Source organism: Pseudomonas sp. LRF_L74 (genome assembly GCF_965644255.1).
In the GTDB taxonomy this organism is placed as follows: Bacteria; Pseudomonadota; Gammaproteobacteria; order Pseudomonadales; family Pseudomonadaceae; genus Aquipseudomonas.
This window is the reverse complement of sequence record NZ_CBFFRH010000005.1, coordinates 1-115,343: the sequence shown is the minus strand read 5'-3', so window position 1 is coordinate 115,343 and position 115,343 is coordinate 1. Positions and strand designations below refer to the sequence as shown.

Sequence of the window (115,343 nt, the reverse complement as noted above, 5' to 3'; positions counted from 1 at the left end):
GGCCCTGTTGACCAGTTGCAGCAGCAAGAAGTCAGCGATTTCCGAAGCGCCGCCGGCACCGGACGCGACCACGCGCCCCGCCAGGGCCTCGCCACGCTGGTGCAACAGGCCCAGCAATTCGCTGCGGAACGCCGACAGCGGCCGCGATACCGATACATCGAACAACGGTGGAATGTAGCTTTCGTCCACCACCAGGGCGCGATCCTCGCGTTTCTCCTGGACCCGCACCACGCCAACCGCCGCATACTCGTCGAGCCCGTCGCGTTCGGTCACCAAGCGTAGCGCCAGTGAGGCGATGGCGACCGGTGCACGGCTTTCCAGCAACGCATTGTCATCGCGCACGTCGCTGACCTGACTCTTGTAACGGGCGGCGCCCAGCGCCTCACCTTCGTCGACCGTGTCGCGAATGCCTGGGCGACTCAGCGGCAGTGCCAGGTAGATGATGCCGTCGCGTAGCGTTTCCTCGACATTGAGAGGTGCTGGAGCGGGGTCATCGGCTGGAATGTTGAAGGGGGTGCCATCAGGCAGCACGCCTCTGGCGGCGACGATGGCCACCTTGCCCTGGCTCAGCAATGCGCTATCGACCTGCAACTCGGAAAAGCCCCAGTCCCCCGCCTGCGTGGCATGGCTGCGCCCCTCGACCAGGGTTTCGATGTAACGCCCCTGCTGCTGGAAATGCTGAGGTCGCAGGAACATGCCTTCCGACCAGACGACACGGTTATTCCAAGACATTCAATCTCTCCAGGGCGTTAAGGCGTGGTGACCGGCCGCACGCTTACCGCGTAAGGCGCCAGTTTCAGGTTCCATGAGGTGGCCTGGTGGGCAGGAATCTCGATCAGTTGCCGCCAGGCAGAACGGTCCAGAGAGCGATACGCGACCACCACGCCGATGTAGCGCACGCCATCGGCTGGCTCCAGTACGCGGACCAGGCGCTCACCGGGCTTGACCACGAACTGATCGTGATCGACCAGATCGGCGGCCAGCGTTGCCTGGCCCTTTTCGACCAAGGAAAAGAAGTCCGCGCGGGAAAATCCGGCGCTGCCTCGCAATTGGTAGACATGAACCCAGGCGGGAGCCCCGCTGCCATCAGGCGCCGGATTGAGCCCGGGCTCCGCCTCGATACTCAGGGTCGCCTGCGTCGGTGGTGGCGCCTTGGGCCCGTCGGAGGCGCAGGCGGCGAGCAGTGACAGGGCGATCAACAGCATGATCCTTGGCATAACAGTACTTCCTCGAATTCCAAACGATGCCTGCGATGAAACGCCTTCAGCGCCCACGCAATCGTGCGATGTGTTCCTCATAGGCTCGACCGAACTCACGCCCGAACAGATCCTGGAAATCGTCCTCCGCCTCCCGCGAAATAGTCGCGAACAGTTCAGTGAACAGCTCCCAATACTGGGCCTGGCGAGCACTCGGCAACAGTGCCGCCAAGCCTGACGGTTTGCTAAGACGCGCCTCCAGCACAGAAGGTTCGAAGCGCCTGAGCAAATGCTTGATCGCACCTTGTACGCCCGCCATGACCGCCAGTTGGTGGGCACGCAAGTCATCGAAGCCTTCCGCCACGGCCTGGTCCGGCGCCATGAAGGCGCGGTTGTCATGGCGCAACAGCAGCAGCAGTGCCTCATCGACGTTCGGTGCGAACTTCAGCGGGTTGTTCTCGACTGGCTGGATGGTGGTCTGTGCCATGCGGAACTCGCCCTTCAGGCTGGCCCTGGCACGCAGTACATCGATCAGCCCCTCGACCATCAGTCGGTAGCTTCGCCCCACGGTTTCCATCTGGGCGACGACGGCCTCGCGATCCAGACGCAGATGCGCGAGACCGGCGCCACGCAGGAAGGCTTCGAGCAACTCGCCCTCCGCGCCGGTACCCGTTGCCGCTGCTGGTCGCGCGACCTGAGGTGGTGCAACGGCTGGCACGGCCTCAGGAGCGGGGAACGTCGCCACGATTTCGACTTGCTCGATATCGAAGTCCAGCGAGTCGGCCACGCCAAGGTCGAACGACGGCAGCGACTCAGCCGGTGGTACGGGAGCCGCCGGGGGGACTGGCACGGCGACGGGCTGCACAGGTGCTGCAAGATCAGCGAAGGGGTCCCAGTCGTCTGGGATCGCATTGGCCGGCTGCGAGCTCTGCGGCACAGCCTCCTGAACGGGGTTCGCCCGAGGCGTCAGTGGCTGCGGCGGACGGAAGTCGTGCCGCTCTGCGGGGAGATGATCAGGAATGGCTGCCGGAGTGGAGGCCGGCGCGGCAAGAAAGTCGAACAGGTCGGGCTTGGTATCGAAAGGCGAGCCGGACTGGAAATGTGCCGCGCTTGGAATCGAGGCAATGGCTGCCCCCGGGTTTGCCTGCCGGGCCATCAGCGCATCGAAATCGCTGAACGGATCAGGCGTGCCGCTGGGCACGCCCATCGGTACGCCTGCGCTGACGGTGATCTGCACGAGGATGTCGTACTCGCCGAGCTTGAGCACCTCGCCATCGCTGAGGGGTTCGCTGTTGCCACGTCGCAAGCGCAAGCCGGAGCGTTCCATGATGATGCCGTTGGTGCTGGTGTCCGTGACGTAATAAGTCCCGTCGCGAAACTGCACGATGCAATGCTGGCTGGACACCAGTCGCCCCGGATCGGGAAGCACCCAATCGTTGTCCGGCCCACGCCCGATGCTCAATTCCCCACGATCAAGCTCGATCTCCGGGCGCTGCCCGGGAGTGAGCTTATGGTAGGTGGTGATGACGAGACGCAGCGGCATGGGTCATGTCTTCCTTGTTCGAGGCCTGTGAGGTAAATCCTTGTCACAGTAAGGATTTCTTAGCTCCAGAGCAAAACGCACTATCCTTTCTCGTCTGTCGCCGCCATTCAATATGTGTACGCGATTATTTTGAACGATCTCAAAATCCTTACAAAAGATACGCGACAGAATGTTCCTTGCGACGCATTATCGCCACCCATGTGCCGTATTGACAATTTTTGGACGCAGCTCCAAGAATGTCGCGGTTGTGTACTCCGAGCCGTCAGAAATGTGACACACGAAACGTAACCCTGGATGCGTCCATGGGCGGATGTACGTTTCCGGCCTCTCACGCACACAGTTATCTCATCAGGCCCTACAGGGAGAGTGCCAAGCGTGCTTGACGTGTCCATTCTGCTCAACGCTGTATCCGACGATGCCCCTTGTGGCGAAGATCTCGAATACGACGCGGACTACCTTGAGCTTGAACGATTGGCTCAAGGCCAGCCAGAACGCCAGATGGGCGACTCCGTGCTGCCTGCCGAGGCGCCGGACTGGCGTGATGTGCGCCAGCGCGCAATCGATCTTTTCAGCCGCAGCAAGGACCTGCGCCTGGCCAATCTTTTCTTGCAAAGTCATGCCGCGCTGGAAGGTTTTTTCGGCCTGGCCAGCGCACTGGAACTGGTCCGTGATCTGCTCGCGCAATATTGGGACGGCCTTTATCCGTTGCTCGATGCCGACGACGATAACGACCCGACTTTCCGTATCAATGCCCTGAGCGGCCTCGGTGCCGAAACAGTCATTCTTCCTCTGCGCGATGCCTGCCTGGTGCGTTCGCGTGCGTTTGGCCCGATCAGCCTCAAGGCCGCACTCAATGCCACTGATTTGCAGCGCTTCCCCAGCGAGAGCCTGTCCTTGGAGCAACTGCGCGGTGCCTTCCTCGACGCCGACAAGGAGTCGCTGGAACAGAGCCGCCAAGCCCTGCAGCAGGCCAGAAGCCATATAGCCGAGATCGAGGACATCCTCTCCAGCCAAGTCGGCTCTGCGCGCAGCGTCGATCTGGAAGCGCTCAAGCAACTGCTGCGTCACGCCGTGAACATCTTTTCCGAACATGCTCCCGGCGCTGGCGATAGCCAAGACCATGAACTGCACGACGTTCAAGACGATGCTTCGACCGATGCCGGCGGGAACATTGATACGCGCAAGAGCGTCCAAGCGCCCAGCGGCAAGATCGCCAGTCGCGAAGACGTAACGCGAAATCTCGACAAGTTGCTTGAATACTATGCGCAGTTCGAACCTTCCAGCCCGGTGCCGGTCCTTCTCACCCGAGCCAAGAAGCTGGTCAACGCCGACTTCGCCGAGATAGTGCGCAACTTGATCCCCGACGGCACCTCGCAGTACGAGAACCTGCGTGGCCCCGATTACGATTGAAAGCGCCGCCAGCGATGCTGGCCGTTTAAGGAAATGAGCGGCACCTGCAGCCGCACAGGAGGAGCGACATGAGCAACACCAGCAGCCAGAAATTCATCGCACGCAATCGAGCGCCGCGCGTACAGATCGAGTACGACGTAGAGCTTTACGGCGCCGAGAAGAAGGTGCAGTTGCCCTTCGTCATGGGCGTCATGGCCGACCTCGCGGGCAAACCGGCAGAGCCGTTGGCAGCAGTCGCCGATCGCAAGTTCCTGGAAATCGACGTCGATAACTTCGACTCGCGCCTCAAGGCCATGAAACCGCGTGTCGCCTTCAACGTGCCCAACGCCCTGACCGGCGAAGGCAACCTGAGCCTGGACATCACCTTCGAGAGCATGGATGACTTCAGCCCCGCGGCCATCGCCCGCAAGGTCGACTCCCTCAATCAGTTGCTCGAGGCACGCACCCAGCTCGCCAACCTGCTGACCTACATGGACGGCAAGACCGGTGCGGAGGAACTGATCATCAAGGCGATCAAGGACCCTGCCCTGCTCCAGGCACTGGCCAGCGCGCCAAAACCGACCGACAACGAGCCGCAGGCCTGAGGACGCATAGATGAGTGAATTGATCAAGGCGTCCGCCGCGGCGGGCACCACCGAACAGACCAGCGAATTCGCCTCGTTGCTGCTGCAGGAGTTCAAGCCCAAGACCGATCGCGCCCGCGAGGCGGTGGAAACGGCGGTACGCACGCTGGCCGAGCAAGCACTGGCCAAGACCGACCTGATCTCCGACGACGCGATCAAGTCCATCGAGTCGATCATCGCCGCCATCGACAGCAAGCTGACCGCGCAGATCAACCTGATCATGCACCACGCGGACTTCCAGCAACTGGAAAGCGCGTGGCGCGGCCTGCACTACCTCGTCAACAACACCGAGACCGACGAGCAACTGAAGATTCGCGTGCTGAACATCTCCAAGGGCGAGTTGCACAAGACCCTGAAGAAGTTCAAAGGCACCTCCTGGGACCAGAGCCCGGTGTTCAAGAAACTGTACGAGGAAGAATACGGCCAGTTCGGCGGCGAGCCCTATGGCTGCCTGGTGGGCGACTACTACTTCGACCAGTCGCCGCCAGACGTCGAGCTGTTGGGCGAGATCGCCAAGGTTTCCGCGGCCATGCACGCACCGTTCATTTCCGCGGCGTCGCCGACGGTCATGGGCATGGGTTCCTGGCAGGAATTGTCCAACCCGCGCGATCTGACCAAGATCTTCACCACCCCCGAGTACGCTGGCTGGCGTTCGCTGCGTGATTCCGAAGACTCGCGTTATATCGGCCTGACCATGCCGCGCTTCCTGGCTCGCCAACCTTACGGGGCGAAGACCGATCCGGTAGAAGAGTTCGCCTTCGAAGAAGAGACCACCGGCGCCGACAGCAGTAAGTACACCTGGGCCAACTCGGCCTACGCCATGGCCGTCAACATCAACCGTTCGTTCAAGCTCTATGGCTGGTGCTCGCGCATCCGTGGTGTCGAGTCTGGCGGCGAGGTGCCGAATCTTCCGGCCCACACCTTCCCCACCGACGACGGTGGCGTGGACATGAAGTGCCCGACCGAGATCGCGATTTCCGATCGCCGCGAGGCCGAGCTGGCGAAGAACGGCTTCATGCCGCTGCTGCACAAGAAGAACACCGACCTGGCTGCCTTCATCGGCGCCCAGTCGCTGCACAAACCGGCCGAATACGACGACCCGGACGCTACCGCCAATGCCAACCTGGCGGCGCGCTTGCCGTACCTGTTCGCCACTTGCCGCTTCGCGCACTACCTCAAGTGCATCGTTCGCGACAAGATCGGCTCCTTCAAGGAGCGCGATGAAATGCAGCGCTGGCTGCAAGACTGGATTCTCAACTACGTGGACGGTGATCCCGCGCACTCCACTGAAACCACCAAGGCCCAGCACCCGCTGGCCGCTGCCGAAGTCGTGGTCGAGGAAATCGAGGGCAACCCGGGCTACTACAGCTCGAAGTTCTACCTGCGCCCGCACTACCAGCTCGAAGGGCTGACCGTTTCCCTGCGTCTGGTTTCCAAACTGCCGTCAGCCAAGAGTGCTTGAGCCGGCGCAAGGCAAACGCAGTAGCACGTTATGACAAACACCCCACCCTCGATAGAGGGTGGGCATGGATATAAGTCAGTGGCAAAAGCCACGAAAGGAGGAATCATGGCTGTTGATATGTTCATCAAGATCGGCGACGTCAAGGGCGAGTCCAAGGACAAGACCCACGCGGATGAAATCGACGTTCTGGCGTGGAGCTGGGGCATGAGCCAGTCTGGCTCCATGCACGTCGGCGGCGGCGGCGGTGCGGGCAAAGTCAATATTCAAGACCTGTCGCTCACCAAGTACGTGGACAAATCATCTCCGAACCTGATGATGGCCTGCTCCAGCGGCAAGCACTTCCCGGAAGCCAAGCTGACCATCCGCAAGGCAGGCGGCGACTCTCAGGTGGAATACCTGATCATCACCCTCAAGGAAGTACTGGTGTCCTCGCTCAGTACCGGCGGTAGCGGTGGCGAAGATCGCCTGACCGAAAACGTCACCCTGAACTTCGCCCAGGTACTGGTCGACTACCAGCCGCAGAAAGCCGATGGCGCCAAAGATGGCGGCCCGGTCAAGTACGGCTGGAACATCCGCCAGAACGTCAAGGTGTAATACCCCGCCACGGGCCTGCTTCATGCGGGCCCGTCGCTTTGTCTCGTTACCGCTCACACAGGTTTTCACGAACAGGAACCGCTATTCGCGGTACCCGTTGGGCACGCAATCACTGGCGTGCCATACCGGCCAATCGCATGCCTCATGCATGGACCGAGCACGGCAGCTTTTCGCGACTGGAAACCCTATTGCCCAAAGGGATGACACATGACTGCCGAGGAACTGCTACATGAAGGCCGCCTGGACGATGCTCTCAAGGCATTGCAGGACCAGGTCCGCAAGCAACCCTCCAACGCCGACCTGCGCGTTTTCCTTTTTCAGCTACTGGCCGTGATGGGCCAGTGGAGCCGCGCCCAGAACCAGCTCAAGGTGGCTGGCGAACTGAGCCCCGCCTGCCTGCCCATGGTGCAGACCTACGACACCGCGCTGAACTGCGAAGCGCTGCGCGAAGGGGTTTTCGCGGGCAAGATCACGCCAGTGGTCCTGGGCGAGCCGGCCGACTGGGTCGCCCCGTTGATCCTCGCCCTCGAACAGGATGCCCAAGGCAACGCCGAGGCCGCGCAAACGCTGCGTGACCAGGCCTTGGCGGCAGCGCCCGCCAGACCGGGCACGCTCAACGGCGAGGCGTTCGCCTGGCTGGGCGATGCCGATCCACGCCTGGGTCCGATTCTCGAACTGATCGTCAACGGCCGCTATGTCTGGCTGCCGCTGCACAACGTCGAGCGAATCGCCATCGAGGCGCCAAGCGACCTGCGCGACCTGATCTGGCTACCAGTGGAAATCACCCTGGCCAATGGCGGCGCCACCGTCGGCCTGATACCCAGCCGTTATCCCGGCACGCACCTGCTCGCCGACGACGCGGCACGGCTGGCCCGCAAGACCGACTGGAACGAAAATGGTCTGCCATTCGGACAACGCCTGTTCGCTCACGACCAGGGTGACGCGGCGCTGTTCGATGTACGCGAACTGGTCTTCGATGCTGGAGCCGAATGACGGTGGCCGACCTCAAGCTTCAGGAGCGCCTGCAACCATCGCTGCTCGACCGCCTGACCGACGACGATCCGACCAACCCTGCCGAAGGGGCGGACAAGCGCGTCCTTTCCCTGCCGCAGTTGCGCAAGTCAGTGCTGCGTGACATGGCCTGGCTGTTCAACACCATCGCCCCATTGGATACGGATGATGCCGCCTACGAAGCGGCAGGCAGCTCGGTGGTCAACTTCGGCCTGCCGCCATTGGCAGGGCACAGTGCGTCCAGTATCGATGTGCCTGCCGTCGAGCAACTGCTGGCCAAGGCCATTGCCGACTTCGAGCCGCGCATCATTCGCTCGTCGTTGCGCGTGCGCGCACTGCTCGACGGCGACGAGATGAGCCACAACTCCCTCAGCTTCGATATCGAGGGCGATCTCTGGGCCCAGCCTCTGCCGCTGCGCCTGTTACTGACCACCGAGCTCGACCTGGAAACCGGCCACGTCCAGGTACTTCCCGCCGAGCAGGCCAGGAGGCGACGTTGAATCCACGGCTGCTCGGCTACTACAACCAGGAACTGCAACACATCCGCGAGAGCGCGGAGGAATTCGCTCGCGAGTTTCCCAAGATCGCCAGCCGCCTGACCCTGTCTGGCATCGACTGTGCCGATCCCTACGTGGAGCGGCTGCTCGAGGGCTTTGCCTACCTCACCGCCCGGGTTCAACTGAAGCTCGATGCCGAATACCCGACCTTCACCCAGAATCTTCTGGAAATCGCTTACCCGCATTACCTCGCGCCTACCCCATCGATGACCGTGGTCCAGCTCTGCCCCGACCCGAACGAAGGCTCACTGGCCAATGGCTTCACCCTTGCCCGGGGCGCTGCGTTACGTGGCCAGCTCGGCACGGAAGCGCAAACGGCCTGCGAATATCGCACCTCGCAGGAAGTGACTCTGTGGCCCCTGGAGGTCACCAAGGCTGACTACTTCGGCAACCCTGCGGCAGTGCTGGGCCGCCTGGCCAGCTCCGAGCCAAGTGCCAAGGCTGGCCTGACCCTGCGCCTCAGAACCGGAGCCGGCCTGCCTCTCAACAGCCTGCAACTCGACAGCCTGCCATTCTTCCTCCACGGACCGGACGAGCAGCCGTTCAAGCTATACGAGCAGTTGATGGCAAACGTCTCTGCGGTGTTCGCCCGCGCGCCCGATGGCAGTTGGGTCGAGCGACTGCCGCCGGACGCCTTGCGGCCTCGTGGTTTCGACGACAACGATGCCGTACTGCCCGTGGTGCCTCGTGCCTTCCAGGGATATCGCCTGCTGCAGGAATATTTCGCCCTGCCCAACCGCTTCCTGTTCGTCGAGCTGAGCGGCCTGCGCAGCGCAGTGCAACGCAGCAGCGGCCAGGAAATCGAGATCGTGGTGCTGTTCAAACGCCTGGAAAACACCCTGGAACGCAGCATCGGCAGCGAGCAGTTCAAATTGTTCTGCACCCCGGCGATCAACCTGTTTCCAAGGCGTACCGACCGCATTCACCTGAGCGACCGGGTGCATGAGCACCATGTGATCGCCGACCGCACCCGTCCACAGGACTTCGAAATTCATTCGCTGACCGAAATGACCGGCCATGGCAGTGGTCCCGAGCAGTCTTTCCAGCCGTTCTATGCGGTTCGCGATCCATCGCGTTACGGGCATGAGCGGGCCTGGTACACCGTGCGTCGCGAACCGCGCGTGTTGTCCAGCAATCAGCGACGCAACGGGCCACGCTCCACCTATATCGGCAGCGAAACCTTCGTCTCACTGGTGGACGCCAACCAGGCACCTTATCGCCATGACCTGCGCCAGTTGGGCGTCGCCGCGCTGTGCACCAATCGCGACCTGCCCCTGTTCATGCCGGTCGGCAGCGGACGCAGCGACTTCACCCTGGAAGACAGTGCGCCGATCCAGGCGGTGCGCTGCCTGGCTGGCCCGAGCCGCCCCCGGGCCAGCCGAGCCCATGACGCCAGTGCCTGGAGGCTGATCAGCCAACTGTCGCTGAACTACCTGTCGCTCACCGACCAGGGCCAGGGGGCCGCCGCGCTACGTGAACTGATGCGGCTTTATGGCGATGCCACCGACTCGGGCCTGCAGATGCAGATCGACGGCCTGCGCCAGGTAACCAGCAAACCCTGTACGCGTCGCCTGCCGATGCCAGGGCCTATCGTGTTCGGTCGCGGGCTGGAAATCGGTATCGAGTTCGATGAAAACGCCTTCCGTGGTACCGGGGTATTCGTGCTCGGAGCGGTACTCGAACGCTTCCTGACCCGCTACGTATCGATCAACAGTTTCACCGAAACCACGTTACGCACCACCGAACGTGGCGAGGTCATGCGCTGGAGGGCCAAGCCGGGATGTCGTCCGACACTCTGAATGCCATGACCAGCGCGCCCTGGGAGTACGACTTCTTCCAGGCCTTGCGCCGTATCGAGTCCGAATCGCCCGAATACCCTCGGCTGGGCCACTCTCTGCGCCTGGTGGATGACCCGTTGCGCCTGGGCCAGCAGCCTGACTGCGGTTTCGCGCCTTCGACCCTGGCCAGCGTGGTGCACGCTGCCAGCGTGCCGCGTGTCGAGCAGTTTTTCTTCGGCCTTACCGGTCCCAATGGCCCGCTGCCGCTGCACCTGACCGAATATGCGCGTGAGCGCCAGCGCAACCATGGCGACGCGACCTTCAAACGCTTTCTCGATATATTCAATCATCGCCTGCTGACGCTGTTCTATCGTGCCTGGGCCGAAGCACGCCCGACCGTCAGCCAGGATCGACCGGACGACGACTTCTGGTCGCACCGCCTGGGCGCCCTCTCCGGCCGTGGCATGCAAAGCCTGATGGGACAAGGGCCGATTGATAACGGGGCACGCTATCACTTCACCGGCCACCTTTCCGCGCCGACCCGTTATCCGGACGGACTGTGCGCAATCCTGGGCGATTATTTCGGTGTCCCCGTCCAACTGGAGGAATATGTCGGCCAGTGGTTGCAGTTGCCGGAATGCAGCCGCCTTGGCATTACAGCGACCACCCTGGGCAGCGATCTATGCCTGGGTACTCACGTGTGGGACCGCCAGCACAAGTTCCGCCTACGTATCGGCCCATTGAGCCTTGACCAGTACCGGCGCTTCCTGCCAGGCGGCAAACTGTTTCTTGAGTTGCAGGCTTGGGTCAGGGAATACCTGGGAGATGAACTGGACTGGGATGCGAACCTGGTCCTGAAACAACCTGAAGTGCCCACGGCCTCGCTCACCGGCGAATGCCGCCTCGGCTTCGACATGTGGCTCGACCCGCCCAGGGAAGACGCCGCCGACCTGCTACTCGCACCAGCCAGTGCAAGCGCACAGCAGGCCGCCAATCAATCACACGGCAGTAATTTCGATATCAATGGAGAGCGACATGAGTGAAATCAGCCGCGCGGCGCTGTTCGGCAAACTGAACAGCCTCGCCTACAAGGCCATCGAAGCGGCCACCGTATTCTGCAAGCTGCGTGGCAATCCTTATGTCGAACTGACCCATTGGCTGCACCAGATCCTGCAATTGCAGGACTCGGACCTGCATCAGATCATCCGCCAGTTCAACATCGAGCCGGCGCGTCTGGCCAAGGACATTACCGAAGCCCTGGATCGCCTGCCTCGTGGCTCTACCTCGATCACCGACCTGTCTTCCCACGTCGAAGAAGCCGTCGAGCGCGCCTGGGTCTACGGCAGCCTGATGTTCGGCGAAAACCAGGTACGTACTGGCTACCTGGTCGTCGGTATCCTCAAGACCCCGGGCCTGCGCAACTCGCTGCTGGCGATCTCCCGCGAGTTCGACAAGATCAAGGTCGAGACCTTGACCGAGCGCTTCGACGAGATCGTCGGCAACTCGCCGGAAAACGCCCTGGCGCCAACCGACGGTTTCAATGCGGGCGCTGCCCCCGGCGAAGCCAGCGGTGCCATGGCACCTAGCGCGATGGGCAAACAGGAAGCCCTCAAGCGTTTCACCGTCGACCTCACCGAACAGGCCCGCAGCGGCAAGCTGGACCCTATCGTTGGCCGTGACGACGAGATTCGCCAGTTGGTCGATATCCTCATGCGCCGCCGGCAGAACAACCCGATCCTTACCGGCGAAGCCGGCGTTGGCAAGACCGCGGTGGTCGAAGGGTTCGCCCTGCGTATCGTCGCCGGCGACGTACCGCCGAGCTTGCGTGACGTCGAGTTGCGCGCCCTGGATGTCGGCCTGTTGCAGGCCGGTGCCAGCATGAAAGGCGAATTCGAGCAGCGCCTGCGCCAGGTCATCGAGGACGTACAAAGCTCGGCCAAGCCGATCATCCTGTTCATCGACGAAGCCCACACCCTGGTCGGCGCGGGGGGCGCAGCCGGCACCGGCGACGCGGCCAACCTGCTCAAACCCGCCCTCGCCCGTGGCAGCCTGCGTACGGTCGCGGCCACCACCTGGGCCGAGTACAAGAAGCACATCGAAAAAGACCCCGCCCTGACCCGGCGTTTCCAGGTCGTACAGGTCGACGAACCGTCGGAGCATCGCGCGATCCTGATGATGCGCGGTGTTGCCTCGACCATGGAAAAGCACCACCAGGTGCAGATCCTCGACGAGGCGCTGGAAGCTTCGGTCAAGCTCTCGCATCGTTACATCCCTGCCCGCCAGTTGCCCGACAAATCCGTGAGCCTGCTGGACACCGCCTGCGCCCGCGTCGCCATCAGCCTGCATGCTGTGCCGGCCGAGGTCGACGACAGTCGCCGGCGTATCGAGGCACTGGAAACCGAGCTGGCGATCATCGGCCGTGAAGAAGCCATCGGCGTAGTCATCGGCAATCGCCGCGACGATACCCAGGCGGCGCTCGTAGAAGAACGTGCTCGCCTGACCGAGCTAGAGACTCGCTGGAGCGAAGAAAAGTCGCTGGTCGATGAATTGCTCACTACCCGTGCCAGCCTGCGCGCGGCGGCCGAGCCTGTCGATGAAACCAGCGACGAAGCTGGCGCGGCCCGCCTGAGCGAAGAGGAGCACGCCGCCCTGCGCGGCAAACTCGCCGACCTGCAACAGCGCCTGAATACCCTGCAAGGCGAGAATCCATTGATCCTGCCCACGGTCGACTACCAGGCGGTCGCCTCGGTGGTCGCCGACTGGACAGGCATTCCGGTCGGACGCATGGCCCGCAACGAAATCGAGACCGTGCTCAAGCTGGACCAACACCTGAAAAAACGCATCATCGGCCAGGATCATGCCCTGGAGATGATCGCCAAGCGCATCCAGACTTCACGTGCCGGCCTCGACAACCCGAGCAAGCCTATCGGCGTATTCATGCTCGCCGGCACCTCTGGCGTGGGCAAGACCGAAACCGCCCTGGCGCTGGCTGAAGCCATGTACGGCGGCGAGCAGAACGTCATCACCATCAACATGAGCGAGTTCCAGGAAGCGCACACCGTCTCCACCCTCAAAGGCGCCCCGCCCGGCTACATCGGCTACGGCGAAGGCGGTGTCCTGACCGAAGCAGTGCGTCGTAAACCCTACAGCGTGGTACTGCTCGACGAGGTGGAAAAAGCCCACCCGGACGTCCACGAAGTGTTCTTCCAGGTCTTCGACAAGGGCGTGATGGAAGACGGCGAAGGCCGGGTCATCGACTTCAAGAACACCCTGATCCTGCTCACCACCAACGCCGGCACCGATCTCATCGCCGGTCTGTGCAGCGACCCCGACCTGATGCCGGAGCCTGAAGGCATCGCCAAGGCGCTGCGTGACCCGCTGCTGAAGATCTTCCCTCCGGCACTGCTGGGACGCCTGGTAACCATCCCCTATTACCCGCTCTCGGATGACATGCTCAAGAGCATCACCGTCTTGCAGTTGGAGCGCATCAAGAAGCGCGTGGAAAGCACCCGCAAGGTGCCATTCAACTACAACCAGGCGGTGGTCGACCTGGTAGTGTCTCGCTGCACCGAGACCGAAAGCGGCGGTCGCCAGATCGATGCGATCCTGACCAACGGTATGCTGCCTGACCTCAGTCGTGAATTCCTCGGGCGCATGCTCGAAGGCCGCGAGATCAAGCAGGTCACCGTAAGCGTGGATAACGGCGAATTCGCCTACAGCTTCGACTGAAGCCTCAAGGATGTCTGGCGACTGGCCGCCACCAGTCGCTGGTCATATTCAAAGCCCTGTAGGTACATGATCTACAGGGCTTTTTGTTTACTGGATCGCTTGCAGCGAAAAGCCTTGCTGTATATAGTCCAGCCCTCGTCAAGCCCTTGCGATGGGGCGAGCGAGTCGCTACCGGAGAAAGGGAAGCCTGGACACGGAAGTAGTCAGCGTTCTGAACCGCGCAGGTTCGGTCACGCATGGCCTGGGTGGTGAAATTGGTATACACAGCGGACTTAAACTCCGCCGCCGCTAAAACGGCTTACGGGTTCGAGTCCCGTCCCAGGCACCATTTAGCTGTTTTAAGTAGTCTTAGATAGCCTACCAAGCCCGGTAAAATCAGGGATTTCAGCTAGAAAGCAGTCTTAATCAGTCTCTACTTGTCTCTACTCATATACTCCAAGTAGGTATACGTTTGGGTATACGCCGGTTCGGTGGGAGAGGCATATACCAATGGCACGTACAGTCACGCCGTTGTCCGACACAAAATGCGAAGCAGCCAAGCCGAAGGATAAGGACTACAGCCTGTTCGACGGCCAAGGGCTGTTTCTGCTTGTAAAGCGGACAGGGACCAAGGTCTGGCGCTTCAAATACAGAAGGCCTGACGGCCGTCCAGCACTCGCTACTTTCGGCAACTACCCAGCTCTAGGGCTTAAAGCTGCGCGCGGTCGTCGAGCTGCTGCTTTAGAAATTCTGGCCTCGGGAATTGATCCTGCTGCGCATGAGCAACAGCAGCGCGAACACGCTCAACTGGCAGCAGGTAATACCTTCAAGAGCATTGCCCTGGAATGGCATGCAGCTTGTGCCCGCAAATGGACCGATGATCATGCCGCCAAGGTACTGCGCCGAATGGAACTGTACCTATTCCCTCCGCTTGGTACTCGGCCAGTAGACAGTTTGAAGATCCGGGATCTGATGGCTCCCCTCAAAGCGACCGAGCAACTAGACACGCTAGAGTTGGCTAGCCGGTTGCGGCAATACACAACTGGGGTGATGCGCTATGCCGTTCAGCATGGGTATATCGAAACCAATCCTGCCTCTGACCTTCTAGGGGCTGTTGCGACCCGAAAGGCTCAGCATCGCCCCGCCCTGCCGTTTGAGAAGTTGCCAGATCTGCTTCAACGAATAGACGCATACAAAGGCCGGGCCTTAACGCGCATGGCAGTATCGCTGGCACTGCTTGTTTTCATTCGCTCAAGTGAGCTGCGGTTTGCTCGCTGGGCTGAGGTGGATCTGCCGCGTAGTCTCTGGACCATTCCAGGTGAACGAGAGGCTATTGAAGGCGTAAGGTTCTCCGAGCGAGGCGCCAAGATGCGCACACCTCACCTGGTACCACTGAGCCGACAATCGTCAAACCTGCTTGCCCAGGTACAGATACTGTCTGGTCGCTTCGATCTTGTTTTCCCTGGTGATCATTATCATCACAAACCCATGAGTGAAAATACTGTGAACGCCGCGCTCAGGCGAATGGGCTATGACACCAAGAGTGAAATCTGCGGGCACGGCTTCCGAACAATGGCCTGCTCCGCATTGATTGAGTCGGGACTATGGAGTCGTGATGCAGTAGAGAGGCAGATGAGCCATCAGGAGCGTAACGGAGTGCGGGCCGCCTACATCCACAAAGCCGAGCATCTGGAGGAACGACGGTTAATGATCCAGTGGTGGGCAGACTATCTCGACGCGAACCGAGAGACTCATATCACGCCATATGACTTTGCTCGACGGGGCTCTGACTCAAGCAATGTGGTGACGATGAAACGCACTCAAACAGGGATGGATAGAAATGGATGAGGGGCTAGCGCACACGCTTGCAGCTACAAGACAGCTTGAGCTTCAGGAATGGCTGAATATTACTGATGTTGGCCCAGGAGCACATAATGCGTATCTGATCACAACAGACGGTGTGTTCTTTCATCCAAACGAAAACGCTGAAAAGCACGGCTGGAGTGAGGAGCAAATCCAAGAAGCCTCTTCTGAGTATGCACTCGGTCACAAGAGCAGAACTTTTTCCAAGTCGACATCCAGGGCGCAAGTGGCTTCACGGATGCTCATCGAAAGCCAGCACCAGCTTTTATTTCCCTGCACGCCAAAGGCCTTGATCGACTTTATTGATGGCGATGTTACGGGTGATTTGTTCGGATGCCTTCCCGATACGTTCAGGAAGGCAGTGGATGAGCTACCCGATGAGGAGCCGCCAGATATAGATTCAGATGCTGCTTTAGGGGCCAGTCGTCGTCTGCAGGTAAAGGAGTTTTCTGCGCGCCCGCGGGAGTCGAGTGACGTAAGTAAAGAGAAGTGGGAGCGCTGGAAAAAATGCGCCAATGAAATACAAAGCGAAAATCCTAATCGGATAATCTCAAAACGAAGCCTGGCACCGCTCGTAAAAAAAAGGCTCAACCTTAATGATAGCGAAGAGACCATCCGGAGAAGGATTTAACAGACTGGGTAAGTAAATTTTGGGTTGGGTACCTCGGCCTTACCCATTCAGACCGAGCACATTGTCTCCCGTCGTCTACTGATATACGGGTGAATACAGTGCTTAACGCTACAGCCTTTCCCATTGCCTCAAACCTGCCAATTAGCAGCCTAGATCCTACGACCACAATCATACGCATGCCGGTGGTGCTGGCGATGACCGGGTACAGCAGGCCCGCAATTTATAAGCTGCTGAAGAGCGACGCGAGCTTTCCTCGACCCGTTCCCTTGAGCAATGGGAAGTCGCGCAACTCACCAGTTGGCTTTGTTCTCAGTGAAGTTCAGCAGTGGGTTAAGTCGCGGATCGCCATGCGTGAGGTGGCTGCATGAGCCACGTCAACGACGGCATCACCACCTGCCAATTCGGCAACCACGTCCTGGCTTTCGATGACTCCGGCATGATCAACGCCAGCCTGCTGGTAAAGCCGCTTCGCGTGGCGCAGGTCAAAGAGTTTTTCCGCGCCACTGGCGTTATTGATGAGGTGGCCGATCTGGTCAAGAGCTCGGGCCGTATGCTGCCACCGCAATGGCTCGATCCTCATTACGCGAGAGCTAACCGCAAGGATCTCATTCTTTATCTAGGCAAGATCAAGATCCTTCGAGAGGAACCGGGCTCGGTAGGCGGCCATGTCCCGGCAGCACCTGGCGTACCTGGCTCGGGCGTGATCAACCTTCGCGCCGGATTGTGGGTGCGGCATGAGCTGGCTGTCAGGCTGGTCCGTTGGGCTGAGTCGAGGCAAGACGACTCGCGCGAAAGCCCCCTAGCTGATTTCGTAAAGCAGGCGCTGAGCAAACCCAGGGCGAAAGCCCGCAATGTGCGTGACGCCATGGATGGTTATGAGGTGGCTGACGAGTTTACCTATCAGGTGAGCGCCGAAACGCTGGAGCACCTTCGCGCGATTGATCGGCAACTGATCAACAGCGGCATTGACGCTGAGCTGCGTCGCGTCGCCCTGAAAGCGCGTGTCGACCGGCTGCCTAAGACGAGGGGGCTGAGCCCGGAGGACCGCCTTAAAGCTCTACAGGCCCGCATCGACCTGCTGACTTCGACAGAGGCCTGACCCATGAAAAAGAAAAAGGCCGACCCGAAGGCCAGCCCTAAAAATACGCAGCCCAATAATAGCAGTGCCGAGGCGCAACGCGCTCGTCTTCTTGAGCGCCTGCAGCAAGGTCCGGTGAGCACGATCGAGGCACGCCGTGACCTGAACATTCTGATGCCGGCCGCTCGCGTGAAAGAGCTACGCACTGCCGGTCATGTGCCACCACAGCCGATGACAGGAATCTTCACCGCTTGGGCGCACTGGTACGTCATGCGCAGCAGGATCGGCTTGATCGCCGGGCCGGTGATCCCGCCCATCACGTTGGCGACCTTGGGCAGGAAGGTTTCCACATCGATGGCCATGGCCAGCAGCGCATTGGACACCACCACGGCATCAGCACCGGCCTCTTCGGCTGCGAGGGCGATTTCGGCGATGTTGGCGGCGTTGGGGGTCATCTTCGGCCAGATGGGAACGTCGGTCGCGGCCTTCATCGCGCGGACCACCTGGTAAGTCGCATCGGCATCCATACCGAAAGCCAGGCCGTTCTTCTTCAGGTTCGGGCAGGAGATGTTCGCCTCGATGGCCCTCACCCCCGGAACGCTGATCTTGGCCGCCAGCTCACCAAACTGTTCGATGGAATCCGCCGAGATACTGGCCACCAGCGGCGGGCTGTAGGAACGGTAGAACGGCACGGTCTCGTTGATGTAGTAGTCGCCCCCCTTGCTTGGAGTGCCAATCGAAAACAGCGTCGAGTTCTTGAACTCGGCGATTCGCGGGGTGGGATTGCCTTCGCGCAGGTCATCGGTGATGGTTTTGGTGACGATCGCGCCCAGGCGATTCAGATCGAAGATCTGCGCCATTCCCTCGGCGAAGGTGCCAGAGGCTGGCATCACCGGATTCGCCAGTTGGAGGCTGCCGACATTGACGTTGAGGTTCACCATGTCAGGGCCTCCTCCAACGCGAAGACCGGACCATCCCAGCACACCCGTCGATAACTCAGTTCACCGCTACCCCCTGGTTTGCGGAATGGCCGCACGCAGGCATAGCACATGCCGACGGCGCAGCCCATGTGCTGCTCCATCGCGATCTGACCAGGCACGTCGAGTTCGACGGACAAGTGCTGCAGCAGTTTGAGCAAGCGATTGGAACCGCAGGTCGTCATGAAGTCGAATGGCTGCTGGCCATGCAACTGGCGAATCATCGAATCCAGACGCGGTACCGAGCTGCTGCCCGCCTCGTCAGTGACTGTGATGACCTGCGCTCCCGCTGCGGTCAGCTCGGCTTCGGACATGATCAACGCCGGGCTGCGCGCACTGAGAATCGCAGTGACCTTCGCCCCCTGGGCAATGGCCGCATCAGCCAGTGGCGTGAGTGTGGCCAGGCCGACACCACGCGCCACAAGAAGCACATGCCGGGTACGCGCTGGCAGCTCGAAGCCACGCCCCAACGGGCCCAGCATATCCAGGTACTGGCCGGGAACGAGGGTCGACAGCCCCCGGGTACCAGCGCCTTGAACCTTGTAGAGAAACTTCACCTGCCCCGCGTGGGGATCGACGCCATACAGGCTCATCGGACGGCGCAGGAAGGGTTGATCCTGTTCCGTCGCCGGGCACATCAGGTGAAAGAACTGGCCGGGCTGGGCTTTCAGCGCAGCCGGGTTGCCTTTGACTATCAGGTGTTTGTACTCGGCATTCACCGATCCCAACTGGACCCTTACACCTCTGCAGATCGGAGAGCTCAGCAGCGCGGCGTTGCTAGGTACGCTGTTCGGCGCTTACCTGATCGGCGTAATCAGCGACATGATCGGTCGAAAACCCTTGATCATCCTCTGCGTCTTCCTGTTCTCGGTCTCCATGATTGGGGCGGCCCTGGCGCCCAGCCTCGGTTGGTTCATTGCAGCACGTTTCATTGGCGGACTGGGGCTTGGCGGGGTTATATCCGTAGCGGCCGCACTCACCATCGAGTATTCACCGGTGGACAAGCGCAACAGAAACTTCGCGCTGATGTATTCCGGTTACCCATTGGGTGTGCTGCTTGCTTCACTGACTTCCATGGCCTGGCTTGAACGCTATGGCTGGGAGTTGATCGTGGCCCTCGGCGCCATGCCGCTGGTCCTGCTGCCGATCATGGCCAAGCTGCTACCGGAGTCCATTGAGTTCCTCCTGCATCAGGGACGTCTTGATCGAGCGAAGAGCCTTGCCAAGCGCCTCGGTGTATCTCTGTCCGACAGTCCAGAGGTCACAACAGCCGGCAATGCAGAACAGCCCAGCACAAGCTTCAAGGCCGTGTTAACCGAGGTGTTTGTTCGTAATGGCTACGGAACACTGTGCTTGTGGATCACCCAGTTCATGGCCGTCATGGTCATGTACGGCCTGGGCACCTGGCTTCCGCAGATCATGCGCAAGAGTGGCTACGACCTGGGGTCGAGCCTGTCATTCCTGGCGGTCTACAGCCTTGCCGCTGCCATAGGCGGTATCTTCATCGGCCGCGTTGCAGACCGATTCGGAGAACGGACCACCATCTCCTTCTTCTTCCTGCTGGGTGCTGCCGGTGTCGCAGCCCTTTCGCTCAAGACGTCCATCGTACTGAGCTACGTATTTGTCTCCTTCGCCGGTGTTGGCAGTGTTGGGGTCGCCTTGGTTCTGCTCGGCTACATCTCCAACTACTACGCCCCCCACGCTCGTGGTAGCGCCACGGGATGGGCGGTTGGCGTCGGTCGTTTCGGCGCGATGACCGGCCCGATACTGGGGGGGGTACATCGCCCACGCGGGTCTCCCTTTGTTCTGGAGCTTCATCATTTTTGCAGGCGCAGCCGTCCTGGCAGCCCTGGCGGTGATCTGCTCCCCGCTGCCCCACTGGCGTCGAGCATCCTCCTCTGAATCATCCGCCATGACTGGAGCTGAGCATCTACACAGCCGCTAACCGGCATCACGTGCATATTAATGCGAGGTGTTCCTTATCGCGTTAATCAACGTACGCAATGCTGAGCGTTGACAAGCTGCCTCCAGCTTCACGGAGGCAGTCTTATTTCCTTGCCAGCCAGATAAGTCATCTACCCCCCCCCGTAGGCTCATGCAATCAACGATATTGAACATCGAATCACGCTGACTTCGAGGTAACCTCTTCGCACAGCGCCTCAAGCCATAAGCCTGAGCGGACATCAGTAACACTGCATGGAGCCCCTGCCATGGCGTGGATCATCATCAAATACCTCCTGACGGCCGGCATCGTTGTGCTGGTGTCGGAACTGGCCAAGCGCAGTGACAAGCTCGGCGGTCTGGTCGCTGCGCTTCCCCTGGTGACGGTGCTCACGCTGATCTGGCTGTATCTGGAACATCAGAGCACGGAGAAAATCTCCAACCATGCCTGGTACACCTTCTGGTACGTCGTGCCGACGCTGCCGATGTTCCTGGCTTTTCCTCTCCTACTGCCACGCTTCGGTTTCTGGCCGACGCTAATCTGTAGCTGCATTGTCACGATGATCAGCTTCGGGCTCTTCGCGCTTTGCATGCGCCGCTTTGGAATCGAGCTGCTCTGACCAAGCAGAACCTCGATGTTTTCGACCTTATCGATATAACGGCAGAAAGTATCATTGCTACTGATATGTATCTTCGGATCATTCGATTCGTCGATGCGAGGGATCGACAGCAGACTCCGCCCACTCATAACTCAGACTGGCGGAGCCTTTCATGGAACAGTCAACCAAACTCGCCTTGCGCTTTCCCCTGGCCCTGGCAGCCTTACTGGTCCTCAGCGCTTGCGGCAAGAACGAGCAAGCCAGCCAGCCCCAGCAAGCCGCGGCCAAGGTCAGCGTCGCAGAAGTCATTCAGCAGCCCGTCAACGAATGGGATGAACTGACCGGTCGCCTCGAAGCGCCGGAGTCGGTGGAGGTCCGGCCAAGGGTTTCCGGCTACATCGACAAGGTCGCCTTCCGCGAAGGCAGCCTGGTGAAGAAAGGCGATCTGCTGTTCCAGATCGACCCTCGCCCGTTCGAAGCCGAGGTCAAGCGCCTGCAAGCCCAGTTGCAACAGGCCAAGGCCGCATCCCTGCGCGCCGATAACGAAGCCCGTCGAGGCGAACGCCTGCGCCAGAGCAACGCGATTTCCGCCGAGCTGGCCGATGCACGGGTCAGCGGCGCCGAGGAGTCCAAGGCGGCAGCGGCGGCAATCCAGGCCGAGCTGGATAACGCCCGCCTCAACCTCAGTTTCACCCGCATTACCTCGCCGATCGATGGTCGCGTCAGCCGTGCCGAAATCACCGAAGGCAACCTGGTGAATGCCGGAGAATCACTGCTGACTTCGCTGGTCTCCACTGACAAGGTGTATGCCTATTTCGATGCCGATGAGCGCGTCTTTCTCAAGTACATCGACCTCGCCCGCCAACGCGGCGCCGACGCCCGCGACCAGAGCCCGGTGTACCTCGGCCTGTCCAGTGAGGACGGCAATCCGCACCTCGGCCAACTGGACTTCCTCGACAACCAGGTCAACCCGCGCACCGGCACCATCCGTGGCCGCGCCGTGTTCGACAATCGCGCTGGCGCTTTCACGCCTGGTCTGTATGCACGCCTGAAGCTGGTCGGCAGCAGCACCTACGACGCGACCCTGATCAAGGACATCGCGGTCGGCACCGACCTCGGCAAGAAGTTCGTGCTGGTCATCGACCAGAACAACACCGCCCAGTATCGCAACGTCGAACTCGGCCCCAAGCTCGAAGGCCTGCGCATCGTTCGCAGCGGCCTGAGCAAGGGTGATCGCATCGTGGTCAACGGCCTGCAACGCACCATGCCGGGCGCCCCGGTCGATCCGCAGAACGTGGCGATGGCCGACGCCGACACCCTTGCCGCGCTGGATCGCATGCGCAAGGAAGTCGAAGGCCGCTCGGCGCCCAAGGTCGCCGCGCAGAACGCCCAGCCCAAGCCCGCGCCACGCGGCTGACAGGTAGACGCCATGAATTTCTCGCAATTCTTCATCAAGCGGCCGATCTTCGCCGCCGTGCTGTCGCTGATCATCCTGATCGGCGGCGCCATCTCGCTGTTCCAACTACCGATCAGCGAATACCCGGAAGTGGTGCCGCCGACCGTGGTGGTGCGCGCCAACTTCCCCGGAGCCAACCCCAAGGTCATCGGCGAAACCGTCGCCGCGCCGCTGGAGCAAGCCATCACCGGCGTCGAAGGCATGCTCTACATGTCGTCCCAGGCGACCTCCGACGGCAAGATGACCCTGACCATCACCTTCGCCCTCGGCACCGACCTGGACAACGCCCAGGTCCAGGTGCAGAACCGCGTGACCCGCACCGAGCCCAAGCTCCCGGAGGAAGTCACCCGCATCGGCATCACGGTGGACAAGGCCTCGCCCGACCTGACCATGGTCGTGCACCTGACCTCGCCGGATAAGCGTTACGACATGCTCTACCTGTCGAACTACGCGCTGATCAACGTCAAGGACGAACTGGCACGCCTCGGCGGCGTCGGCGACGTGCAACTGTTCGGCATGGGCGATTACTCGCTGCGCGTCTGGCTCGACCCGAACAAGACCGCCCAGCGCAACCTGACCGCCACCGACGTGGTCAACGCTATCCGCGAACAGAACCGCCAGGTCGCCGCCGGCCAACTGGGCGCACCGCCCTCGCCCAGCGCCACCAGCTTCCAGTTGTCGATCAACACCCAGGGCCGTCTGGTCACTGAGGAAGAGTTCGAAAACGTCATTATCCGCGCCGGCGACGGCGGCGAAATCACGCGCCTGCGCGATATCGCCCGGGTCGAGCTGGGCTCCAGCCAGTACGCCCTACGTTCGCAACTGAACAACCAGCCGGCGGTGGCGATCCCGATCTTCCAGCGCCCTGGCTCCAACGCCATCCAACTGTCCAATGACGTGCGCGCGCGCATGGCCGAACTGAAGAAGTCTTTCCCGCAAGGCATGGACTACGACATCGTCTATGACCCGACCATCTTCGTCCGTGGCTCCATCGAAGCGGTGGTGCACACCCTGCTCGAAGCCCTGGTGCTGGTGGTGCTGGTGGTGGTGCTGTTCCTGCAGACCTGGCGCGCCTCGATCATTCCGCTGGCCGCCGTGCCGGTGTCGCTGATCGGTACCTTCGCGGTGATGCACGCTTTCGGCTTCTCGCTCAACGCCCTGTCGCTGTTCGGCCTGGTGCTGGCCATCGGTATCGTGGTGGACGACGCCATCGTGGTAGTGGAGAACGTCGAGCGCAACATCGAACTCGGCCTCAAACCGCTGGAGGCGACGCGCAAGGCCATGACCGAGGTGACCGGCCCGATCATCGCCACCGCCCTGGTGCTGTGCGCCGTGTTCATCCCGACCGCGTTCATTTCCGGCCTCACCGGCCAGTTCTATCGACAGTTCGCCCTGACCATCGCCATCTCCACGGTGATCTCCGCGTTCAACTCGCTGACCCTGTCGCCAGCACTGGCCGCCGTGCTGCTCAAAGGGCACCACGAACCCAAGGACGGCTTCTCGCGCTTCCTCGACAAGCTGTTCGGCGCCTGGTTGTTCCGCCCGTTCAACCGCTTCTTCGAACGTGCCAGCCACGGCTACGTCGGCACCGTGCGCCGCGTGTTGCGCGGCAGCTCCATCGCCCTGCTGGTGTATGGCGGCCTGATGGTGCTGACCTGGTTCGGCTTCTCCAGCACCCCGACCGGCTTCGTGCCGCAGCAGGACAAGCAATACCTGGTGGCTTTCGCCCAGTTGCCCGATGCGGCCAGCCTGGACCGCAGCGAATCGGTGATCACCCGCATGTCGGAGATCGCCAGCAAGAACCCTGGCATCGCCAACAGCGTCGCGTTTCCCGGCCTGTCGATCAACGGTTTCACCAACAGCCCGAACAGCGGCATCGTGTTCTTCCCACTCAAGCCATTCGACGAGCGCACCGATCCATCGTTGTCGGCAGGTGCCATCGCGGCTGACCTGAACGGCAAGTTCGCCGAGATCCAGGACGCCTACATCGCCATCTTCCCGCCACCTCCGGTGATGGGCCTGGGCACCATCGGCGGTTTCCGCCTGCAAGTGGAGGACCGTGGCAACCAGGGTTACGACGAGCTGTACAAGCAGACGCAGAACATCCTCAACAAGGCCCGTCAGGCACCCGAGCTGGCGCCGATGTCGCTGTTCTCCAGCTACCAGGTGAACGTGCCGCAGGTGGACGCCAATATCGACCGCGACAAGGCCAAGACCCATGGCGTGGCGATCAGCGACATCTTCGACACCCTGCAGGTCTACCTCGGTTCGTTGTACGCCAATGACTTCAACCGCTTCGGCCGGACCTTCCAGGTCAATGTGCAGGCTGACCAGCAGTTCCGCCTGGAAGCCGACCAGATCGGCCAGTTGAAGGTGCGCAACAACCGTGGCGAGATGATTCCGCTGTCGACCTTCGTCAAGGTGCAGGATGGCTCCGGCCCGGATCGGGTGATGCACTACAACGGCTTCATCACCGCCGAGATCAACGGCGCCCCTGCGCCCGGCTACAGCTCCGGCCAGGCCGAAGCCGCCATCGAGCGCATCCTCAAGGAAGAACTGCCCAACGGCATGACCTACGAGTGGACCGACCTGACCTACCAGCAGATCCTCGCCGGCAACACCGCGCTGTTCGTGTTCCCGCTCTGCGTGCTGCTGGCCTTCCTGGTGCTGGCCGCGCAGTACGAGAGCTGGAGCCTGCCGCTGGCGGTGATCCTGATCGTGCCGACGGTGCTGCTGTCGGCCATCACCGGGGTGATCCTGTCCGGTAGCGACAACAACATCTTCACCCAGATCGGCCTGATCGTGCTGGTGGGGCTGGCGTGCAAGAACGCGATCCTCATCGTCGAGTTCGCCAAGGACAAGCAGCAGGAAGGCATGGATCGCGTCAGCGCGGTCCTGGAAGCCTGCCGCCTGCGCCTGCGGCCGATCCTGATGACCTCCATCGCCTTCATCATGGGTGTGGTGCCACTGGTGATATCCACCGGCGCCGGCGCCGAGATGCGCCACGCCATGGGTGTCGCGGTGTTCTCCGGGATGATCGGCGTGACCTTCTTCGGCCTGCTGCTGACGCCGGTGTTCTACACCCTGATCCGCGCCTTCGTGGAAAAACGCGAAGCGCGCAAGGCCAACGCCGCGGGTAACTCCACTGGTAACGAGGTGCATGCATGAACCGCTTCTTCCCCGCCCGCCTCGCCCTGGCGCCGCTGTTCCTGGCCCTGGCCGCCTGTGCCGTGGGCCCGGACTACAAGGCGCCGGACACGTCGCCGGCAGTGGTCGCCAGTGCCACGTCAGCCGAGATTGATCGTGGCCGCTTCGAAGCGACCTGGTGGCAACAGTTCGATGACCCGACCCTGAACCAGTTGGTGCAGCAGTCGCTGAAGGAGAACCGCGACCTGCGTGTGGCGTTTTCCCGCCTGAAATCGGCGCGGGCGATTCGTGACGACGTGGGCAACGACCTGTTCCCCACCGTCACCAGTCGTGCTGGCTCGACCATCGGCAAGGCCCAGCAACCCGAGTCGAACATCGAGGAGCGGATCAAGACCGAACGCTACGATCTCGGCCTGGACATGGCCTGGGAGCTGGACCTGTTCGGCCGCATCCAGCGCCAGATCGAAGCCAGCGACGCGCAGATCGACGCCGCCGAGGCCGACTACTACCAGTTGCAGGTCAGTCTGATCGCCGAGTTGGTCGATGCCTACGGCGACCTGCGCGGCGCGCAACTGCGTGAGCGCATCGCCCGGGAAAACCTGAAGAACCAGCAGGAGTCTCGCGGGCTCACCGAGCAGTTGCGCGATGCCGGAGTTGGCACAGAGCTGGACGTGCTGCGATCCGATGCGCGCCTGGCGGCCACCGAAGCGACCCTGCCGCAACTGCAGGCGCAGGAAGCACGTTCGCGCAACCGTATCGCCACCCTCCTCGGCCAGCGCCCAGAGCAGTTGCACGTCGATCTCTCGGCCAGGCCGCTGCCGGTGATCGCCAAGGCGCTGCCCATCGGTGACCCGGCCGAACTGCTGCGCCGGCGGCCCGATGTGCGTGCCGCCGAGCGCCGCCTGGCCGCCGCCACGGCGAATGTCGGCGTGGCCACCGCCGACCTGTTTCCACGGGTCAGCCTCAGTGGTTTCCTCGGTTTCACCGCTGGTCGCGGGTCGCGATTGGGCGCCGCCGATGCGCGGGCGTGGAGCGTGGCACCGAGCATCAGTTGGGCCGCCTTCGACCTGGGCAGCGTGCGAGCCCGGATTCGCGGTTCCAAGGCCGATGCCGAAGGTGCCCTGAGCAGCTACGAGCAGCAAGTGCTGCTGGCCCTTGAAGAGTCGGAAAACGCCTTCACCGACTATGCAAAACGCCAGCAGCGCCTGGTCTCGCTGGTGCGCCAGTCGGAAGCCAGCCGTGCCGCGGCCCAGCAAGCCAGCGTGCGTTACCGCGAAGGCACCGAGAACTTCCTCGTGCTGCTGGATGCCGAACGCGAACGCCTGGCCGCCGAAGACGCCCAGGCCCAGGCCGAAGTCGACCTGTATCGCGGTATCGTGGCGATCTACAAAGCGCTCGGAGGTGGCTGGCAGCCTTCGGCATAGACCTGGCTCCGCTGCTTTTCGACAACGCATATCCCCACGAGCCGGTATGGTCGTGGGGTTTTCCATAGATAATCTAAGCCACAGCTTAGATTCGTACATTTAATGAACATGAAATATTGAAATCTAAGCTGCAGCTTAGATTTGGTTGAAAAATGCTCTCAAACGCCGATAATCTAAGCCACAGCTTAGATTATTGGTGCACGCATGAACTTCCTTCCCCTTCAGGACCCCGCCCAACTTGGCCAGCTCGTGCGAACCCTGCGCCGTAGCCAAGGCATTCGCCAGGATGATCTGGCCAGCATGGTCGGTGTCAGTCATGTGTTCCTGCGCGATGTGGAGTCAGGCAAAGGCACCGTCCAGTTAGGCAAGGTTCTGGCCCTGTTGCAGGAGCTTGGCGTACGCCTGCATGCCGAGGTTCCCGAATGAGAAACCTGCAGGTCTGGCTGAATGAGCAACCGGTTGGCGAACTCACTGAGCAGGACAATCTCTGGCGCTTCACCTATGACGCGGCCTGGCAAACAGCGCCGGACGGTTTCGACCTTTCGCCCCAGTTGCCTCGTGCGGCAGGTCGCATCGTCGACGGTGGCAGCCTGCGGCCGGTGCAGTGGTTCTTCGACAACCTGCTGCCCGAAGAGCAGGCCCGTGAGCTGCTGGCCCAGGATGCCCACGTCGACATTGCTGATGCCTTCGCCCTGCTCGCCCAATATGGTGCCGAATCGGCAGGTGCCCTGACCTTGCTCGATAGCCGTCAATTGCCGCCCGACGGCGACCTTCAGCCACTCTCCAGCGAAGCCCTGTCGCAGCGCATCGATGCCCTGCCCCGTGTCGGCCTCACCCAGGCCGCGCCCAAGCGCATGTCGCTGGCTGGCGCGCAACACAAGCTGGCCGTGGTCCTGCGTCATGACCTGCTGTTCGAACCGGTCGGCCAGACGCCTTCGACCCATATCCTCAAGCCCGACCACACGGATCTGGATCACTATCCGCACAGTGCCGCCAACGAATGGTTCGTCATGTCGTTGGCCGCGCGCCTCAAGCTTCCCGTGCCCACGGTGGCGTTGTGGCGCATTCCACAATCGGTATACCTGGTCGAACGTTTCGACCGCACCGGCCCTGCCGATGGACTGCAGCGACGGCATGTGCTCGATGCCTGCCAGTTGCTGTCCATCGATCGTGCCTACAAATACCGCATGGCCACCCTGGAAACCCTGCAGCGCCTGGTCGAGTCGTGCCGCAGCCGCGCCCTCGCACGCCAGACGCTGTTTCGCTGGGCACTGTTCAACGCGCTGCTCGGCAACAACGATGCCCACCTGAAAAACCTGTCGTTCTTCGTCGGCGCCGGCGGTGTCGAGCTGGCACCGCATTACGACCTGCTAAGCACCAGCGTATATGCCCGCGACCATGCCTGGGGCAGCGAAGAACTGTCCTGGCCAATGGGCAAGGCCCGGCGCTTTGCCGAACTCGAACGCCACGATGTACTCGCTTTCGGCGAAGTTCTGGGGCTACCCGGGAAAGTCGCCACGCGCCTGATGGACACGCTGCTGTCGGCAATGCCCCACGCTGCCGACGAGCAACTCCAGGCTGCCCGCAGCCTTGGCGTGGATGCCGGGGAAATGCGCCTGCTGCTACAGATCCGCCATGGCGTGCTGGCCGACATGCTCAAGCAACTGAGGCCTGCGCCCGCGCCAGAATGAGGGGCAACACGCCCCTCAAACGGCAAGTCAAAGCGGCTCGGCGAGCTCCAGGCTCTTGCTTGCAGTTCGCCTCGGCCTCAGGTGGCAGCCACTCTGGCCGAATCAGGCAAGCCGAAGGCCTTGTCGAAGCTCCACTGGAAGACGAAGGCATAGAAGAAGAAAAACACCAGCAGCCCAAGGTCGGCGATAAAGGCATCCAACAGGCTGATACCCAGCCACCAGGCCATCAGCGGCACCAGCAACACCACCAGTCCGCCCTCGAAACCCGCGGCATGCAGCAAACGCCGGAGAAAACCACGGCGACGGTTGTGCTGGCGCGCTTCCCAGCGTTCGAACAACAGGCTGAACAGCATGTTCCAGGCCAGCGCAACCCCTGAAAGCATCAGCGCCAGGGCACCGGAAGCGAACAGGCTCTTGCCGAATACCATTGCCATGACAGGTGAAATAAAAGCGATGGCTCCAACCTCATACAGCACAGCCTGAAGCACCTTGCGCAGTGGACCTTGCATGATCTAATGCCTCCACATGTGGATTTGACGGCATCATTGTGCTGAGCTCACCCTCTCCGGACAAATGACCTATAGTCGCCCTGGATGAATCAATCTCATCCATCTGGAGCCATGATGTTCGCCCGCCTGCCTCTCAACGCCCTGCGTACATTCGAATCGGCCGCACGCCTATGCAGCTTCAAGGCGGCGGCTGCCGAGCTGAATGTCACACCTACCGCCGTATCCCACCAGGTGCGCATGCTCGAAGCCGAGATCGGCTGCCTGCTATTCGAGCGACTGGGGCGCGGTGTGCGCCTGAGCGATGCCGGCGAACGCTTGCAGCGCAGCCTGCACGGAGCCCTGCTGGAAATGCAGCACGGCCTCGATGCCCTGCGCCCACGCCAGGACGACACGAGTCTGGTCGTCAGCATCACCCCAGCCTTCGCTGCGCTTTGGCTGATTCCGCGCCTAGGCCATTTCTACCGGCAGCATCCCGGTATTCGCGTGCGCATGGAGACCACCAATGAACTGACCGATTTGCTGCGCGATTCGAATACAGACCTGGCCATCCGGTGTGGCTTCGGCAGCTACCCGCACTTGTTCCAGCAGGCGCTGATGGCGGAATGGTTCGCTACCTATGCCACTGCGTCAGTGCTCGAGCGTCTGCCTCAGCAAACCGATCTGATCGACGTTGCCTGGGCGATGCCACAACCCGGGTTACCCAATTGGCAGGACTGGCGCGTGGCGAGTGGCGAGGACTGGACGGAACAGGCTCACCGGCGCGACTACCCGGACGAGCACTATGCGTTGCAGGCCGCCCTATCCGGCCAGGGCCTGGTGCTAGCCAGTTCGGTGCTGGTCAGCGACGCGCTATCCAATGGCCTGCTCACCCCCTATCGAGCGGACGTGCGTTTGCCTGGCGCGCGCTACCTCGCCGTCTGCGTGCCCGGTAAAGAAAGAAGGCCTGCGGTACAGGCCTTTCTCAGGTGGCTGGAAACGCAGGCACTCAATCCAAGCGATTGTCGCGACTGAGCGCCTGGATCGGCAACTTGTCCGCCGGCATCGGTTTGCCCAGCAAAAAGCCCTGCAGGGAGTCACACCCCAGGTCAGTGAGAAAATCCCGCTGGCCACTGGTTTCCACGCCTTCGGCAACGATTCGCAGATTCAGGGCCTGACCCAGCGCCACGATGGCCGAGACGATGGCCGCATCATCGCTATCCTGCTCCAGGTCGCTGACGAAACCACGATCGATCTTCAACTCGTTGGCAGGAAGACGCTTGAGATAGAGCAGGCTGGAATATCCCGTGCCGAAATCGTCGATGGACAGGTCTACGCCCATCTCCGCCAGTTCGCCGAGAATCAGCATGCTATTGTCGGCGTCCTGCATCGCCGTGCTTTCGGTGATTTCCAGGGTCAGGCAATTGGCCGGCAGATCATGGCGTTCCAGGGTCGCGGCTACGATGCGCACCAGGCCGGCATGGGCGAACTGCAGGGCAGACAGGTTGACCGCCACCCGCCAGTCGTCATGGCCCATGTCGTGCCACTCGCGCATCTGCCGGCAAGCCTCGTCGAGCACCCACTCGCCAATGCCGATGATCAGTCCGGTCCTCTCGGCGAGCGGGATGAACTCGTCCGGCATGAGCAGGCCACGCTCAGGATGCTGCCAGCGCAGCAAGGCTTCGGCCCCGATGGCACGCTGCCCGTCGGCGGAGAATTTCAGTTGGTAATAAAGAATGAACTGCCTTTCTTCCTGGGCGATGCGCAGGTCCTGCAGCAGTTGCAACTGCTTGCGCGCGTTGATGTTCATCGACTGTTCGAAGAAGCTGTAGCCGTTCTTGCCGTTGGCCTTGGCGTGATACATCGCCGCATCGGCGTTTATCAGCAGCTCATGCCCCGTGGTTCCGTCGCCGGGGTACAGGACGATGCCGATACTGGCGGAAACGCGCAGGTCGTGCTGATCGATGTTGAACGGCCGGCTGATGAGTTGCAGCTGATTACCCGCCACGGTGACGGCATCCTCGCGCTCCGCCAGTTCCACCAACAGGACGAACTCGTCGCCACCGATACGCGCCAGGGTGTCGGTGTTGCGCAGTTGCCCACGCAGACGCGCCGCCAGCTCGCGCAGGAGTTGATCGCCCGTGTGGTGGCCAAAGGCATCGTTGATCGGCTTGAAACCATCGAGATCGATGAACAGCAGTGCAAAGCAACCATTCTCTCGCTGCACCTTGGCCATGGCCTGGAGCGTGCGATCCTCCAGCAACATGCGGTTGGGCAAACGGGTCAGGTTGTCGTGCAAGGCCAGTTGGGTCAGTTCCTGGTTCGCCGCGGTCAGCGAACGAGTCAGGATCGAGGTGCGGGCTTCAAGGCGGGCATCGAGGACCGAGGTCAGCAAAGCGATACCGGTTACGGCAAGGGTCACGACGATGACCAGAATCGCCATCCAGGTATTGTCCAGCCCACTGGGCGCCGCGCCACAGTAACTGCCTTCGGGAAACACCGCAGCGGCCATGCCGGTGTAGTGCATGCCGACGATGGCGCAGCCCATCACCGTCGAGGCCGCGAGGCGCAATTGCAGGACTCGCGGGCTGTGGCGGCGCAAGCGAAAGGCGATCCACAGCGCCGCGCCGGATGCCAGCACCGCGATGAGCAGCGAGAGGATGAACAACCCGGCCTGGTAGTCGATGCCTGGCGACATCAGCATCGCGTGCATGCCCAGGTAGTGCATGCAGGCGATGCCCAGTCCCATGGCCAATGCACCGCAGAGCAATTGCCAGCGCGGCAGGGTCTTCTGGCTGATGAGGAATAGCGCCAGGCCGGAACTGGCCACCGCAATGAGGAACGAAAGGATCGTCCAGCCCAGGTCATAGCCAAGCGGGATCGGCAGGCTGAAGGCCAGCATGCCGATGAAGTGCATCGACCAGATGCCCATGCCCATCGCCAGCGAACCACCGGCCATCCATAGCCAGACGGCACGCCCCTTGGAAGTTACGATGCGACCGGCGAGATCCAGAGCGGTGTAGGACGCAAGAATGGCAACCAGGAGTGAAACCAGTACCAGCGTGGTGTTGTAACTGCCGATCAGCATCCGAAAAGCTCATTCAAGACGAAGAATGGGCCAAGTCTAGTCCACCAGCCGCTCACTGCTCCAGCCCGTTCCAGCCGCCCCCCATGGCGGCGATCAGTTGCACGCTGGCGGTCAGCCGATTGCCTTGCAGGCTCAAGCGCGTACGTTCGTTGGCAAGCGTGCTGGTCTGCACGCTGACCACGTCGGTGAACGCCACCGTGCCGGCCTTGTACTGGTTGAGGATAAGGCGCAGCGATTCGCGCGCGGCGTCCAGCGCCTGCTGCTGCACCAGCGCCTCGCGTTCGAATACCGCAAGCTGGACCAGATAGTCCTCGACCTCGCGCAACCCCGTGAGCACGGTCTGCCGGTACTGGGCCACGGTCTGGTCGTAGCTGGCCTCGGCCTGCTCGACCTGAGCACTGATCCGGCCAGCATCGAACAGGGTCATGGCGAATTGCGGGCCGATCGACCAGAAACGGTTCGGCGTGCTGATCCAGTCGTCCAGGCCGCCGCTGCGGTAACCGCCAGTGGCGCTCAGGGTCAGGTCCGGGTAATAGGCGGCCTTGGCCACGCCGATGCTGGCGTTGGCGGCAATCACGCGGCGCTCGGCGGCGGCGATGTCGGGCCGGCGCTCCAGCAACGCACTGGGGATACTGAGCGGCACGGAAGGCAGCGCCGGTATGTTGGAAACAGTGGCCAGGCTGAACGTCGAAGGCGCCACGCCGACCAGCACGGCAATCGCATGCTCCAGTTGCGCGCGCTGGTATTGCAGATCCACCGCTTCGGCTTCGGTACTGCGCAACTGGGTCAAGGCCTGGCTGATGTCCGAGCGCGGCACGATGCCGGCCTTGTACTGGTTTTCAGCGATGCGATAGGCACGCCGATAGGCCTCGACCGTGGCCTCGAGCAGGCGGCCCTGCTCATCCAGTACGCGCAGTTGCAGGTAGCTCTGCACCAGTTCGGACTGTTGGCTCAGGCGCATCGCCGCGAGATCGGCGGCACTGGCCTGCAGGCTGGCATCGTCGGATTCGAGCTGGCGGCGCAGCTTGCCCCAGATATCCAGCTCCCAGCTTACGCCGAGACTGGCGTTGTAACTCTTGGAGATGCCACCGGAACCGCTGCTGCTGATGGTCGAGCCATCGGACAAACGCACACTGCTTTCGCCGGTCCCCTGGCCCGAGCGGCTGACGCTGCTGTCGAGGCTGAGCGTCGGAAAGAAGGCGGCCCTCGCTCCGCGCGCCAGGGCCCTGGCCTGGCGGAACTGGGCCTCGGAACCGGCCACGCTCTGGTTGCTGCTGTTGAGGAGCTCGACCAGGCCATTGAGCTCGGCATCGCCATACAGCTCCCACCAGTTGCTGCGCAGTCCCAAGTCGGCCGGTTCGGCGGATTTCCAGCCTGCCGCCTGTTTGAACTCAGCCGCAGACGCCGACTCTGGGCGCTGGTAGTCAGGCCCGACGGCGCAGCCAGCCAACAGCATGGCCAGCATCAGGGCCAGCATCAGGGCCAGCGGTCGACGGGAGAATGACAGGCTTGGCGGAACGGATCGGTTCATAACGGAGTTTCCAGAGCGGCATCGGTGCGCCGACCCCGCCAGCCATTGACGCGATGGCGCAGGCGGTCGAGATAGAGGTAGACAACCGGGGTGGTGAACAGGGTGAGCAACTGGCTGAGCAGCAGACCGCCAACGATGGCCAGGCCGAGCGGCCGCCGCATCTCGGCGCCGTCGGCCATGCTCAGCAACAAGGGCAAGGCGCCAAGCATCGCCGCCAGGGTGGTCATCATGATCGGCCGGAAGCGCAGCATGCAGGCCTGGCGGATCGACTCCCGTGGCGTCAGCCCCGCACTGCGCTCCAGCGACAGGGCCTGGTCGATCATCAGGATCGCGTTCTTCTTCACCACGCCGATCAACAGGAACAGCCCCAGCAGCGAGATCAGGCTGAACTCGCCCCCGGTGAGCAGGATCGCCAGCAGCGCGCCGACCCCCGCCGACGGCAGGGTCGAGAGAATGGTCAAGGGGTGGACATAGCTCTCGTAGAGGATGCCGAGGACGATATACACCACCACCAGCGCGCTGAGGATCATCAGTGGCTGGCCGCCGGCGCTCTTGGTGAAGGCACTGGCGGTACCGCTGCTCATGCCTTGCACTTCGGTCGGCAGGTTGAGCAGCGCGATGGCCCTCTCGATGGCGTTGTTGGCCTGCTCCAGGGTGTAGCCGGGCGCCACGGCATAGCCGACGCTCTCGGAGGCGAACTGGCCCTGGTGATTGACCCGGTCATCCTCCAGGCTGCGCTCCCAGTGCGAGAAGGTCGACAGCGGCACACGCGAACCTTCGGCGGTGACCACCTGAATCTGGTCGAGCGACTCGGGATACAGCGCGTACTGCGGATTGATCTCCATGACCACGCTGTACTGGTTGAGGCGATCGTAGATCCGTGAAATCTGCCGTTGGCTGAAGGCGTTGTTCAGCACGCTGGTGACCATGCTCATGTCCACGCCCAGGCGCTTTGCCGTGGCCCGGTCCACCACCAGGCGAATCTGCTGGGTACCCTCGCCTTCCTTGGCGTCGATGTCGGTCAGTTCGGGCAACGCGCGCAGCGCCTCGCGTACCTTGGGCAACCATTCGTTGAGCAATTGCAGGTCGTCGGTGAGCAACACGTATTCGTTCTCCGTGCTGCGTCCCTGGCGCCCGCTGAACTGCAGATCCTGGTCTGGCATCAGCATCAGGCGGCCACCCGGCACCTTGGGCACGGTCACCCGCAGCCGGTCGATCACCTGCTGGGCGGACAGCTTGCGCTCGCTGATCGGCTTGAGGCGCACGATCAGTTGCGCATTGTTGATGCCACTGTCGCCACCGATGAAGCCGGCCACGCTTTCCACCGCAGGGTCCTTGAGGATCGCCCGCCGATAGATTTCCAGCTTCGGTTGCATGATCTGGAACGACAGGCCGTCGTCGCCGCGCACGAAGCCCATCAGTTGCCCGGTGTCCTGCTGCGGGAAGAAGGTCTTCGGCACTTCGACATACAGGTAGACGTTGAAGCCGATGGTGACGAACAGGCTCAGCAGGGTCAGCCGCGAATGCCGCAGCGCCCAGTCCAGGCCACGGCCATAGGCCTCGAGCATGCGCGCCTGCAGGCGCTGGCCAGCCAGTTGCCAGCGGCCTGGCTGGCGCGCTTCGCGGTCAGGCCTCAACCAGCGCGCGCAAAGCATCGGCGTGAGGGTCAACGACACCACCAGCGAGACGAGAATCGCCGCGGTCAGGGTGATGGAGAACTCATGGAACAGATTGGAAACGATACCGCCCATGAACAGGATCGAGAGGAATACCGCGACCAGCGACAGGTTCATCGACAACAGGGTGAAGCCGACCTCCTTGGAACCCTTGAACGCAGCCTTGAGCGGCGTTTCGCCAGCCTCCATGTGGCGGGAAATGTTCTCCAGCACCACGATGGCATCGTCCACCACCAGGCCGGTGGCGATGATCAGCGCCATCAGCGACAGGTTGTTCAGCGAGAAGCCCAGCACATACATGACGGCGAAGCTGCCGACCAGCGAGACCGGCACCGCCAGGGCGGGAATCAGCGACGCGCGCCAACGACCGAGGAAGGCGAACACCACCAGGACCACCAGGCCCACGGCGATCAGCAACGTATGTTCGGCTTCGTAGAGGGTGGCCTTGATCACCGACGAACGATCCATCGCCACTTGCAGCTCGACGCTGGCGGGAATTACCGCTTCCAGCGAGGGCAACTGGGCATGGATGGCGGCAATGGTCTCGATGATGTTGGCCCCCGACTGGCGGTTGATCACCATCAGCACGGCTTCGCTGTCGTCGTTGTAGAAGCCGCTGTTGTAGCGATCCTCGACGCCATCGCTGACCGTCGCCACATCGCTCAGGCGCACCGGCGCACCGTTCTGGTAGCGCAGCACCAGCGGTCGATAGTCGCTGGCTTTTTCCAACTGGTCGTTGGCCTGCAGTTGCCAGTGCTGCTGGCCGCTCTCCAGGGCGCCCTTGGGACGGTCGACGTTGGCCTGGCTGATCGCCTCGCGGACATCGTCCAGGGCGATGCCGTACTGGTCCAGCAGCCTGGGCTCCAGGGAAACCCGTACCGCCGGCAGCGAGCTGCCGCCGATATGCACTTCGCCCACGCCGGGCACTTGCGCCAGTTTCTGCGCCAGGATCGTCGAGGCGACATCGTAGAGCTGGCCCTTGTTCAGCACCTTGGAGGTCAGCGACATGACCATGATCGGCGCTTGCGAAGGGTTGAACTTGCGGTAGGTCGGCATGCTGCGCATGCCGCTGGGCAACAGGTTGCGCGACGCGTTGATCGCCGCCTGCACCTCACGCGCGGCCGCATCGATATCACGGCCGATATCGAACAGCAGAATGACGGTGGTACTGCCCTGGGAGCTGCGGCTGGTCATCTCGCTGATGCCGGCGATGGTCCCCAGCGAGCGTTCCAGCGGCGTGGCCACCGAAGACGCCATGATCTGCGGGCTGGCACCCGGCAGGTTGGCTTCTACCGCGATCACCGGGAAATCCATGTTCGGCAGGGACGCCACCGGCAGCAGGCCAAAGCTGATACCGCCCAGCAACAGGATCGCCAGGCTCAGCAGCAGCGTCGCCACCGGGCGGATGATGAAAGGCGCGGAAATGTTCATGGCCGCGGGCTATCCCCGCTCAACATCTCCGCGGTATGGGCTGGAACCCTCATACCGCCACTCCCGCCGCGCTGCGACCCGTGAAACGCTTGGCCGCGCGGTCGAAATACAGGTAGATCACCGGCGTGGTGAACAGGGTCAGGACCTGGCTGAGCAGCAGCCCGCCGACCATCACCAGGCCAAGCGGTTGGCGCAGCTCGGCGCCGGAGCCGCTGGCCAGCATCAGTGGCACGGCGCCGAACAAGGCGGCCAGGGTGGTCATCAGGATCGGCCGGAAGCGCAAGAGTGCCGCCTGGTAGATCGCCGCCTCCGGCTGCATGCCCTGGTTGCGCTCGGCGTCCAGAGCGAAGTCGATCATCATGATCGCGTTCTTCTTGACGATACCGATCAGCAGGATGATGCCGATGATCGCGATCAGCCCCAGGTCGTTGCCGGTGAGCAACAGCGCCAGCAATGCGCCGACCCCGGCGGATGGCAGGGTCGAGAGAATGGTGATCGGATGGATGTAGCTCTCGTAGAGCACGCCGAGGACGATGTACATGGTCACCACCGCGGCCAGGATCAGCAGCAGGGTCGACGAAAGCGAGGCGCGGAACGCTTGCGCGGCGCCCTGGAACTCGCTCTGGATTCCGCCCGGCAGGGCGATCTCGCGCTGCACCTGCTCGATCACCTCCACCGCCTGGCCGAGGGAGACGCCCTTGGCCAGGTTGAACGACACCGTCACCGCCGGGAACTGGCCGATATGATTGACGACCAGCGAACTGGCGCGCTCCTCGACCTTGACCAGTGAGGTCAGCGGCACTTGCGCGCCACTTGCCGTCGCCACATGGATCTGCCGCAACGCCTGCAGGCCCTGGTTGCTGGCCCCCTGGCTCTCGAGCACCACCCGATACTGGTTGGCCTGGGTGAAGATGGTGGAGATCTGCCGCTGCCCGAACGCGTCATACAGCGCATCGTCGATGGTGCCGACATTCACCCCCAGGCGCGAGGCGGCATCGCGGTCGATGCGCAGGTAGGCCTGCAGACCGCGCACCTGCAGGTCGCTGGCGACATCGAGCAACTCGGGGCGCTGGCCGAGGGCATCGATCAGGCGTGGCGTCCACTCCTCCAGCAGGCTGGCATCGGGCGACTCCAGGCTGAACTGGAACTGGGTACGGCTGACCCGGTCCTCGATGGTCAGGTCCTGCACCGGTTGCAGGAAGAGCTGGATGCCAGGCACCTTGGCCAGCTCCGGACGCAGGCGCTCGATCACCTCGCTGGCGGTGACGTCGCGCTCGGCGTGGCGCTTGAGGTTGATCAGCATGCGCCCGCTGTTGAGCGTGGTGTTCTCGCCATCCACGCCAATGTAGGACGACAGGCTGGCGACCGACGGATCACGCAGGATCACCTCGGCCAGGCGTTGCTGGCGCTGGCTCATGGCGCTGAAGGAAATGCTCTGCGGCGCCTCGGATATGCCCTGGATCACCCCGGTATCCTGGACCGGAAAGAAGCCCTTGGGCACCGCCAGGTAGAGCACGACGGTCAACGCCAGCGTGCCAATCGCCACCAGCAGGGTCAGGAACTGGTTCTTCAGCACCCAGCGCAGGCCGGTTGCGTAGTGCTCGATCATACGCTCGATGAAAGCACCGCTGGCCCGGTAGAAACGCCCCTGGTCCTCGTCTTTCTCCTGCTTGAGCAGGCGCGCGCACATCATCGGGGTGAGGGTCAGCGACACCACCAGGGAAATCAGGATGGCCACCGCCAGGGTGATGGCGAATTCGCGGAACAGGCGCCCGACCACATCGGCCATGAACAGCAGCGGGATCAGCACGGCGATCAGCGACAGGGTCAGCGAGACCAGGGTGAAACCGATCTGCCTCGCGCCTTTCAGGGCGGCGTTGAGCGGCGTCTCGCCCTCCTCCAGGTGACGCGCGATGTTTTCCAGCATGACGATGGCGTCGTCGACCACGAAACCGGTGGCGATGGTCAGCGCCATGAGGCTCAGGTTATTGATCGAGAACCCGGCCAGGTACATGACCCCGAACGTGCCGATCAGCGACAGCGGCACGGCGATGGACGGAATGATCGTGGCCGAGACCTTGCGCAGGAACAGGAAGGTCACCAGTACCACCAGGCCGATGGCCAGTACCAGTTCGAACTGCACGTCCTTGACCGCCGCGCGGATGGTCTGGGTGCGGTCGGTCAGGATCTTCACGTCGACGCTGGCCGGCAGCGAGGCGGTGATGGCCGGCAGCAACGCCTGGATGCGATCCACCACGTCGATGACGTTGGCTCCCGGCTGGCGCTGGATATTGATCAGCACCGTCTGGTTGCCATCGGCCCAGGCCGCGAGGCGCTCGTTCTCGGCGCCGTCGATGATGGTCGAGACATCGCGCAAGCGCAGTGGCGCATTGTTCTCGTACTTGAGCACCAGGTCCAGATAAGCCTCGGCCGACTCCAACTGGTCGTTGGCGTCGAGCTGGGACACCTTGGTCGGGCCGTCGAAATTGCCCTTGGGCTGGTTGACGTTGGACGCGGCGATCAGGCTGCGCACGTCCGACAGGTTCAGGCCATGGCTGGCCAGCGCCTCGGCGTTGACCTTGATCCGCACCGCCGGGCGTTGCCCGCCGGACAGGCCAACCAGACCGACACCGGCGATCTGGGCGATCTTCTGGCTCATGCGCGTATCGACCAGGTCATGGACCTTGGTCAGCGGCATGCTCGGCGAGCTGACCGCGAGGGTCAGCACCGGGGTATCGGCCGGGTTGACCTTGTTGTAGACGGGGGGCGTCGGCAGGTCCGTCGGCAGCAGGTTGTCCGCAGCATTGATCGCGGCCTGCACCTCCTGCTCGGCGACATCCAGGCTCACCGCCAGGCTGAAGCGCAGGGTGATCACCGAGGCGCCGCCCGAACTGGTCGAGCTCATCTGTTGCAGCCCGGCCATCTGCCCGAACTGGCGCTCCAGCGGCGCGGTGACGGCGCTGGTCATCACATCCGGGCTGGCGCCGGGATAGAGGGTCAGCACGCGAATGGTCGGATAGTCCACCTCGGGCAACGCCGACACCGGCAACAGCCGGTAGGCGATCAGGCCGGAGATGAAGATCGCCACCATCAACAGCGTGGTGGCGACCGGCCGCAGAATGAACAGGCGCGATGCGTTCATGTGCCGCTCTTGAGCGGAATGCGCGGGTTGTCCTGGTCGACGCCAGGATCGGCGACCACTTCGACAGCGCTGCCTTCCTTCAGTTTGTCGGTGCCTTCCAGGACGATGCGTTCACCGACCTTGAGCCCGGCATCGATCACTACCTGCGCACCGTTGCTGGCACCGGCGGTGACATCGCGCAACTGAATCTTCTGATCGTCACCGAGGACGAAGACGAAGGTGCCTCTTGAACCGTACTGCAGGGCGGCCGATGGAATCAGAACCACATCGTTGCGGGTCTCGACCCGCAGGCGCACGTTGACGAACTGATTGGGGAACAGGCTCTCGCTGTCATTGCTGAAACGTGCCTTGAGTTTGACCGTTCCGGTCGCCGTGTCGATCTGGTTGTCCAGGCTGTGCAGCACGCCTTCGGCCAACACCTGTTTCTCGTTGCGATCCCAGGCCTGGACCAGCAGCTTCTCGCCCTTGCGTACGCGTTCAAGCACAGGCGGCAGCTCGTTTTCGGGCAGGGTGAAGGCCACCGAGATCGGTTTCACCTGAGTGATCACCACCAGTGGCGTGGTGTCGCTGCTGGTGAGCAGGTTGCCGATATCCACCTGACGCAGGCCCAGGCGTCCGTCGATGGGCGCGCGGATGCGGGTGAAGTCGAGATTCAGCCGGGCGTCTGCCACCGCGCCCTGGTTGCTCTTCAGCGTGCCGCGGTACTGGCCAACCAGCGCTTCCTGGGTGTCCAGGGTCTGCTTGGCGATCGAGTCCTCGGCATACAGGCCCTTGTAGCGCGCCAGATCGATCTCGGCATTCTTCAACTGCGCCTGGCTCTGCGCCAGGGTGCCTTCGGCCTGCTGCAAGGCCACTTCATACGGGCGCGGATCGATCAGCGCCAACAGCTCGCCAGCCTTGACCTGCTGGCCTTCCTCGAACATCACCTTGGCCAATTGCCCGCTGACCCGTGGCCGCACGTTCACCGTATTGATCGCGGTGACGGTACCCAGCGCCTTGAGTTCGACATCGAAACGCCCTTGTGCCACCGCCCCCACACGCACCGGCACCGGGCCGCTCCAGGGCCCCGGAGCCTCCTTGTGCTGCGGCTCGGCCGGTTTCGGCCAGAGCCACCAGGCCAGCAGGGCTATGACAAGGAGCAACACAACGACCATCCACTTGCGGGAGGCACGCGACGAAGAACGGGTATCGGACATGGTCAAGGGGGTCATCGGTCTGGGGAGGGTGAACGATAAGTACTATCAGCTCGCAAGCAAAGCCTCTTTACGGCCTATTTACCCTTTTTGATACAAAGCAAGTACCTGAGCGGTAATGAAAAAGCATATCCAGCAGGATTTTCACCGCCTGACCAGCCGCCAATCGCAGCCCGTCACGGCAACGGTCACAAGGCATGAAACGAAAACGGCCTGCATCAAGCAGGCCGTTGTCACTACACGCTTACGTTTACTTGAGTACGGCCAGGGCCGCGTCGTAATTAGGCTCCTGGCCGATTTCGGCGACCAGTTCGCTGTGCAGCACCTTGTCGTTCTCGTCCAGCACCACCACCGCACGGGCGGCGACACCGACCAGCGGGCCGCTGGCCAGAGCCACGCCATAGTCCTTGAGGAAGCTGGCGCCACGCATGGTCGACAGGCTGATCACGTTCTCCAGGCCTTCGGCGCCGCAGAAACGCGCCTGGGCGAATGGCAGGTCGGCGGAAATGCACAGCACCACGGTGTTGTCCAGCTTGCTCGCTTCGGCGTTGAACTTACGCACGGAAGTGGCGCAGGTCGGGGTATCGATGCTGGGGAAAATGTTCAGGACTTTGCGCTTGCCACTCAGGCTGGCCAGGCTCACGTCAGCCAGGTCCTTGCCGACCAGGCTGAACGCCGGGGCCTGTTGGCCAGCTTGCGGCAGTTGGCCGTCGACTTGAACCGGGTTGCCACGCAGGGTTACTTGACTCATGGATTGCGTCCTTATGGTGTAGTTGCGCAAACAAGGGGCTGAGAGTTTCCCGCAGTGACTGCTGGAAATCCACCGCCCCGGAGGAAGGTTATGAACTCAGTCGTCGCTGATGGTGATGGTCGGCATCGCCATGCCACCACTCTGGGCGATACGCGCCCCGACGCTACGTGCCATGGCCTGGTAGAGCATGGCGATCTGGCTTTCCGGGTCGGCCACCGTGGTCGGCTTGCCACCGTCTGATTGCAGGCGGATAGCCATCGACAATGGCAGCGAGGCCAGCAGGTCGACGCCATATTGCCCGGCCAGCTTGGCGCCGCCGCCCTCGCCGAACAGATGCTCGGCATGGCCGCAGTTGGAACAGATGTGCACGGCCATGTTCTCGACCACGCCGAGCACCGGGATGTTGACCTTGCGGAACATTTCCACGCCCTTGCGCGCATCGAGCAATGCCAGGTCTTGCGGCGTGGTGACGATCACCGAACCGGCAACCGGCACTTTCTGCGCCAGGGTCAGGTGGATATCGCCAGTGCCGGGCGGCATGTCGATGACCAGGTAATCGAGATTGTCCCAGGCGGTCTGGGTGATCAGCTGGATCAGCGCGCCGGAGACCATCGGCCCGCGCCACACCACTGGCGTGTTGTCGTCGGTGAGAAAGGCCATGGACATCACTTGTACGCCATGGCTCTCGACCGGCACGAAGAACTTCTCGTCGCGAACCTTGGGCCGCGTGCCTTCGGCGATGCCGAACATGATGCCCTGGCTCGGCCCGTAGATGTCCGCATCGAGAATACCGACCCGCGCGCCCTCGCGGGCCAACGCCAGGGCCAGGTTGGCGGCGGTGGTCGACTTGCCGACGCCGCCCTTGCCCGACGCCACGGCGATGATGTTCTTCACGCTGGCCAGGGCAGGTATCTGCTCCTGGGCCTTGTGCGGCTCGATGCGCACATCGACCTGCACGCTGGCACTGTCGACGCCGTCGAGGTTCTCCAGGGCCATCTGCAGCATCTGGCTCCAGCCGTTCTTGAACAAGCCGGCGGCGTAGCCCAGCTCCAGGCGCACGCTGACCTTGCCGCCCTGGATGGCGATATCGCGCAGGCAACCGGCGCTGACCGGGTCCTGATTGAGATGGGGATCGGTGAACTGGCGCAGGGCCGTTTCGACCGCTTCGCGGGTGACGCTCATGGGGACGACTCCGAAAGACTGAGCAAAACAGGCGGGCATCATAGCAGCAGCGCAGTTGCTGATTCGCTACCGACAATGACTTACGCAGCGATGAATGCGCGCTTTTTCTCGCTCAGGTGGCCTGAGCCGTGCCGCATCCTTTATAGTTCCAGGCTTTCCAATAGCCATAGCCTCTGCGAACGACCATGTCCGAAGCCCGCAAGATTCTCGTTACCAGCGCCCTGCCCTACGCCAACGGTTCGATCCACCTCGGCCACATGCTCGAGTACATCCAGACCGACATGTGGGTGCGCTTCCAGAAGCTGCGCGGCAACCAGGCCATCTACGTCTGCGCGGACGATGCTCACGGCTCGGCGATCATGCTGCGCGCGGAGAAGGAAGGCATCACCCCCGAGCAACTGATCGACGGGGTCAAGGCCGAGCACAGCGCCGACTTCGCCGATTTCCTGGTCGATTTCGACAATTTCCACTCCACCCACTCGCCGGAGAACCGCGAGCTGTCGGAGTCGATCTACCTGGCCCTGCGCGAGAACGGTCATATTTCCACGCGCTCGGTGACCCAGTATTTCGACCCGGAAAAAGGCATGTTCCTGGCCGACCGCTTCATCAAGGGCACCTGCCCGAAATGCGCGGCCGACGACCAGTACGGCGACAATTGCGAGAAATGCGGCGCCACCTACGCGCCGACCGAGCTGAAGAACCCGCGCTCGGCGATTTCCGGCGCCGTGCCGGTGCTCAAGGACTCCAAGCACTTCTTCTTCAGGCTGCCGGACTTCCAGGCCATGCTGGAAAAATGGACCCGCAGCGGCACCCTGCAGGAATCCATGGCCAACAAGCTCGCCGAGTGGCTCGACGCGGGCCTGCAGGAATGGGACATCAGCCGCGATGCGCCTTACTTCGGCTTCGAGATTCCCGACGAGCCAGGCAAGTACTTCTATGTCTGGCTGGACGCGCCGATCGGCTACATGGCCAGCTTCAAGAACCTCTGCGCGCGCCGCCCGGAACTGGACTTCGACACGTTCTGGAACAAGGACTCCAAGGCCGAGGTGTACCACTTCATCGGCAAGGACATCGTCAACTTCCACGCCCTGTTCTGGCCGGCCATGCTCGAAGGCGCCGGCTACCGCAAGCCGACCGCGATCAACGTGCACGGCTACCTGACGGTCAATGGCCAGAAGATGTCCAAGTCGCGCGGCACCTTCATCAAGGCGCGCACCTACCTGGATCACCTGAACCCGGAATACCTGCGCTACTACTACGCCAGCAAGCTGGGCCGTGGCGTCGACGACCTCGACCTGAACCTCGACGACTTCGTGCAGAAGGTCAATTCCGACCTGGTCGGCAAGGTGGTCAACATCGCCAGCCGTTGCGCCGGCTTCATCCACAAGGGCAACGATGGCGTGCTGGTCGCGGCCAACCCGGAGCCGGAGTTGTGGAATGCCTTCCAGGGCGCCGCGCCGAGCATCGCCGAAGCCTACGAGCAACGCGACTTCTCCCGCGCCATGCGCGAGATCATGGCGCTGGCCGACCGCGCCAACGCCTGGATCGCCGACAAGGCGCCGTGGGCGCTCAACAAACAGGCAGGCAAGCAGGCCGAAGTCCAGGACATCTGTGCCCTGGGCGTCAACCTGTTCCGCCAGCTGGTGATCCTGCTCAAGCCGGTGCTGCCGAACCTGGCCCGCGACGCCGAGGCCTTCCTCAACGTCGCGCCGCTGGCCTGGGCCGACCTGAGCGCACCGCTGGCCAACCATCAGCTCAACCCGTTCAACGCCCTGCTCACCCGCATCGAGCCGGCGAAGATCGAGGCCATGGTCGAAGCGTCCAAGGAAGACCTGGCCGCCGCCGAAGCGCCCAAGGAGGACGCTCCCCGAGGCAACGGCGAGCTGAAAAAAGACCCTCTGGCTGCCGAGATCGCCTTCGACGCATTCGCCGCCGTGGACCTGCGCATCGCCCTGATCGAGAAATGCGAGTTCGTCGAAGGCGCGGACAAGCTGCTGCGCCTGACCCTGGATATCGGCGACGAAAAGCGCAACGTGTTCAGTGGCATCAAGAGCGCCTACCCGGAGCCGAGCAAGCTCGAAGGTCGCCTGACCCTGTACGTGGCCAACCTGGCCGCGCGCAAGATGAAGTTCGGCGTATCCGAAGGCATGGTCCTGGCCGCCGGCCCCGGCGGCGAAGATATCTACCTGCTCAGCCCCGACAGCGGCGCCAAGCCGGGTCAGCGAGTGAAGTAAACACAAGAACGGCGCCTCAGGGCGCCGTTCTTGTTTTATTGATCGCCATTCCCGCGCAGGTGGGAGTGACGGGCAACGGCTCTACTCCAGCTCGAACGTCTCCTGCTGCACGTTCTGCGAGTCCAGGCCGATCTGCACGTTGAACTCGCCAGGCTCGGCACGGTACTGCATCTGCAGGTTGTAGAACTTCAGGTCATCCTCGTTGATGTCGAAGCGCACCACTTTCTCCTCGCCAGCCTTCAGGCTGACTTTCTGGAAGTTCTTCAGCTCCTTGATCGGACGGATCATCGAAGCGGCAACATCCTGCAGATAAAGCTGGACCACGGTAGCGCCATCACGAGAGCCAGTGTTCTTCACCGTCACGCTGGCCTCGACCTTGCCGCCACGCCTGACCTTGGTCGCCGACAGGCGCACCGGCGACAGCTCGAAGTCGGTGTAGCTCAGTCCGTAGCCGAACGGGTACAACGGGCCATTGGGTTCCTCGAAGTATTGCGAGGTGTAGTTGCCCGGCTTGCCCACCTGGTACGGCCGGCCAATGCGCGGATGGTTGTAGTAGGTCGGGATCTGCCCCACGGAGCGCGGGAACGAGATCGGCAGCTTGCCCGACGGGTTGTAGTCGCCGAACAGCACATCGGCGATGGCATTGCCGCCCTCGGTGCCGGTGTACCAGGTTTCCAGGATCGCATCGGCGTTGGCCTGTTCCCATTTCAGGGTCAGCGGACGGCCGTTCATCAACACCAGGACCAGCGGTTTGCCGGTGGCCTTGAGCGCACGCAGCAGTTCGCGCTGGCTTTCCGGCAGGTCGAGGCTGGTGCGGCTGGACGATTCATGGGACATGCCGCGCGATTCCCCGACCGCCGCAACGATCACATCGGCCTGCTGCGCGACTTTCAGTGCCTCGGCAATCATCGCCTCAGGCGTGCGCGGGTCCTGCACCACCTCCGGGTCGTCCCAGTTGAGGAAGTTCAGGTACTCGACGATATGGCTGTCGTTGGTGACGTTGGCGCCACGTGCGTAAAGCAGCCTGGCCTGGTCACCCAGGGCGGCCTGCATGCCCTGGCGCAAGGTCACGGTCTGCTTCGCCGCGCCAGAGGCCGACCAACTGCCAAGCATGTCGATGTGCGAATCGGCCAGCGGACCGATCAGGGCGATGGTGCCCTGCTTCTCCAGCGGCAGCGTATTGCGACGGTTTTCCAGCAACACCATCGACTTGCGCGCGACATCACGGGCCACATCGCGGTGCTGGAGGTTCTCCACCCCCGGGTCGGCCGAGTCGTCCTGGGCCTTGCCGATACGCAGGAACGGGTCGGCGAACAGGCCCATGTCCCATTTGGCGCCCAGCACCTCGCGCACCGCGTTGTCGACTTCGCGGATGTCCACTTCGCCAGACTCGATCAGGCCCGGCAGCTCGCTGGCGTACAGCTCGTCGTGCATGCTCAGGTCGACGCCGGCCTTGATCGCCAGCTTCGCCGCCTCGCGGCCATCGCGCGCCACGCCATGGCGCATCAGTTCGCTGATTGCACCATGGTCGCTGATGGTCACGCCCTTGAAGCCCCACTCCTTGCGCAGCAGGTCTTGCAGCAGCCAGGTGTTGGAAGTCGCCGGCGTGCCGTTGATCGAGTTCAGCGCGACCATCACGCCGCCAGCGCCGGCATCCAGTCCCGCCTTGTAGGGCGGCAGGTAGTCCTGGTACATGCGCATCGGGCTCATGTCCACGGCGTTGTAGTCGCGTCCGCCTTCCACCGCGCCATACAGGGCGAAGTGCTTGACACTGGCCATGATGCTGTCGGCCTGGTTCGGGGTCGCACCGCCCTGATAGGCCTTGACCATGACCTCGGCGATACGCGACACCAGGTACGGGTCTTCACCGAAACCCTCCGAAGTCCGCCCCCAGCGCGGGTCGCGGGAAATATCGACCATTGGCGCGAAGGTCATGTCGAGGCCATCGGCGGCACTCTCGATGGCCGAAATCCGGCCACCGCGCTCGATGGCCTCCATGTCCCAGCTGGAAGCCTGGGCCAGGCTGATCGGGAAAATGGTGCGGTGGCCATGGACCACGTCGTAGGCAAAGAAGATCGGTATCTTCAGGCGGCTGTTGTTGGCCGCGGCCTCCTGCAATGGACGGTTTTCCTGGCGGGTGACGCTGTTGAAGGTCCCGCCAATGCGCCCGGCGGCGATTTCCTTGAGGATCTGCGGCTTGGGCATCTCCTTGCCGATGCTGATCAGGCGCAATTGGCCGATCTTCTCGTCGAGGGTCATGCGGCTCATCAGGTCGGCGATGAACGCCTGCTTGTCCTGCGGCGGTTTCGGTTGGGTATCGGCGAACGCGGGAGCCATCAGCAAGGTCGTGACCAAGCCAAGGAGATGCAGCCTATTCATTGACATAGGTTCTCGGGCGGCAGTAATGGAAGAAGCGAGCATAGCCGACACGCCGTAGCGGTGCGGTCTGGCCGCCCCTTTTACCTGAGCCGGCGCCCTGGCGAAAGGGCCCTCTCAGGATAAAAACGACAGTCGGACCGGGCGAGGTTGTAGCGCCATGCCAGGGCCGGGATAATACGAGCCCTTTCCGTCGATCCCGCACCACCCGGCATGAGCGTTTCTTCCATCACTTTCGCCTTGTTAACCTGCTCGCCACGGCGGCCATTCGCATGAGTCTTGCCCAGCGTATCGAGGCCATTGATGCCCTGTTGCCGCAGACTCAGTGCGGCAAATGTGGCCATCCGGGCTGCCTGCCCTACGCACGGGGCATGGCCGAAGGGGAAGCGATCAACAAATGCCCGCCAGGCGGTAGTGCCACCGTGCACGCCCTGGCCGACCTCCTGCGGGTGCCGGTACTGCCGCTGGAGCAGCCGGAAGTCCCCGCGCAACTGGCGCTGATCCGCGAGGACGAATGCATCGGCTGCACCAAGTGCATCCAGGCCTGCCCGGTGGACGCCATCGTCGGCGCGGCCAAATTGATGCACACCGTGATCGCCGCCGAATGCACAGGCTGCGAACTCTGCGTGGCGCCCTGCCCGGTCGACTGTATAGACATCGTGCCGCTAGCCGCGCCCCAGGCTCGCGCCCAGCGCGAGATGGCCGGGCATTTCCGCCGCCGGCATGACGCACGCCAGGAGCGCCTGGCACGCCTGGAGGCCCAGCGGCGCGCCGAACGGGAAGCCCGTAGCGCCCCGGCGACCACCAGGCCAGCAGCGGCAGTGCCTGCCAGCAACGGAGATCAGGCGCGTTACAAACGCCTGAAGATCGAGGCGGCCATGGCACGCGTAGCGCTGGCCAAGGCCGAGAAACAGTTCGCCCAGCACGGCACCGACGTATTGCGCGCCCAGGTCGACAGCTTGCGTCTGGCGGCCGAAGCGAGCCAGCGTGACCTCGACAACGCCCAGCCTGCGGCGCCCAGCCTCGGCGAAGCGGCATTGAAACAGGCCAAGATTGCCCTGGCCGGGCGCCGCGCCGAACTGGCCAGGGGGCAGCGCCAGGGCGCCGACGAAGCGACCTTGCAGGCATTGCGCCAGGCCCTGGCCGATGCCGAGGCGGCCCTGCACCAGGCCGAAGACGCCAGCGGCAAACCGCCGCCCAACCTGCAACGCATCGACAAGCGCCCGGTGGATAGCCGCCTGCGCGAACTGAAGACCGAGCTGGCCTACGCCCGTGCCGACCTGAGCCGCCTGCAGCGGCGCCAGGATGTGCCAGCCACACAACTACAACAGGCCCGGGTACGCTTCGATGAAGCCCAGCGCCAGCTGGATGCCCATGGCACCTGACTTGACCGGACGACCTGATGAACGCCGCCAAACGCCTGGAGATCTTTCGTCGCCTGCACGAAGACAACCCCGAACCCAAGACCGAACTGGCCTATACCACGCCCTTTGAGTTGCTGATCGCCGTGATCCTTTCGGCCCAGGCCACCGACGTCAGTGTGAACAAGGCGACCGCCAGGCTCTACCCGGTCGCCAATACGCCCGAGGCGATCTACGCCCTCGGCGTCGAAGGACTGTCCGAGTACATCAAGACCATCGGTCTCTACAACAGCAAGGCGAAGAACGTCATCGAGACCTGCCGCCTGCTGATCGAGAAGCACGCCAGCCAGGTCCCGGATAACCGCGAAGACCTGGAAGCCCTGCCGGGGGTGGGACGCAAGACGGCCAACGTGGTGCTCAACACCGCCTTCCGGCAATTGGCCATGGCCGTGGACACCCACATTTTTCGCGTGAGCAACCGCACCGGCATCGCCCCCGGCAAGAACGTGATCGAGGTGGAAAACAAACTGCTCAAGTTCGTCCCCCGTGATTATCTACTGGATGCGCATCACTGGCTGATCCTGCATGGCCGCTACGTTTGCCAGGCGCGCAAGCCACGTTGCGGCAGTTGCCGGATCGAAGATTTGTGCGAGTACAAGGCAAAAACCTCCGACTGATTGATCTTTATCAGTGTTTTGGCCTTGACCGATTGAAAAAATCTTTTTTACCACCTTCGTCTTTGCCGCTATAAGGTCGCCAACATCGCCCCGAATGCTGGAGTGACAATGAGCACAGGCAAAGAAGAACTCGACCTCGAAGAAGACTTTGTCGCGGAAGACACCGAAGACAACAACGAGCGCCCGGTCGAGGTCGCCAAGACCAACCTGACCAAGCGCCGCATCATCGACAACTACCTCGATGAGCGCCGCCTGCAGAAGCAATTGGGCGATTACGACTACGATCTCTGAGTCACTGCAACGGCCGGCAAAGGCCAGATAGCCGATCCGGGTGAATGGCCGGGATCGGCTTTTTCATACCTGCTACCCAGGGCCTGTTGGCCTTTCGGTGCACGCCACGTCGTCGCGCAAGCGGGTCTCGAAACACCTGGGCTTTTCAGGCCCCTGGCGCTCGCCTTATCGCTTCCTGCCCGAGTCCCATCCCTGCGCAGTTTTCCCACTGCATGCGGTTCTCGCTTGAAAACACCGCAACTAAATTACAAATAAAAATAACATAAGCATATTTCTATACGGTTTTTGCATATTCAAACCGCCTTCCCTAGTATCCCGTTCAATGCCCTGACGTGCCCACGCCGCTGCCCATAGAGGCGGCTCTCATTGAACAGGAGTTACCCATGAGTCTCGAATTTATCGGCCTGATCGGCCCTCAGGAAGGCAGTGAATCGCAAGCGCCCCGTGGCCCCATCGTCGACGTGGAGTTCGTCAAGGCATTCGCCCAGGCCCAGGAATACGGCGGTTTCGACAAGGCGCTGCTGGCGGTCAATACCAGTGCGCCGGACTCGATGATCCTGGCCAGCTACGTCGCCGCCCTGACCGACAAGCTCGGCCTGCTGGTCGCGCATCGCCCTGGCTTCCAGGCACCGACCTTCGCCGCCCGCCAGTTCGCCACCCTCGACCACCTCAGCGGTGGTCGGGCCTCGATCAACGTGATCACCGGTGGCGACAGCGGCGACCTGCAACGCGATGGCGACTTCCTCGACAAGGACGCTCGCTACGCCCGCACCGAGGAATACCTCGACATCTTCCGCAAGACCTGGACCAGCACGGAGCCCTTCGACCATCACGGCGAGCACTACCGGGTCGAAGACAACCTGACCCTGGTCAAGCCCATACAGAAGCCACATGTGCCGATCTACTTCTCCGGCGCCTCCGACGCCGCCGTGGAAGTCGCCGCCAAGCACGCCGATGTGTACATGATGTGGGGCGAGCCGGTGGAGCAGATTCGCGAACGCATTGCCAAGGTGCGCAAGGCGGCAGCCAAGTACGGTCGGGAAAAGCACATCCGTTTCAGCCTGTCGCTGCGACCGATCCTCGGCGCCACCGAGGATGAGGCCTGGGCACGCGCCGAGCGCATCCTCGAAGACGCCCGCGCGCTGATCAACCTGCGCCAGAGCAAGCGTCGCGACAAGAACTTCGGCACCAGCAACGCCGGCTCCTCGCGCCTGGTCGAACTGGCCAGCCAGCGCAAGGTCCACGACAAGCGCCTGTGGACCGAGATCGCCGCGCTGACCGGCGCCGCCGGCAACTCCACGTCGCTGGTCGGCACGGCGGATCAGGTCGCCGAGGCGGCGCTGGACTACTACAACGTTGGCGTCACCACCTTCCTGTTCCGCGGCTTCGAGCAGTTGCGCGATGCCGTGGAGTACGGCCAGGACCTGCTGCCGCGCATTCGAGCCCTGGTCGCCCAGCAGGACGGCGCCAAGAAAGTACAGAACGGCTGAAACTCCGCCGGCCAGGAGCGCCCTCGATGTCTCTCTGGCCGGCATCGCCCCGGACCAAGGATCGCCCCATGACTCAACGACAACTGCATTTCGGCGCCATTCTCACCGGCGTCGGCACCAGCCAGCAGGAATGGCTGCACCCGGACATCCCAGGCGATGCGAGCATCGATATCGACTGGTACAAGCAGCAGGCTCGCGCCGCCGAAGCGGCCAAGTTCGACTTCGTGTTCATCGTCGACAGCCCCTACATAACCCCCGAGTCGGCACCGCACTTTCTCAATCGCCTGGAGCCACTGACCCTGCTCTCGGCCCTGGCCGGCGCCACCGAGCGCATCGGCCTGGTCGGCACCCTGACCACCTCCTACACCGAACCGTTCAACGTCGCCCGCCAGTTCGGCTCGCTGGACCAGATCAGCCACGGCCGCGCAGGCTGGAACGTGGTCACCACCGGCCTGGAAGGCGCTGCCGGCAACTTCGGCCGCGAGCAACATATCGACCATGGCGAACGCTATCGCCGTGCCCATGAGCATGTCGCCGTGGTGCAGGGCCTGTGGGATTCCTACGAAGACGATGCCTTCCCCCGGGACAAAGCCAACAAGCGCTTCCTCGACCCCGGCAAACAGCATCGCCTCGATCATCAGGGCGAGTTCTTCTCGGTCACCGGGCCGTTGAACATCTCCCGCTCCCCCCAGGGCCAGCCGGTGATCTTCCAGGCCGGCGTATCCGAGTCGGGTCGAGGATTGGCGGCTGAGATCGCCGAAGGCATCTTCGCCGGCGTCGATAACTTCGACGATGCCCGCGAGTACTACGCCGACATCAAGCGCCGGGCCGCCGAGACCGGGCGCAACCCGGAACATGTGCTGTTGTTCCCGGGCATCGAGCCGATCATCGCCGACACCGATGAACAGGCCCAGGCCATCCAGCGTGAACGCAAGGGCGAGCTGGACCTGCGCAAGGCCCTGGTGCAACTCGGCCGCCCGTTCAATTACCACGACTTCAGCCAATACGACCTGGACGCCCCCTTTCCTGACCTCGGCGACCTTGGCGTCAATGGCTATCGCGGCCACGCCGAGCGCATCAAGCGCGTCGCCCGCGAGCAGAACCTGACGCTACGCCAGGCCGCCCTGCGTTTTGGCCAGCCCTATTCCAGCTTCGTCGGCTCGCCGCTGACCGTGGCCAACGAGATCGAGCGCTGGTTCCGCGAAGGCGCGGTGGACGGTTTCAATATCCATGTCGGCCCTCCCCGCGAATTCGCCCGCTTCACCGATGAAGTGCTGCCGATCCTGCGCGAGCGCGGCCTGTTCCGCAGCGAGTACGAGGCACGCACCCTGCGTGGCCATCTTGGCCTCGCAGTACCACGCAACCGCTACGCCGCCACGGCCAGTGGCGCGCTCAAGCAAGAACCCGCCACGGCCTGAACACACTTATGAGCAGCCCATTCGAAACCCTCTGGCAGCAACGCTACCGCGATCTGCGCAACCAACCTCCGGCGATTGCCGACAGCCCCGTGCTCGAAGCGTTGCTCGGCCATCGCAGCGTGCGGCGTTATCTCGACCGGCCATTGCCGCCCGGCACCCTGGAGACCCTGCTGGCCGCCGCGCAATCGGCGGCGTCCTCATCCAACCTGCAAGCCTGGAGCCTGATCGCCGTACAAGACCCGCAGCGCAAGGCACGCCTGGCGGCCTTGGCCAACGACCAGGCACATATCCGCCAGGCACCGCTGTTCCTGGTCTGGCTCGCCGATTTCTCGCGAGCACAACGGATCGCCGACAACCAGGGCGCGACGCTGCAGGCACCGGCTTATCTGGACAGCCTGCTGGTCGGCAGCATCGATGCCGCACTGGCTGCGCAGAATGCGGTGGTCGCGGCGGAAAACCTCGGCCTGGGCACCGTCTATATAGGTGCCCTGCGCAACGACCTGCAGGCCGTCATCGATGAACTGCAATTGCCGCCACTGGTGTTTCCGGTATTCGGCCTGTGCGTGGGTTACCCCGATCCACAGCAACCGGCGGCGATCAAGCCGCGCCTGTCCCAGGAGGTGGTCCTGCACCGGGAAACCTACCGGCCCGGGGAAGGCGAAGCCCAGGCCATCGCCGACTATGAAAGCGCAGCCGCCGCGTTCAGCCGCGAGCAAGGGCAAGACAGCCCCGGCTGGAGCCGGCAGGTGATTGATCGCCTGCAGGGCGTCGCGGCCCTTCACGGCCGCGAGCGCATCGCCCAGACCCTGCGCGGGCGTGGCCTGGCCCAACGCTGAACCACGAACCACAGGCCGCCGATGAAGGCGGCTACGGACGTCTCTCCTGAACAGCATCTCCCCCGCGCCACCAGAGGAAAGAACCTTCCAGCGCAAGGTGCCGATGATCATCGGCTGCGCGCTGTTCATGGAACTGCTCGACTCCACCGCCGTGCTCACCGCCCTGGCGCAGATCGCCGGGGACTTCGGCGAATCCAGCGTGCACATGAACCTGGTGGTGACCCTGTACCTGCTGGCGGTGGCGATGTTCATCCCGATCAGTGGCTGGCTGGCCGAGCGCCTCGGGCCACGCCGGGTATTCATCGCCGCCATCGCCCTGTTCATCCTCAGCTCGCTGGCTTGCGCCGCCTCCACCTCGTTGTTGCAATTGTCCCTCGCGCGTTTCTGCCAGGGCACGGCCGGCGCGATGATGGTGCCGGTGGGCCAGGTGATCCTGCTGCGCTGGACCAGCAAGGCCCAGCTGATGCGCGCCATGGCCTTTCTCACCATGCCGGCCCTGATCGGCCCGGTGGTCGGCCCGCCACTCGGCGGCCTGCTGGTGACCTGGCTGTCGTGGCACTGGATCTTCCTGATCAACCTGCCGATCGGCCTGCTCGGCATCCTGCTGGTGCTGCGCCATATCCCCGACTATCCGGGCCACCGCCAGCAGCCGCTGGACCTCGCCGGCTTCCTGTTCAGCAGCATCGCCCTGGCCAGCCTGATGCTGGCCTTCGAATCGCTCGGTCATGGTTCCCTGGGCTGGACCTGGTCCTGCGCGCTGCTCGGCAACGGCCTGCTGTTCGGCCTCCTGTACACGCGCCATGCACGGCACAAGGCATTGCCGCTGCTGGACTTCTCCCTGCTGAAGATTCCCACGTTCGGCATCGTGCTGTGGGGCGGCGTGCTGTTTCGCCTGGGCAGCGCGGCACTGCCTTTCCTGCTGGTACTGCTGTTCCAGGTCGGTTATGGCCTGAGCGCCTTGCAGGCTGGCCTGCTGACCTTCGCCGGCGGGGTCGGCGCACTCATGATCAAGTTCATTTCGGTACGCCTGGTCAGGCGCTTCGGCTTTCGTCGCATCCTGCTCCACAACAGCCTGCTGGCCACCGCCTCCATCGCCATCTGCGCCTTGCTCGACCCGCAACGCGCACCGCTGGCGGTGCTCCTGGTGCTGTTCGCCGGCGGCCTGTCGCGCTCCCTGCAGATGAGCACCATCGGCGCCCTGACCTATGCCGACATCAGCGCCAGTCGCGCCGGCCAGGCCAGCACCCTGTCGGCCATGAGCGTGCAACTGAGCCTGAGCATGGCGGTGTGCGTGGCGGCGATGCTGCTTGGCCTGATCCAGCGTATCAACGGCCATGTCACGCCCGGCATCGACGACATCGGCCTGACCATCGCCCTGACGAGCCTGCTTTGCCTGGCCTCGGGGCTGGTCTTCCGACGCCTGACCGAGACGGCCGGCATCGCCGTCTCAAAACCGCAAAACCTTGCATAAACAATAAAAACAAAATCAATAAAAGTTATATATCCATCGTTTATTGATCTTTTTCCCGGAAAAAACCCTTTGCTAGCATCGCCGCACCGGAACACCGGACTTATCCAATCGCCGTACACTTTTGGTGAGCCTAATGTCCGATGTCGCCACCCTGCACAAACATGCCGTGGGCCTGCTGTTTCGCGATCACTACCATTGGCTCTGCTCACGCATGCGTCGCTACGCCCAGTGCGCAGCCAGCGCCGAAGATATCTCCGCCGAAACCTTCGCGCAGATCCTGCAAGCCACTCCGGGCACGCCGATTCGCGAACCCCGCGCCCTGTTGACCACCATCGCCAAACGCCTGCTCTATCAACTGCAGCGCCGCCGCGACCTTGAACGCGCCTACCTGCAGACCCTCGCCCAGGAAGCCGAGGAACTGAGCCTGTCGACCGAGCACCTGGCCCAACTGGTGGAAGCGCTGGAGCGTATCGACCGTCTGCTGGAGCGCCTGCCGGCCAAGGTCAAGGCGACCTTCCTGCTGTCCATGGTCGACGGCATCAGCTATGCCGAGATAGCGACCACCCTGGGTATCTCCCTCAGTTCGGTGAAGGTCTACATGGAGCGGGCATTGCAGCAATGCTACCGGGTCGGCCTGGCATGAAGGCGCCACCCGCGAGCCAGGACCCGGTTGCCCAGCAGGCGATTCGCTGGATGGTACTGCTGCGCTCCGGCGAAGCCTCCGCCGAGGACCAACGAGCCTATCGGCAATGGCGCCAGGCCGACGCCAGGCACGAGAGAGCCTGCAGCCATCTCGAACAGCACCTGGGGGTATTCCAGGTTCCCATCGCCCGTGGCATCAGCGGCGGCATGCTGCAGAAAACCCTGGACACCTCGCTCGACCGTCGCCAACTGTTGCGTCGTACGGTGCTCGGCATCGGCCTGCTGGCGGGTGCAGGCAGCCTCTTCGATCGCCTGTCGCCCCTGCACAGGCCCCTGGCCGACCTGCGCACGGGCACCGGGGAGCGCCAGCGTTTCCAGCTCGTGGATGGCAGCCAGCTGACGCTCAATGCGCGCAGCCTGGCGGACCTGTATTTCGATGCCCACGAACGCCGTGTGCAGCTCTACGAAGGCAGCGTCCTCGCCAGAATCGCCAGCGACCCGCAGCGCCGTTTCGTCGTCAGCAGCCACGGCCAGCGCATCGAGGCGCTCGGCCCGGAGCTCATCGTGCAAAGCGACGCCAGCCAGGGCTGTGCAATCGCGCTGAACTGCGCCCTGCGTATCAGCAACGGGCATGACCAACTGGCGCTACGGGCCGGCGAGAAAGTCAGCTTCGACGAGTTCTCCTTCGGCCAGGCACAACCCCTGAGCGGCGGCGAGGCCGCCTGGATCGACGGCTTCACCGAAGCCCGCAACCGACCGCTGGCCGAAGTGGTAAACGACTTGCGCGCCTATCGGCCAGGCGTCATCCAGGTCGCCCCGGAAGTCGCCGGCCTGAGGGTCAGCGGCCTGTTCCCGCTCGATGACAGCGACCTGGCCCTGGCCGCCCTGGCCGAGATCCTGCCGATCCGCCTGGCCTGGCGGACATCGCTGTGGGTAAGCATTCTACCGGCCTGAAGCAGGCTGCCGGCTGGTTCTAGGCTGAGAACCAAATCGTCTAGCCTTTCGCCCCTCCTCGCGCCACATGAGAACAAGAGCCACCGGATGCAGTGGCCATTCGCGAGGAAACGCACGATGCCCCACCCCTTTGCAATACGCTTCAAACGAACGGCCCTGGCCATGCTGCTCGGCGCACCGCTGGCAGCACTGCCTGGCATGGTCCAGGCGCAGCAGGCCGAAAGCAGCCAGCAGCACTACCAGATTCCTGCCGGCCCGCTCGAACAGGCCCTGCTGAGCATCGCCCGGCAGAGCGGCCGGACGATCTCCTTCGCCCCGGAGCTGGGCAGCGTTCACTCGACGGCGGTCGACGGCACCTACTCGACCCAACAGGCCATCGACCAGGCCTTGCAGGGCACCGGCCTGGCCGTGCGGGTGAGCAAGGATGGCGTGTTCATCATCGTGCCGGCGCCCGCAGCCGTCGCCGCGCCGCCAGCCAACGCTGCGCAAGGCGACATCCCGACCCTGGACGTGGTCGTCTCCACCGGCGTGCGCGGGCGCAGCGCGCGCACGGTGACCAGCAGCCCGACGCCCATCGACGTGATTCGCGGCGACCAGCTCAGCGCCGGCGGCATCGGCCTCAAAGAGGCGCTGGACAAGGCCATCCCGTCGCTCTACATCCGCTCCTCGCATCGCAACAACAACGACAGCGTGATGAAGCCGACCGGACTGCGTGGCCTCAGCGCCGGCCACGTGCTGGTGCTGATCAACGGCAAGCGCCGCCACAACAGCTCGCTCTATCAGCGCACCGCCGAGGACGAGACCGGGGTCAACCCGGTCGACCTCGACCTGATTCCCACCAGTTCGATCGACCGCATCGAAGTGCTGCGCGATGGCGCGGCCGCCCAGTACGGTTCGGACGCCATCGCCGGGGTGGTCAATATCATCCTCAAGTCCAACGATCATGGCGGCGAACTGGTGTCGTCCCTGGGCCAGTACTACGCGGGCGACGGCGAAACCTACAAGCAGACCTGGAACCAGGGTTTCAGCCTGCCCAACGAAGGCTTCGTCAACCTGGCCCTCGATGCGCGCAAGAACGCCCGTACCGACCGCTCGATTTCCGCCACCGACCAGTTCTACGCGCGCCTGCCCGACGGCAGCCTCGACCCGCGCGAATCCGACAATCGCCATCGCGCGTACGGTGGCTCGCCGGAATCGAAGGGGATCAACGCCTCCTACAACGCCGAGTTGCCGATCAACGATGCGCTGCAACTGTATTCCTTCTCCACGATCAGCAAGCGCGAGCCAACGGTCTGGCACAACTACCGCCGCCCCAACTCGGTCAACAACATCCCGGAGGTCTATTCGAACGGCTTCGTGCCCAAGTACAGCTTCGAAGAAATCGACTACCAGGCGCTGTTCGGCGGCCGCGGCACCCTCGGCGAGTGGGATTGGGACCTGAGCAGCAGCTATGCCTACAGCCGGACCAAGCACAACGTCGATGAAACCCTCAACGCCTCGCTGGGGCCGAGCAGCCCGACCAGCTTCTGGCTGTATACCTGGAAGAACAAGGAGTGGACCAACAACCTCGACTTCAGCCGCACCTTCGAACTGGACGGCCTGAGCAAGCCCCTGCAATTCGCCTGGGGCCTGCAGCATCGCTACGAGAAGTACCAGATCGACGCGGGCGACCCGCTCTCCTACGCCATCGGCGACTACGTGTTCTCCAGCGGCCCACTGGCCGGACGGCCCGCCGCGCCCGGTGCCCAGGGCACCTACCAGGTCGGCGGCGCGGAAGCCGCCGATGCACGCTCGCGCAACAACTACTCCGCCTATTTCGACATCGGCCTCAACCCGACGGACAAATGGTTCGTCGGCTTCGCCGGGCGTCATGAACGCTTCGACGACAGTGCCGGCAACGTGACCATCGGCAAGCTGTCCAGCCGCTACGAACTGACCCCGACCCTGGCCATACGTGGCAACTTCGGCAACGGTTTCAAGGCGCCCTCCTTGTCGCAATCGATCGCCACCGACTCGACCTGCACCCTCGGCCGTATCAACGGCGTCAGCAGCCAGGTGTGCTCGCAGCGGGTCGGCGTATACACAGCGCTTGGCCAGGCCCTAGGCGCCCAACCGCTCAAGCCCGAGCGCTCGACCGACTTCAGCCTGGGCCTGACCTACGAGCCCGCGGCGAACCTGCGCTTCACCCTGGACGCCTACCGCATCGCCCTGCGCGATCGTATCGCCTCCACCGGCTACCTGGGCGGCAGCGCCGTTTCGCAGATCCTCAGCAACGCCGGGCTACCGGACTACTACCAGATCAAGTACTTCGCCAACGCCCTGGACACACGCACCCACGGCATCGACGCGGTCTCCGAATACCTGCAGGACGCCGGTGCCTGGGGCCAGGTGCGCTGGAACCTGGCGTACAACTGGAACGAAACCGACATCACCAAGATCCACGACACGCCCGCAGTCCTCCAGGCCACCGGCCTGACCCTGTTCGACCGGCAGAAACAGGGTTACCTGACCGAATCGCAACCGAAGAGCAAGCTGATCCTCGGGGTGAACTGGAAGTACCGCCAGATCGGCGTCGACCTCAAGCTGACCCGCTACAGCTCGATCAAGGAATTGGAGAACAACCCGCTCTACGACGCCTCCTACGGGGCCAAGTGGCTGACCGACCTGACGCTGTCCTGGCAGGCGCTGGACAACCTCACCCTGGAGCTGGGCGCCAACAACCTGTTCGACGTCAAGCCCGACGCCAACGGTTTCCCCGGCGGCAACCCCCAGGGCTTGCCGCCCTACGGCTACGTGTCGCCGTTCGGCTTCAACGGTGGCTACTACTTCACCAACCTGAAATTCACCTATTGAGGAGCGTGCCATGAGCATCATCATCGAGCCCATGCCCCGGCCCATCGAGGCACACCTCATCGAGCGCCTGGCGCGCTGCGAAACCGGCACCATCGGCCACTTCGAACACCAGGGTTTTCTCAACGGCAACCTGCGCCCGGTCACCCCCGGCGTGCGCGTCGCGGGCACCGCGATCACCCTGCGCACGCCGAGCATCCTGGCCAGCCCGATGGCCTATCTGCTCAGCGTCGCGCGCCCCGGCGACTTCATCGTGGTCGACCGCTGCGGCGAGAGCAAGCATGCCAACTGGGGCTACGTCACCAGCTACGCGGCGCGCCTGATCGGCATCGCCGGGATCATCATCGATGGCCCGAGCACCGACCTGCAGGAACAGCGCGAACAGGGCATTCCCTGCTGGTGCAGCGGCGCGTCGCCGATCACGGTCAAGGGCGACCAGCCGATCGATGGCGCGATCAACGTCCCGGTATCGGTGGGCGGCGTGGCGATCAACCCGGGCGATGCGGTGCTCGCCGACGACAGCGGCATCTTCGTCTGTTCGCCGCAGCGGCTGGTCGAGATCAGCGATGAAGCGTTGTCCCGCCAGGCCAGGGAACAGGTGACCCTGGAGCGCCTGGCGCGTGGCGAAAGCCTGCTCGAGATCTTCGGCCTGGCCCCCGCCATCGCCGCCGCCCTTGGAGAATCGCGATGATCAAGCGCCGTACCTTGCTCTACGGCGCTGGGCTCGGCCTGGCCGCCGGAGCCGGCTGGCTCGGCCTCTCGGGGCGCACGCCAACGGCCGAGCCGCTACGGGTGATCCATGGCCGTGACTCCTGGGACCGCTATTTCGCCGTGGCCGGTGTCGAGCCGCCCGACTACCCGGTGGAGCCGGTGCGCTTCCCCGGCGCCGGCGCGCCGCTGGAGGTGGAGGCGCTGAGCAACGGCTACCTCGACCTTGGCAGCATGAGCGAGATACCGCCGCTGTTCGCCAAGGAAAAGCACACCATCCTGCGCATCATCGCGGTGCAACAGACCGACGTGAACAACCAGGTCATCCTGGTTCCTCGCGGCTCGCCAATCCGCACGGCGGCGGACCTCGCCGGCAAGCGCATCGGCTACGCGCGCTCGACCACCTCGCATTACTTCCTGGCCCAGGTGCTGAAAAAGCATGGCCTGGACTTCGCCGCGATCCAGCCCAGCGCCCTCGGCGTGGAGGATGGCTTCGGCGCCTTCCAGAATGGCGGGCTGGATGCCTGGGTGGTCTGGGGCATCTATGCGTTACGCGCGCGCCGTGTGCTCGACGCCCAGGTGCTGCTCAATGCCGAGCACTACCTGTCCGGCAATTTGCTGCTGGTCTCCCAGCAACGCGCACTCGACGACCCGCAACGCCGCGCCCGCCTCGTCGACTACACGCGGCGCATCGGGCGGATGTGGCAATGGGTCGAACGCCACCCCCAGCAATGGGCGCGCCATAGCGCGGCGCTCACCGGCATTGCCGAGGAGGACTTCCTGACCCAGGTACGCGAGCAGAGCCGGCCAACGCGCCTGGTCCCGGTCAGCGAGGCGAGCATCGACTCGCAACGACAAGTGGCCGAGTTTCTCGCCGGCGCGGGCATCCTCAAGGGCGATACGCCGGTGGATTACCTGTGGAGCCGCGACTTCGACTTTACCGAGCCCGCCTGAGGGCGGGCTCGCGAGACATCAGCAAAAGGTCCTGGACAATGAACAAACCCCTGCACTTCACCGCCTTTCAAATGCTTTCGCCCGGCGACAATGGCGCCTGGCGCGACCCCGCCAACCAACGCCGGCACCTCGATCTCCACTACTGGATCGAGCAGGCGCAACTGCTGGAACGTGCGGGCTTCGACGCGCTGTTCTTCGCCGACATCCTCGGCGTCTTCGAAACCCGCGAATCAGGCCCCGAGCTGTCGATCCGCGATGCCCACGTGTTTCCCCTCGGCGACCCCTTCGTGCTGATCAGTGCGCTGGCCGCGGCCACCCGCCGGCTCGGCTTCGTGGTCACCGCTTCGACCACCTACGAGCCCCCCTTCCTGTTGGCCAGGCGCTTCAGCAGCCTCGATCACTTCAGCAATGGGCGGATCGGCTGGAACATCGTCACCTCCTACCTGGACAGCGCGGCGGCCAACTTCGGCCTGTCCGAGCAGGTCGGCCATGCCCAGCGCTATGCCCGCGCCGAGGAATACATCGAAGTGCTGGAAAAACTCTGGCTGCAGTCCTGGCAAGACGGCGCCCTGCAGGTCGACAGCGCGAGCGGCATCTACGCCGACCCGGCCAGGGTCCGCACCATCGATCACCACGGCGAGTACTATCAGGTGCGCGGCCCGCACCCGGTCGAGCCGTCGCCGCAAGGCAAGCCGGTGTACTTCCAGGCCACGGCGTCCGACACCGGCTTCGACTTCGCCATCCGCCATGCCGAGGCGCTCTATACCAACGCCGGCAACCCGCAACAGTTGAAAGCCAATATCCAACGCCTGGAGCGCCTCGCCAGCGATGCCGGGCGCCCGGCGCGACCGCTGGTATTCGCCGGCGTCGACCTGGCCGTCGCCAGCAGTCGCGCCGAAGCCGAGGAAAAACTGCAGCGTCGTACCCAGTACCGCAACGACGAAAGCATCCTGGCCTGGAACGGCATCGACATCCGCCACTACCCCCGCGACACCCTGCTCTCCAGCCTGGAAACCTACGGCACCACCCGCCCGCTGCGTTCGGTCAACGGCCGCCTCGACGTGACCATCCAGGACTATATCGACCACACCCGCCGACAGCGCTCGCCGTTCACCCTGGTCGGCACCCCCGACGAGGTGGTCGATGGCCTGGCCGAAATCGCCGCCGACACCGGCCTGGACGGTTTCAGCATCACCTCGGCGAACACCCCGGGCATCTACGAGGACTTCGCCGAACACCTCACGCCCCGGCTGCGCCAGCGTGGCCTCCTGGCCCAGCCGGACGAGCGACGCCTCACCCTGCGCCAGCGCCTGGGCGGGCAGTCGGCCGCGAGCGGGAAAAACGATTAGCGATGTGCATGTTATAAGCACATGAAATAAACATATTTATAAAAAATACCCCTGCGCCCTAGAATCCCCCGCTTTGCCGCCCCACCTGCCCCTGGCTTACGGCCAGGGGCAGCGTGCCGCCTGCCACGGCGTCGGTTCCGCCGGCCTGTGGCCCGCGCTCCAGAGTCCGCTCATCGCCAAGGAGGCCCCACGTGCACTGCCGTTCACAGGACCTGGACCGGACGGTTCATCGCGACGCGCCATCGATGCCTGGGAGTGATACCCTACCGCCCGCCTGCATATGCCGTGCTCGCAGGCCAATAACCGCTGAACGGATCGCCCGACACGGGATCGGAAGTGGCTACCGCTGCACGCCTCGCGCCTCCGCTGCTCGCCACCGGTTCCGCCAGCGCCTGAGTCCTGGCCACCTCTTGGGCCATGGCCCGCGTCCCTTGGCCATGTCGGCGCACGCGAAGCCAGCCAGGACAACGAGGAGGAAACATTCATAGACAGCCTGGCCGTCCCCGGCCACGCCTCGACCCACGGTTACCACGATCCTGCCCATTTCCTCAGCGGCAGGCCCTGAGCCAACGTCAACGGAGTTTTTCATGCAGACACGCAATCTCGGCCGTACCGACCTGAAAGTCAGCGTCATCGCGCTCGGCACCATGACCTGGGGCGAGCAGAATACCGAGGCCGAAGCCTTCGAGCAGATCCGCCTGGCCAAGGACGCCGGGGTCAACTTCCTCGACACCGCCGAGATGTACCCGGTGCCGCCGAACGGCAAGACCTACGGCAGCACCGAGGCCATCATCGGCAACTATTTCAAGCGCTTCGGCGACCGCAGCGACTGGGTGCTGGCCAGCAAGGTCGCCGGGCCGGGGCGCATGGAACACATCCGCGACGGCAACCCGCGCCTCGACCGCAAGAACATCACCGCCGCCCTGGACGCCAGCCTCGACCGCCTGCAGACCGACTACCTCGACCTGTATCAACTGCACTGGCCGGATCGCAAGACCAACTTCTTCGGCCAGCTCGGCTTCAGCCATGACCCGGACGACCAGTTCGTCGCCATCGAAGACACCCTCGAAGTGCTCGATGAACTGGTCAAGGCCGGCAAGATCCGCCACATCGGCCTGTCCAACGAAACCCCGTGGGGCACCGCGCAGTTCCTGCACCTGGCCGAGTCGCGCGGCTGGCCACGGGCAGTGTCGATCCAGAACCCCTACAGCCTGCTCAACCGCACCTTCGAGATCGGCCTGGCGGAAATCGCCCTGCGTGAACAGATCGGCCTGCTCGCCTACTCGCCGCTGGCATTCGGCGTGCTGTCCGGCAAGTACCTCGACGGCGCCCGTCCGGCCAAAGGCCGCCTGACCCTGTTCGACCGCTTCCAGCGCTACAACAACCCGCAGGCGGAAATCGCCGCCAGGCGCTACGTCGAGCTGGCCCGCGACCACGGCCTGGACGCCGCGCAGCTGGCCCTGGCCTTCGTCACCTCGCGGCCGTTCGTGACCAGCAACATCATCGGTGCGACCACCCTGGAACAGTTGCGCAGCAACCTGGCCAGCGTCGAACTGACGCTGAATGACGAATTGCTCGAATCCCTGGAAGCCATCCATATCAGCCAGCCCAACCCCGCTCCCTGATGACCCAGCGGGCAGGCGCTGCCTGCCCGCGACTGCCTGCGAGTCCCGAAGTGTCCAGCGCAACCCGTTCCGCTCCACGCAATGTCTATCGCCAACCCGGTTTTCTCGCTTTTCTGATTGCCCGCATGGCCGCCGTCGGCGCCATGCAGATCCAGGCCGTCGTCGTCGCCTGGCAGGTCTACGACATGACCCGCGATCCCCTGTCGCTGGCCTACGTCGGCCTGGCCCAGTTCATTCCGATGGTCCTGCTGCTGATGCCCGCCGGCGACCTGATCGACCGCTTCGACCGCAAGCTGATTCTCGCGCTGAGCTGGGCGGTTTCCTCGCTATGCAGTGGCATCCTCGCCTGGCTGTCCATCTCCGGCGCCGAAAGCCCGCATGCGATCTATGCGGTGCTGGCCCTGTTCGGTTGCAGCCGTGCCTTCACCGGGCCGGCCTTGCAGAGCCTGCTGCCCCAGGTCGTGCCGCGCGAGCACCTGGCCGCGGCCATCGCCGCCAACAGCATGATCATGCGCGGCGCCACCATCCTCGGGCCGCTGCTCGGTGGCGGGCTGTACGCCATCGGCGGCGGTGGCCTGACCTATGGCCTCTGCCTGGCCTGCTTCCTGCTCGGCCTGGTCCTGCTGCGCCAGGTCCGGGTCGCGTTCGCCGAACAGCGCCAGCCGCTGGAAGGCACCGCCTGGACGCGCTTCACCGCCGGCATCCATTTCATCCGTTCGCGGCCGATCATCCTCGGCACCATTTCCCTGGACCTGTTCGCCGTGCTGCTGGGCGGCGTGGTCGCCCTGTTGCCGATCTACGCCCAGGACGTGCTGCAGGTCGGCCCGGAAGGCCTGGGTGCGCTGCGTAGCGCGGTGGCCATCGGCGAACTGTCGGTCGGCCTGTACCTGAGCCTGCATCCGTTCGACCGCAATGTCGGCCTGACCATGTTCGGCGCAGTGGCGGTATTCGGCCTGGCCAACCTGGTGTTTTCCCTGTCCAGCCTGTTCTGGCTGTCCTTCGTCGCCCTGGCGGTGGCCGGTGCCGCCGATATGGTCAGTGTCTACATCCGCTCGACCCTGGTGCAGTTTTCCACGCCGGATGCCATGCGCGGCCGGGTCAACGCGGTGAACATGCTGTTCATCGGCTCGTCCAACGAACTCGGCGAGTTTCGCGCCGGCAGCATGGCCTCGTGGTTTGGCGTGATCGGCGCGGCCGTGGCCGGCAGCCTGTGCACCCTCGGCGTGGTCGGCGGCTGGATGTACGGCTTCAAGCAATTGCGCCAGCTCAACCATTTCGCCGACGCCTCGCCTGGTGACGAGGGATCGCTGCCAACCGATAAAAAGCCGGCATGATAGACAGTACCGCAGGCTGCCCTCCTGTGGCGCCCTTCGCCATTAGATTCAAAAGTCGCATATTAGCTTATGCCTAAATTGACTTTTTATAATCAATAGCGAATTGCTACCCTTCGGCTCGAACCGTAGTTGGATGAGAGCCACCATGACCGCCCCCCTTCGCCTGGACCGGCTACGCACCTTCATCGGTGCGTTGGCCGACCTGCTGGATACGTCGCCTGACGAGAGCGTGATACTGGACCAAGGCAAGACGTTGCTCGCAGAACTGGTCGCCCATGACGACTGGCTGCCCGAGGCGTTCGCCCAGCCCGATCCTGCGCGCTACCAGCAATTCCTCCTGCATGCGGACTCGCAGCAGCGCTTTTCCATCGTCAGCTTCGTCTGGGGGCCGGGCCAGGAAACCCCCGTCCACGACCACCGTGTGTGGGGCCTGATCGGCATGCTGCGTGGCGCGGAAGCCTCGCAGTCGTTCGAGCGCCACGCCGATGGTTCGCTGCACCCTGAGGGCCAGGCGATACGCCTGTTGCCGGGACATGTCGAAGCGGTGTCGCCCACGGTCGGCGACATCCACCGTGTCAGCAATGCGCACCAGGACCGTACCTCCATCAGCATCCATGTCTATGGCGCCAACATCGGCGCGGTCAAGCGTGCCGTTTTCCTCCCGGATGGAACGGAGAAACCGTTCATTTCCGGTTACTCCAACCCCTACCTGCCCAATCTCTGGGACCTGTCGAAAGAGAGCCTTGCCTCATGAGTCAAATCGTCACCCGCTCGTTCCAGAATATCCGCCAAGCCTTGCTGGAGCGCCGTGAAACCGCTCTGATCGACGTACGTGAAGAAGCGCCATTCGCCGAGGAACATCCACTGTTCGCGGCGAATATCCCGCTGTCCAAGCTGGAGCTGGAAATCCATGCCCGTGTGCCTCGGCGCGATACCGCGATAACCGTCTATGACGATAGCGAAAAACTCGCCGAGATCGCCGCCGAACGCCTGATCGAACTGGGCTACACCGATGTGGCCCTGCTCAAGGGCGGCCTCGCCGGCTGGCGTGATGGCGGCGGCGAACTGTTCCGCGACGTCAACGTGCCGAGCAAGGCCTTCGGCGAACTGGTGGAAAGCGAGCGTCACACGCCGTCGCTGGCCGCCGAGGAAGTCCAGGCGCTGCTCGATGCCAAGGCCGACGTGGTGGTACTCGACGCCCGCCGCTTCGATGAATACAACACCATGAGCATTCCCACCGGCATCAGCGTGCCCGGCGCGGAATTGGTGCTGCGCGCCCGTGAGCTGGCGCCGGACCCGCACACCCGGGTCATCGTCAACTGCGCCGGACGCACCCGCAGCATCATCGGCACCCAATCGCTGGTGAATGCCGGCCTGCCCAATCCGGTGGCGGCCCTGCGCAACGGCACCATCGGCTGGACCCTGGCCGGGCAGAAACTGGAGCATGGCCAGCAGCGTCGTTTCGCCGAGGTCTCCGCCGCCACCCGCGAGCAGGCATCCGCCTCCGCCCGCCAGGTCGCCGACAAGGCCCGGGTGGGCCGCGCCAGCCTTGAAGACCTGCGGCGCTGGCAGGCCGAGGCCGCTCGCACGACCTACCTGTTCGACGTGCGCACCCCGGAAGAATACGAAGCCGGCCACCTGCCTGGCGCACGCTCCACGCCAGGCGGCCAGTTGGTCCAGGAGACCGACCACTTCGCCAGCGTGCGCGGCGCGCGCCTCGTCCTCGTCGATGACGACGGCGTGCGCGCCAACATGAGCGCATCCTGGCTGGCCCAGCTGGGCTGGGAGGTGCATGTGCTCGACGGCCTTGCAGCCGAAGCCTTCACTGAACAAGGCGCCTACGCCGCGCCGCTGCCTCCGCTGCCCCAGGCCGAGGAGATCGAGCCAGCCCGGCTCCAGGCCTGGCTGGCCGAAGGCAGCACCCAGGTGCTGGACTTCACCGCCAGCGCCAACTACGTCAAACGCCACATTCCGGGGGCCTGGTGGGCGATTCGCGCACAGTTGCCGCAAGCGCTGGAACGCATCCCGGTCGCCGAGCGCTACGTACTGACCTGCGGCAGCAGCCTGCTGGCGCGTTTCGCCGTGGCCGACCTGCAGGCGCTGACCGGCAAGCCGGTGTTCCTGCTCAAGGGCGGCACCGCGAGCTGGGTTGCCGCCGGCCTGCCGAGCGAAGAAGGCGAGACGGCCCTGGCCGTGCCCCGCAGTGACCGTTACCGGCGGCCCTACGAGGGCACCGACAACCCACGCGAGGCCATGCAGGCTTATCTGGATTGGGAGTTCGGCCTGGTCGAGCAGCTTGGCCGTGATGGCACCCACGGGTTCTTCGTGATCTGAGCCATTTAGAGGCAATTGCAGACATTCGTGCGATGACCGTTTAGTCGTCATTCCCGCGAAGGCGGGAATCCAAATACTCTGAGTTTTCTGGATTCCCGCCTTCGCGGGAATGGCGGTATAACGAACGCCCGCTCCTGCCTCAGAGCGGCCTTTTAAAGGCTGGAAGCAAGCCTCCAGCCTTTCAGTCGAAACGCTCTACTTGCCGCGCCAAACTGCCCCAGCGACATCCACCCGTTTCGGGATCAAGCGGTTTTCCAGGAACAGGTCAGCCGTGCGCTGCTGGGCGGCGGCGATCTCATCGCTCACCGGCAGGATCGGCGATGGCGGACGATGGGTGAAGGTGCGCTGCACCACCGCCTCCGGCAGGCCCATGAATTGGGCCAGGATCTTCACGCTGCCCGCCTCGTCGCTGCGGGTCAGGCCCTCGGCGTTGCTCAGTTCGCCGAGCAACTCGCGGATGAACACCGGATGCTGTTCGGCATAGGGCCGCGCGGCCAGATAGAACGGGCCGATGAAACCCAGCCCTTCGCCGTTGGCCAGCAGGCGCGACTTGCCCTCCAGGTCGATGGCCGAATAGAACGGGTCCCAGATTGCCCAGGCATCCACGCTGCCGCGTTCGAAAGCGGCGCGGGCGTCGGCTGGCGCCAGGTAGACCGGCTGGATGTCACTGATGCTCAGGCCTGCTTTGACCAGCGCGCGCAACAACAGATTGTGGGCGCTGGAGCCTTTCTGAAACGCAACCCGCTTGCCTTTCAGCTCCGCGACGGATTGCAACGAACTGTCCTTCGGTACGAGGATCACTTCAGCCTGGGGCTTAGGCGGCTCAGCACCGATGTACAGCAAATCGGCACCAGCGGCCTGGGCGAAGATCGGCGGGATATCGCCAGTGGAACCGACGTCCAACGCGCCAACGTTCAAGGCTTCAAGCATCTGCGGGCCAGCCGGAAATTCGATCCACTTGACCTGCGTGTCTGGAAAACGCTTCTCCAGCATTTCATGCTGCTTGGCCAGCACCAGGCTGGTGGAACCTTTCTGGTAGCCGATGCGCAACGTCTGCGGATCGGCCGCCAGGGCCAGGCCAGACAAGCCCATGAGCGCCAGCAAGGCGCCCAGTCGAAACCGCTTCATGCTCACTCCTGCCAGTCGGTCGAAGGTTTTTCCCAAAGATTGATCCCGCCTTCCACGGCGTAGCGGTCGATCTCGGCCAGTTCGCTGGTGCTGAACGCCAGGTTGTCCAGCGCGGCGACGTTCTCGACGATCTGCTCCGGCTTGCTCGCGCCGATCAGTGCCGAGGTCACCCGTGGGTCGCGCAGGGTCCAGGCCAGCGCCAGTTGCGCCAGGCTCTGGCCGCGTCGCAGGGCAATTTCGTTGAGTGCGCGGGCGCGGGCGATGTTGTCGTCCGACAGATGCTCGGGCCGCAGCGAGGCGCCGCCCGGGCGATTGACCCGTGCATCGGCCGGGATGCCGTTGAGGTACTTGTCGCTGAGCAGCCCCTGGGCCAGGGCGGTGAAGACGATGACGCCAGCGCCCTCTTCGTCCGTGGCCTCCAGCAGGTCTTTCTCGATCCAGCGGTTGAACAGGTTGTAGGCCGGCTGGTGGATCAGCAGCGGCACGTTGCGCGCGCGCAGCAGCGCGGCGATCTCGCGGGTCTTGCCCGCCGAGTAGGACGAGATGCCGATGTACAGCGCCTTGCCCTGCTCGACGATGCTGGCCAGGGCAGCGGCCGTCTCCTCCAGCGGCGTGTGCGGGTCGAAACGGTGCGAGTAGAAGATATCGACGTAATCCAGGCCCAGGCGCCGCAGGCTCTGGTCGAGGCTGGCGACGAGGTATTTGCGCGAACCGCCACCCTGCCCGTACGGCCCCGGCCACATGTCCCAGCCGGCCTTGGTCGAGATGATCAGTTCGTCGCGATAGGCCTTGAAGTCCTCGCGCAGCAGGCGGCCGAAATTGCTCTCGGCGCTGCCGTAGGGCGGGCCGTAGTTATTGGCCAGGTCGAAGTGATTGATGCCCAGGTCGAACGCCGTGCGCAACAGTGCACGCTGGGTATCGACGGGCGTGGCGTCGCCGAAGTTGTGCCACAGGCCGAGAGACAGCGCCGGCAGCACCAGGCCACTACGACCCACACGGCGATAGGGAATGCGCTCATAGCGATCGGGGGCGGCAAGATAGGTCATGCGATTCTCCTTCAAGCGGGTGGAGCGTTCTGAGTTAGAAAGTAGTTGCAGGCGATTTAGGGACGCCTCTGAGGCAAAAGCGGACGTTCGTGGGATGACCGTTCTTACGCTGTGTGTTTAGCCGTCATTCCCGCGAAGGCGGGAATGACGATAAATAGAAACGAACGTCCGCTCCTGCCTCGAAACAGTCATCTCACCTGGGATACATCCTGGAAAAAACGATTGGCAGGTCGCCGCAACCCCAGATGTTCACGCAAGGTGCGGCCTTGGTAGTCCTCGCGGAACAGGCCGCGACGCTGCAACTCGGGAACCACCTGAGTAGCGAAGTCCTCCAGACCCAGCGGCAGGTGCGGCACCAGTACATTGAAACCATCGGCGCCACGGCCTTCGAACCAGGCCTGCAACTCGTCGGCGATCTGCGTCGGCGTGCCGATCAGGCTGTAGTGGCCACGACCGCCGGCGATCCGCCGGCCTAGCTGGGCGAGGCTCAGGTTCTCCGCGCCGGCCAGTTCGGTCAGCAGTTTCTGCCGACTCTGCTGGCCGCTCTCGGTCAACGGCAGCTCCGGCAGCGGACCCTCCAGCGGGTAGCCGGAGAGGTCGAAGTTGCCGAGCATGCGCCCGAGCAGGGCGACGCCCACTTCAGGCTCGACCAGTTCCTGGAAGCCTTCGAACTTCTCCCGCGCCTCACCCTCGCTCTGGCCAACCACGACGAACACGCCAGGCATGATTTTCAGCGAATCCTCGCTGCGCCCGTAGCCTTCCAGGCGTCCTTTCAGATCCTTGTAGAACGCCTGGGCATTGGCCAGGGAAGTCTGCGCGGTGAACACCACTTCGGCGGTCTGCGCCGCCAGATCACGGCCGATCTCCGACGAACCGGCCTGGACCACCACCGGCCGGCCCTGGGGCGAACGTGCCACGTTCAATGGTCCGCGCACCTTGAAGTGCTTGCCCTGGTGGTCGAGCACATGCAACCGCGCCGGATCATGGAACTGCCCACTGGCCTTGTCGCGAATGAAGGCATCGTCGGCCCAGCTATCCCACAGGCCCGTGACCACCTCGTGGAACTCGCGGGCCCTGGCGTAGCGCTGGGCATGCGGGATATGCGCATCGAGCCCGAAATTGTGTGCCTCGGCAGCGGCATCGGAGGTCACCAGGTTCCAGCCTGCCCGGCCGCCGGAAAGATGATCGAGCGACGCGAACTTGCGCGCCACATGGTAAGGCTCGTTGTAGCTGGTGGTGACGGTTCCGACCAGGCCGATGCGCTCGGTCACCGCGCTCAACGCGGCAAGCAGCGTGAGCGGCTCGAAGTGGGCGGAACGCGCCATGTGGCCGGCGATTTGATCGACCGGCGCGGCCACGCTGTCAGCCACGAACAACGCATCGAACCTGGCCGCTTCGGCGATCTGCGCGGTGCGCCTGTACACGGAAAAATCCAGCGGATCGGCCGGCACGTCGGGATGGCGCCAGGCCGCGACGTGGTGACCGGTGGCCATGAGGAAAGCGCCGAGGCTGAGCTGCCTGTTGGATCGAGTCATGATGAATTACCTGAAGGGATGCATGACCGCCCTGCCGTTCTCTGCCGGCTCGGGCGGGTTGTGCACGCAGGACCAGGCGCACCGGGCATTCGCTGCGCCTGCCTGATCAGAAGTCCTTGCGCAGTTGCACACCGAAGTAGCGTTCGTCGTCGCGCGGCACCGAGCGATAGATGTAGCTACCGCCCGAGGCCAGAAGCGGCGAATAGGATTTGTCAGCCAGGTTCTTGGCCAACAGCGCCACTCGCCAACCATCGTTGTAATTGGCCAAGGCCACGCTGGCGTTCCAGATACCGTAGGCGCCCTGGATCGTGTCCGCGTTCTGGTCGAGGCTGTACTGCACCTTGTCCTGCCAGCTGTAGTCGGTGCTCAACTCGACATCCAGGCCATTGGCCAGGGGAATGCTGTAGTCGGCGCGCACATAGCTCTTCCAGTCCGGGGTGAAGGGCAGTGGCGCGCCATCGATATCGCAGGTCGCCGCCGCGCCTGCCGGACACTGGAAGCTGTCGACCCGGGCCTTGGTGTAGGCGACCGCGCCAGAGAACTTGAGATTGCGCGTGGCCTGCAGGCTGTAGTCGAGTTCGACGCCTTGGGTTTTCACACTGCCGGCGTTGATCAGGCGAGTCACCACCTGATTGGCGACCGTGTCGTAGAAGTTCGCCTGGTAGTTGTCGTAATCGGTGTGAAAGATCGCCAGGTTGGCCGTCAGGCGATTATTCCAGGCACTGCTCTTCAAGCCGACTTCGTAGGAGTCGGACGTTTCCGGCTTCAACGCATCGATGTCGCGCGGCTGCATATTGAAGAACACGTTGTACGCCGGTCCCTTGTAGCCACGCGAATAGGTCGCGTAGCCCGTCAGCGCGTCCGTGAAGTCGTACTGCACGCCCAGGCGGCCGGTCCAGCCATCCTCGTCCACCGAGCCGGAACTGCTGGTGGAGGGCTGTACCCCCGTGACCGCAGTGGCCGAGCTGGAGACGCGGCGATGGTCATATTCGACGTCATCGTGAGTCCAGCGCAGCCCCACGATGCCACGTAAATCGTCGGTGAAATTGAAGGTGTTCTCGCCGAACAGCGCATAGCTGTCGTTACTCACGCTGTAGTCGGCGCGCCCGTTGTTGGCGACGCCGCCGTTAACCGACAGGCGCCGATAGGTTTCGTCGGAACGGCCGTGCATGTAGAAGGCGCCAACCACGTATTCGAGGAACTCGCCCTTCGGCGAGGCCAGGCGCAACTCCTGGGAATACTGGTCGTAATCGACATCGCCCCGGTCATGCGAGGCGGTCGTCGGCAACGCGGCGCGACGGTCGCCATCCTGGTACTGGGTGTTATCCCAGCCACGCCAGGCGGTGATCGAGGTCAAGGTGAAATCACCGAGCTGCCAGTCAGCCTGACCGGAAATACCGGTGTTGGTGTCTTCGACATGCGTCGTGTAGTCGCTGTTGATCTCGCGGTTGTGTGCGCTCGGGCGCAGGCCAACGGCATACACCGGGTCGGTGGTCGACGAAATCACCCCGCTGGGAATGCTGTCATCGCCCTTGGTGTAATCGCCGATCAGGGTGAATCGGAAATCCTCGTTCGGCTCGAACTGCAACTTGCCACGCACGCCCTTGCGGTCGTAGCCGTTGACCTCGTGGCCATTGGCGACGTTCTCGACGTTGCCGTCGTACTTGCCGAACAAGGTGCTCAACGAACCTTTCAAGGTATCGCTCAGGCGCCCGCCAATGCCAAAGCGCAGGCGGTTTTCGTTGCCGCCGCCGAAGTGCGAATAATCGACGTAACCGTGGGTTTCGTCGTCGATGTCCTTGGAGACGATATTGAGCACGCCGGCCGAAGCGTTCTTGCCGAACAACGTGCCCTGCGGCCCGCGCAACACTTCGATGCGCTGCAGATCGAGCAGGTCCAGGGTCGACTGGCCCGGACGACCGTAGACCACGCCATCGATGACAGTGGCCACGGTCGGCTCGACGCCCGGCGAGGTGGAAATGGTGCCGACGCCACGGATGAACAGCGAGGTGTCCTTGTTCGATGCGCCGGTGCGGTAGTTCAGGGTCGGCACCTGCTGGACGATGCTCGACACGTTGTTGCGATTATCGCGCTCCAGCTGTTCGCCATCGACCACCGAGACGGCGACCGGCACCTTCTGCAGCGACTCTTCGCGACGGGTGGCGGTGACCGTCACGGTCTTCAACGCGGTGGCTTGCTCGTCCTGCTCGGCGGCATCCTGGGCGAAAGCGCCCTGCCCCAATGTGGCCAGGAGAACCGCCACGGCCAGCGGTGTACGGTGATGAATGGGTGCTTGCATGAAATGTCACTGCCCTGGTTTGACCTGATCGCGCCCGCTCCCCGCAGGCATCCAATGCGCTGTCGATCTGGTCTCGCTCGTGCGAGTGGCAGTTTCGATGAAGGCGATCGCTCGCTTGTTAGCGCTAACAGCGAGAAGTATCAGAGCCAACCAAATAGAGCGTCAAATAATAAAAAATTACTTTTATATTCCATATTTAAAATATAAGACCCTGCCCAAAGGTTATTTTGTTAGCGCTAACAAACGCAGTATGGTTGCTCACTTTTCGACTCGCGGCACAAGGACACTCGATGACCGTCGATAAACCCGCTCGCAAACGCCGTGGCGCGGGGCGCGTCACGCTCAGCCAGGTGGCGTCGCATGTAGGCGTTTCAGCGATCACCATTTCTCGCTACTTCAACCAGCCAGAGCAGGTCAGCGAGGAACTGCGCGAACGCATCCAGAGTGCCGTGGCCGAGCTTGGCTACGTTCCCAACCTGGTCGCCGGTGGCCTGGCCTCGGCCCGCGGGCGCATCGTCGGCATGGTCATCCCCAACATCTCCGGACCGATCTTCGCCAACACCATCCAGGGCTTCAGCGACACCCTTGCCCGCCATGGCTATCAGTTGCTGCTGGCTTCCAGCTATTTCTCCGAAGAGCAGGAAGAAAACGCGGTGCGTGCCTTCCTCGGCTGGTCGCCCGCTGCCCTCGTGGTCACCAGCCACTTCCATAGCCCGGCCACGGAGAAAATGCTGGCGGAGGCCGACATCCCGGTGGTGGAAATCTGGGACTACCGGCCCGAGCGCACGCCGCTGCAGATTGGCTTCCTGCACTACGAGGTCGGCGTCAGCGCCGCCCGCTACCTGCTGGACAAAGGCTACCGGCGCATCGCCTTCGTGCAGAACAGCGCAGCGGGCGACTTCAGCGCCCTGGAGCGGCGTGATGGCTATGCCGACACGCTGCGCCAGGCCGGTTTGCAGCCCCAGGTGTTCGCGCCATCCGCCGACCTGCCACCGTTCGAGGCCGGCAAGCAGGCGATGGACCAGTTGATGAACGGTGCTTCACCGCCGCACGCAATCATCTTTGCCAACGATAACCTCGCCGCTGGTGGCCAACTGGCGGCCCAACGCGCCGGCCTGCGGATTCCCGGGGATTGCGCGGTGATGGGCTTCGGCGACTACGCCTTCGCCGAGATGCTGCTGCCCAGCCTGACCACCATCAGGCCCCCCGCCCTGCAGATCGGCCAGCAGGCCGCCACCAGCATCCTGCAGGCACTCGGCGTGATCGAGCCCCCTGGCGAGCCGCCAGCGCCCTCTCCCCTGCAGTGCCACATCATGGAGCGTGAAAGCGCCTGAACCATCAGTCGCCCCAATCGACCCGGGCGAAGCGCTGGGCCAGGTAGTCGACCAGCGCTCGCACCCGGGGCGCCAGGAATTTACGCGACGGGTACACGGCATACACGCCCAGCGTCACCGAGCGATAGTCCGGCAATACCTCCACCAGCGCACCGCGGCGCAGATCATCGTGCAGCATGAAGCTCGGCTGCAGCAGAATGCCGCCGCCCTCCAGCGCGATTGCCCGGCAGGTATCGCCGTTGTTGCAGCGCACCACCGAGTGCGTCTGCACACTGACCTCGCCCTCCGGCCCGGTGAAACTCCAGGCATTGCCCGAGGCGAAGTGGCTGTAGGCGATCACCCGGTGTTCGAGCAGGTTTCGCGGATGCGCCAGTGCAGGATGACTCGCCAGATACCCGGGGGATGCGCATAAGCGCATGCGCGTAGTCGCCAGGCGCCGACCGACCAGCGATGAGTTTTCCATCCGCGCGATCCGCACCGCCAGGTCGTAGCCCTCCTCCAGCAGGTCGACCAGGCGGTCGTTCAGGGTGATATCCAGCTCGATCTTCGGATAGCGGGAGATGAACGCCGACCACAGCGGTCCGAGATGCTGGATGCCGAAGCTGACCGGCGCATTGATGCGCAATGTTCCACTCGGCTCCTGTTCATCCGAAGCCACCGAGCGCTCGGCAAGGTCCATCAGCTCCAACACCTCGCGCGCCCGCTGATGGAACAGCCGGCCTTCCTCGGTCAGCGCGATACGCCGGGTCGTGCGCTGCAACAGGCGCACGCCAAGGCGCTCCTCCAGCGCCGCCACATGACGGGAAACAGCCGCTTTGGAAAGTCCCAGCGGCTCGCTGGCAGCGATGAAACTGCCCTTGTCGATGACCGAACAGAACACCTGCATTTCCAGTGCACGATCCATTTTTGTCTCACTAATCGGAACGGTAATTCACATTAAATACCGTTTATCCCGGAAATCGAATCGATAAAACTCCATCTCACGAACCAAGCCACCTATCGAGGTCAAGAGATGAACATTACCGTTATCGGCACCGGCAACATGGGTTCTGCCTTCGTGTCGCAACTGTCGAAAGCAGGCCACGCCGTTCGCGTGACGGGGCGTGATATCGGCAAGGCCCGTGACCTCGCCGCCCGCCATGCGCATGCACAAGCCCACGAGGCGAGCACCGCGCTGGGCGACAGCGAGGTGATCATCGTCGCCACCGCCTATCAGGATGCCATCCAGGCCCTGCGCGGATTGGGCGATATCAGCGGGCGGGTGGTGATCGATATCACCAATCCACTGAGCGCCGACTACATGAGCCTGACCATCGGCCATGACAGCAGCGCCGCCGAGGAAATCGCCCGGGCCGTACCGGAGGTGCAGTTGGTCAAAGCCTTCAATACCCTGTTCGCCCAGGTCCTGGCCGACGGCCCACTGTTCGCCGATGGCCAGCGTGGCAGTGTATTCGTCGCCAGCGACAGCGAACGGGCCAGGCAAAGCGCAATCAGCCTGGCACTGAGCCTGGGCTTCGACAGCATCGATGCGGGTCCTTTGCGCAATGCCCGATACCTGGAGCCGCTGGCGGGTCTGAACATCTATCTGGGCTATGGCGCCGGCCTGGGTACCGGCATCGCCCCCACCTGGCTACACAAGACCGAGGCCTGATCATGCACACCGTCATGCCAACCCTGTTCATTTCCCATGGCGCCCCGACCTTCGCCATCGAACCAGGACTTGCCGGGAGGAGCCTGGGCGAACTGGGCCAGGAGCTGCCACGACCACGGGCGATCCTGGTGATATCCCCGCACTGGATGACCAATGCCACGATTCGCGTCGGCGCAAGCGCGGCGCCTCGGACCATCCACGACTTCGGCGGTTTTCCGGACGCGCTCTATCGTCTCGACTATCCGGCCCCCGGACACCCCCAACTCGCGGAACAGGCCTGCGCCCTGCTTGCAGAGGCCGGCTGGCGCGCCCAGGTCGATACGCAGCGCGGCCTGGATCATGGTGCCTGGGTGCCGCTCCTGCACCTGTACCCGCAAGCCGATATCCCGGTGGTACAGGTGTCCCTGCCGATGCCCATCACCCCGGCCGGGGCATGGCGACTGGGCCAGGCCCTGCAGCCACTGCGCGACCAGGAGGTGCTGATCATCGGTTCCGACAGCCTGACCCACAATCTTTACGAGTTCCGTGGCGGGCAAGGCCCCGCGGCCGGCTATGTCACCGCGTTCGCCCACTGGACCGCCGAACGGTTGACGGCTGCCGACCTGGATAGCCTGCTCGACTATCGTCGCCAGGCGCCACATGCCGAGCGCGCCCATCCCAGCGAGGAACACCTGTTGCCGTTGTTCATTGCCCTGGGTGCCGCGGGAAACCGCTATGCCATGCGCCTTATCGAGGGCGGCGTGAGCTACGGAGTGCTCGCCATGGACAGCTACCTGTTCGCCAACACGCCCCAACACGAGAGGCATGCCGCATGAGCCGAGCGTCTTTTTCCGACCTGCAACGAGAGCCGGCATCGGGACTTCGTTTCCGCCGCCGGGAAGATGTCCGCGCACCACGCGCCCGGTTGCTGTTGCTGCATGGCGTGGGCGGTAACGAAAGCAACCTCGCCGCCCTGGCCGATTATCTGCCAGGCGATGTCGAGGTCCTGCTTTTACAGGCCCCACTGCCGATCGGTGTGCAAGCCTATGCCTGGTTTCAGGTAAGTTTTACCGCCAGCGGCCCCCGGATCGACGCAGGACAGGCCGAGTCCAGCCGCGAACGACTGCTGGCATTCATCAGTGCCCAGGCAACGCTGCCAACGGTGATCGCCGGCTTCAGCCAGGGCGGCATCATGAGTGCCAGCGTCGGCCTCAGTGCACCAGAGCTGGTTACGGGGTTTGGCCTGCTCAGCGGGCGAATCCTTCCCGAGCTGGAGCCCAGGATCGCCGCCAGCGAAGCGCTACGAGGACTGTCCGCCTTCGTCGCCCATGGCCGTCATGACGACAAGTTGCCGCTGTTCTGGGCCGAGCGCGCCACGCAGCGGTTGCAAAGCCTGCAGGTCAGCCACCAGACACGGCTCTACGACATGGGGCACGAACTCATTCACGAGGAAATTCAGGACTTCGCCGACTGGCTGAAACAACCGCTGCGGCTCGACTGACCCTCTTGCCCAAAAGAAACCCCGGCGCCTGGCCGGGGTTTCTTCATCACGCCAAGCCGATCAGATCAGATCAGATCAGATCAGATCAGCTTGCGATCCTTGCCGGCGGCGATGCGCAGGCGCAGGGCATTGAGCTTGATGAAGCCCGCCGCGTCGGCCTGGTTGTAGGCGCCGCCGTCTTCTTCGAAGGTGGCGATGTTGGCGTCGAACAGCGAATCGTCGGACTTGCGGCCGGTGACGATGACGTTGCCCTTGTACAGTTTCAGGCGTACCACGCCATTCACGTTGGCCTGGGAGGCGTCGATCATCTGCTGCAGCATCAGACGCTCCGGGCTCCACCAGAAACCGTTGTAGATCAGGCTGGCGTATTTCGGCATCAGCTCGTCTTTCAGGTGCGCGACTTCGCGGTCCAGGGTGATCGACTCGATGGCACGGTGGGCGCGCAGCATGATGGTGCCGCCGGGGGTCTCGTAGCAGCCACGGGACTTCATGCCGACGAAACGGTTCTCGACGATGTCCAGACGGCCAATGCCGTTCTCGCCGCCGATGCGGTTCAGTTCGGCCAGCACCTGGGCTGGGCTCAACTCCTTGCCGTCGATGGCGACGATGTCACCCTTGCGGTAGGTCAGTTCGATGTAGGTCGGGCTGTCCGGCGCCGCTTCCGGCGACTTGGTCCAACGCCACATGTCCTCTTCGTGCTCGGTCCAGGTGTCCTCCAGCACGCCGCCCTCGTAGGAGATGTGCAGCAGGTTGGCGTCCATCGAGTACGGCGACTTCTTCTTGCCATGGCGTTCGATCGGGATGGCGTGCTTCTCGGCGTAGTCCATCAGCTTCTCGCGCGACAGCAGGTCCCACTCGCGCCACGGCGCGATGACCTTGACGCCCGGCTTCAGCGCATAGGCGCCCAGCTCGAAACGCACCTGATCGTTGCCCTTGCCGGTAGCGCCGTGGGAGATGGCGTCGGCGCCGGTCTCGTTGGCGATCTCGATCAGGCGCTTGGCGATCAGCGGACGAGCGATGGAGGTCCCCAGCAGGTACTCGCCTTCATAGATGGTGTTGGCGCGGAACATCGGGAACACGAAATCGCGCACGAACTCTTCGCGCAGATCGTCGATGTAGATTTCCTTGACGCCCATGGCCTGAGCCTTGGCGCGGGCCGGCTCGACCTCCTCGCCTTGGCCGAGGTCGGCGGTGAAGGTCACCACTTCACAGTTATAGGTATCTTGCAGCCATTTGAGGATCACCGAGGTGTCCAGGCCACCGGAATAAGCCAGGACAACCTTCTTTACGTCCGCCATGCCAATCAACTCCCAGGGGGTTGCCACGAAAACCCGCGATTCTACCGGCCACTGCGGACGATTTACAGGGGTGCGACAGCAACGACTGACAAAGCGACAGTCAGGAAATAGCTGCCGGGTTGGCCGGGGCACTCGCCGGCGGTTGGGCGGCCGGGGTCGGAGCGGGCTCGGGAGCACTCGGCGCCTCGCTTGGCGGCACCTTGGACAAGGTCATGGTCACCCGGCGGTTCTTCGTCCGGTTGGCCTCATTGAGGTTCGGCACCAGCGGATAACGCTCGCCATGGAAACGCACGATGATCTGCTCGGCCGGCACGCCGTGGGCCTTGAGGTAATCCTCCACCGCGAGGGCGCGACGCCTGGACGTGTCGCGGTTGGTCAGGCGGCTGCCGCTGTTGTCGGAGTGACCATCCAGCTCGATGCGATTGATGGCCGGGTCCTGCTTCATGAAATCGAGAATGATGTCCAGCTTGGCGCGCGACAGGGCATCGAGCGTTACGCCATTGTCAGGAAACCCGATCTGCGACTTGCTCACCTGGTCGAAGTTGACCGGCAACAGCTTGGCGGTACATGCCAGGTAATCGTGGTAGGCCTGGTTGAACTTGGCCGGCAACAGGCGCACTTCCAGAGGATCGCCACCCACCTGGGTGCGATGGCGCACCACTGGGCTGCGCCCTTCCATCAAGCCAGTCAGCAAACGGCCGGCCTGCTCCTGGGAACTGTTGAACGGCACGGCACCACTGGCAATCACGGTGACCGAGCCCAGGTTGATGTCGCCACGACCTGGCTGCCAGGGCGCGGCCGCAGCCAACAGGGTCGCGGTACCAGCGCCCATCCAGCGGTCATCGGGCTTGAGACGGAACGTCGCCTGCTCGCCAGCGCGCCGGACGAACTCGCCCACCCCGAAATCGGCCACTGGCTGTGACAGGCGGCACTCGAACTTGTCGCCCTCGACCTTCCATTCGACCTTTTCCAAGCGTGTCTGAAAGCTGATGGCCGCCGCCGATGCACTGAAGCCCAGACAAGCCAGCAGACTGAAAAAGGTGATATGAGGCTGGCGCACGATAGGCTCCACGGCAAAAACGGCTATCCCTCCTCATATCGGTCGGCTCCCCGGAAACTTGATAGCCCGTGCCGCGCAAAAGCATTTCCGGTAGCATGCGACCACGTTTGACCCGCCTGGAACTCCCCATGTCCGACCGTTTGACCCTGCTGCGTCCCGACGACTGGCACATCCATCTGCGCGATGGCGCTGCCCTGCCCCATACCGTTGCCGACGCCGCGCGCACCTTCAGCCGCGCCATCATCATGCCCAACCTGGTGCCGCCGGTACGCAATGCCGAACAGGCGGACGCCTACCGCCAGCGCATTCTCGCCGCCCGCCCCGCCGGTAGCCGCTTCGAACCGCTGATGGTGCTGTACCTCACCGACCGCACCACGCCCGATGAAGTACGCGAGGCCAAGGCCAGTGGCTTCGTGCATGCGGCCAAGCTGTACCCGGCCGGCGCCACGACCAACTCCGACTCGGGCGTGACCAGTATCGACAAGATATTCCCGGTCCTGGAAGCCATGGCCGAGGTCGGCATGCTGCTGCTGGTGCATGGTGAAGTCACCCGCCCGGAAGTCGACGTGTTCGATCGGGAAAAACGCTTCATCGATGAACATATGGTCCGTGTGGTCGAGCGTTTCCCGACCCTGAAGATCGTCTTCGAACACATCACCACCCGCGATGCCGCCCAGTTCGTCACCGCGGGCCCGGCCAACCTCGGGGCGACCATCACCGTCCATCACCTGCTCTACAACCGCAACCACATGCTGGTCGGCGGCATTCGCCCGCACTTCTATTGCCTGCCGATCCTCAAGCGCAACACCCACCAGGAAGCCCTGCTGGATGCGGCTACCAGCGGCAATCCGAAGTTCTTTATCGGCACCGACTCGGCCCCCCACGCCCAGCATGCCAAGGAAGCCGCCTGCGGCTGTGCTGGCTGCTACACCGCCTACGCTGCCATCGAGCTGTATGCCGAAGCCTTCGAGCAGCGCAACGCGCTGGACAAGCTGGAAGCCTTCTCCAGCCACTTCGGCCCGGACTTCTATGGCATGCCGCGCAACACCGACCACATCACCCTGGTCCGCGAGGACTGGAAGGCTCCGGCCAGCCTGCCGTTCGGCGAGCTGACCGTGATTCCGCTACGTGCTGGCGAGCCCCTGCGCTGGCGCCTGCTGGAGGATAACGCGTGAGCGAAGAAAACTTCGACGACGAACTCGACGGCAGCCTGCCATCTGGCCCGCGCCACCCGATGGCGGCACGTTTCCGTGGCTACCTGCCGGTGGTCGTGGACGTCGAGACCGGCGGCTTCAACGCCGCCACCGACGCCCTGCTGGAGATCGCAGCGACCACCATCGCCATGGACGAAGGCGGCTTTCTCTATCCGGATCACACCCATTTCTTCCGGGTCGAACCGTTCGAGGGCGCCAACATCGAACAGGCGGCCTTGGAGTTCACCGGGATCAAACTCGATCATCCGCTGCGCCAGGCGGTCAGCGAGGAGCACGCGCTGACGGAAATCTTCCGCGGCCTGCGCAAGTCGATCAAGGCCAACGGCTGCAAGCGCGCGATCCTGGTCGGCCACAACAGCAGCTTCGACCTGGGCTTCCTCAATGCCGCCGTGGCCCGCTGCGAGATGAAGCGCAATCCGTTCCATCCGTTCTCCAGCTTCGACACCGCGACGCTGGCCGGCCTCGCCTACGGCCAGACAGTATTGGCCAAGGCCTGCCAGACCGCCGGCATCGAGTTCGACGGGCGCGAAGCGCATTCGGCGCGCTACGACACCGAGAAGACCGCCGAACTGTTCTGCGGAATCGTCAACCGCTGGAAGGAAATGGGCGGCTGGGACGAGTTCGACCACTGAGCGAAGGAGCGTGGGCCGTTCATCCGTAGCCCGCGCTGATTGCTTGGCAACGCCGACGCTTCACTATACTGCGAGAATATTTCTCACCTTGCAGAAACGGAGCGTGGCGATGCGCCATTTCCTGCGTCACCCCAGCACCATGCCCATCGAGCTGAGCGAGCGCAAGCATGCGTTCCTGCCACGCATGCGCCTGCACAACATCAGCCTGGGCGGCATCGCCTGCCACTCCTCCAAAGGCTTTCGCAAAGGCACCGCCGTGCAGATGCGTGTGCCCCTGCTCGGCCAGGACGCCAGTTACCCCGGCGTGGTCGCCTGGTGTCGCAAGCAGACCGACGAATACCTGGTCGGCATCGCCTTCGTCGACGAGGACGCCTTGTTCAGGGCGCGGATGGTCGAGCAGATCTGCCTGATCGAGCAGTTTCGCCAGGAACGCGAACAGAGCAGCGGAACCGCAGTGGAAACCGAGACCATTGCCAAGGAATGGATCGACCTGCATGCCGCCGGCTTTTACCGCGACCACCCCGCCTGACTGCCTTGTCGAGTCATCCCGTTACAGGCTAAGGTGCCGCCTCCAACGGCACCCGCAAGATGCCGACCACGGCACGTAACTGATGAGTAACACGATGGCTGACTTACCAATCGATGACCTTAACGTCTCGTCGAACGAGACGCTGATCACTCCGGCCCAACTCAAACGCGAGATTCCGTTGACCACGGAGGCCGAAAGAACCGTCGCCCATGGCCGCCAGGTCGTGCGTGACATCCTCGACGGCAAGGATCAGCGACTGTTCATCGTGGTTGGCCCCTGCTCGATCCACGACGTCAAGGCGGCGCACGAGTATGCCCAGCGCCTCAAGGCGCTCTCGGCAAAGGTCTCCGACACGCTGTTCCTGGTCATGCGCGTGTACTTCGAGAAGCCGCGCACCACGGTCGGCTGGAAAGGCCTGATCAACGATCCGTACCTGGATGATTCGTTCAAGATCCAGGATGGCCTGCATATCGGCCGCAAACTACTGCTGGACCTGGCGGAAATGGGCCTGCCCACTGCCAGCGAAGCGCTCGACCCGATCTCGCCGCAGTACCTGCAGGACCTGATCAGTTGGTCGGCGATCGGCGCACGCACCACCGAATCGCAGACCCACCGGGAAATGGCTTCCGGCCTGTCGTCGGCGGTAGGTTTCAAGAACGGCACCGATGGTGGCCTGACCGTCGCCATCAACGCCCTGCAGTCGGTATCCAGCCCACACCGTTTCCTCGGCATCAACCAGGAAGGCGGCGTGTCCATTGTCAGCACCAAGGGCAACGCTTATGGCCATGTGGTCCTGCGCGGCGGCAACGGCAAGCCGAACTACGATTCGGTAAGCATCGCCATCTGCGAGCAGGAACTGCAAAAGGCCAGGATCAAGCCGAACATCATGGTCGACTGCAGCCACGCCAACTCCAACAAGGACCCGGCCCTGCAGCCGCTGGTGGTGGAGAATGTCGCCAACCAAATCCTCGAGGGCAACCGCTCGATCGTCGGCCTCATGGTGGAAAGCCACCTGGGTTGGGGCAGCCAGTCGATTCCGAAGGACCTCGGCGAACTGAAGTACGGCATATCCGTCACCGACGCCTGCATCGACTGGGAAACCACCGAGAAGACCCTGCTCGCCATGCACGACAAACTCAAGACCGTGCTACCCAAGCGCCAGCGCTTCTGATCGACTGCCTCGGAAATGAAAAACGCCGGACAATTCCGGCGTTTTTTCATTCAGACGTTGGCATCAGGCCTGACGTTGGCGGCGTTCCATGTAACGCTCAACGTAGGAGCAGGAAGGAATGACGCTGTAACCGAGGCGCTCCGCATACTCCAGCGCCTGTTCGGTCAGGGCGGCGGCAATGCCACGCCCACGCAGCGCATTCGGCACGAACGTCCGATAGATGTCCAGGGTCTGCTGACCCAGATCCATATAGGCCAGGTAGGCCCGATGACCATCGATCACGGCCTCGAACTGGTGGCCTGCCTGATCATGGTGAATGGGGAGCGCATCGCTCATCTCTTCTCCTTAGTGGGTCTTCAGCGCAGGACCCTTACCTTATCGATCTTGTTCAAACTAAGGAACATCTCCGCAGAGCCGCTACCGAACTGGACGGTCAAAAACACCTTGTTCCCCTGCACCTTGTGCAGAATGCCCTGGTAATAGGCCCCGTCATAGGTGATGAACTGGAGGCGTTTGCCAGCATGGCTGGACAGGCTCGAGACCGGCACGAAATCGTACTGCGGGCCTCGTGCATTCTGCTCCACTATGGCTGCTGGCACCAGCGCGTTTTCCTCCTCGACAGGATTGCCGGTCGACGGATTGAACCAGGCGAACGAGACATCCACCGCCTGCTGATTGATCAACAGCACCGGACGCAACATGTCGATCACATCCGCCGCATCGAAGAACTCCAGGCCATTCCAGTGCACGCCCTCGGTCGGACGCAACTCCAGGCGTAGCGAGCGAGGGTCCTGGTAATAAGCCTTCATCGCCTGCAAAACCTTATCGTCCAGGGCAACGCGCTGGCTCTTCAGCGACGCATCCAACTTGCCCACCGCGGTATCCAGGTAGGTCTTCTCGTCCTGCCCCATCTTGGCCGCACAATAGGCATGCACCTTGCGCTGGTACTCGTTGTCATCGACCTCGACGGTAATGGTTGAGAGCCGTGGCGGATTAACACGCAGATCGCCCGGCTTGTCCGACATGTTGGCCAGGCCCATGCTGACTTTGTAGCGCCCCATCCCGCGCGCATCGGCAGTCAGGCTGAAGATCAGGCTCTGGGCCGCCGGCTGGTAGGTGTATGAAAACTCGGCATCGCTCTCAAGGCTGCGATAACCCATGTTCAGCAGATCGTCCGCGTCGATCGACGTGGAATCGCCACAGGCAACTTGCGACATGGCGGTGTAGATCGAACGTTCGGCAGGTTGCTGACTGAGCACTTCCATCAACGGGCCATGTATGTCCAGCTTGATGCCCTTGAATGCCATGGCCAACTGTTCAGGAACTTTGCCCTGGCCAAGACTTTCCCGGAAACGCAGCAACTCCAGCAGGCTCTTGAACTTCAACTCGGCCTGTTCGACCTTGATGCGATCGCCTATTGCTGGAATCTTCACATCCAGCCCGGTCAGTCCGACGCGCCCATCCAGGGACGAGGTAATACCCTCGTAACTTACCTCCATGATCGGAGAAAGCCGCGCCGCCGTATCGTTCATGATCGAACGAACCGATAGCCATAAAGACACCTTGATGATTACTGCAATCGCCAGTACGGCAAGCAGCCCCCACTTGACAAGTTTCGACATCCCGTACGCCTCAAACGAAAGCTCCCTCGATCGACGCATATTAATGAAGCCGCCAATTATTCGGAACCATTTTCCCATGCACCTGTCAGGGAGTGCGTAGCGCGCGGCGAACTGTATGTTTTTTAAGCAGAAACATCGATATGAGGCGTAAATTCAAAAAAAACCGCCTGTCTTGCATCAGGTCAGTTTACTTACTACAACTAATGAGTAGTATGTAGCCGGCTAATTTCCCGGCGTGGGAGATTGCTTTATATGATGTCCACCTTAAGGGGAACACGATGAACAACGTTCTGAAATTCTCTGCTCTGGCCCTGGCTGCTGTTCTGGCCACCGGTTGCAGCAGCGTATCCAAAGAAACTGAAGCCCGTCTGACTGCTACCGAAGACGCAGCTGCCCGCGCTCAGGCTCGTGCTGACGAAGCCTATCGCAAAGCTGACGAAGCTCTGGCCGCAGCTCAGAAAGCTCAGCAGACCGCTGACGAAGCCAACGAGCGCGCTCTGCGCATGTTGGAAAAAGCCAGCCGCAAGTAATATTGCCAGGCTTGAAAAAGCCGGCCTTGGTGCAAACCAGGCCGGCTTTTTTATTGGTATTGCCTAGTCCTGAAATAGGCTCACACCGTTTCAGCCAGGTTTGCGGTACCCAAAAACGCTCGATGCACCGCATCGGGCGTTTTGTATTTCAGGGCTAGCTGTGGCTGCTCCGAGTTATAGATCCTGACCGCCTCGCTAACCGTCGATCTGGCCTGCTCTAAATCATTGGGGCTACGCAGTCTCAGCCATGAAGTCGAAGGCCAGCGGCAACTGGTGCGCGCGGTACGCAAGATCGGCTCGTTCGCCTGAACGCTGGCCCGGGATGGCCTGCCGATGGAACCGAGGGAGATGGCGAACCACATAAGTGCAACGCGCCGCTGATCAATGCAAACCGTTCACCGCAGAGGCGGACGCGTCGGTGAACGCTGTCACCCGTGCCAGCGCTCATGTGCGTGTTAAGCGGAGCTCACCGGGCCCGTTTATAACGCTGTCTCACCTGCCCGAATCCCATTGCCCATGCGACAAGGAGACACCCCACAATGGACATCAGTGGATCCCAGACCACGAATTTACAGCCCGTCAATACCCAGCAGACTAACACCCAGCGCACCGCGCAGACCCAAGCAGTGCGGGCTATCACCGATCCGGCGGAGCGGACGGCCGTACGCGATTATATGCGGGGTCACTTTGCTCAGTACCAACTGCAAACTCCAGCCAATGCGACCGATGGAGAGGTGCGCGTGGCGAGAGCTCAGCATCATTACCTGCAATTGATCGCAGACAGTCGCAGCGAACGGCTGTTACAGGAGGGCGAGAACATGGCCGCGATCCGCACGACCATGGAGAATGCCAGACACCTCGATCGGTATGCCACCAATGGCACCGCCATGGTGGGCGGTCTACCGTTTACCGGCGTGGTCGCCGCCCAGTTCGCCAAGCCTGAGATCGTCGACAAGGTGACCAACTACGTGTTCGGCGAGATTGAGAACGGGCTGCTCAAAGCCGCGGCCGATGGAGCCGTAGGGGGTATGGAGGCCCATTTTCCCGATGAATTCTTCCAGCGCCTGTTCGCGGAAGCCAAGGCGGATTCGTTCTTCCTCAAGCCGCCTTTGGAAAAGCTTCACCCCGAATTGGCCATGGGATTGGAACAAAAGAAACTGGGGCACCTTGGCGAGGCGATGGAGGATGCCAAGCAGATTCAGACCTACCTCTTAGGCGCGGTCATCACGGGAGCCGTTTCCGCCGCGTTGACCATTTCCGGTCGGACGGAGGCCGCCGAGCTATTCAATCAAATCGCGGTGCCGCTGCGTAACTACATATCTGGTCTGGCGACGGCCAATCTCAAGTATAACGCCCAGGACAGCCGGCAAGAGCGGGGCGAAGCCTTGCTGTTCGGCCTGCGTGACACCGATACGGTTTTAAGCGGTTCTCCCGATGCCAATACCATCCAAAGGCTTGCCGGTGAGCAGGACTGGCTCTCGGTCTACAAAGCTGCCAAGGAAGGCAGTATCCTCTCCGCGACCAGGCACGGCGCCGAGCGGATAGGTAACAGTCTTTGGGGCGCTGCCGCCAATGGTTTAGACGCCGCCGGCAAAGCAATCATCAGCGCCAACAGCCTCGGCGGAGGCTATGTCGGGCTGGGAGCAACATTTGCAGGCCGAGCCGCGGCTCAATACGCGGGCACCAATGCATTACCCAGCTCCAGCCCTCACGCCAGGACCGTCGTGGGAACGACCATTAACACCATCGGCACCGGTGCAGCGTTCGGTATCTGGGCTTTCGTCGCGTCGCTGACGAGCAAGTTGTCCGATGAGGGCAAGGCCTGGCTCAACGATGACAACCATGCCAAGCCGAAAGCCGCGATACGCGCTACCCCCGGTGCCATCGGCAACGTCGCGCTAACTGGCGCGCAAACCGGATATGACCTGGGACGGGCCGGAATGAGCCTGGGGGCCGAAGTTGGGCGCCGCGGACGGGATGCGGGTATGGAGTTTGGGCGTAATGCCTTGCAGAGCGGTCAACAGGCATGGGAGCGTGGCTCGGTGGCTACCGGCAGGTTCGTTGATGATATGGCCGCTGGTGCAAGCAATTTGACCCGTAGGTTCCGTGGACCGGTAGATAACGACGACCTGGAAGCACAGGTGCGCGACGGCCGCGAAGCTTCCGAAACCCATGAGATGCGCACGCGCAGCAATGCTCGGGATGGGGGCGGCAGCGCGGGTTGACGGTAATGCCGTAGGCCAGCCAAAGGGTGATCTCGAAAGATCGTCCGGGCTGGCCATGGCAGCAACGATCCGAAATAATCAGAACTCAGCCCGCCATGGTGACATGCCGTGGATGGCTCGCCACTCGATCCAGCCAGGCAAGAATCGCCGGGAATCCACCCAGGTCGAAACCGCCCTCGTCTGCCACATGGGTGTAGGCGTACAGAGCGATATCGGCAATCGAATAGCGATCACCCACCAGGTACGGCGTACGGCTCAGTTGCTGCTCCATGACCTTGAACGCCTTGTAGCCACGCGCCTGGCAGACCTTGAACTCCTCGACGCGCTCTTGCGGCATGCCCTGGTAGCGCTTGATGAACCGCGCCACGGCGACGTAAGGCTCATGGCTGTACTGCTCGAAGAACTGCCACTGCAGCACCTGGGTGCGCAGACGCGGCTCAGTCGGCAGCAACTCACTGCCATCGGCCAGGTAATTGAGGATCGCATTGGACTCCCAAAGCGTCGAGCCATCCTCGAGCTCCAGCACTGGGATCTTGCCATTGGGATTCTTTGCCAGGAACGCTTCGCTCTGGGTCTCGCCCTTGAGGATATCGACAGCGATCCACTCATAGGGCTTGTCCAGCAGATGCAAGGCCAGCTTGACCTTGTAGCAGTTGCCGGAAATCACATCACCATGAACCTTGAGCATCGAACATCTCCCTATTGAGTGGATTGGCCCTGGCGAACGACTTCGGCCAAACGACCAAGCCCTTCATCAAGACGCTCCGGCGCCACATGACTGAAATTCAACCGCAGGTGCCCATGGTTGCCCTCGGGCTCGGCGAAGAACGGCTCGCCGGGCATGAAGGCGACGTTCTGTGCCAGCGCGGCATCAAGCAGCGTACGGGTGTCCAACGGCTGCCTGAGGGTCAGCCAGAAGAACAAGCCACCTTGCGGAACCTGCCAGTCGGCCAATTCGCCAAAATGCCGCTCCAGCGCAGTCTGCATGGCATCGCGACGGACGCGGTAGAAGTCGCGCAGCGCTTGCAGGTGCTGGCTGTATTGTTCGCTGCCCAGCCATTGCAGCGCCTGCCACTGGCCGATGCGGTTGGTGTGCAGGTCGGCACACTGTTTCAGGCGCAGCAAGTGCGGGAACAGGTCCGGCGAAGCGATCAGGTAACCGACGCGCAAGCCTGGCAGCAGCGTCTTCGACACGGTGCCGGTGTAGATCCAGCTGGCGCGCTTGAGACGGCTGACGATGGGCGTGGCACTGCCGGCATCGAACACCAGCTCACGGTACGGTTCGTCTTCGATCAGGGTCACACCGAATTCGTCGAGCAGCGCGGCGACCGCTTCGCGTTTGGCTTCGCTGTAGCGCACTGCCGACGGATTCTGGAAGGTCGGGATGAAATAGGCGAACGCCGGCTTGCTCCGCTCCAGGCGCTGGCGCAAGGCATCCAGCTGTGGGCCGTCCGCCTCCTGGGGAACGCTCAGGCAGTTGGCGCCGAATAACTGGAAGGATTGCAGCGCAGCCAGGTAGGTCGGGGCTTCGACCAGGATCTCGGTGCCCGGGTCGATGAACAGCTTGCTGGCCAGGTCCAGGGTTTGCTGGGAGCCGGACACGATCAGCACCTGGCTGGCATCACAGGGCACACCCAAGGCGCGGGCTTCGGCGGCGATCTTCTCGCGCAGCGCCGGTTCGCCTTCGCTCATCCCGTATTGGCCCACGCTCGCCGGCATCTCGCTCCAATCGACCTTCGGCAGCATCGGCTCCGCCGGCAGGCCTCCGGCGAACGACATCACTTCCGGACGCTGGGCCGCGGCAAGGATCTCACGGATCAGGGAGCTTTTGAGGCGGGTAATACGTTCGGAAAAAGCCATTGAAATCACCGGTAGCGAAGGCAGGACAATTGGGTCAAACTCATTGACCGAAATTACGACGCCACGGACAGATACGTCAATATGCTTGACCTGAAAAAAAGCGCTGACCAACAAGCTGCCATGGCCGCCTTCTTCTTCGGTTACCAGGCGTTCACCAACAAGGCCGACGAAATACTCGCGCGCCGGGGGCTGTCACGCGTGCACCATCGCATCCTGTTCTTCGTCGCCCTGTATCCGGGGCTGAGCGTGACCCAGTTGCTGGGTTATCTCAGCGTAAGCAAGCAGGCACTGAACATTCCTCTGCGGCAGGTCCAGGAAATGCGCCTGGTGGAGAGCGTCGCCGCCGAGGACGACAAGCGCAAGCGCCTGCTCGGCCTGACCGCCGAGGGCGCACGCCTGGAGCAGGCACTGCGCCGCGAGCAGAGCAAATTGCTGGAGCGGGTGTTCGCCGAGGTCGGCATGCAAAGCGCAAGCAACTGGCTATCGGTCAATCAGGCGCTCGGCAACACCCTGGCCGCCTCCTGAACACGCCCTCCGTGGGACAGCATGGCCACCAGCAGCGGCGGCACGACGCTGGCGAACATGATACCGACGACGATCTCCAACCGACCTGCGACCAGGCCACCCCAGCCCTGTATCCGTTACCAGCCCGGCTCAGTCGCGCAAACGCATGAAAGACAAAGCAAGGCCTGCGTTATGACGCCCTGTAACAGATTCAGTCGCGGAGAAAAACAGTTACCAAACAGGCCGCATCGGAATACGACTGTACTGTCGATTGGCCTGCTGGCTGTATAGCGACGCAATCGCCGCCGGGGCATAGGCTGCCTTCCATTCTGGAGCAATGCCATGACCTTCGAACTTCTTCTCGCTTTCGTTCTATTCGCCCTGGTGACGTCCATCACACCTGGGCCCAATAACATGATGCTGCTTGCCTCCGGGGTGAATTTCGGGGTGCGTCGCAGCATTCCGCACATGCTGGGCATCAGCCTGGGCTTCATGGTGCTGGTGATCGCTGTCGGCCTGGGCCTCGGCCAACTCTTCGAGCGGGCCCCCTGGCTCTATCAGGCACTGCGCTATGCCGGCGCCGCCTACCTGCTGTATCTGGCCTGGAAGATCGCGCGCGCGGGCGCCCCGGAATCAGGTGAGGGCAAGGCCAAGCCACTGACCTTCATCCAGGCCGCGGCATTCCAGTGGGTCAATCCCAAGGCCTGGATCATGGCCATCGGCGCGATCACCACCTACACGCCCCATGAAGGCTTTATCTTCAACGTGCTGCTGATCGCCGCCCTGTTCGCCCTGGTCAACTGCCCCAGCGTAGGCCTCTGGACCGTGGCCGGCAGCCTGCTGCGCCGCTGGCTGGAGCGCCCCGCCATCCTGCGTGCCTTCAATATCGGCATGGCTTTGCTGCTGGTCCTGTCCCTTTATCCGATCGTCTCCGATGTCTAAGGAATCACCGATGTCCCAGGCCGACTCCCTGCCCATGCGCCCACTCGCCGATACCTCGCCCTCCGCCGTGGTCGCCGGATTCGTCGCCATGCTCACGGGCTATACCAGCTCGCTGGTGCTGATGTTCCAGGCCGGCCAGGCAGCGGGCCTGACGACTGCGCAGATTTCCTCATGGATCGGCGCCCTGTCGATCGGCATGGCCATCTGCAATATCGGCCTGTCCCTGCGCTATCGCGTGCCGGTGACCGTGGCCTGGTCCACGCCCGGAGCGGCGCTGCTGGTCACCAGCCTGGCCGGGGTCAGTTATGGCGAGGCGATTGGCGCCTACATCACCTGCGCCATACTGGTGATCATCTGCGGCGTGACCGGCAGCTTCGAGCGCCTGGTGCGTCGCCTTCCCGCGTCACTGGCAGCGGCCCTGCTGGCCGGTATCCTGTTCAAGATCGGCAGCGAGATTTTCGTCGCCGCGCAACACCAGACCGCGCTGGTACTGACGATGTTCTTCACCTACCTGATCAGCAAACGTTTGTCGCCGCGCTACGCCGTACTCGCTGCCCTGCTGGTCGGTACTGCGCTGGCAGGTATCCTGGGCCTGCTCGACTTCAGCGGATTCACGCCGGAAATCGCCGTCCCCGTCCTCACCGCGCCCTCTTTCTCCCTCGCGGCGACCATCAGCATCGGCATTCCGCTGTTCATCGTGGCGATGACCTCGCAGAACATGCCGGGCATGGCGGTACTGCGTGCCGATGGCTACGACGTACCCGCTTCGCCGCTGATCACCACCACCGGCGTCGCGTCCCTGCTGACCGCGCCATTCGGTTGCCATGGCATCAACCTGGCGGCGATCAGTGCGGCCATCTGCACCGGCCCGCATGCCCACGAGGACAAGAACAAGCGCTACACGGCCGCCATCTGGTGCGGGGTGTTCTATGGCATCGCCGGTATTTTCGCCGCCACCCTCGCCGCGCTGTTCCACGCCCTGCCCGCTGCGCTGGTGCTTTCCATCGCGGCCCTGGCGCTGCTCGGCTCCATCGGCAACGGCCTGGCCCAGGCCATGAAGGAGCCCATCGAGCGCGATGCGGCGCTGATCACCTTCATGGTCACCGCATCCGGCATGAGCCTGCTGGGTATCGGCTCGGCATTCTGGGGCCTGGTCGCCGGCGCCCTCACCTTGCTGATACTCAACTGGCGCAAGGCGTAATCACCTCGTGCCATCGAGCGCCTTGCCATGGGCGGCATTGACCCACCAGCCAAAGGGACGCAAGCGTTGTAGTCGGCTTTTCGACTAGCGATGGAGCGAGGCTGTAACAGAATGCAAAAAGGCGCCTTCATGGCGCCTTTCTTCATCCTGCCGCAACGGGATCAGAGCTCGGCGACGATCTTCGCCAGCGCCTCGGCCGGATTCGCGGCCTGGCTGATCGGGCGGCCGATCACCAAGTAGTCCGAACCGGCCTTCAGGGCCTGGGATGGCGTGAGGATGCGACGCTGGTCATCCTGCGCGCTACCAGCCGGGCGAATGCCGGGGGTGACCAGTTGCAAGCCAGGATGCGCGGCCTTGAGTGCCGGTGCCTCCTGGGCGGAGCAGACCAGACCGTCCATCCCCGCCCTTTCGGCCAGGCCGGCAAGACGCAGTACCTGTTCTTGCGGTTCGATATCCAGGCCGATACCAGCCAGGTCGTCACGCTCCATGCTGGTCAGCACGGTCACACCGATCAGCAACGGCTTGGGGCCGTTGAATTTATCCAATGTTTCACGGCAGGCCGCCATCATGCGCAGGCCACCGGAGCAATGCACGTTGACCATCCATACGCCCATCTCGGCTGCCGCCTTGACCGCCATGGCCGTGGTGTTGGGGATGTCGTGGAACTTCAGGTCGAGGAACACTTCGAAACCGCGATCGCGCAGGGTGCTGACGATCTCCGCCGCGCAACTGGTGAACAGTTCCTTGCCCACCTTGACCCGGCACAGCGTGGGATCGAGCTGGTCCGCCAGGGCCAGGGCGGCATCGCGGGAAGGAAAGTCGAGGGCAACGATGATCGGGGACTGGCAGGACATGGGCGGCTCACTGGCGGGATCGAAAACGCCGCGCATTGTAGCCGAAGCCGGCGCCTCAGTCAGAGCCGTTTGCACGCCCTGAAGCGGTGCGCCCTGGCAAAAATCGCACTGCTTTGATCCGCGCGCACGTTATCGCTTCAGCGCCGCTGGGCCAGGCATAGCGCAGCGCCAGCCATCGTTTCCGCTCATGGGCATGCGCCCTACTCGTTCTCAACGTGCCTTGCAGACTGTGTGAAAACGTAGCGAGCGAAGGTCAGACAAGGCAAAAAACGGCGAAAAAGCGCAGTTTACGAGCTGTAAATGAGCATTTTGACTGGGCTGGCATTCCAGCTGTTTTTTAACGCCGCATGGCCGAGCGCAGTAGTTTTCACACAGTCTGCTTGGCCCGGCTCTTGCTGAGCAACCCATAGGCATCCAACGGCGGTTGCCACCCGAACACGACAAAGGCGTCGCGCTCACCCTCTTGCCATGACGGCATGGCGGGTGTCGCGGCGCCTTTTGCGTTTCAGCCCCAACGCTCGGGGCGGGTGGATCGACCGCCCGCTTCCCTGCGCCAGCGATGAGCCAAGACGCCCCAACCCGGCAGCAGTCGCCGGACCGCGTAATCAATGATGAGGTGTTGGATGAATACGAGTTTCTGGAAAGCCGGCCACGCGCCGACCCTGTTCGCCGCCTTTCTCTATTTCGACCTGAGTTTCATGGTCTGGTACCTGCTTGGCCCATTGGGCGTGCAGATCGCCACGGACCTGCAACTGACCACCCAGCAACGCGCGATGATGGTCGCCACGCCGATCCTGGCCGGTGCCGTGCTGCGCTTCCTGATGGGCATGCTGGCGGATCGAACCTCGCCGAAGAGCGCCGGAATCGCCGGCCAATTGGTGGTCATCGCCGCCCTGACCGTGGCCTGGCTGCACGGAATCCACAGCTATGAACAGGCCTTGCTGCTCGGCCTGTTCCTCGGCTTTGCCGGGGCATCCTTCGCCGTGGCGTTGCCGCTGGCCTCGCAGTGGTATCCACCACAACATCAGGGCAAGGCCATGGGCATCGCCGGTGCGGGCAACTCGGGCACGGTGTTCGCCGCGCTTTTTGCCCCCGCTCTTGCCGGCCTGTTCGGCTGGAACGCGGTGTTCGGCCTGGCCTTGATTCCACTGCTGCTGACCCTGATCATCTTCGCCGCCGCAGCCCGCAACGCGCCGGAACGCCCGCCGGCCAAGTCGGTCGCCGACTACATGAAAGCACTGGGCGACCGTGACAGCTGGTGGTTCATGTTCTTCTACAGCGTGACCTTCGGCGGCTTCCTCGGCCTGGCCAGTACCCTGCCCGGCTACTTCCACGATCAGTACGGCCTCGATCCGGTGACCGCCGGCTACTACACCGCCGCCTGCGTCTTCGCCGGCAGCCTGATGCGCCCGCTGGGCGGTGCTTGCGCCGACCGCATCGGCGGCATCCGTACTTTGCTGGTGGTGTATACGGTGGCGGCGATCTGCATTGGCGCGGTGGGCTTTCACATTTCCAGCGCGGTGGCCGCACTGGCGCTGTTCGTGGTCGCCATGCTCAGCCTGGGCGCGGGTAACGGCGCGGTGTTCCAACTGGTACCGCAGCGCTTTCGCAAGGAGATCGGGGTGATGACCGGGCTGATCGGCATGGCCGGGGGCATCGGTGGCTTTCTCCTGACCGCCGGGCTTGGCGCGATCAAACAGTCGACTGGCGACTACCAGCTCGGCCTGTGGCTGTTCGCCAGTCTTGGCGTGCTGGCCTGGTTCGGCCTGTATGGCGTCAAGCAGCGCTGGCGCACCACCTGGGGCTCGGCGGCGATGACCGCGGCCCGCGTCTGAAACCGATGAGCCTGCAACTGACCTTCGGCGAAGCCAGCGCCAGCGGCCCTCGCGCGGAAAACCAGGACGCCGTGCGGGTGGTCACGCCCGCACCGGCGCTGGCTGCCAGCAAAGGTTACCTGCTGGGCCTGGCCGACGGCGTCAGCCAATGCGCCGACGGCGGTCTGGCTGCCCGCGCGACCTTGCAGGCCCTGGCCCTCGACTATTACGCCACGCCGGAAACCTGGGCCATCGCCCAGGCCCTGGATCGCCTGCTGGTCGCGCACAACCGCTGGCTACAGGCCAATGGCGGCGGGCAACCCCTGCTGACCACCCTTACCGCCCTGGTGCTGCGGGGGCGGCGCTTCACCCTCGCCCACGTCGGCGACTGCCGTGCCTATCGCTGGTTCGACGGCCACTTGCAGCGCCTGACCGAAGATCATGTCTGGGACCAGCCAGGCATGCAGCACGTGCTCAAGCGGGCCATGGGCCTCGACCAGCATCTGATCGTCGACTACCTGGAAGGCGAACTGCGCCAAGGCGAGAGTTTCCTGCTGGTCAGCGATGGCGTGTGGTCCAGCCTGGGCGATGCCGGTATCCGCGCGATCCTGCATGACCAAACGGCCACCGATGCGGCCTGCCAGACCCTGGTCGGCGCTGCCCACCTGGCGGGCGGCCAGGACAATGCCAGCGCCCTGCTGGTGCGGGTGGAACGATTGCCCGAGGGCGATCTGGCCGACACCCTGGCCCAGCTCGAACAATGGCCTCTGCCGCCAGCACTGCGCATCGGCCAGACGTTCGAAGGCTGGCAGGTCCAGGCATTGCTCGCCGAGTCCCGCCAGTCGCTGGTCTATCGAGTCAGCGATGGCGAAGGCAATGCCTGGCTGCTGAAGACCCTGCCGCCCGGTCGTCACGATGAGATCGACGCCGGCCCTGCCCTGCTGCTCGAAGAGTGGTTTCTACGCCGCGTCGCCAGCCGTCACTTTGCCGAAGTCCACCCGCTGCCCGACAGGCAGCATCTTTATTACGTGCAGCGGGCCTACGCCGGGCAGACCCTGGCCGAGCATCTGCACGGCAGCGGCCCACTCAGCATCGCGCAATGCCTGGACGTCGCCACACGCCTGGTCAAGGCGCTCGGCTTGCTGCACCGACGCAATATCGTGCATCGCGACATCAAGCCCGAGAACCTGCTCTGGTGCGAAGACGGTGAGCTGCGGCTAATCGATTTCGGCCTGGCCTACTGCCCCGGTCTTTCCCGCGACGAGGCCCATGTCGTCCCTGGCACACCGAGCTACCTGGCGGCGGAATGCTTCGCCGGAGCCGCCCCCGCGCCCAGCCAGGACCTCTATGCCGCTGGCGTGACGCTTTATCACCTACTCACCGAGCACTACCCCTACGGCGAAATCGAGGCCTTTCAGACCCCCCGCTTCGGCCAGCCGACGCCTCCCAGCCGCTACCGCCCGGACCTTCCGGCCTGGCTGGACGAGTGCCTGTCAAAGGCAGTGGCCAGCAGCGTGGAACAGCGCTTCGAGACCGCGGAGGAGTTCCTCCTGGCCCTCGAACAGGGCGAGCGCCTGTCGCTTTCGCTGAAGCCACGACCATTGCTGGAGCGTGAACCGCTGAAAGTCTGGCGCGCCATCGCCCTGGCTTCATTACTTATAAACATGGCTGCGCTACTGGCGTGGCTGCACTGACCGAGGATGTACCGATGAGCGCAAAAGTCTGGTTGGTGGGCGCAGGCCCTGGCGATCCGGAACTGTTGACCCTGAAAGCAGTGAAAGCCCTGCGCCTGGCTGATGTGGTGCTGATCGATGACCTGGTCAACCCCGCCGTGCTGGAGCATTGCCCGGAGGCGCGAGTGGTAGCAGTCGGCAAGCGTGGCGGCTGTCGCTCCACGCCGCAGGCCTTCATTCATCGTCTGATGCTGCGCTATGTCCGCCAGGGCAAAGGCGTGGTGCGCCTGAAAGGTGGCGACCCGTGCATATTCGGCCGGGGCAGCGAAGAAGCCGATTGGCTATGCGCACATGGCGTCGAGGTCGAAATCGTCAATGGCATTACCGCCGGCCTCGCGGGCGCCACCGCCTGCGGTATTCCTTTGACCCTGCGTGGTATCGCCCGTGGCGTGACCCTGGTTACCGCCCACACCCAGGACGACAGCAGCCTGAACTGGCAAGCGCTGGCGCAGAGCGGTACGACCCTGGTGATCTACATGGGCGTGGCCAAGCTGGGCGAGGTCCGGGACAGCCTGCTGGCAGCCGGCATGCGCAGGAACATGCCAGTGGCGATGATCGAAAATGCTTCGCTACCCGCTCAACGCGAGTGCCGCAGCACCCTGGTCGCGATGCAGCAGGCGGCCGACGAGTTTCATTTGAAAAGCCCGGCGATCCTGGTGATCGGCGAAGTCGCCAACGTCGCGGCGCTCGAACTGCAGGCGACGGCCTGATCAACCAGCGTGATGCAACGCCTTGAGCGTCATTGCGCCAGCCAGCAGCTCTCCCTCCAGCTCGACCAGCGAAGCGGTGCCCAAGGCCAGCGGCTGTTGCAGATTGCCATGCACCAGCAAACCGGCGAGCGCGCCGAGCAAGGGGTTGTGGCTGACCAGCAGAATGTTGTCGCCGATGGCGGAGTCCAGCATGCGCAGCACCTTGCGTGGCTCGTCATCCGGGGTGATCCAGTCGACCTTGCGCGCCAGCAGGGTCGCCGGTTCCAGGGCCTTGGCCACCAATGCCGCGGTCTGCTGGGCACGCAGGTAGGGGCTGACCAGCACATCGGTGAAGCGCTGGCCACTCAGGTGCGCACGGGCCTGGGCGATCACCTGCTCAACGCCGTGCCCGGTCAGCGGCCTTTCGGCATCGCTGCGCGCCCGGGCAGCGGCTTCGCCATGCCGCAGTAGCCAGAGTTTCAAAGTTTCGGTTCTTCGTCGCGCACCGGATGCGCGGTTGGCGGGATGCCGTGCGGTTCGTTGTCCTCCGGGGTGAGCGGCGTCGGCCAGTCGGCGAACGGCCAGGGTTTCTGCTCGCTGTTGAAGGTACCGAAACGGCCGATCTGGCGCAGGTACTGGCTCAAGCTGTCACCGAAACCCTGCATGCCGGCGTTGGGCGAACCGTAGATCAGCCGGTAGCCCAGTTGCAGCAGCACCAGCACGCCGAGGACGATCTCGGCGACCTGCCAGATCAGCGCAAAAATCACCATCCACAGAATGCGCAGCACGATGGATTCGCGTTCCAGGGTCTTGTTCGGTTGGGTCATGTCGCTCTCCTGCGGCGCTCAGAAGCCGCTGGTTGAAATGAAATCCACGTCGGTCTTGGGTTCGCCACGCATCAGCAGTTCGATGACCTGGGCCAAGGTACGCCCTTCGAAGAGAATCGCGTGCAGCCCGGCCACCAGCGGCATGTAGATCTGCAATTCCTCGGCCTTGCTCTTCAGCACACGAATGGTATTGACCCCCTCGGCCACCTCGCCCAGGCGTGCCACCGCTTCTTCCAGGCTCAGGCCTTGCCCAAGGGCGAAGCCGACCTGGTAGTTGCGGCTTTTGGGCGAGGAACAGGTGACGATCAGGTCGCCGACCCCGGCCAGGCCGAGGAACGTCATGGGATTGGCCCCCAGCTTGACCGCGAAGCGAGTCATCTCGGCCAGGGCACGGGTGATCAGCATGCTCTTGGTGTTCTCGCCCATGCCCATGGCCACGGCCATGCCGGCCATGATCGCATAGACGTTCTTCAACGCGCCGCCCAGTTCCACGCCGAAGCGGTCGCGGCTGGCGTAGACGCGGAAGGTACGGCCGTGCAGCGCCTGCTGCACGCTGCGGCAGAGCGCCTCGTCCTCACTGGCGACCACCGTGGCGGTCAGCGCCTGCTCGGCGATTTCCCTGGCCAGGTTCGGCCCGGAAATCACCCCGATACGCGCCTCGGGCGCCACCGATTCGAGAATCTGGCTCATCAGCATGAAGGTCTGCGCCTCGATGCCCTTGGTGGTGCTGACCAGCATCTTGCCGGGCAACAATTCGGCCACCGGCTGCAACGCCTGGCGCAAGGCCGAAGATGGCAACGCGACGAAGACCAGTTCGCAGGCCTCGAGCGTGCCGCGCAGGTCGGTCGTCGGCTCGATCCCTGGCAGCAGCGTCACGCCTTTGAGGTAACGCGGATTCTCCCGGTTGTCGCGCATGAACGCGGCCTGTTCCGGGTCGCGCATCCAATGCCGCACCGTAAAGCCATTCTGGGCCAGGAGGTTGGCGATGGCAGTGCCGAAGCTGCCGCCGCCGAGTACTGCAATGGGTCGTTGATCAGTCATGGAGTGTCCAGACAAAGCCATCTGCATGGCGGATGGCAGGCATTATTACGAAGCATCGGATGAGCGGCCAGCCCAATCGCGATTTTCCCGTATCCCGCCGAATGGCAAAGCGCCAGGTCTCGGTTAACATGCGCCCTCCCGCAAATCCAGTCAGAACCCGGCCAGGTCGTCTCGTGAGCAAGCACGTCCCACTGTCATTGCTAGCCTTGATAGCGATAGCGCCGCTCGCCTCGGCCGACGACCTGTTTACCGAGACAACCGAAGTCCCCGAAGTACTCACCGCCACGCGTCTGAAACAGGCGCCAGCAGCGGTTCCCGGGAGCATGACGGTGCTCGACCGCGGGTTGATCGAGGCCTCAGGCGCACGCGACATTCCCGAACTGATGCGCCTGGTGCCCGGGATGATGGTCGGCTACCTGAAAGGCAACCAATCGACCGTCAACTACCATGGTGCCAACGTCACCGAGGCCCGGCGCCTGCAAGTGCTGATCGATGGGCGCTCGGTCTACCGCCCGGGGCTGGCCACGGTCGACTGGAGTGACCTGCCGATCGCCATCGAGGACATCGAGCGAATCGAAGTCTTCCGTGGCCCCAATACCGTCAGTTATGGCGCCAACGCGCTGATGGGCGTGATCAACATCAGCACCCGCTCGCCCGTCGACAGCCACGGTACGCGCCTGCGCTACAGCCAGGGCCAGAATGGCATCCGTGACTGGTATGCCAGCCAGAACCTGCGCCTGAACAAGGGCGACCTGCGCCTGTCGCTCTCGGGCCAGGAAGACGATGGCTTCGACCATGACCAGTACGGCCGCGATTACCGTGACAGCCGCCGCACCACGCGAATCAATCTCTCGGCGGTGCATGAGCTGGATGCCAGCCAGACCCTGGAGTGGCAGTTCGGCGCCAAGGAGGGTTCCAAGCAGCGTCCTTACAACTACGAGTCAATGTTCATCCCCGGCATCGCCAATGGCGACAGCGATTCGGACATCGCCGCCAAGGACTACTTCGCCTCGCTACGCTGGACGCTAGAGCTCGACCCACGCCACAGCCTGCAACTGCAGACCTACGCGGAGCGCTGGGAACGCGAAGAAGCCTGGAGCGCCTGCGAGGCGTCGATCGCCTTCAGCCCGCAACTGGCCCGCTTGTACGCCTTGAGCCCGGCCTACGTGGACGACCTGGGCTACGCCCTGACCCACGGCCAGCCGCTGCCTCCCGGTACCTCCGAGCAGGAAGCCCTGGGCTTGCAGATCGTCCAGTTGCTCGGTAGCGGCCAGGGCACGACGCCCGTTTGCGGCGATATCGACTTCAATACCCGGGAAAGCCGGTTCGATACCGAACTGCAGGACACCCTGAGCCTGACCGATGACCTGCGCCTGCTGTCAGGGATCGGCTATCGCCACGACAGCGTCGATTCCGAGACCTACTTTGGCGGGCGACAGAGCAATGACATCCTGCGCGCCTTCACCCACCTCGAATGGAACATCGGCAAACACTGGATTCTCCAGGGCGGCGCGATGTACGAGAACGACCGGCTCAGCGGCGACTCGTTGACCCCGAGGCTGGCGCTCAACTACCTGATCACCCCGCGCCATGGCCTGCGCGCCGTCTATTCGGAAGCCGTGCGCTCGCCGGACATGCAGGAAAACAATGTCGACTGGCGCATTCGCCTGGACAACCTGACGCCAACGGTGAATGGCAGCCGTAGCGCCTATTTCTTCGCTACCGCGCGCGGTCCCGCCAACCTCCAGCAGGAAATCGCCCGCTCGCGGGAGGTCGGCTACAACGGCGCATTCAGCGAATGGGGCTTGACCCTCGACATCAAAGCGTTCAACGACGAAATCCACCGGATGATCAGCGAACCGCTGTCGGTCGGCGACTTTCGCCCAGCCAACGACAACTGGATCGCCTTTCGTGGCGCCGAGGCCCAGGTCGATTGGCGTTTCAGCGGCAGTGACCGGCTGCGCCTGAGCTATGCCTATGTCGACTTCGAAGCGAGCAGCCGCCTGGATCAACGCCTGACCGCGCGTAACAGCGGCTCGGCGGGCTGGATGCACGACTGGGGCCACGGCTGGTCGAGCGCCCTGTTCTATTACGGCGCCGACAGCCTCAACCTCTATCGTTTCGAACGCCTCGACCTGCGCATCGCCAAACGCTTCGCCCTGGATCATGGAACCAGCCTGCTGCTCGCCGGCGTACTCCAGCAGCGTCTCGACGACGAACCGCTGACCTGGAAGGAAAACCTCAACGATGAGCGCCGGCTGCTGTATTTCAGTGCGGGGCTCGAGTTCTAGCATGTCGACATGCCGCTCCTGGATGGCCAAGACCGTACGCCGCTACCTGCTGCTGTGCCTGCCTTGGCTACCCATCTGGCTGCCGGCGGCCGAAATCGTGCTGGTAGCCGACGAGAACAGCCCGGCCATCGAGGGTTTCAGGACGTCCCTGGCCGAGCGCCGTCCTCAGGACCGCATCAGCTTTCTCGATGGCGCCAGCCTGGAACACGCCAGGCCGCCGGCCAACGCCCGCCTGATCCTGCTCGACCCGGACCTGCTGCCGCGCCGGATGGCCATGCCGATTACCACCCCGACCCTGGTCCTGCGTATCTCCCGGGTCCATGCCCACGCGCTTCTCGGCAACGACCGACCTGCTGGGATCACGCTGCTGTGGAGCGATCCCCCCCTCGAGCGCCAGTTGCTGCTCAGCCACCTGTTGCTGCCAGACAGCAAGCGCATCGGCGTGCTGTACAGCGAGCACAGCCGTTTCCTGCTCGATGAGCTGCAGACTGCCGCGCAGCGCCTCGACCTGCAGATCGTCGCCCGCCAATGGTCAGACAGCCGCGACAGCCAGCCCCTGCAACAACTGCTCGCCAACAGCGACCTGCTGCTCGGCCTGGATGATCCGGCCCTGTTCAACCTGCACACGATCAAGGCCCTCCTGCTCAGCAGCTACGCCCGCCAGCGCGCACTGATCGGCCCGACCGTGAGTTTCGTTCGCGCGGGTAGCCTGGCCAGTAGCTACAGCGACCAGGACGACTGGCTCGCCACCCTCGACCAATTGCTCGACCAGCCGCCAGCCCGCTGGCCACGGGCGCAGTACCCCAAGGTTTTCAAGGTGCAGGGCAACCGCCAGGTCGCACGCGCCCTCGGCATCGAACTGGGCGACGACAGTGAACTGCAGCGCCGCCTGGAAGCAGGAGAACAACGACCATGAACGTCGGTCGCAAGCGGGATATCCATACCCGTACCCAACTGATCAGCGTCGGCCCCGCCCTGGTGCTCGGTGTGCTGCTGATCGCCCTGTTCACCCATGCCCGCTTGCAGGATCTGCGGCAGGAGCTCAACGATACCGGCCAGTTGATCGCCAACCAGTTGGCCCCGGCGGCCGAGTACGGCGTCATATCGGGCAATACCGACGTGCTCGACAGCCTCCTGCGCGCCACCCTGGAAACGCCGCATGTACGTTTTCTGGAAGTCCGCGACAGCGACGAGAACATCGTGGTCTATGTGGAGCGTCCCTCTGTCGAGAGCGGCCTGGAGGTCGATGTCTTCCACGCGCCGATCCGCCTGCAACGGATCGCCCTGGGCGGCGATTTCATGATTCCCGGCCAGGCGCATGACGCCCAGGAGCATTATCTCGGCCGCGTGGTCGTCGGCATGTCCGACGATGCCCTGAGTACACGGCAACAGGCGATCCTGGCCAAGGCCGTGCTCATCGGCCTGTTCGCCCTGATGCTCACCTACCTGCTGGCCCGGCGCCTGGCTCGGCGCCTGTCCCAGCCGATCAGCGACATGGCCGGCGCGGTTCGGCAGATTCAGGCCGGCAACTACCTGACGCCAGTTCCCGACAGTGCCGACGGCGAACTCGGTGAACTCGCCCGCCACCTCAACAACCTGGCCAGCAGCCTGGCGACCGCCAGCCGCGACCAGCGAGTGGCGATGGACCAGTTGATCAAGACCCGCGAGGAAGCCGAACAGGCGAGCCGCGCCAAATCCGATTTCCTGGCGATGATGAGCCATGAGTTGCGCACACCGATGAACGGTGTGCTGGGCATGCTGCAACTGCTGGAAACCACCGAAATGACCGCCGAGCAAAGCGAATACACGGCGCTGGCGACCGAATCCACCGAGCATCTGCTCAAGGTGATCAACGACATTCTCGACTTCTCGCGGATAGAACGCGGAGCCCTGGAACTCGAATGCATCCCCTTCAGCCTGGTGGAGCTGTTGCAGGGCTCACTGCAAGTGTTCCAGCACAGCGCCCAGCAGCGCGGCCTTTACCTGCGCCTGGAAGGCCAGCAGGGACTGGATGCCTTCGAGGTGCAGGGCGACCCGACGCGTATTCGCCAGATCCTGGTCAACCTGCTGGGCAATGCCCTGAAGTTCACCGAGGAAGGCGGCATCAGCGTCGAGGTGCACTGGCAGGCGCTGGACAATGAGGTGCTGTGGCTCACCTGCGCAGTGCGCGACAGCGGCATCGGCATCGACCCGCAGCGCCTGGAAAGCATGTTCGACGCCTTCCAGCAGGCCGATACATCCATCTCACGGCGCTACGGCGGAACTGGCCTGGGCCTGTCCATCGCCCGTACCCTGGCCGAGCGTATGGGCGGCACCCTGCATGCCAGCAGCGTGATCGGCAAAGGCTCGGTATTCACCCTGGAAACCCCGCTGCCCTTCACGGCCAAGCGCCAAATGCAACCCCTGGAACAAGCAGTGCCTGGCCCGGGCGGCAGTGGCCGGGCAGTGCTGCTGGTCGAAGACAACCCGGTCAACCAGACCGTCATCGAAGCCATGCTGCGCAGCCTCGGTTACCGGGTCACTCTCGTCGTCGATGGCGCCCAGGCGGTACGCAGTGCCAGCCAGGGCTCGTTCGCCGCGATCCTGATGGATTGCCGGCTGCCGGTCATGGATGGTTACGAAGCAACCCGGCAAATCCGTTGCATGAACGCTTACAGTGACATCCCGATCATCGCCCTCACGGCCAATGCCTTGCAGGGCGATCGGGAAGCCTGCCTGCAAGCGGGAATGAACGACTACCTGGCAAAACCGTTCAAAAGAGCGGACCTGGAACGTCTTTTACAACGCTGGCTGGGAACCGCCCCGGCCTCCGGCGTGTCGTGAAACAACGGCCGAGTCCCAAAAACCGTCGAACTCAGGCATCATTGGCGACACGGTTTACAGGTGTTCACAGAGCCCTGTGACTTTCACCCGAACGCAACAGTCTCAGATTACGCTGCCAGAGATGACTGTACGTCCCATGGCAACCAGGATGTAACGAATACGCCCCCACTCAATCAGGGGACACAGAGGAGCTCGCATGACCAAGCAAAACGCCTTCACCCGGGAAGACCTGCTGCGCTGCAGTCGCGGCGAGTTGTTCGGCCCGGGTAATGCGCAACTGCCCGCCCCCAACATGCTGATGATCGATCGCATCGTTCATATCAGCGAAGTCGGCGGCAAGTATGGCAAGGGCGAAATCGTCGCTGAGCTCGACATCAACCCCGACCTGTGGTTCTTCGCCTGCCATTTCGAAGGCGATCCGGTGATGCCGGGCTGCCTGGGCCTGGATGCCATGTGGCAACTGGTCGGCTTCCACCTCGGCTGGCAGGGCAACCCCGGCCGTGGCCGCGCCCTGGGATCGGGCGAGGTGAAGTTCTTCGGCCAGGTCCTGCCGACCGCCAAGAAGATCACCTACAACATCCACATCAAGCGCACCATCAACCGCTCGCTGGTCCTGGCCATCGCCGATGGCACCGTCAGCGTCGATGGTCGCGAGATTTACAGCGCCGAAGGCCTACGTGTAGGTCTGTTCACTTCCACCGACAATTTTTAAGGGTTATCCGCATGCGCCGCGTCGTGATCACCGGTCTGGGTATCGTTTCCTGCCTGGGCAATGACAAAGACACCGTTTCCGCCAGCCTGCGCGCTGGTAAAGCAGGCATCCGCTTCAACCCGGACTATGCAGAAAAAGGCCTGCGCAGCCATGTTTCCGGAACGGTTGACCTGAACCTGGAAGAACTGATCGACCGCAAGCTGTTCCGCTTCATGGGCAACGCGGCCGCCTACGCCTACCTGTCGATGGAGCAGGCGATCAAGGATTCCGGCCTGGCTCCGGAGCAGATCTCCAACCCGCGTACCGGCCTGATCGCCGGCTCCGGTGGCGCCTCCACCCTGAACCAGATGGAAGCCATCGACATCCTGCGCGAAAAAGGCGTCAAGCGCATCGGCCCATACCGCGTGACTCGCACCATGGGCAGCACCGTATCCGCCTGCCTGGCCACGCCTTTCCAGATCAAGGGCGTGAACTTCTCCATCTCCTCGGCCTGCGCCACCAGCGCGCATTGCATCGGCCAGGCCATGGAGCAGATCCAGTTGGGCAAGCAGGACATCGTCTTCGCCGGCGGCGGTGAAGAAGAGCACTGGAGCCAAAGCTGCCTGTTCGACGCCATGGGCGCGCTCTCCACCCAGTACAACGACACCCCGGAAAAAGCCTCCCGCGCCTACGACGCCAAGCGTGACGGTTTCGTCATCGCCGGCGGTGGCGGCATGGTCGTGGTCGAGGAACTGGAACACGCCCTCAAGCGTGGCGCCAAGATCTACGCGGAAATCGTCGGCTACGGCGCGACCTCCGATGGCTACGACATGGTCGCACCGAGCGGCGAAGGCGCCATCCGCTGCATGCAGCAAGCGTTGTCCACCGTTGACGCGCCGATCGACTACCTGAACACCCACGGCACCTCGACGCCAGTGGGCGACACCGCTGAAATCCGTGGCGTGCGCGCGGTATTCGGTGACAAGGCCCCGGTGATCAGCTCGACCAAGAGCCTGTCCGGCCACTCCTTGGGCGCTGCCGGCGTGCAGGAAGCGATCTACTGCATGCTGATGATGGAAGGCAAGTTCATCGCCGCTTCCGCGAACATCGAAGAGCTGGACCCGGATGTCGTCGACATGCCGATCCTGCGCGAAACTCGCGAGAACGCCGAGCTCAACACCGTCATGAGCAACAGCTTCGGCTTCGGTGGCACCAACGCCACGCTGGTGCTGCAGCGCTACAAAGGTTGATGCCTCAGTGAAATGCAGAACGGCGCCCCAGGGCGCCGTTCTGCATTGTGCGACAAGCCTTCAGCGAACCTCGAAACGCTGCTCCAGCAAGAGCCGCTCGCCCTGGAAGACCATGAAGGTCCATTCACCCGGCTTGATCTCGTAGTTCTCGGTGAATTCGTAGGCCATCACGTCCAGTGGCGCATCGGGCACCAGTTTCTGCACCACCTCGATCTTGTCCTGACGACGGCCGTCCGCGGTGGTCAGACCAGGCGTGAAATACAGCAGGGTCAGCGGCGTGTCGGTGGCGACCTTGCCACTCAATTGATAACGCACACCGAACTTGGTGCCCAGCTTGGCCGGCACCACGGTGGTCGGCTCGATGACCTGGTTGGCACGACTAAGGACACGCTCTCCAGGCTGAGGGTTGCTGATCGGGACAGCAAATACCCCGGCTTCCACTTCCCCCTTGAGCTGCACGTCGGCCATCACGGGGCCGTTCGCTAACGCCAATGCCAGCGCACACAGTTTCAACGACTTCATCTCTCGCTCCTCGGTTGGCAGTGGCGCGAGGCTATGACGCAGGCGTTACAAACAGATGACAAAAGCTGCGCGCAATGGCTCAGCATCAGACGGCTCTCAGCCTTTCTGCCGACGAGGCAGTACCGCCAGGAAATTATCCCGGGCTACGCGCCTGGCAACGTCTTCGGGCAGCGCGTCGAGGAACGCATCGAAGCCACGCAGGTACTCGCCAAGCCCATCGAAGCGCCCGACCACATCGGACCCCAGCATGAACCTGTCGGGATAACGCTTGACCAGCGCCAGCCACTCGGAGCGAGGCTTGCCCTTGCCATCCAGCAGATAGGGCTGCAACACGGTCCATGACAGGTCGATATAGAGATTCGGGTAACGTTCGAGCAAACGCTGCAAGGTCGGCAGAAGGAAATCCAGCCTCTCCTGATGACGATGCAGTTCGGCGCTGGTCCCCGCGTGAGCCCAGATGAAGCGCACATGCGGATGGTTGCCCAGCGGCTCTTCGATCTCCTCCAGGAACAGCGGGTTGCGTTCGCGCTTGGAGGTGATGTTGGAGTGGATCAGCACCGGCAAGTCATATTCGGCGGCGAGATGATAGACCCTGACCATCGCCTCATTGTTGGCGCGCGGTGTATCGCCATAGGTCAGGGCGGTCAGGTCATCATGGCGAGTGAAGACCTCGCCGATGCCCTGCCAGAAGCCCGGGTCGAGTTCGAGCATGCGCCGGATATGGGCATCGGCATTCTTGTCGGTAGGGTTGAAGCCAGAGAGGAATGGATGCAAGCGACTGCGCTGCGTTCCCGGCAAGGCCTTTACCGCTGCCGCGACGATCGAATCCGTGGCGCTGTACCAGTAAGCGCCAGCGTCGTCGCCAGCGTAGTAGCGAGGGCGCTTGGGTTCGTCCTCATGCCATTTCTTGGCTACGGGAATGCCAGAAATCATCGCATGCTCGATACGCCCGGCGTCCATCGCCTGCAGCAATGGGCGCATACCGTCGCTTTCCTGAAAGAAGTCCACGTAATGCAGGTGCGCATCGCTATAGCGATAGTCACGCGCCATACAGGGGAAAGACAGCGCCGCGGCGATGCTGGCGACTAGAACGCAATGAGTGAGCAAGGGCAGCCTCCTGGCGAAGGCTCGGTAGACCGGTGGCAGACGCAGCGGTTCAGGCTGTTTCCGCATCGACCCGCAGGGTGGCCAAGCGATTCTCCTGTTGGCTCATTGGCTGGTCTCCAGGCTTGCCAGCGCCTCGCTGAGCAGCTCGGCAGCCAGTCCCAGGTCAAAATCGCTTAGCGCATTTTCCACCTCGCGACGCACACCACCGCTCAGGTTGCTCAACAACACCTGCACCTTGCTTTCGTTTAGTTCTCCGCGCAGCAGCGCCGAGCGGGTTTCCACCAATAACGCCAGAAGCTCCTCGCGATCCAGGGCAACCTTCATCGCTTCGCCGACACTCTCGGCGTTGACCTCGAGCAACTGGCTGGCCAGAGCGACCAGCTCCGTCTCCACGTGCTGCAACACGCCCCGTACGGTATCGGGGCGCATACTTTTCAGCATCTGCTCGATCTGCTCGGCCAGCGAACTCAGTTGCACCAGCGCCAGGTTGGCTGCAGTTCCACGCACCTTGTGTGCCAGTTCGGCAGCCGCAGTCATATCCCCGGCATCCATGAAGGCTCGCACGCGCCCGGAAAACTCATGGTTCTCCAGCAGGAAACGGTCGATGGCAGATACCAGCAACGACTCACTGCCCCACAAGCGCACACCCCTGCTCCAGTCGATCGACAGGTATCCGCTACCTTGGGAAGTTCTATCCCCCGGCAGAGTACCTGCTGTCGGCATTCTGCCCGTCACCCTGGCGATCTCGACGAGCAGCTTGTCCAGCTCCAGTGGTTTGGATGCAAAGCCATCCATGCCTGCTTCGCGGGCCGCACGACGATCCTGCTCCAGCACGCTGGCGGTCAAGGCGACGATCGGCGTATGCACCCGTTGCTCGTCATGCTCATATCGTCGGATGCGCCGGGTTGCCTCCAGGCCATCGACCCGTGGCATTTGCACGTCCATCAGAATCACGTCGAACTGATCGGCAAGGAACTCCAGTACCGCCTCCTCGCCATCGGACACCGTGGCCACCTCATGCCCGAGCTGCCCCAAGGCCAGGGCCAGCAGTCCGATGTTCTGCGACACATCGTCAGCAACGAGGATACGCAGCGGCGGCAACTGATCGTCGTCCTCCTGAGCGTCGAAACTGATAGCCTCGCCAGGCTGCAGTGGCAGGCGTACCTTGAACAGGCTGCCCTCCCCCAGCCGGCTTTCGACCGTCAGCTCGCCATCCATCAGACCGACCAGTTGCAAGGCGATGGTCGTGCCCAGCCCCGTACCACCGAAGCGGCGACTCATACTGGCATCCGCCTGGGCGAAAGGTTCGAAGATGCGCTCCAGGCGATCGGGTGCGATGCCTATTCCGCTATCGCGCACGGCGAGCAGGACTTGGCCATGGTCGGCGCTCACTTCAAGACGCACCCAGCCTCGCTCGGTGAACTTGATCGCATTGCCGAGCAGGTTATTGAGCACCTGCTGGATTCGCAACGGATCGCCTTTGTAGAAATCCCCCAAGCCGACTTGGTAATCGAGGACCAGGTCCAGCCCCTTGGCCTCGGCGCCCAGATGCAACGACGCGCAGCTCTGCTCACAGATTTCGCGCAGGGAAAAGTCGACGCACTCGAGTTCCAGCGCGCCCTTCTCCAGCTTCGCCGTGTCTAGGATATCGTTGAGCAGGCCAAGCAGCGAACCAGCGGCATGGCGCACGGTGCTGAGATGGCGACGCTGCACGGCTTGCAATGGAGAGCCCAGTAGCAGATCGGTGAAGCCGATAATGGTATTCATCGGCGTGCGTATCTCGTGACTCATGTTGGCCAGAAACGTTGTCTTCGATTGCGCTGCCTGTTCCGCACGGTTCTTGGCATCACGCAGCGCTCGCTCCATCTCGCGGCGCTGGCTGATGTCGGTTGCGAACTTGACCACCTTGAAGGGCCTGCCGTCGGCATTGAAGATAGGGTTGTAGGTGGCCTGGATCCACACTTGCCGCCCATCCTTGCCCAGGCGCAGAAACTGGTCGGACTTGAACTCGCCACTGCCCAGACGGCGCCAGAACTCCTCGTACTCCCTACTGGCTACATAGCCCTCATCACAGAAAATCCGATGGTGCTTGCCCTGAAGGTCTTCTAGCTGGTAGCCCATCAGGTCGAGGAAATTCTGGTTGGCCGTGAGGATATTGCCATGCAAGTCGAACTCGATAACGGCCAAGGCGCGGCTGATCGCTTTGACCGTGCCCTCGAACACCGAGTTACGCAGCTTGTTCTCGGTAACGTCGAGAACGACACCATCGATCCAGCGTAATTGGCCACTCTGGTCAGACACGCCGCTGCCACTTTCCCATACCCATATTTCCGTGCCATCAGAGCGAATCATGCGGTATTCCACCGCATAGCTGCGCCCTGCCCCCACCGCTTCTAGAACCTGAGTGATGACCTGCTCACTGTCGTCCGGATGGACGATCTGCTTGAACGACTGTTCGCGCCCAGTGAACACCTTGGCGGGCCAGCCGGTCAGTCCTTCGACAGCCTCGCTGATGAAGATCATGCTCCAGTCTTCGTCGAGCAGGCAGCGAAACGAGACACCAGGAATGTTGCGAATCAAGGAGCTGTATTGCTGCTCACTCTCACGCAACGCCAACTCCATGCCCTTGCGCTCGCTGATGTTGCTGACGAATCCGACATAGAGTGCCTGTCCGGGCATATTGGCCCTGCCAATGGCCAGACGGACGGGGATTACGTCGCCCTGCTTGCTCATACCGTCCAGTTCTTCCACAGCGCCTGCGGCATCGGCGACCGTGGACTGCGTCCAGGGCAGCAGAACCTGCAGATTCTGCCCTGCCAGCTCGCCCCGCCCCCAGCCGAACAGGCGCTCTACCGCTGGGTTGCAACTGAGGATCAATCCTTCTCCATCCAGGGTGATGATGCCGTCAACGGCAGTCTCCAGGATCGCCCGCATACGCGACTCGCTGCCCTGCAGGTGCCGGTACAACTGGCGGTAGCGCAGCAGGCCATTGCTGCAAGCCACCAGAATGGTGAAGGTCACGGTGATCAACGCCACCGACAGGGCCAGGAAAACCGCGTTGGCAGTATCCTGATTGCCTGGCAGGTCCGGAGTACCGACGAAACGCGCGGCAGCCATGCCGGTGTAATGCATCGCGGCGATGGCGATACCCATCACGACACCGCTCACAATGATGGTATTGCTCGGGGAAAGCTTGTCACGCAGACCGAAGCGCACCCACAGAGCAAGCACCGCCAAGACAACTGCGAGCAGAATCGAAAGGGCGAACCACAACAGGTCATAGCGCAACAAAGGTGCCATGCGCATCGCAGCCATCCCGGCATAGTGCATGGCACCGATCCCGGCACCTACCAGCACGCCGCTGATGAACAGCCGCGGCAACGAAACATTGCTCCGCACCAGCAAGCCAAGTGCGACCCAAGAAGCACCCAAGCTGGGCAACATGGACAGCAATGTAGTGCGGCTGTCATAAGTGACCTGGGCACATATCTCGAATGCCAGCATGCCGATGAAGTGCATCGACCAGATGCCACCGCCCAGCGCCAGGGCACCAGTGATAATCGCAACCTGGCGAAACAGCGGGCTCTGGCTGGTACGCGCCATGCCTGCAATCTGTAGCGCCAGGCAAGAGGAAAATATCGCGATGAACACTGAAAGCGCCACCAAACCGGGATTGTGGCTGCCGTAGATCAAGAGCCCCGGATCGCTGGGGTCGATAAACAGATGGGTCAGATAGTTCACGACAGGCTCTTCGGTCAGTCAGTTAAACCGCTTGTGCTGGGCGCGCGACATTCGAAGGCCATCAGCCTGCAATCGCAAAGAAAATCCGTCCAGATCGACAAATAACCGGCTCGAGTAGAGGCAGGTATTAAGAAAGTAGTGGAAAACTACGCGCCTGCGAAATCTGTTGCGAAAACGCCCGCGGACTTTTTGTCACCACGATACGAATCGCGGTCCATTGACCCGGAGCCATCTATTACTGCGTGCTCCTGACGCCGCTCGCAGTCCATATCAGAAGGTGCGTGGGAACTACCTGCGCGATTTCACGGCATAAAACAGGCTCATGTGCGAGTCCAGTCAAAATGCTCATGACTGGCCATGCATCTATTCATACTGCCCCTTGAGGCGGTAGCCGTTGCTCACACGAGGCTTCACCGGTGTTGCTGGCGGGGATGGAGGGGGGACATAGGTCTGGCGATCATTCACGTAAATACGCCGGCGCCCTGCCCCAGGATCGCTGTAGTAGGTGGTCTGCGCCAGCTTTTGCAACGCTTCGCGTTCACGCTCGTTGCGGCTTTCGGCGGCTGCGACGGCCTGCTCCCTGGCGGCAAGATCGGCGAGTTGCTGTTGGGAGGGGCCGCTCTCAACGACCTGCGGTTCGGGCTCAAGCTCTCGCGCCACGGCCATAACGGCGGGTGTATCTCCACCAGGCGGCGGATTCTTCGGATTCACCAGGGTGGCCACATGATCAGGATCGCCGCAACCGAGCTGGCTGTAGGTCACGCCCCCAGCCTCATCGATGCATTTGTAGACCGGCGCTGCAATGACCGGCACACAAGTGATGGCAGCCAAGGAGAAAAGTATCGCCTTCATATCTGATCTCTAACCCAACAGACACACTTAGATTATCAGAAATCTGCCGCCCAGCCGCCTACCGTGATTCGCTACGAATATCCGCCCGCCAACGGGTCCGCAGCTTCCCCTGGGTCAGTTTTTTTGACGGGGACTCAGCCTTCAAAAAGCAGACGACCACTGTCCAGCGATTGTTGTAAGGTGAAAATCTAGGAGGCGCCATGGAGTGAGACAGAAACATGCAGCTATGGCTAAAGGAATTATTCTCGGCGTTTTCCGCCATCTTTTCATTGCCCTCGGAATCTCCGTCTATCAGGACATCCGCCTTAATCGAACTGGAACGACGAGGACTAATGGGGGCGTTTGTCTATTTACCGTGCTGGCTTGCTGTCAGCACCTCTACGGGCGTCTCGACTAGCAATCCGGATATCCACATCAACTTGACCCTATCGCTCGCCGCAGTCCTGATCCTACGGATTCTTTTTCACTACTATTGCCCCCGGATCATGCAGCGCAATGAAACATTTGGTCGGATTCTGCTCTGCTTCCTTATCCTCACTGGAGGAATAATATTTGGAATGACAGTGCTGGCTGCAATGTATGTGACAGCCTTGGCTCCTGTACTTCATCCTATGATCGTAGTCTGTGGGGTCTTGTGTACTGTGGGCTCTCTAATGCTGTCTATCGACCCACTGATACGATACGGAATGCCAACAGTCATGCTGGTGCCGTTCATGCTCGGTTTGGCTGGGAAAGGTAACGGCGCCGACGTGACATTCTCCCTGCTGGTCTTAGTGAACATCATTTATCTTGTGTTGGCATCAAGGTATGTCCACGCTGACTACTGGAATGGTGTCCATTTACGGGCGCAGCTCGAAGCGCAGGCCGCACTGCATGAAAAACTTAGCCTTACAGATGGCCTCACAGGACTGCATAATCGCTTGCATGCCGAGCGTAAGCTTAAGGAAGAATGGTACCAAGCATCCCGTACCCAATCCCCCCTAAGTGCACTGTTAATCGACATTGATCACTTCAAAACAATTAACGACACTTACGGACATCCGTTTGGCGATGAATGCCTCGCAAGGGTCGCTAAATCCCTTCAAGCTGGAGCAAGCCGTGAATCGGATTTCGTTTCGCGATTTGGGGGTGAAGAGTTCCTGGTTCTGTTACCCAACACGCCTCTCAATTACGCAACGATGATCGCTGAAAGGATTCGAGAGTTGGTCGAGAATCTGCGGATTCAGTATGGAGAAAATAGCGTTTCGCTTTCATGCAGCATCGGGGTTGCCACTGCAATACTGACTCACGAAGAGGAGGCAAGCAGTATGCTTGTCAGCCAGGCCGACAAGGCGCTTTATCAGGCGAAGCAGAATGGTAGAAACCGAGTGGTTTGCGCGGAATCTACTGGAGAGTTCAACACCTTATCGTGAACTACCGTATTTCGATCAAGATAATCCGCCGATATGTCCAATAATTTTCCCTAGCCCAAAGCCAAACCCCCAACCCGATTGCTCGGATTGGGGGTCTGGTGATAGGAGCTTGACGATGACCTACTCTCACATGGGGAAACCCCACACTACCATCGGCGATGCGTCGTTTCACTACTGAGTTCGGGATGGGATCAGGTGGTTCCAACGCTCTATGGTCGTCAAGCAATTCGGTTGGGGACTCGGTGTTCAGTCGCTTCCCCTGATTGGGTATGTGATGTCTTGGTATTGCGTGTTCTGGCAAATTTTCGGTTTGTGTCGACTTCACCTTCGACACCCTCTGCTACCAGAGCAGATTGTTTGGGT

General features: G+C 62.8%; 94 protein-coding genes, 1 tRNA gene, 1 rRNA gene and 2 pseudogenes (1 of these 98 running past the window's edge). 63 read left to right on the top strand and 35 right to left on the bottom strand.

What is annotated here, in order from left to right; all coding sequences use genetic code 11:
• The 3 genes in view from tssK to tagH are tightly spaced (at most 46 nt apart) and all read right to left on the bottom strand, a layout consistent with a single transcriptional unit that may run on beyond the window.
• On the bottom strand, positions 1–732 hold the 5' portion of the coding sequence (tssK, locus tag ACSZPK_RS14110; protein WP_437882109.1) for a type VI secretion system baseplate subunit TssK. Its footprint begins 603 nt before the window's first position; the window shows 732 of its 1,335 coding nt (coding positions 1–732); it begins with the start codon at positions 730–732; its stop codon lies beyond the left edge, outside the window.
• Between the two features lie 17 nt (positions 733–749).
• Complete coding sequence (tssJ, locus tag ACSZPK_RS14105) at positions 750–1,217, bottom strand: type VI secretion system lipoprotein TssJ (protein ID WP_437882108.1); 468 nt, start codon at positions 1,215–1,217, stop codon at positions 750–752.
• Between the two features lie 46 nt (positions 1,218–1,263).
• Positions 1,264–2,739, bottom strand: coding sequence for a type VI secretion system-associated FHA domain protein TagH (gene tagH / locus ACSZPK_RS14100; RefSeq protein WP_437882107.1), 1,476 nt, complete (start codon positions 2,737–2,739; stop codon positions 1,264–1,266).
• Between the two features lie 375 nt (positions 2,740–3,114).
• Here tagH and tssA point away from each other — a divergent pair, with 375 nt between their 5' ends.
• From tssA to ACSZPK_RS14025, 15 genes and pseudogenes are all read left to right on the top strand, one after another.
• Positions 3,115–4,149, top strand: coding sequence for a type VI secretion system protein TssA (gene tssA / locus ACSZPK_RS14095; RefSeq protein WP_437882106.1), 1,035 nt, complete (start codon positions 3,115–3,117; stop codon positions 4,147–4,149).
• 68 nt (positions 4,150–4,217) lie between these two features.
• Entirely contained in the window at positions 4,218–4,733 is a 516-nt protein-coding gene (tssB, locus tag ACSZPK_RS14090) for a type VI secretion system contractile sheath small subunit (protein ID WP_437882105.1), read from the top strand.
• 10 nt (positions 4,734–4,743) lie between these two features.
• Positions 4,744–6,234, top strand: a complete 1,491-nt coding sequence (tssC, locus tag ACSZPK_RS14085) for a type VI secretion system contractile sheath large subunit (protein ID WP_437882103.1) — start codon at positions 4,744–4,746, stop codon at positions 6,232–6,234.
• 105 nt (positions 6,235–6,339) lie between these two features.
• Positions 6,340–6,828: an Hcp family type VI secretion system effector gene (locus tag ACSZPK_RS14080; protein ID WP_437882102.1), complete on the top strand. Its 489-nt coding sequence runs from the start codon at positions 6,340–6,342 to the stop codon at positions 6,826–6,828.
• Between the two features lie 207 nt (positions 6,829–7,035).
• Positions 7,036–7,821 carry a type VI secretion system accessory protein TagJ gene (locus ACSZPK_RS14075; protein ID WP_437882100.1) on the top strand — a complete coding sequence of 262 codons (786 nt, stop codon included), beginning with the start codon at positions 7,036–7,038 and terminating at the stop codon, positions 7,819–7,821.
• Positions 7,818–8,339: a type VI secretion system baseplate subunit TssE gene (gene tssE / locus ACSZPK_RS14070; RefSeq protein ID WP_437882099.1), complete on the top strand. Its 522-nt coding sequence runs from the start codon at positions 7,818–7,820 to the stop codon at positions 8,337–8,339. Before ACSZPK_RS14075 ends, tssE begins: the two co-directional genes overlap by 4 nt.
• Entirely contained in the window at positions 8,336–10,195 is a 1,860-nt protein-coding gene (gene tssF, locus ACSZPK_RS14065) for a type VI secretion system baseplate subunit TssF (protein ID WP_437882098.1), read from the top strand. The genes tssE and tssF overlap by 4 nt, the downstream gene beginning before the upstream one ends.
• Positions 10,159–11,217, top strand: coding sequence for a type VI secretion system baseplate subunit TssG (gene tssG, locus ACSZPK_RS14060; RefSeq protein ID WP_437882409.1), 1,059 nt, complete (start codon positions 10,159–10,161; stop codon positions 11,215–11,217). Before tssF ends, tssG begins: the two co-directional genes overlap by 37 nt.
• Positions 11,210–13,903: a type VI secretion system ATPase TssH gene (gene tssH, locus ACSZPK_RS14055; RefSeq protein WP_437882097.1), complete on the top strand. Its 2,694-nt coding sequence runs from the start codon at positions 11,210–11,212 to the stop codon at positions 13,901–13,903. Before tssG ends, tssH begins: the two co-directional genes overlap by 8 nt.
• A 239-nt stretch (positions 13,904–14,142) precedes the next feature.
• Positions 14,143–14,231 (top strand) — tRNA-Leu (locus tag ACSZPK_RS14050).
• Between the two features lie 161 nt (positions 14,232–14,392).
• A complete protein-coding gene (locus ACSZPK_RS14045) occupies positions 14,393–15,730 on the top strand; it encodes a tyrosine-type recombinase/integrase (RefSeq protein ID WP_437882096.1) in 1,338 nt (445 codons plus the stop codon).
• Complete coding sequence (locus tag ACSZPK_RS14040) at positions 15,723–16,376, top strand: hypothetical protein (protein WP_437882095.1); 654 nt, start codon at positions 15,723–15,725, stop codon at positions 16,374–16,376. Before ACSZPK_RS14045 ends, ACSZPK_RS14040 begins: the two co-directional genes overlap by 8 nt.
• A gap of 176 nt (positions 16,377–16,552) precedes the next feature.
• Positions 16,553–16,744: a helix-turn-helix transcriptional regulator gene (locus ACSZPK_RS14035; RefSeq protein WP_437882094.1), complete on the top strand. Its 192-nt coding sequence runs from the start codon at positions 16,553–16,555 to the stop codon at positions 16,742–16,744.
• Positions 16,741–17,475 (top strand): hypothetical protein, encoded by a 735-nt coding sequence (locus ACSZPK_RS14030; protein ID WP_437882093.1) that lies wholly within the window; start codon positions 16,741–16,743, stop codon positions 17,473–17,475. Before ACSZPK_RS14035 ends, ACSZPK_RS14030 begins: the two co-directional genes overlap by 4 nt.
• Positions 17,476–17,478: 3 nt before the next feature.
• A pseudogene (locus ACSZPK_RS14025) lies at positions 17,479–17,616 on the top strand (helix-turn-helix domain-containing protein); the annotation flags it as partial.
• Between the two features lie 50 nt (positions 17,617–17,666).
• Here ACSZPK_RS14025 and ACSZPK_RS14020 read toward each other — a convergent pair.
• Complete coding sequence (locus ACSZPK_RS14020; protein WP_437882092.1) at positions 17,667–18,395, bottom strand: tRNA-dihydrouridine synthase; 729 nt, start codon at positions 18,393–18,395, stop codon at positions 17,667–17,669.
• Positions 18,389–19,150, bottom strand: a complete 762-nt coding sequence (locus ACSZPK_RS14015) for a dihydroorotate dehydrogenase electron transfer subunit (RefSeq protein ID WP_437882091.1) — start codon at positions 19,148–19,150, stop codon at positions 18,389–18,391. Before ACSZPK_RS14015 ends, ACSZPK_RS14020 begins: the two co-directional genes overlap by 7 nt.
• Here ACSZPK_RS14015 and ACSZPK_RS14010 point away from each other — a divergent pair.
• The 7 genes from ACSZPK_RS14010 to ACSZPK_RS13980 all read left to right on the top strand — a co-directional run bounded on the left by ACSZPK_RS14010 (position 19,134) and on the right by ACSZPK_RS13980 (position 28,689).
• Positions 19,134–20,333: an MFS transporter gene (locus ACSZPK_RS14010; protein ID WP_437882090.1), complete on the top strand. Its 1,200-nt coding sequence runs from the start codon at positions 19,134–19,136 to the stop codon at positions 20,331–20,333. The genes ACSZPK_RS14015 and ACSZPK_RS14010 overlap by 17 nt on opposite strands.
• A 308-nt stretch (positions 20,334–20,641) precedes the next feature.
• Positions 20,642–20,992 (top strand): DUF3147 family protein, encoded by a 351-nt coding sequence (locus ACSZPK_RS14005; RefSeq protein ID WP_437882089.1) that lies wholly within the window; start codon positions 20,642–20,644, stop codon positions 20,990–20,992.
• 151 nt (positions 20,993–21,143) lie between these two features.
• Positions 21,144–22,388 (top strand): multidrug efflux RND transporter periplasmic adaptor subunit MexE, encoded by a 1,245-nt coding sequence (gene mexE / locus ACSZPK_RS14000; RefSeq protein ID WP_437882088.1) that lies wholly within the window; start codon positions 21,144–21,146, stop codon positions 22,386–22,388.
• Between the two features lie 12 nt (positions 22,389–22,400).
• Positions 22,401–25,595 carry an efflux RND transporter permease subunit gene (locus tag ACSZPK_RS13995; RefSeq protein ID WP_437882087.1) on the top strand — a complete coding sequence of 1,065 codons (3,195 nt, stop codon included), beginning with the start codon at positions 22,401–22,403 and terminating at the stop codon, positions 25,593–25,595.
• On the top strand, positions 25,592–26,998 hold the full coding sequence (locus tag ACSZPK_RS13990) for an efflux transporter outer membrane subunit (RefSeq protein ID WP_437882086.1): 1,407 nt from the start codon (positions 25,592–25,594) through the stop codon (positions 26,996–26,998). The genes ACSZPK_RS13995 and ACSZPK_RS13990 overlap by 4 nt, the downstream gene beginning before the upstream one ends.
• A 204-nt stretch (positions 26,999–27,202) precedes the next feature.
• Positions 27,203–27,424, top strand: coding sequence for a helix-turn-helix domain-containing protein (locus ACSZPK_RS13985; RefSeq protein ID WP_437882085.1), 222 nt, complete (start codon positions 27,203–27,205; stop codon positions 27,422–27,424).
• Complete coding sequence (locus ACSZPK_RS13980) at positions 27,421–28,689, top strand: HipA domain-containing protein (RefSeq protein ID WP_437882084.1); 1,269 nt, start codon at positions 27,421–27,423, stop codon at positions 28,687–28,689. Before ACSZPK_RS13985 ends, ACSZPK_RS13980 begins: the two co-directional genes overlap by 4 nt.
• A 77-nt stretch (positions 28,690–28,766) precedes the next feature.
• Here the strand turns inward: ACSZPK_RS13980 and ACSZPK_RS13975 are convergent, their stop codons facing one another.
• Positions 28,767–29,198, bottom strand: coding sequence for a PACE efflux transporter (locus ACSZPK_RS13975; protein ID WP_437882083.1), 432 nt, complete (start codon positions 29,196–29,198; stop codon positions 28,767–28,769).
• A 114-nt stretch (positions 29,199–29,312) separates the two neighbouring features.
• Here ACSZPK_RS13975 and ACSZPK_RS13970 point away from each other — a divergent pair, with 114 nt between their 5' ends.
• A complete protein-coding gene (locus ACSZPK_RS13970) occupies positions 29,313–30,209 on the top strand; it encodes a LysR substrate-binding domain-containing protein (protein WP_437882082.1) in 897 nt (298 codons plus the stop codon).
• Here ACSZPK_RS13970 and ACSZPK_RS13965 read toward each other — a convergent pair.
• The 7 genes from ACSZPK_RS13965 to apbC form a co-directional block, all read right to left on the bottom strand.
• Complete coding sequence (locus tag ACSZPK_RS13965) at positions 30,184–32,262, bottom strand: putative bifunctional diguanylate cyclase/phosphodiesterase (protein ID WP_437882081.1); 2,079 nt, start codon at positions 32,260–32,262, stop codon at positions 30,184–30,186. The two genes, ACSZPK_RS13970 and ACSZPK_RS13965, sit on opposite strands and share 26 nt — an antisense overlap.
• 52 nt (positions 32,263–32,314) lie before the next feature.
• A complete protein-coding gene (locus tag ACSZPK_RS13960) occupies positions 32,315–33,793 on the bottom strand; it encodes an efflux transporter outer membrane subunit (protein ID WP_437882080.1) in 1,479 nt (492 codons plus the stop codon).
• The gene (locus ACSZPK_RS13955; protein ID WP_437882079.1) at positions 33,790–36,900 is read right to left on the bottom strand and encodes an efflux RND transporter permease subunit; all 3,111 of its coding nucleotides are present in this window, start codon (positions 36,898–36,900) and stop codon (positions 33,790–33,792) included. Before ACSZPK_RS13955 ends, ACSZPK_RS13960 begins: the two co-directional genes overlap by 4 nt.
• Before the next feature lie 49 nt (positions 36,901–36,949).
• Positions 36,950–40,042, bottom strand: coding sequence for an MdtB/MuxB family multidrug efflux RND transporter permease subunit (locus tag ACSZPK_RS13950; RefSeq protein ID WP_437882078.1), 3,093 nt, complete (start codon positions 40,040–40,042; stop codon positions 36,950–36,952).
• Positions 40,039–41,238, bottom strand: a complete 1,200-nt coding sequence (locus ACSZPK_RS13945) for an MdtA/MuxA family multidrug efflux RND transporter periplasmic adaptor subunit (protein ID WP_437882077.1) — start codon at positions 41,236–41,238, stop codon at positions 40,039–40,041. Before ACSZPK_RS13945 ends, ACSZPK_RS13950 begins: the two co-directional genes overlap by 4 nt.
• A gap of 247 nt (positions 41,239–41,485) precedes the next feature.
• Positions 41,486–41,986 carry a thiol peroxidase gene (gene tpx, locus ACSZPK_RS13940; RefSeq protein ID WP_437882076.1) on the bottom strand — a complete coding sequence of 167 codons (501 nt, stop codon included), beginning with the start codon at positions 41,984–41,986 and terminating at the stop codon, positions 41,486–41,488.
• A 96-nt stretch (positions 41,987–42,082) separates the two neighbouring features.
• Positions 42,083–43,168, bottom strand: a complete 1,086-nt coding sequence (gene apbC, locus ACSZPK_RS13935; RefSeq protein WP_437882075.1) for an iron-sulfur cluster carrier protein ApbC — start codon at positions 43,166–43,168, stop codon at positions 42,083–42,085.
• A gap of 185 nt (positions 43,169–43,353) precedes the next feature.
• On the opposite strand from apbC, the gene metG reads away from it, so the two are divergent.
• Entirely contained in the window at positions 43,354–45,402 is a 2,049-nt protein-coding gene (metG, locus tag ACSZPK_RS13930) for a methionine--tRNA ligase (RefSeq protein ID WP_437882074.1), read from the top strand.
• A gap of 81 nt (positions 45,403–45,483) precedes the next feature.
• Here the strand turns inward: metG and bglX are convergent, their stop codons facing one another.
• On the bottom strand, positions 45,484–47,781 hold the full coding sequence (gene bglX, locus ACSZPK_RS13925) for a beta-glucosidase BglX (RefSeq protein WP_437882073.1): 2,298 nt from the start codon (positions 47,779–47,781) through the stop codon (positions 45,484–45,486).
• Between the two features lie 245 nt (positions 47,782–48,026).
• On the opposite strand from bglX, the gene ACSZPK_RS13920 reads away from it, so the two are divergent.
• The 17 genes from ACSZPK_RS13920 (at position 48,027) to ACSZPK_RS13840 (ending at position 68,072) form a co-directional block, all read left to right on the top strand.
• Complete coding sequence (locus ACSZPK_RS13920) at positions 48,027–49,163, top strand: RnfABCDGE type electron transport complex subunit B (protein ID WP_437882408.1); 1,137 nt, start codon at positions 48,027–48,029, stop codon at positions 49,161–49,163.
• Between the two features lie 17 nt (positions 49,164–49,180).
• Positions 49,181–49,816, top strand: a complete 636-nt coding sequence (gene nth, locus ACSZPK_RS13915) for an endonuclease III (protein ID WP_437882072.1) — start codon at positions 49,181–49,183, stop codon at positions 49,814–49,816.
• A 108-nt stretch (positions 49,817–49,924) separates the two neighbouring features.
• A complete protein-coding gene (locus tag ACSZPK_RS13910; RefSeq protein WP_437882071.1) occupies positions 49,925–50,107 on the top strand; it encodes a PA3496 family putative envelope integrity protein in 183 nt (60 codons plus the stop codon).
• Positions 50,108–50,490: 383 nt separating this feature from the next.
• Positions 50,491–51,597 (top strand): LLM class flavin-dependent oxidoreductase, encoded by a 1,107-nt coding sequence (locus ACSZPK_RS13905; RefSeq protein WP_437882070.1) that lies wholly within the window; start codon positions 50,491–50,493, stop codon positions 51,595–51,597.
• 68 nt (positions 51,598–51,665) lie between these two features.
• On the top strand, positions 51,666–53,015 hold the full coding sequence (locus ACSZPK_RS13900; RefSeq protein ID WP_437882069.1) for an LLM class flavin-dependent oxidoreductase: 1,350 nt from the start codon (positions 51,666–51,668) through the stop codon (positions 53,013–53,015).
• 8 nt (positions 53,016–53,023) lie between these two features.
• Positions 53,024–53,851 carry an NADPH-dependent oxidoreductase gene (locus ACSZPK_RS13895; RefSeq protein ID WP_437882068.1) on the top strand — a complete coding sequence of 276 codons (828 nt, stop codon included), beginning with the start codon at positions 53,024–53,026 and terminating at the stop codon, positions 53,849–53,851.
• A gap of 103 nt (positions 53,852–53,954) precedes the next feature.
• Complete coding sequence (locus tag ACSZPK_RS13890; RefSeq protein ID WP_437882067.1) at positions 53,955–55,322, top strand: MFS transporter; 1,368 nt, start codon at positions 53,955–53,957, stop codon at positions 55,320–55,322.
• A 133-nt stretch (positions 55,323–55,455) separates the two neighbouring features.
• A complete protein-coding gene (locus ACSZPK_RS13885; RefSeq protein ID WP_437882066.1) occupies positions 55,456–55,965 on the top strand; it encodes a sigma-70 family RNA polymerase sigma factor in 510 nt (169 codons plus the stop codon).
• Positions 55,962–56,918: a DUF4880 domain-containing protein gene (locus tag ACSZPK_RS13880; RefSeq protein ID WP_437882065.1), complete on the top strand. Its 957-nt coding sequence runs from the start codon at positions 55,962–55,964 to the stop codon at positions 56,916–56,918. Before ACSZPK_RS13885 ends, ACSZPK_RS13880 begins: the two co-directional genes overlap by 4 nt.
• A 117-nt stretch (positions 56,919–57,035) precedes the next feature.
• Positions 57,036–59,771 carry a TonB-dependent receptor domain-containing protein gene (locus ACSZPK_RS13875; protein ID WP_437882064.1) on the top strand — a complete coding sequence of 912 codons (2,736 nt, stop codon included), beginning with the start codon at positions 57,036–57,038 and terminating at the stop codon, positions 59,769–59,771.
• A gap of 10 nt (positions 59,772–59,781) precedes the next feature.
• On the top strand, positions 59,782–60,459 hold the full coding sequence (locus ACSZPK_RS13870) for an RraA family protein (RefSeq protein ID WP_437882063.1): 678 nt from the start codon (positions 59,782–59,784) through the stop codon (positions 60,457–60,459).
• A complete protein-coding gene (locus ACSZPK_RS13865; protein WP_437882062.1) occupies positions 60,456–61,430 on the top strand; it encodes an ABC transporter substrate-binding protein in 975 nt (324 codons plus the stop codon). The genes ACSZPK_RS13870 and ACSZPK_RS13865 overlap by 4 nt, the downstream gene beginning before the upstream one ends.
• A 38-nt stretch (positions 61,431–61,468) precedes the next feature.
• Positions 61,469–62,779: an NtaA/DmoA family FMN-dependent monooxygenase gene (locus ACSZPK_RS13860; protein ID WP_437882061.1), complete on the top strand. Its 1,311-nt coding sequence runs from the start codon at positions 61,469–61,471 to the stop codon at positions 62,777–62,779.
• A gap of 587 nt (positions 62,780–63,366) precedes the next feature.
• On the top strand, positions 63,367–64,404 hold the full coding sequence (locus tag ACSZPK_RS13855; protein WP_437882060.1) for an NADP(H)-dependent aldo-keto reductase: 1,038 nt from the start codon (positions 63,367–63,369) through the stop codon (positions 64,402–64,404).
• Between the two features lie 50 nt (positions 64,405–64,454).
• Positions 64,455–65,738: an MFS transporter gene (locus ACSZPK_RS13850; protein WP_437882059.1), complete on the top strand. Its 1,284-nt coding sequence runs from the start codon at positions 64,455–64,457 to the stop codon at positions 65,736–65,738.
• A 145-nt stretch (positions 65,739–65,883) separates the two neighbouring features.
• Positions 65,884–66,492 carry a cysteine dioxygenase gene (locus ACSZPK_RS13845; RefSeq protein WP_437882058.1) on the top strand — a complete coding sequence of 203 codons (609 nt, stop codon included), beginning with the start codon at positions 65,884–65,886 and terminating at the stop codon, positions 66,490–66,492.
• A complete protein-coding gene (locus tag ACSZPK_RS13840; protein ID WP_437882057.1) occupies positions 66,489–68,072 on the top strand; it encodes a rhodanese-related sulfurtransferase in 1,584 nt (527 codons plus the stop codon). The genes ACSZPK_RS13845 and ACSZPK_RS13840 overlap by 4 nt, the downstream gene beginning before the upstream one ends.
• 195 nt (positions 68,073–68,267) lie before the next feature.
• On the opposite strand, the gene ACSZPK_RS13835 is transcribed toward ACSZPK_RS13840, so the two are convergent.
• From ACSZPK_RS13835 to ACSZPK_RS13820, 4 genes are all read right to left on the bottom strand, one after another.
• On the bottom strand, positions 68,268–69,200 hold the full coding sequence (locus ACSZPK_RS13835; protein ID WP_437882056.1) for a sulfonate ABC transporter substrate-binding protein: 933 nt from the start codon (positions 69,198–69,200) through the stop codon (positions 68,268–68,270).
• Between the two features lie 2 nt (positions 69,201–69,202).
• A complete protein-coding gene (gene mgrA, locus ACSZPK_RS13830) occupies positions 69,203–70,246 on the bottom strand; it encodes an L-glyceraldehyde 3-phosphate reductase (protein WP_437882055.1) in 1,044 nt (347 codons plus the stop codon).
• Between the two features lie 188 nt (positions 70,247–70,434).
• Complete coding sequence (locus ACSZPK_RS13825) at positions 70,435–71,781, bottom strand: LLM class flavin-dependent oxidoreductase (protein WP_437882054.1); 1,347 nt, start codon at positions 71,779–71,781, stop codon at positions 70,435–70,437.
• 106 nt (positions 71,782–71,887) lie between these two features.
• A complete protein-coding gene (locus ACSZPK_RS13820) occupies positions 71,888–74,080 on the bottom strand; it encodes a TonB-dependent receptor (RefSeq protein WP_437882053.1) in 2,193 nt (730 codons plus the stop codon).
• 290 nt (positions 74,081–74,370) lie between these two features.
• Between ACSZPK_RS13820 and ACSZPK_RS13815 the strand changes: the two genes are divergently transcribed.
• The gene (locus ACSZPK_RS13815) at positions 74,371–75,414 is read left to right on the top strand and encodes a LacI family DNA-binding transcriptional regulator (RefSeq protein ID WP_437882052.1); all 1,044 of its coding nucleotides are present in this window, start codon (positions 74,371–74,373) and stop codon (positions 75,412–75,414) included.
• A 4-nt stretch (positions 75,415–75,418) separates the two neighbouring features.
• Here the strand turns inward: ACSZPK_RS13815 and ACSZPK_RS13810 are convergent, their stop codons facing one another.
• Positions 75,419–76,318 (bottom strand): LysR family transcriptional regulator, encoded by a 900-nt coding sequence (locus tag ACSZPK_RS13810; protein WP_437882051.1) that lies wholly within the window; start codon positions 76,316–76,318, stop codon positions 75,419–75,421.
• A gap of 108 nt (positions 76,319–76,426) precedes the next feature.
• Here ACSZPK_RS13810 and ACSZPK_RS13805 point away from each other — a divergent pair, with 108 nt between their 5' ends.
• The 3 genes from ACSZPK_RS13805 to ACSZPK_RS13795 are packed head-to-tail and all read left to right on the top strand — an operon-like array spanning position 76,427 to position 78,545.
• On the top strand, positions 76,427–77,065 hold the full coding sequence (locus ACSZPK_RS13805; protein WP_437882050.1) for an NADPH-dependent F420 reductase: 639 nt from the start codon (positions 76,427–76,429) through the stop codon (positions 77,063–77,065).
• A gap of 2 nt (positions 77,066–77,067) precedes the next feature.
• Positions 77,068–77,880, top strand: coding sequence for a DODA-type extradiol aromatic ring-opening family dioxygenase (locus tag ACSZPK_RS13800; protein ID WP_437882049.1), 813 nt, complete (start codon positions 77,068–77,070; stop codon positions 77,878–77,880).
• Positions 77,877–78,545, top strand: coding sequence for an alpha/beta hydrolase (locus tag ACSZPK_RS13795; RefSeq protein ID WP_437882048.1), 669 nt, complete (start codon positions 77,877–77,879; stop codon positions 78,543–78,545). The genes ACSZPK_RS13800 and ACSZPK_RS13795 overlap by 4 nt, the downstream gene beginning before the upstream one ends.
• Before the next feature lie 80 nt (positions 78,546–78,625).
• Here ACSZPK_RS13795 and ACSZPK_RS13790 read toward each other — a convergent pair whose 3' ends face one another.
• The gene (locus tag ACSZPK_RS13790) at positions 78,626–79,843 is read right to left on the bottom strand and encodes an argininosuccinate synthase (RefSeq protein ID WP_437882047.1); all 1,218 of its coding nucleotides are present in this window, start codon (positions 79,841–79,843) and stop codon (positions 78,626–78,628) included.
• 100 nt (positions 79,844–79,943) lie between these two features.
• Positions 79,944–80,903, bottom strand: coding sequence for a flagellar protein MotY (locus ACSZPK_RS13785; RefSeq protein WP_437882046.1), 960 nt, complete (start codon positions 80,901–80,903; stop codon positions 79,944–79,946).
• 128 nt (positions 80,904–81,031) lie between these two features.
• Between ACSZPK_RS13785 and pyrC the strand changes: the two genes are divergently transcribed.
• The 4 genes from pyrC (at position 81,032) to ACSZPK_RS13765 (ending at position 84,449) form a co-directional block, all read left to right on the top strand.
• The gene (gene pyrC / locus ACSZPK_RS13780) at positions 81,032–82,078 is read left to right on the top strand and encodes a dihydroorotase (RefSeq protein ID WP_437882045.1); all 1,047 of its coding nucleotides are present in this window, start codon (positions 81,032–81,034) and stop codon (positions 82,076–82,078) included.
• On the top strand, positions 82,075–82,749 hold the full coding sequence (gene rnt / locus ACSZPK_RS13775) for a ribonuclease T (protein WP_437882044.1): 675 nt from the start codon (positions 82,075–82,077) through the stop codon (positions 82,747–82,749). The genes pyrC and rnt overlap by 4 nt, the downstream gene beginning before the upstream one ends.
• A gap of 109 nt (positions 82,750–82,858) precedes the next feature.
• Positions 82,859–83,278 carry a PilZ domain-containing protein gene (locus tag ACSZPK_RS13770; protein WP_437882043.1) on the top strand — a complete coding sequence of 140 codons (420 nt, stop codon included), beginning with the start codon at positions 82,859–82,861 and terminating at the stop codon, positions 83,276–83,278.
• Between the two features lie 94 nt (positions 83,279–83,372).
• Positions 83,373–84,449 carry a 3-deoxy-7-phosphoheptulonate synthase gene (locus tag ACSZPK_RS13765; RefSeq protein ID WP_437882042.1) on the top strand — a complete coding sequence of 359 codons (1,077 nt, stop codon included), beginning with the start codon at positions 83,373–83,375 and terminating at the stop codon, positions 84,447–84,449.
• A gap of 63 nt (positions 84,450–84,512) precedes the next feature.
• Here the strand turns inward: ACSZPK_RS13765 and ACSZPK_RS13760 are convergent, their stop codons facing one another.
• Both ACSZPK_RS13760 and ACSZPK_RS13755 read right to left on the bottom strand, forming a co-directional pair.
• Positions 84,513–84,785: a GNAT family N-acetyltransferase gene (locus tag ACSZPK_RS13760; protein ID WP_437882041.1), complete on the bottom strand. Its 273-nt coding sequence runs from the start codon at positions 84,783–84,785 to the stop codon at positions 84,513–84,515.
• 20 nt (positions 84,786–84,805) lie between these two features.
• Entirely contained in the window at positions 84,806–86,149 is a 1,344-nt protein-coding gene (locus tag ACSZPK_RS13755; protein WP_437882040.1) for a hypothetical protein, read from the bottom strand.
• A gap of 200 nt (positions 86,150–86,349) precedes the next feature.
• Here ACSZPK_RS13755 and oprI point away from each other — a divergent pair, with 200 nt between their 5' ends.
• Positions 86,350–86,601: an outer membrane lipoprotei OprI gene (oprI, locus tag ACSZPK_RS13750; protein ID WP_003448337.1), complete on the top strand. Its 252-nt coding sequence runs from the start codon at positions 86,350–86,352 to the stop codon at positions 86,599–86,601.
• Positions 86,602–86,681: 80 nt separating this feature from the next.
• On the opposite strand, the pseudogene ACSZPK_RS13745 reads toward oprI, so the two are convergent.
• Positions 86,682–86,840 (bottom strand): annotated as a pseudogene (locus ACSZPK_RS13745) (IS3 family transposase); the annotation flags it as partial.
• Between the two features lie 300 nt (positions 86,841–87,140).
• Between ACSZPK_RS13745 and ACSZPK_RS13740 the strand changes: the two are divergent.
• Positions 87,141–88,826 (top strand): hypothetical protein, encoded by a 1,686-nt coding sequence (locus tag ACSZPK_RS13740; protein WP_437882039.1) that lies wholly within the window; start codon positions 87,141–87,143, stop codon positions 88,824–88,826.
• 85 nt (positions 88,827–88,911) lie between these two features.
• Here the strand turns inward: ACSZPK_RS13740 and ACSZPK_RS13735 are convergent, their stop codons facing one another.
• The gene (locus ACSZPK_RS13735; protein ID WP_437882038.1) at positions 88,912–89,514 is read right to left on the bottom strand and encodes a glutathione S-transferase family protein; all 603 of its coding nucleotides are present in this window, start codon (positions 89,512–89,514) and stop codon (positions 88,912–88,914) included.
• An 11-nt stretch (positions 89,515–89,525) separates the two neighbouring features.
• On the bottom strand, positions 89,526–90,686 hold the full coding sequence (locus tag ACSZPK_RS13730) for a PLP-dependent aminotransferase family protein (protein WP_437882037.1): 1,161 nt from the start codon (positions 90,684–90,686) through the stop codon (positions 89,526–89,528).
• Between the two features lie 81 nt (positions 90,687–90,767).
• Between ACSZPK_RS13730 and ACSZPK_RS13725 the strand changes: the two genes are divergently transcribed.
• The 3 genes from ACSZPK_RS13725 (at position 90,768) to ACSZPK_RS13715 (ending at position 93,333) form a co-directional block, all read left to right on the top strand.
• Positions 90,768–91,211: a MarR family winged helix-turn-helix transcriptional regulator gene (locus tag ACSZPK_RS13725; protein WP_437882036.1), complete on the top strand. Its 444-nt coding sequence runs from the start codon at positions 90,768–90,770 to the stop codon at positions 91,209–91,211.
• A gap of 321 nt (positions 91,212–91,532) precedes the next feature.
• Positions 91,533–92,132, top strand: coding sequence for a LysE family translocator (locus ACSZPK_RS13720; protein WP_437882035.1), 600 nt, complete (start codon positions 91,533–91,535; stop codon positions 92,130–92,132).
• Positions 92,133–92,142: 10 nt separating this feature from the next.
• Positions 92,143–93,333, top strand: a complete 1,191-nt coding sequence (locus tag ACSZPK_RS13715; protein WP_437882034.1) for a benzoate/H(+) symporter BenE family transporter — start codon at positions 92,143–92,145, stop codon at positions 93,331–93,333.
• A gap of 161 nt (positions 93,334–93,494) precedes the next feature.
• On the opposite strand, the gene pyrF is transcribed toward ACSZPK_RS13715, so the two are convergent.
• On the bottom strand, positions 93,495–94,187 hold the full coding sequence (gene pyrF, locus ACSZPK_RS13710; RefSeq protein WP_437882033.1) for an orotidine-5'-phosphate decarboxylase: 693 nt from the start codon (positions 94,185–94,187) through the stop codon (positions 93,495–93,497).
• Positions 94,188–94,810: 623 nt separating this feature from the next.
• Here pyrF and ACSZPK_RS13705 point away from each other — a divergent pair.
• From ACSZPK_RS13705 to cobA, 3 genes are read left to right on the top strand one after another with little or no spacing between them, the layout of a single operon-like run.
• Positions 94,811–96,022, top strand: a complete 1,212-nt coding sequence (locus ACSZPK_RS13705; RefSeq protein WP_437882032.1) for a nitrate/nitrite transporter — start codon at positions 94,811–94,813, stop codon at positions 96,020–96,022.
• A 5-nt stretch (positions 96,023–96,027) separates the two neighbouring features.
• Positions 96,028–97,695, top strand: coding sequence for a protein kinase domain-containing protein (locus ACSZPK_RS13700; RefSeq protein WP_437882031.1), 1,668 nt, complete (start codon positions 96,028–96,030; stop codon positions 97,693–97,695).
• Positions 97,696–97,709: 14 nt separating this feature from the next.
• Positions 97,710–98,444 carry a uroporphyrinogen-III C-methyltransferase gene (gene cobA / locus ACSZPK_RS13695; protein WP_437882030.1) on the top strand — a complete coding sequence of 245 codons (735 nt, stop codon included), beginning with the start codon at positions 97,710–97,712 and terminating at the stop codon, positions 98,442–98,444.
• On the opposite strand, the gene sixA is transcribed toward cobA, so the two are convergent.
• Genes sixA through ACSZPK_RS13680 form a run of 3 tightly spaced genes read right to left on the bottom strand, consistent with a single transcriptional unit; the run spans position 98,445 to position 100,291 of the window.
• Positions 98,445–98,906, bottom strand: coding sequence for a phosphohistidine phosphatase SixA (gene sixA, locus ACSZPK_RS13690; protein ID WP_437882029.1), 462 nt, complete (start codon positions 98,904–98,906; stop codon positions 98,445–98,447).
• Complete coding sequence (locus tag ACSZPK_RS13685) at positions 98,903–99,250, bottom strand: DUF4389 domain-containing protein (RefSeq protein ID WP_437882028.1); 348 nt, start codon at positions 99,248–99,250, stop codon at positions 98,903–98,905. Before ACSZPK_RS13685 ends, sixA begins: the two co-directional genes overlap by 4 nt.
• Before the next feature lie 18 nt (positions 99,251–99,268).
• Positions 99,269–100,291, bottom strand: coding sequence for an NAD(P)H-dependent glycerol-3-phosphate dehydrogenase (locus tag ACSZPK_RS13680; RefSeq protein ID WP_437882027.1), 1,023 nt, complete (start codon positions 100,289–100,291; stop codon positions 99,269–99,271).
• Between the two features lie 128 nt (positions 100,292–100,419).
• On the opposite strand from ACSZPK_RS13680, the gene ACSZPK_RS13675 reads away from it, so the two are divergent.
• The 5 genes from ACSZPK_RS13675 (at position 100,420) to fabB (ending at position 107,346) form a co-directional block, all read left to right on the top strand.
• Positions 100,420–102,582: a TonB-dependent receptor plug domain-containing protein gene (locus ACSZPK_RS13675; RefSeq protein ID WP_437882026.1), complete on the top strand. Its 2,163-nt coding sequence runs from the start codon at positions 100,420–100,422 to the stop codon at positions 102,580–102,582.
• 1 nt (position 102,583) lies between these two features.
• A complete protein-coding gene (locus ACSZPK_RS13670) occupies positions 102,584–103,498 on the top strand; it encodes an ABC transporter substrate-binding protein (protein ID WP_437882025.1) in 915 nt (304 codons plus the stop codon).
• Positions 103,495–105,405: an ATP-binding protein gene (locus ACSZPK_RS13665; protein WP_437882024.1), complete on the top strand. Its 1,911-nt coding sequence runs from the start codon at positions 103,495–103,497 to the stop codon at positions 105,403–105,405. Before ACSZPK_RS13670 ends, ACSZPK_RS13665 begins: the two co-directional genes overlap by 4 nt.
• Positions 105,406–105,601: 196 nt before the next feature.
• Entirely contained in the window at positions 105,602–106,117 is a 516-nt protein-coding gene (fabA, locus tag ACSZPK_RS13660; protein ID WP_437882023.1) for a 3-hydroxyacyl-[acyl-carrier-protein] dehydratase FabA, read from the top strand.
• Positions 106,118–106,128: 11 nt separating this feature from the next.
• Entirely contained in the window at positions 106,129–107,346 is a 1,218-nt protein-coding gene (gene fabB / locus ACSZPK_RS13655) for a beta-ketoacyl-ACP synthase I (RefSeq protein ID WP_437882022.1), read from the top strand.
• Between the two features lie 60 nt (positions 107,347–107,406).
• Here fabB and ACSZPK_RS13650 read toward each other — a convergent pair whose 3' ends face one another.
• The 4 genes from ACSZPK_RS13650 to ACSZPK_RS13635 all read right to left on the bottom strand — a co-directional run bounded on the left by ACSZPK_RS13650 (position 107,407) and on the right by ACSZPK_RS13635 (position 113,568).
• Positions 107,407–107,868 (bottom strand): DUF3859 domain-containing protein, encoded by a 462-nt coding sequence (locus tag ACSZPK_RS13650; RefSeq protein ID WP_437882021.1) that lies wholly within the window; start codon positions 107,866–107,868, stop codon positions 107,407–107,409.
• A gap of 96 nt (positions 107,869–107,964) precedes the next feature.
• Positions 107,965–108,918: an amidohydrolase family protein gene (locus ACSZPK_RS13645; protein WP_437882407.1), complete on the bottom strand. Its 954-nt coding sequence runs from the start codon at positions 108,916–108,918 to the stop codon at positions 107,965–107,967.
• Between the two features lie 159 nt (positions 108,919–109,077).
• Complete coding sequence (locus ACSZPK_RS13640) at positions 109,078–112,716, bottom strand: PAS domain S-box protein (protein ID WP_437882020.1); 3,639 nt, start codon at positions 112,714–112,716, stop codon at positions 109,078–109,080.
• A 363-nt stretch (positions 112,717–113,079) separates the two neighbouring features.
• Positions 113,080–113,568: a DUF4124 domain-containing protein gene (locus tag ACSZPK_RS13635; RefSeq protein ID WP_437882019.1), complete on the bottom strand. Its 489-nt coding sequence runs from the start codon at positions 113,566–113,568 to the stop codon at positions 113,080–113,082.
• Between the two features lie 218 nt (positions 113,569–113,786).
• On the opposite strand from ACSZPK_RS13635, the gene ACSZPK_RS13630 reads away from it, so the two are divergent.
• Positions 113,787–114,980, top strand: coding sequence for a GGDEF domain-containing protein (locus ACSZPK_RS13630; RefSeq protein ID WP_437882018.1), 1,194 nt, complete (start codon positions 113,787–113,789; stop codon positions 114,978–114,980).
• A 107-nt stretch (positions 114,981–115,087) separates the two neighbouring features.
• Here the strand turns inward: ACSZPK_RS13630 and rrf are convergent.
• Positions 115,088–115,203 (bottom strand): 5S ribosomal RNA (gene rrf, locus ACSZPK_RS13625).
• Between the last annotated feature and the right edge of the window lie 140 nt (positions 115,204–115,343).

What these genes read in the sequence shown, in the direction of transcription:
- tssJ (WP_437882108.1), bottom strand. Translation starts at nt 1,217, where the DNA reads ATGCCAAGGATCATGCTGTTGATCGCCCTGTCACTGCTCGCCGCCTGC.
- ACSZPK_RS13950 (WP_437882078.1), bottom strand. Translation starts at nt 40,042, where the DNA reads ATGAACGCATCGCGCCTGTTCATTCTGCGGCCGGTCGCCACCACGCTG.
- metG (WP_437882074.1), top strand. Translation starts at nt 43,354, where the DNA reads ATGTCCGAAGCCCGCAAGATTCTCGTTACCAGCGCCCTGCCCTACGCC.
- ACSZPK_RS13905 (WP_437882070.1), top strand. Translation starts at nt 50,491, where the DNA reads ATGAGTCTCGAATTTATCGGCCTGATCGGCCCTCAGGAAGGCAGTGAA.
- tpx (WP_437882076.1), bottom strand. Translation starts at nt 41,986, where the DNA reads ATGAGTCAAGTAACCCTGCGTGGCAACCCGGTTCAAGTCGACGGCCAA.
- ACSZPK_RS13895 (WP_437882068.1), top strand. Translation starts at nt 53,024, where the DNA reads ATGAGCAGCCCATTCGAAACCCTCTGGCAGCAACGCTACCGCGATCTG.
- ACSZPK_RS13715 (WP_437882034.1), top strand. Translation starts at nt 92,143, where the DNA reads ATGTCCCAGGCCGACTCCCTGCCCATGCGCCCACTCGCCGATACCTCG.
- ACSZPK_RS13765 (WP_437882042.1), top strand. Translation starts at nt 83,373, where the DNA reads ATGGCTGACTTACCAATCGATGACCTTAACGTCTCGTCGAACGAGACG.
- ACSZPK_RS13835 (WP_437882056.1), bottom strand. Translation starts at nt 69,200, where the DNA reads ATGAAGCGGTTTCGACTGGGCGCCTTGCTGGCGCTCATGGGCTTGTCT.
- ACSZPK_RS13995 (WP_437882087.1), top strand. Translation starts at nt 22,401, where the DNA reads ATGAATTTCTCGCAATTCTTCATCAAGCGGCCGATCTTCGCCGCCGTG.
- ACSZPK_RS14080 (WP_437882102.1), top strand. Translation starts at nt 6,340, where the DNA reads ATGGCTGTTGATATGTTCATCAAGATCGGCGACGTCAAGGGCGAGTCC.
- ACSZPK_RS13980 (WP_437882084.1), top strand. Translation starts at nt 27,421, where the DNA reads ATGAGAAACCTGCAGGTCTGGCTGAATGAGCAACCGGTTGGCGAACTC.
- nth (WP_437882072.1), top strand. Translation starts at nt 49,181, where the DNA reads ATGAACGCCGCCAAACGCCTGGAGATCTTTCGTCGCCTGCACGAAGAC.
- ACSZPK_RS13720 (WP_437882035.1), top strand. Translation starts at nt 91,533, where the DNA reads ATGACCTTCGAACTTCTTCTCGCTTTCGTTCTATTCGCCCTGGTGACG.
- apbC (WP_437882075.1), bottom strand. Translation starts at nt 43,168, where the DNA reads ATGAGCGTCACCCGCGAAGCGGTCGAAACGGCCCTGCGCCAGTTCACC.
- ACSZPK_RS13800 (WP_437882049.1), top strand. Translation starts at nt 77,068, where the DNA reads ATGCACACCGTCATGCCAACCCTGTTCATTTCCCATGGCGCCCCGACC.
- ACSZPK_RS13840 (WP_437882057.1), top strand. Translation starts at nt 66,489, where the DNA reads ATGAGTCAAATCGTCACCCGCTCGTTCCAGAATATCCGCCAAGCCTTG.
- tssE (WP_437882099.1), top strand. Translation starts at nt 7,818, where the DNA reads ATGACGGTGGCCGACCTCAAGCTTCAGGAGCGCCTGCAACCATCGCTG.
- mgrA (WP_437882055.1), bottom strand. Translation starts at nt 70,246, where the DNA reads ATGACCTATCTTGCCGCCCCCGATCGCTATGAGCGCATTCCCTATCGC.
- ACSZPK_RS13890 (WP_437882067.1), top strand. Translation starts at nt 53,955, where the DNA reads ATGATCATCGGCTGCGCGCTGTTCATGGAACTGCTCGACTCCACCGCC.
- ACSZPK_RS13730 (WP_437882037.1), bottom strand. Translation starts at nt 90,686, where the DNA reads ATGGCTTTTTCCGAACGTATTACCCGCCTCAAAAGCTCCCTGATCCGT.
- ACSZPK_RS13945 (WP_437882077.1), bottom strand. Translation starts at nt 41,238, where the DNA reads ATGTCCGATACCCGTTCTTCGTCGCGTGCCTCCCGCAAGTGGATGGTC.
- ACSZPK_RS13650 (WP_437882021.1), bottom strand. Translation starts at nt 107,868, where the DNA reads ATGAAGTCGTTGAAACTGTGTGCGCTGGCATTGGCGTTAGCGAACGGC.
- ACSZPK_RS13725 (WP_437882036.1), top strand. Translation starts at nt 90,768, where the DNA reads ATGCTTGACCTGAAAAAAAGCGCTGACCAACAAGCTGCCATGGCCGCC.
- fabA (WP_437882023.1), top strand. Translation starts at nt 105,602, where the DNA reads ATGACCAAGCAAAACGCCTTCACCCGGGAAGACCTGCTGCGCTGCAGT.
- tagH (WP_437882107.1), bottom strand. Translation starts at nt 2,739, where the DNA reads ATGCCGCTGCGTCTCGTCATCACCACCTACCATAAGCTCACTCCCGGG.
- mexE (WP_437882088.1), top strand. Translation starts at nt 21,144, where the DNA reads ATGGAACAGTCAACCAAACTCGCCTTGCGCTTTCCCCTGGCCCTGGCA.
- ACSZPK_RS13630 (WP_437882018.1), top strand. Translation starts at nt 113,787, where the DNA reads ATGCAGCTATGGCTAAAGGAATTATTCTCGGCGTTTTCCGCCATCTTT.
- ACSZPK_RS13810 (WP_437882051.1), bottom strand. Translation starts at nt 76,318, where the DNA reads ATGGATCGTGCACTGGAAATGCAGGTGTTCTGTTCGGTCATCGACAAG.
- ACSZPK_RS14020 (WP_437882092.1), bottom strand. Translation starts at nt 18,395, where the DNA reads ATGGTGAACCTCAACGTCAATGTCGGCAGCCTCCAACTGGCGAATCCG.
- tssB (WP_437882105.1), top strand. Translation starts at nt 4,218, where the DNA reads ATGAGCAACACCAGCAGCCAGAAATTCATCGCACGCAATCGAGCGCCG.
- ACSZPK_RS13675 (WP_437882026.1), top strand. Translation starts at nt 100,420, where the DNA reads ATGCGCCCTCCCGCAAATCCAGTCAGAACCCGGCCAGGTCGTCTCGTG.
- oprI (WP_003448337.1), top strand. Translation starts at nt 86,350, where the DNA reads ATGAACAACGTTCTGAAATTCTCTGCTCTGGCCCTGGCTGCTGTTCTG.
- ACSZPK_RS13645 (WP_437882407.1), bottom strand. Translation starts at nt 108,918, where the DNA reads ATGGCGCGTGACTATCGCTATAGCGATGCGCACCTGCATTACGTGGAC.
- ACSZPK_RS13665 (WP_437882024.1), top strand. Translation starts at nt 103,495, where the DNA reads ATGAACGTCGGTCGCAAGCGGGATATCCATACCCGTACCCAACTGATC.
- ACSZPK_RS14035 (WP_437882094.1), top strand. Translation starts at nt 16,553, where the DNA reads ATGCCGGTGGTGCTGGCGATGACCGGGTACAGCAGGCCCGCAATTTAT.
- fabB (WP_437882022.1), top strand. Translation starts at nt 106,129, where the DNA reads ATGCGCCGCGTCGTGATCACCGGTCTGGGTATCGTTTCCTGCCTGGGC.
- ACSZPK_RS13875 (WP_437882064.1), top strand. Translation starts at nt 57,036, where the DNA reads ATGCCCCACCCCTTTGCAATACGCTTCAAACGAACGGCCCTGGCCATG.
- ACSZPK_RS13820 (WP_437882053.1), bottom strand. Translation starts at nt 74,080, where the DNA reads ATGCAAGCACCCATTCATCACCGTACACCGCTGGCCGTGGCGGTTCTC.
- ACSZPK_RS13685 (WP_437882028.1), bottom strand. Translation starts at nt 99,250, where the DNA reads ATGACCCAACCGAACAAGACCCTGGAACGCGAATCCATCGTGCTGCGC.
- ACSZPK_RS13885 (WP_437882066.1), top strand. Translation starts at nt 55,456, where the DNA reads ATGTCCGATGTCGCCACCCTGCACAAACATGCCGTGGGCCTGCTGTTT.
- ACSZPK_RS13705 (WP_437882032.1), top strand. Translation starts at nt 94,811, where the DNA reads ATGAATACGAGTTTCTGGAAAGCCGGCCACGCGCCGACCCTGTTCGCC.
- ACSZPK_RS13795 (WP_437882048.1), top strand. Translation starts at nt 77,877, where the DNA reads ATGAGCCGAGCGTCTTTTTCCGACCTGCAACGAGAGCCGGCATCGGGA.
- ACSZPK_RS13760 (WP_437882041.1), bottom strand. Translation starts at nt 84,785, where the DNA reads ATGAGCGATGCGCTCCCCATTCACCATGATCAGGCAGGCCACCAGTTC.
- ACSZPK_RS13790 (WP_437882047.1), bottom strand. Translation starts at nt 79,843, where the DNA reads ATGGCGGACGTAAAGAAGGTTGTCCTGGCTTATTCCGGTGGCCTGGAC.
- ACSZPK_RS13735 (WP_437882038.1), bottom strand. Translation starts at nt 89,514, where the DNA reads ATGCTCAAGGTTCATGGTGATGTGATTTCCGGCAACTGCTACAAGGTC.
- ACSZPK_RS13825 (WP_437882054.1), bottom strand. Translation starts at nt 71,781, where the DNA reads ATGACTCGATCCAACAGGCAGCTCAGCCTCGGCGCTTTCCTCATGGCC.
- ACSZPK_RS13880 (WP_437882065.1), top strand. Translation starts at nt 55,962, where the DNA reads ATGAAGGCGCCACCCGCGAGCCAGGACCCGGTTGCCCAGCAGGCGATT.
- ACSZPK_RS14075 (WP_437882100.1), top strand. Translation starts at nt 7,036, where the DNA reads ATGACTGCCGAGGAACTGCTACATGAAGGCCGCCTGGACGATGCTCTC.
- ACSZPK_RS13635 (WP_437882019.1), bottom strand. Translation starts at nt 113,568, where the DNA reads ATGAAGGCGATACTTTTCTCCTTGGCTGCCATCACTTGTGTGCCGGTC.
- bglX (WP_437882073.1), bottom strand. Translation starts at nt 47,781, where the DNA reads ATGAATAGGCTGCATCTCCTTGGCTTGGTCACGACCTTGCTGATGGCT.
- ACSZPK_RS13965 (WP_437882081.1), bottom strand. Translation starts at nt 32,262, where the DNA reads ATGCTGATCGGCAGTTACAACACCACGCTGGTACTGGTTTCACTCCTG.
- ACSZPK_RS13955 (WP_437882079.1), bottom strand. Translation starts at nt 36,900, where the DNA reads ATGAACATTTCCGCGCCTTTCATCATCCGCCCGGTGGCGACGCTGCTG.
- pyrC (WP_437882045.1), top strand. Translation starts at nt 81,032, where the DNA reads ATGTCCGACCGTTTGACCCTGCTGCGTCCCGACGACTGGCACATCCAT.
- ACSZPK_RS13815 (WP_437882052.1), top strand. Translation starts at nt 74,371, where the DNA reads ATGACCGTCGATAAACCCGCTCGCAAACGCCGTGGCGCGGGGCGCGTC.
- ACSZPK_RS13990 (WP_437882086.1), top strand. Translation starts at nt 25,592, where the DNA reads ATGAACCGCTTCTTCCCCGCCCGCCTCGCCCTGGCGCCGCTGTTCCTG.
- ACSZPK_RS13805 (WP_437882050.1), top strand. Translation starts at nt 76,427, where the DNA reads ATGAACATTACCGTTATCGGCACCGGCAACATGGGTTCTGCCTTCGTG.
- ACSZPK_RS14030 (WP_437882093.1), top strand. Translation starts at nt 16,741, where the DNA reads ATGAGCCACGTCAACGACGGCATCACCACCTGCCAATTCGGCAACCAC.
- ACSZPK_RS13860 (WP_437882061.1), top strand. Translation starts at nt 61,469, where the DNA reads ATGAACAAACCCCTGCACTTCACCGCCTTTCAAATGCTTTCGCCCGGC.
- ACSZPK_RS13985 (WP_437882085.1), top strand. Translation starts at nt 27,203, where the DNA reads ATGAACTTCCTTCCCCTTCAGGACCCCGCCCAACTTGGCCAGCTCGTG.
- ACSZPK_RS13910 (WP_437882071.1), top strand. Translation starts at nt 49,925, where the DNA reads ATGAGCACAGGCAAAGAAGAACTCGACCTCGAAGAAGACTTTGTCGCG.
- ACSZPK_RS13700 (WP_437882031.1), top strand. Translation starts at nt 96,028, where the DNA reads ATGAGCCTGCAACTGACCTTCGGCGAAGCCAGCGCCAGCGGCCCTCGC.
- tssC (WP_437882103.1), top strand. Translation starts at nt 4,744, where the DNA reads ATGAGTGAATTGATCAAGGCGTCCGCCGCGGCGGGCACCACCGAACAG.
- ACSZPK_RS13845 (WP_437882058.1), top strand. Translation starts at nt 65,884, where the DNA reads ATGACCGCCCCCCTTCGCCTGGACCGGCTACGCACCTTCATCGGTGCG.
- ACSZPK_RS14005 (WP_437882089.1), top strand. Translation starts at nt 20,642, where the DNA reads ATGGCGTGGATCATCATCAAATACCTCCTGACGGCCGGCATCGTTGTG.
- cobA (WP_437882030.1), top strand. Translation starts at nt 97,710, where the DNA reads ATGAGCGCAAAAGTCTGGTTGGTGGGCGCAGGCCCTGGCGATCCGGAA.
- ACSZPK_RS13740 (WP_437882039.1), top strand. Translation starts at nt 87,141, where the DNA reads ATGGACATCAGTGGATCCCAGACCACGAATTTACAGCCCGTCAATACC.
- pyrF (WP_437882033.1), bottom strand. Translation starts at nt 94,187, where the DNA reads ATGTCCTGCCAGTCCCCGATCATCGTTGCCCTCGACTTTCCTTCCCGC.
- ACSZPK_RS13900 (WP_437882069.1), top strand. Translation starts at nt 51,666, where the DNA reads ATGACTCAACGACAACTGCATTTCGGCGCCATTCTCACCGGCGTCGGC.
- ACSZPK_RS13865 (WP_437882062.1), top strand. Translation starts at nt 60,456, where the DNA reads ATGATCAAGCGCCGTACCTTGCTCTACGGCGCTGGGCTCGGCCTGGCC.
- ACSZPK_RS14040 (WP_437882095.1), top strand. Translation starts at nt 15,723, where the DNA reads ATGGATGAGGGGCTAGCGCACACGCTTGCAGCTACAAGACAGCTTGAG.
- ACSZPK_RS13970 (WP_437882082.1), top strand. Translation starts at nt 29,313, where the DNA reads ATGTTCGCCCGCCTGCCTCTCAACGCCCTGCGTACATTCGAATCGGCC.
- ACSZPK_RS13870 (WP_437882063.1), top strand. Translation starts at nt 59,782, where the DNA reads ATGAGCATCATCATCGAGCCCATGCCCCGGCCCATCGAGGCACACCTC.
- tssH (WP_437882097.1), top strand. Translation starts at nt 11,210, where the DNA reads ATGAGTGAAATCAGCCGCGCGGCGCTGTTCGGCAAACTGAACAGCCTC.
- ACSZPK_RS13680 (WP_437882027.1), bottom strand. Translation starts at nt 100,291, where the DNA reads ATGACTGATCAACGACCCATTGCAGTACTCGGCGGCGGCAGCTTCGGC.
- ACSZPK_RS13755 (WP_437882040.1), bottom strand. Translation starts at nt 86,149, where the DNA reads ATGGGAAAATGGTTCCGAATAATTGGCGGCTTCATTAATATGCGTCGA.
- ACSZPK_RS13960 (WP_437882080.1), bottom strand. Translation starts at nt 33,793, where the DNA reads ATGAACCGATCCGTTCCGCCAAGCCTGTCATTCTCCCGTCGACCGCTG.
- ACSZPK_RS13770 (WP_437882043.1), top strand. Translation starts at nt 82,859, where the DNA reads ATGCGCCATTTCCTGCGTCACCCCAGCACCATGCCCATCGAGCTGAGC.
- ACSZPK_RS14045 (WP_437882096.1), top strand. Translation starts at nt 14,393, where the DNA reads ATGGCACGTACAGTCACGCCGTTGTCCGACACAAAATGCGAAGCAGCC.
- ACSZPK_RS13975 (WP_437882083.1), bottom strand. Translation starts at nt 29,198, where the DNA reads ATGCAAGGTCCACTGCGCAAGGTGCTTCAGGCTGTGCTGTATGAGGTT.
- ACSZPK_RS13670 (WP_437882025.1), top strand. Translation starts at nt 102,584, where the DNA reads ATGTCGACATGCCGCTCCTGGATGGCCAAGACCGTACGCCGCTACCTG.
- ACSZPK_RS13855 (WP_437882060.1), top strand. Translation starts at nt 63,367, where the DNA reads ATGCAGACACGCAATCTCGGCCGTACCGACCTGAAAGTCAGCGTCATC.